The organism is Hansschlegelia sp., from assembly GCF_035538955.1.
Lineage (GTDB): Bacteria > Pseudomonadota > Alphaproteobacteria > Rhizobiales > Methylopilaceae > Methylopila.
In genome coordinates this window covers 112,638-224,707 of the sequence record NZ_DATLJK010000017.1, presented here as the reverse complement: position 1 = coordinate 224,707, position 112,070 = coordinate 112,638, and the positions used below count along the sequence as shown (strand labels likewise).

The window sequence follows — 112,070 nt, the reverse complement described above, 5'->3', positions numbered from 1 at the left end:
CCCCGATTTCCTTCAGCGGCTTGAGCATGGGTTCGTCCGCGCCCTTCCGGGCCTAGTCGCCCCTCCGCAGGCGCCGCCACCATGCCGTGGAGGGTCTGGAGGGTCCTGGCGGGACGGATCCATGGGGTGGATCATGTTGCGGATGTTGCGGATCGTCGAGGCGCCTTTCCCTGGCGAACGGAAGAACCCGGTGTCGTCGAGCTCGCCTTCGAGATGCGCTATGCGCGGATCACAGGTGCGCCTGCCAACCGTTTTCACTGTAGAACAAGGGCGCAGAACGGAGCCCAGCCGTGAATGCAGATCACGCCTCTCTTAACGGTCGATCATTGCCGTGGCCGAAGGAGGTAGCGGAATTTCTATCTCGGAATTTGCGGCCTGATCTCGATCGCCCCGGCTTCAACGACATGTGCTCATCGGCCTACCAGATGGGCTGCGCTGCGCTGGTCGCTCTCGGTCAGGCGGAAGCGACCCCTTGGGGCGCCGTTCCGCTGGCGAAGCCGCGGTTCCCAGACATCCTGCCGCGCTGGGACGATGTTTGCTGCGTGGTGATCGGCTTGGCCCTGCAGGAGGGTCGACTCCATTTCCGACTTGAGAAGAACGATCGACCAACTCTTATTGCGAACCGTAGGTTGATCAGCCGCGCGGTCGACGGACCTCCTCCCCCGCCACCGAACATAGCCGCGTCAGCGGGCCTCGCTGCAGCACATGTCGAGTGGGACGCCGCAGCTGTCTTGGAGGCTTTGGGGCTGTTGGCGGAAGGCCGCTGGACCGCCGCGGCGGAGCTCGTGTTCTGGCGGAAACTGCCCGGCGTCTGCGCGATGGAGGTCACGTCTGATCCACGTTTCACGAACGCGGTTCAAGACGCCGTTCGGACAGTTCCGAAAGACATCCGCGAAGACATAAAACGCCTAGTGACGATCACCGATACGGACGTAGACGCGGCCACGAAGGCTCACATTGCGCACAATCAGGAAATGCACGCCAGATTCGGCCGGAAAGCTCTCGCGGCCCCTGTTCCTACGCCTGAGCGGACGCGCTCAAGCCTAGAAAGACGACGCTGCAATGAGCTCAACTGGGTCTTCTTCCGCCGCTGGCGTCTCCCCGACGGCTGGCTGGGACCGGAAGATGCAGGAAAAGCTTTGTCGATCTTTCATGATCGACTTGCGATCGCGATCAGGCGAAGGGTGATGTTGTCTCTTCATCCGGAAGCGGCGTTCTCGGCCGTCTGAGCGTTCGTCAGCTCTTCGCTTTCTTCAGCGCCTCGTTCAGGTGCGGCTGCAGCCCCTGCCGCCGCTCTCGAAGCGGCTCTCGAACACGCCGGCGTGGACAAATGTGCATACAAGAACCTCTGAAACAGAGAGCTAGTCCGGGTCCTTCAGCGGCTTGAGCAAAGTGCGTCCCCGCCCCTCCGGGCCTGGTCGCCCCTCCGCCAGCGCCGCGACCATGCCGTGCAGGGTCTGGAGGTCCTGGCGGGACGGATCCATGCGGTGGATCATGTTGCGGATGTTGCGGATCATCGAGGCGCGCTTCTCGGGCGAACGGAAGAAGCCGGTCTCGTCCAGCTCGCCTTCGAGATGGGCGAACAGGGCGACGATCTCGGCCTGCGTGCCGCGCGGCGAACGGGTCGGCATCTCGAACGCCGGCGCGCCGCCGGTCGCAGCCTTGAACCATTCATAGCCGACGAGCAGCACCGCCTGGGCGAGATTGAGACTGGCGTAGGCCGGGTTCACCGGAAACGTCACCACCCGGCTCGCAAGCGCGATCTCGTCATTCTCGAGCCCGGTCCGCTCGCGGCCGAACAGCAGCCCGACGCGCCCGCCGCCCGCGGCGTGCTGCGCCATCAGCCGCGCGGCCGCCTCCGGCGCGTCGACCGGCTTCGCCTGTCCGCGCTCCCGCGCCGTGGTGGCGAACAGCAGCGTCACGTCCGCGACCGCCGCCTCTAGGCTGTCGAAATGGCGCGCCGCCTCGAGGATGTGGTGCGCGCCGGCCGAGAAGGTGCGGGCGCCTTCGGCTTGAGTCTTGCCCGGCGCCCGCACGACGCGCAAATCGTCGAGCGCGAAGTTCGCCATGGCGCGCGCGACGGCGCCGACGTTTTCCGCGAGCTGCGGCTCGACCAGAACCACGGCCGGCCCTGTCGGCAGCAGGGCTGCGGCGTCTGCCTTGGTGCGATCTGTGCCCGCCATGTCCTCGGTCTCGCGAGAGTGGGGCGCGAGATGGCCCAAGCCGCATCGCGGACGCAAGCCCTCAGTGGGCCGGCCGCTCCAGGCAGGCCGCGACCAGGGCCGCGAGCGGCAGCGCCGCGCCGACGATCGCCACCCCGATCCAGCCGAAATGCGTGAACACCGGGCTCGTCAGCGCGGAGCCGACGGCGCCGCCGAGAAACAGGATCGCGACGTAAAGACCGTTGATCCGGCCGCGCGCGGCGGCGTCGAGCCCGTAGATCTCACGCTGGCCGAGGATCATGTTGGCCTGCACTCCCATGTCGAGCACGATCGCGCCGAGCAGCAGGCCCGCAAGGCCGAGCGTCCAGTCGAAGCCCGCGAGCGCCATCCCGGCCGCGCCCGCCGCGATCGCGATGAGCGTGCCGCTCCGGGTATGGCCGGCGTCCGCCATGCGGCCTGCGAAGGGCGCGATCAGCGCGCCGCTGGCGCCGGCGAGCGCAAACAGGCCGATCATGCTGTGCGACCAGCCATATTCGCCGGCGAGCCGCATCGGAGAGGCGGTCCAGAAGATGCTGAAGGCGGCGAACATCGTCGCCTGGTAGAGCGCGCGCCGCCGCAGCGTCGGGTAGCGGGCGAGCAGCTCCGCCATGGAGCCGATGAGTTCGCCATAGCTCATCCGGCTCTCGGGACGGCGCGATGGGATCAGAGCGCGGAGCGCGACGGCGGTGACGGCCATCAACACGGCGGACAGGCCGAACATGGCCCGCCAGCCCAAGGCGTCCGCCACCACGCCCGCCACCGGGCGCGCCAGCAGGATGCCGAACAGCAGGCCGCTCATGATTGTGCCGACCACACGGCCGCGGCTCGCCTCGGGTTCCATGCCGGCGACGAGCGGGAGCAGCATCTGCGCCGCGACGGAGGCGACGCCGATCAGCAGGGAGGCCGACAGGAACACCGCGCCGTTGGGCGCCAGGGCGGCGACGATCAGCGCGGCCGCGGCGGCCGAAAGCGTGAGGGTCAGCAGCCTGCGGCTCTCCACGAGATCGACCAGCGGCGCGAGAACCAAGAGGCCGATCGCGTAGCCGACCTGGGTGAGCGCCACCACGGCGCTCGCCAGCGTCGCCGCGACGCCGAGGTCGCGCGCGATCAGATCGACGAGCGGCTGGGCGTAATAGAGATTCGCGACGATCGCCCCGCAGGCAGCGGCCGCCGCCAGCACCACGCCACGGCCGGCGCCTTCGGCGGGGGGCACCTCGTCGAGCGCTATCCTGAGTTCGGCCATCTGGAGAATTCCGTCGCTTCAAGGGAGCGGGGTCGGCGGGCGAGGCCCGGAAGTAATGCCGCAGGGCTGGCGCGCCCATATGCTGCATTGCAAGATGTAGGCTGCGAAAGCGAGCGGCGGCGGCTTTGCCGCCCCAATCCGCGATGCTAAGGACTGTCGCGACCGTCGCCCCGGCGCCCGCGCCGGCCCCGCCGCCACCGAGGAAGGCCGTCCCGCCCATGCCGAAGATCAAAGTCGCCAATCCCGTCGTCGAGATCGACGGCGACGAGATGACCCGGATCATCTGGCAGGCGATCAAGGACAAGCTGATCCATCCCTATCTGGATCTCGACCTGGAATATTACGACCTCGGCGTCGAGAACCGGGACGCCACCGACGACCGCGTCACCGTCGAGGCGGCGGAGGCGATCAAGCGGGTCGGCGTCGGCGTGAAATGCGCCACCATCACGCCAGACGAAGCCCGCGTGAAGGAGTTCGGCCTCAAGAAAATGTGGCGCTCGCCGAACGGCACGATCCGCAACATCCTCGGCGGCGTGATCTTCCGCGAGCCGATCATCTGCAAGAACGTGCCGCGGCTGGTGCCGGGCTGGACGCAACCGATCGTGGTCGGCCGCCACGCCTTCGGCGACCAGTACCGCGCGACCGACTTCCGCTTCCCGGGCAAGGGCAAGCTGACGATCAAATTCGTCGGCGAGGACGGCCAGACGATCGAGCACGAGGTGTTCGACGCGCCTGGTTCAGGCGTCGCGATGGCGATGTACAACCTCGACGACTCGATCCGCGACTTCGCCCGCGCCTCGCTGAACTACGGCCTCAGCCGCGGCTTCCCGGTCTATCTGTCTACCAAGAACACGATCCTCAAGGCCTATGACGGGCGCTTCAAGGACATCTTTCAGGAGATTTACGACACCGAGTTCAAGGACCAGTTCGCGGCCAAGAAGATCTGGTACGAGCACCGGCTCATCGACGACATGGTGGCGTCCGCGCTGAAGTGGTCCGGCGGCTATGTCTGGGCCTGCAAGAACTATGACGGCGACGTGCAGTCCGACACCGTGGCGCAGGGCTTTGGCTCGCTCGGCCTGATGACCTCCGTGCTGACCACGCCCGACGGCAAGATCATGGAGGCGGAGGCCGCGCACGGCACCGTCACCCGCCACTACCGCGAGCACCAGAAGGGCAAGGCGACCTCGACCAACTCGATCGCCTCCATCTTCGCCTGGACGCGCGGCCTCGGCCACCGGGCCAAGCTCGACGACAACGCGGAACTGAAGCGCTTTGCGGAGACGCTCGAGAAGGTCTGCGTCGACACGGTCGAGAGCGGCTTCATGACCAAGGACCTCGCGCTGCTGGTCGGCCATGAGCAGGGCTGGCTGACCACCCAGGGCTTCCTGGACAAGGTCGACGAGAACCTTCAGAAGGCGATGGGCTGAAGCTCTCGCCCGACCGCTTAACAAGTACGCCGGCGCGTCGCGCGACGCGTCGGCGGTGATGAACGGGCGTTCATGCTTGTGGTCGCGCCCGCCATGAAATGACCTCGAAGCATTTAGCCGGGGTTCATCGCAGATGCGCTTCTATTGCGCGTGCGCTCATCAAGGAGCGACAGCGTAAGGAGTGCTTGCGATGGATCAGACGACCAAGCAGACCGCCCTCTTCTTTGGCTTTCTGGCTGCAGCGATGACGCAGGTTTCCGCTGGTCAGGCCGCGCCTGCCGAAGGCGCCGAGCCGATGGCCGTTCACCGCACCCTCGGCGCCGGCGACCGCGCCCAGCCCGCAACGCCCGGCGCCACGACAGAGGCGGCGGTGGCGACCTTGAAGCAGGCGGTCGGCGTCGCGCCGCGCGGCAAACGCGGCCCTACCGGCTCCTGAGGAAAACAGTCGCGGCGCGACAGGGTCGCGCCGCACGCCTAATCGGCCCGCGACGCCTCAGGCCGCGGCGAGCCGCGCCGCGACCGCGTCGAGCGCGTCATTGGCCTTGGCGCCGTCCGGCCCGCCGGCCTGCGCCATGTCGGGCCGGCCGCCGCCGCCCGAGCCGCCGAGAGCGGCCGAGGCCGCGCGGACCAGCTCCACGGCGTTGAACTTCGACGTCAGGTCCTGCGTCACGCCCACCACCACGCCGGCCTTGCCCTCGGACGTCACGCCGACGATCGCAGCGACCCCCGAGCCGAGCGACTTCTTGGCCTCGTCGACGAGGCCCTTGAGGTCCTTCATCTCGATGCCCTCCACGGTGCGAGCGAACAGCTTTATGCCTGCGACCTCGCGCGTCGCGTCGGCCGCGCCGCCGCCGGCGCCCCCCATGGCGAGCTTCTTGCGCGCCTCGACGAGCTCCCGCTCCAGGCGCTTGCGCTCCTCGATCAGCGTCTCGACGCGCGACACCACCTCGGCCTCCGGCGCGCGCAGCAGCGCCGCCAGATCCGCGACGCGGGCGTTCTGCGTCTCGAAGTGCAGCCGAGCCGCCTCCCCCGTCAGAGCCTCCACCCGGCGAACGCCGGCCGCGACCCCGCTTTCGCCCACGATCGTGATCGGCCCGATCTCGCCGGTCGCACCCACATGGGTGCCGCCGCAGAGCTCGACCGAAAAGGCCCTTCCGCCGTCCTCGGCCTTGCCCATCGAGACGACCCGCACCTCGTCGCCATATTTTTCGCCGAACAGCGCGCGGGCGCCGGACTTCATCGCCTCCTCGACGCCCATGACGCGGGTGGTGACCGGGTCGTTCTGCAGCACAATGGCGTTGGCGAGCGTCTCGATCCGCGAAAGCTCCTCATCGCCGATCGGCTTCGGGTGGCTGAAGTCGAAGCGCAGCCGGTCGGGCGCGACGAGCGAACCCTTCTGGGCGATGTGGTCGCCGAGGGTGAGCCGCAGCGCCTCGTGCAGCAGATGGGTCGCGGAGTGGTTGCCGCGGATCCGGCGCCGGCGCTCGTGGTCGACCTCGAAGGTCAAACCGTCGCCGACCGCCACAGCGCCTTCCTGAACCTCGACCGTGTGGACAAAGAGGTCGCCGAGCTTCTTCTGCGTATCGCTCACCGCGAGCCTCACGCCCTTCGCCGAAAGCTCGCCCACATCGCCAACCTGGCCGCCGGACTCGCCATAGAACGGCGTCTGGTTGGCGACCAGCAGACCGCGCTCGCCGGCTTCCAGACGCTCGACCTCCTGGCCGTCCTTGACCAGCGCGACGACTGCGCCCTCGGCGCGCTCGACGCCGTAGCCGAGGAACTCCGTCGCTCCGACCCGCTCGCGGACGCCGAACCAGACCGCCTCCGTCGCCGCCTCGCCGGAGCCGGACCAGGCGGCGCGCGCCTCAGCCTTCTGGCGCTGCATCGCGGCGTTGAAGCCGTCGACGTCGACCGCCACGCCCCGCGGCCGAAGCGCGTCCTGCGTCAGATCGAGCGGAAAGCCATAGGTGTCGTAGAGCTTGAACGCGGTCTCGCCCGGCAGCCGATCGCCGCCCGCCAGACCTTCCGACGCTTCCTCGAGCAGGCCGAGGCCGCGCGCCAGCGTCGTCCGGAAGCGTGTTTCCTCGAGCTCCAGCGTCTCGGTGATGAGCGCCTCGGCGCGGATGAGCTCCGGATAGGCGCCGCCCATCTCGCGGATCAGCGCGGGCACCAGCCGCCACAGCAGCGGATCGCGCGCGCCGAGCAGCTGCGCATGGCGCATCGCCCGCCGCATGATCCGGCGCAGCACATAGCCACGGCCCTCGTTCGACGGCAGCACGCCTTCCGCGACCAGGAAGCTCGACGCCCGGAGATGATCGGCGATCACGCGGTGGCTCGCCTGCGTCGGCCCTTCGGCCGGCACCCCGGTCGCCTCGACGCTCGCGCGGATCAGCGCGCGGAACAGATCGGTGTCGTAGTTCGACTGGACGCCCTGCAGGATCGCGGAGATGCGCTCGAGCCCCATGCCGGTGTCGATCGACGGGCGCGGCAGCGGGCGACGGTCGTTCGGCGCGACCTGGTCGTACTGCATGAACACCAGGTTCCAGAACTCGAGGAACCGGTCGCCGTCCTCGTCCGCGCTGCCGGGCGGCCCGCCGGCCACGCCCTCGCCCTGGTCGAAGAAGATCTCGGAGCACGGGCCGCAGGGCCCGGTGTCGCCCGCCGCCCAGAAGTTGTCGGACGAGGCGATGCGGATGATGCGGTCGTCAGAGAGGCCCGCGATCTTCTTCCAGAGCCCATAGGCCTCGTCGTCGTCGATATAGACGGTGACGAGCAGCCGGTCCTTCGGAAGCTCGAAATGTTTGGTGACGAGATTCCAGGCGAGCTCGATCGCGCGATCCTTGAAGTAGTCGCCGAACGAGAAATTCCCGAGCATCTCGAAGAAGGTATGATGCCGGGCCGTGTAGCCGACATTGTCGAGGTCGTTGTGCTTGCCGCCCGCGCGCAGGCATTTCTGCGCGGTGGTCGCGGTGCTGTAGGGCCGACGCTCGACGCCCGTGAACAGGTTCTTGAACTGCACCATGCCGGCGCTGGTGAACATCAGCGTCGGATCGTTGCGCGGCACGAGCGGGCCGGAGGGGACATGCTCATGCCCCTCGCTCACGAAGTAGTCGACGAAGGTCTTCCGGATCTCGTTGACGCCGCTCATATGCCGAAAATGCTCGCTGGATGTCTTGGAAGGCGGTCCGCCAGAACGGCCGACGCCCCGTCACGCGGGCCCATCAGGGCCGCGCCACGGGGCGCAGGCGGCACATTAAGCGCCAGCTTCCTCGCATGTCCAGAAAACCGCGCGCCGCAGGGCGAACGCGGCCCCGCCGCTCAGTCGGCGTCGAGCTCCGGATCGTTCGGATCGACCTGATCAAAGATCTTGTCGGCGATGATGCCGGACGCCTGACGCACCTCGGATTCGATGCGGCGGGCGATCTCGACGTTCTCCTTGAGGAACGCCTTGGCGTTTTCACGGCCCTGGCCGAGCCGCTGGCTGTCGAAGGAGTACCAGGCGCCCGACTTTTCGACGATGCCGGCCTTCACGCCGAGATCGATCAGTTCGCCGGTCTTGGACACGCCCTCGCCATACATGATGTCGAACTCGACCTGCTTGAACGGCGGCGCCACCTTGTTCTTGACGACCTTCACGCGCGTCTGGTTGCCGACGACCTCGTCGCGCTCCTTGATCGCCCCGATGCGACGGATGTCGAGCCGGACCGACGCATAGAACTTCAGCGCATTGCCGCCCGTGGTGGTCTCCGGGCTGCCATACATCACGCCGATCTTCATGCGGATCTGGTTGATGAAGATCACCATAGTGTTGGATTTCGAGATCGACCCAGTGAGCTTGCGCAGCGCCTGGCTCATCAGCCGCGCCTGCAAGCCCGGCTGGACCTCGCCCATCTCGCCCTCGAGCTCGGCGCGCGGGGTGAGCGCTGCGACCGAATCGACGACCAGCACGTCGACCGCGCCGGAACGCACCAGCGTGTCGGCGATCTCGAGCGCCTGCTCGCCGGTGTCGGGCTGGGAGATCAACAGGTCCTGCAGGTTGACCCCGAGCTTACGGGCGTAGACCGGGTCGAGCGCATGCTCGGCGTCCACAAAGGCGCAGACGCCGCCCTTCTTCTGGGCCTCCGCAACCGTGTGCAGCGCGAGCGTGGTCTTGCCGGAGCTCTCCGGCCCAAAGATCTCGATGATGCGGCCGCGCGGCAGCCCGCCGACGCCGAGCGCGATGTCGAGGCCGAGCGAGCCGGTCGAGACGGTCTCGATCTCGGCCATCGCCTGGCCGGCGCCGAGCCGCATGATCGAGCCTTTGCCGAAGGCGCGCTCGATCTGCGACAGGGCGGCGTCGAGCGCCTTGGTCTTGTCCATGGAGCTTCCTTCGACGAGGCGGAGTGCGGATTGGGACATCGCGGGACGCTCCTTATGGCATGAGCCGAGGCGGGGCTTCAACGCAGCGACCGTACATGTTTTGTTCTAGTCGCGCAAGCGACCTCTAAGGTCCTCCACGCATTGTCGATTTTCCGCCGGCGTTCGACTTTTGATCTCAGTCTATTCCGGAGCGGCGTCGGGGCCCATGGCCTCCTTCACGGCCTGCACGAGCTGCTTCAGCGAGAACGGCTTCGGCAGGAACGCAAACACCTCGCCTTCCGGGAGATTCTTCTTGAAGGCGTCTTCGGCATAGCCGGAGACGAAGATGATCTTCAGCTCGGGCTGGGTCTTGCGGAGCTCGCGCAGCAGACTTGGGCCGTCCATCTCGGGCATCACCACGTCGGACACGACGAGCTCGATTTCGGCGCCGTCGGTCTTCATGCGCTCCAGCGCCTCGACGCCGGATCGCGCCTCGATCACCGTGTAGCCGCGCGAGGCGAGCGCGCGGGAGGCGAAAGCCCGCACGGCGTCCTCGTCCTCGACCAGCAGCACGGTGCCGCGGCCGGTCATGTCCTGCGGCGCCGCCGCAACGGCCGCGGCGGGCTTGGCCTGCTCGGCCTCGTCCGGAATGTGACGCGGCAGCAGGATCCTGAAGGTCGCGCCTCGCCCGGGCTCCGACAGCGCAAACACGAAGCCGTCGGTCTGCTTGACGATGCCATAGACGGTCGAGAGGCCGAGGCCGGTGCCCTTGCCGACCTCCTTGGTCGAGAAGAACGGCTCGAAGATCTTGTCGATGATCTCGGGCGGAACGCCGGGGCCGGTGTCTTCGACGTCGATCATCACGTAATCGGCCGCCGGCAGCTCGAAATGCCCGAGGCCGGGCGCCTCGGCCGCGGCGACGTTGCGGGTGCGGATCGTCACCGAGCCGCCGTCGACCATCGCGTCGCGGGCGTTGACCACCAGGTTGATGATGACCTGCTCGAACTGGTTGAGGTCGGCCTTCACCAGCCACAGGTCGCGGCCGTGCACGAGCTCGAGCTTGACCTTCTCGCCGACGAGGCGGGAGAGCAGCATTCGGAGCTCCGCCAGCACGTCGCCGAGCGCGATCACCTGCGGCCGCAGCGTCTGCCGGCGCGAGAAGGCGAGCAGCTGCCGCACCAGGCTCGCGGCCCGGTTGGCGTTCTGCTTGATCTGCATGATGTCCTGGAAGGACGGGTCGGTCGGCCGGTGGTTCGCCAGCAGCAGGTCGGAGTATCCGATGATGGCGGTCAGCACGTTGTTGAAGTCGTGCGCCACGCCGCCGGCGAGCTGCCCCACGGCGGTCATCTTCTGGCTCTGCGCGAACTTGGCCTCGAGCGCGCGTTGGTCGGTGGTGTCGAGCGCGTAGACGACCGCAGCCTCGTGGTCCTCATCCTCGCCGTCGTCGGCCCGGGTGACGAACAGCCGCGCGGAACGGCCGCCGTCGCCGGCAAGCGCGGCGTCGACCGGCGGCACGTCGCCCGCGCCGTCAGCGGCGGCGGCGATCGCGGCCTCGAGCCCCGCGCGGTCGCGGTCGCCGGCGAGCGCGGCGTAGACCGAGCGCTGCTCCTCGCCCCGCAGCCGGTCGCCGAACAGCTTGGCGAAGGGCGCGTTGGCGCGCAGCACGCGGCCACGCGCGTCGACCGTCGCAATCGCGAGCGGCGTGTTGTTGAAGAAGCGGGCGAAGCGGACCTCGGCCGCGCGCAGCGGCTCCGAGACGTCGGCGCCGGGGCCGCGGTCCAGCACCAGGGTGCGCGAGGCGCTGGGCGTGCCCTCCTGGCTCCAGGCCACCGCGTGCAGCAGCCGCGCCGGCAGCGACCGCCCGCTGCGGGTGCGCAGGTCGACGTCGATGATCTCGGTCGCCACCGTCCCGGGCTTCGGCGAGGCCGCCTCGATCAGCGCCGCGCCATCGCCGGACAGGATGTCGCCGAGCTTCAGCGCGCCCGATGCGATGCGCGTCAGATCCTGGTCGAGCCAGCCGGCGAGCGTCGCGTTCATGTAGACGATCGAGCCGTCGCCTTCCGCGGCGAAGAAGCCGGCGGGCGCATGGTCGAGGAAGTCGACCGCGTGCTGCAGCTCCTGAAAGACGTTCTCGTGGCGCTCGCGCTCGCGGGTCACGTCGGCGAGCGTCCAGACCGTCTCGACGCCGCCGCCGCCCGGCCGCGTCACCGGCCGCACGCCGATGCGCAGCCATGCGCCCAGCCCGTCCGGAAGCGTGGCCCGCGCCTCCTCCGACGCCCGCTTGCCTTCGCGCGCCGCCTGAGACAGGCGGTAGATCGCCTCCGCGACGTCGGCGTTGCCGGCGAAGACGCGCTCCACCGGCCGCGCGTCGCCGGCGTCGGCGGCGCGGGTCAGCTGCAGATAGGCGTCGTTCGCGAAGATGATTCGTCCGGCCGCGTCGGTGACCAGGACGCCCTCCTCGGCCGTGGCGACAATCGCGCGGGCGAGGTCGTCGCCACCGCTGCGGGCGCCGAACCTGACCAGCCCGAGCGCGCCGGCGAACAGCGCGAACACGCCGATGACGGACAGCACGGCGAGCAAAGCGAGGATCCACGTCTGCGCGGCGTCGCCCTTCAGAAAGGAGATCGCGAGCCCGGCGCCCACCAGCGCCGCCGCGAGCAGCAGCACGAGCCCGACCGAGCCCGACCGTCCGCTGCGATCGATCGGAGGCTCGGCGGCCATGCGGTCTTCCTTGGCGATGCTGCTCATCGGGCCTCGTGGAGCGGCGCGGCGCGATTCGCCCGGCGCCGGCCGAACGGCGCGACCATGGTGCTGCGGGCCGCAGGATTCAACAAGCGATGGAGCTCTTGGCCTGCAGGCTCGTCACCGCCGTCCCTTCCGGCGCATGACGAAGCCGATGACCTCGGCGACCGCCTTGTAGTGCTCGGCGGGGATTTCCTTGTCGACCTCGATCGCCGCGTGCAGCGAGCGCGCAAGCGGGGGGTTCTCGATCACCGCCACGCCGGCCTCCTCGGCGACCTTCCTGATCCTGAGCGCGACGGCGTCGACGCCCTTGGCGACGCACAGCGGCGCGTTCATGCCCGGCTCGTATTTCAGCGCGACCGCGTAGTGCGTCGGGTTGGCGATCACCACCGTCGCCGTCGGCACCGCCGCCATCATGCGCTTCTTGGAGCGCTGCGCGCGGATCGAGCGGATGCGCGCCTTGATGTGCGGGTCGCCTTCCTGCTGCTTGTGCTCGTCGCGCACTTCCTGAAGCGTCATCTTCAGGCGCTCGCGCCAGCGCCGGCGCTGCCAGAGATAGTCCGCGAGCGCGATCACGGCGAACACCGCGACCGACGACACCAGCACCTTCAGCGACAGCGATTTCAGCACCGGAAGCAGCCCGGCCACATCGCCCTGCACGAGCGAGGCGACGCGCACGCGCTCCGGCCAGACGACGGACGAGATCACCGCGCCGACAATCCCGATCTTGAGCAGGCCTTTCAGGAAGTTCGCGAGGCTCTCCGCCGAGAACAGGCGCTTGAAGCCCGAGGCCGGCGAGATCTTGGAGAGCTTCGGGACGAGCGGGTCGGTCGTGACCTGGAACGGGTGCTGCACGAGATTGCCGGCGATCGCCGCCAGCGCCAGCAGCAGCACCGGCAGCGCGAGCGCGGCCGCGATCGTGAGGCCGAGGCCGCCCGTCATGGTGCGGAGCGACGCTCCATCCATCGCGAAGCGCTGAGGCTCGGCGAGGAACCGCGTCAGCATGCCGGCGAGCGACGACGCCGCGCCGTCGCCGAAAATCGACAGCGCCAGCGTGGTCGCCGCGAGGCCGAACCAGACGTTGAGCTCCTGGCTCTTGGCGACGTCGCCGCGCTTGAGCGCGTCTTCGATCTTCTTGCGGGTCGGTTCTTCTGTCTTTTCGCCGCCCTCGTCGCTCTCGGCCATCGCCCCTCAGCCTCCGGTCAACATGCGGAGCGTGGCGCCGACGTCGCCGATGAAGACGTCCATCAGCACGCCGATCACGAGCGCGAGCAGCGCGAAGCCGGCGATCAGCGACAGCGGGGCGGCGATGAAAAAGACCTGCAGCTGCGGCATCAGCCGCGACAGCACGCCGAGGCCGAGATTGAAGATCAGGCCGAACACGAGAAACGGCGCCGAGAGCTGCACGCCGATCCGGAAGGCGTCCTCGGCGGCCCCGATCGCGAGCCGCGCGGCGTCGCCTGTCTCTGGGAAAGCGCCTGGACGGAAGGCGTCATAGCTCGCTGCGATCGCGCCGATCGCCAGATGATGCAGGTCGGTCGTGAAGATCAGCGTCACGCCCACAAGCGTGAGGAAGGTGCCGACGATGGCGCTCTGCTGGCCCTGCGTCGGGTCGACCGTCATCACGAAGCCCAGCCCCAGCTGGTTCGCGATCACGTTGCCGGCGACCGACAGCGCCGACATCACGAGGCGGCCGACCATGCCGAGCGCGAGCCCGATCGCGATCTCCGAGACGGCCATCCCGACCAGCGCCGCCGGATTGTTGGCGTCGATCGCGTAGAGCGGCCGCGCGAACGGCCAGAACACCAGCGACAGCATGACCGCGATCGTCAGCCGGAAGCGCGGCGAGACGTTCTCCTCGCCGAGCGCCGGCAGAAGCATCACCAGCGCGCCGACCCGCGCCAGGATCAGCACGAAGGCGGCGACCTCGTTGGGCAGGAAGTCGAAGGTCATCGGTCGATCGCGCGGCTCCGGCGACTCACCCGCCGGAGACGATCCTGCCCGCGATTCGCGCCATATGTCCCGCGAGCGCGTCGCCCATGAACGGCAGCCCGATCAGCAGGGCGGCGAACAGCGCCAGAATCTTCGGCACGAACACCAGGGTCATTTCCTGGATCTGGGTCAGCGCCTGGATCAGCGACACCGCGACGCCGACGATGAGCGTGACCGCCATCAGCGGGCCGCCAACCTTGAGGATCGTCCACAGGCCGTCGCGCGCGACGTCGAGGACCTCGGCTCCATTCATGATCTTGACCGCGCTGTCTTCGAGGAACGCCCGCCGAACTGCCTCAGATCGGCATCCGCATGATCTCTTCGTAGGCCGCGATCACCTTGTCGCGGACGCTCACGAGCGTGTTGAGCGCAAGCTCGCTTTCGGCGACCGCGGTGACGACGTCGACCACGTCGGCCTTGCCGGCCACGGCCTGCATCGCCTTCGCCTCCGTGTCGCGGCCCTGCTCGGCCATGCCGGAGAGGGATTTCTCCAACAATTCGCCGAAGCCGCCTCCCTGAGACTGGGCGGCCGCCGGCGCGCCGCCGCCGACGCTCTGGCCCACCAGGCTCGCGATGTTGGCGTAGGCGCCTGCGACGGCGGCGGGGCTGGTCATCTGAGGTCTCCGGATCAGGCGCGCAGAATGTCGAGCGTGCGGACGATCATCTTCCGCGCGGCGCCGACCATGTTGAGATTGGCCTCGTAGCTGCGCTGGGCCTCGCGCATGTCCATCTGCTCGATCAGCGGGTCGACGTTCGGCAGCCGCACGTCGCCATTGGCGTCGGCCATCGGATTGCCGGGCTCGTGCTTGACGCGGAAGTCGCTGCGGTCGCGCTCGACCCGGCCGAGCCGCACGACCTGGGCCGACAGCTCGTCGTCGAACGCGGATTTCAGCGTCGGCACCTTGCGGCGATAGGGGTCGGCGCCGGGCGTCTTCGCAGCCGAATCGGCGTTGGCGAGGTTTTCGGCGATAATCCGCATGCGGCCGGCTTGCGCCTTCAGGCCGGCTGCGGCGACGCCAATCGCACGGGTGAGATCCATGGCGCGCCTCAAGCCCTGCCGAGGGCGGCGCGCAGCACACCAAGACTCTTCTGGTAGAGCATCGCGGCCATCTGGTGGTCCATCTGGTTCTGCGCCGCCTTGGTCATCTGCTCCTCGAGCACCACGGTGTTGCCGTCCGGCGTGCGCTCGAATCCACTGCCGACCCTGGGGGCGTCGCCCGCCGCCGAGGCCAGCGAAAGATGCCGGGCGTTGGTCTGCATGGGGGCCACCGAAGAGGCCGCCTCTTCGACCGGCTTCAGGTCGTGCGCCTGGAAGCCCGGCGTCGCGGCGTTAGCGACGTTTTCGGCGAGCACGCTCTGACGCGCCTCCTGCCAGCGCATCTTTGTTTTGAGTGCGGACAGCAGCGGCAACTCGCCAAGGCCGGCCATACGGCTTCTCCCGAGGCGCAAGGAACGCCATGCCAGAGCGGCGGCGCCGGCCCGATTCGATTTTCGCGGATTGCGCGTCCGCCCGGCAAAATCTGCCGCCCGCATGGTTAACGCGCGGTTAAGAACGTTAAGTTTCCGTTCACCTTGCGGGTGACTTTGGCTATGACGAACAGCCGGGTCGCGCTCGTGTGAACGAACGCGCTCGACGGCCGCGCCGCCGCGGGGTCCGGTCCGCCGGAATCCGCGACGTTTTCGAGATTGAGGTGAGACCGCGTGTTCGACCAGTTCTTCGGCGACGTCCCGACCCCTCTCAAGTTCATCCTGGCCTTCGCGGTCGTCATCCTGCTCGTGGTGCTCGCAGCCTGGCTGATGCGGCGCCTCAGCGGGCAAAGACTGTCGGGCGGCATGGGCTCCGCAGGCCGCTCGCGCCAGCCGCGCCTCGGCGTGCTGGACGTGCTCGCGATCGACGGGCGTCGCCGGCTGGTGATCGTGCGCCGCGACAATGTCGAACATCTGGTGATGATCGGCGGGCCGAACGATCTGGTGGTCGAGCGCGGCATCCTGCGCGTTCCGGCGGGCCTGCCCGCGCAGCGCGAGCAGGCGGCCCCCGCCGAGCCGACCGTGCGCGCGGCGCCGCCGCAGCCGGTTCCGCCGCCTGCGGCGCGCCCGGCGCCCGCCGTCTCCGCCCCGCAGCCTCGGCCGGCCGAGCCGCAGCGCCCGGCGCCGAAGTCCGTCGAGGCTCCGCCGATCGTTCCCACGCGCGAAGCCGCCCAGCCGGCGCGCCCGCAGCCTGCGCCGGCGCCGCAAGCCCCGGCGCCAGCGGCGCCGCAACCTGCGAAAGCCGCCGCTCCGGCTCCGGCTCCGGCGCGTCCGGCAGCCCCGCCCCCGCCTGTCGCGCCCGCTCCCGCTGCGCAGCCGACGCTCCCCGCCGCTCCTGCGGCGGAACGCCCGGCCCCCGCGCCCGTGCGGGCGCCTCAGCCGATCATCTCTGGCCCGGCCGCCCGCCCCGCGGCCGCGGAAGGCCGCACGAGCGATCTCGCCGAACGGCTCGCGGCCGCCCTGAAGCGCCCCGTGACCCCGGCCGCCCGTCCTGTCGAGGCGCGGCCCAAGCCTGAAGCCGACGCTCCAAAGGAGGCGCCAGCGGCTTCCGAGCCGCCCGCGGCGAAGCAGCCTGAGGCTGCCGAGCCCGCTCCCGCCGCGAAGCCAAGCCCTGCGCCCGCGCCCGCGCCCGCGAAGCCAGCTCCTGCGCCCGCCAAGGAGACCCCGCGCGAGATGCCGCCGATGGCGCCGCCGAGCGACAAGCCGGCGACTGCGGCTGCGCCCGACGTCCGGCCGGAGCCGCGCCCGTCGCCGGCGGAGGCTTCCTCCGGGGTCGCGCTCGACGATGACCCGCTTGCGGCCCTCGAAGCCGAGATGGCCAACCTGCTCGGGCGGGATGTCGGCAAGCCAAAAACCTGAGGCCCGCGCCCGCTTCGCTATGCGCGCCGGCAGGGGCGGACGCGCGCTTCTCTTCGGACTGACCGCCGCAGCCATCTCGGTGGCTGCGCCGGCGGTGGCGCAGACGGTGACGCTCGATCTCGGCCAGGGCGGCGTGAGCGAGCGCGCGCTGCAGATCGTCGCGCTGATCACGGTGCTGAGCCTTGCGCCGTCGATCCTCGTGATGGTGACGTGCTTCACCCGGATCGTGGTGGTGCTGTCGCTGCTCCGCACGGCGGTCGGCACCCAGACAGCGCCGCCGAATTCGGTGATCACCGCGCTTGCGCTTTTCCTGACAGCGTTCGTGATGGCGCCGACCTTCCAGGCCGCCTACGACCAGGCAATCGCGCCGCGCCTCGCTGGCCAGATCGACGACGCGACCGCGTTCCAGCGCGGCGTGGCGCCGTTCCGCACCTTCATGCTCGCCCATGTCCGCGAGAAGGACCTCGTCCTGTTCCAAGGTCTGTCGCGCGAGCCCGCGCCAGAGACGCCCGATCAGGTGTCGCTGCGCGTGCTCGTGCCGGCCTTCATGATCTCGGAGCTCCGGCGCGCCTTCGAGATCGGCTTCCTGCTGTTCGTGCCGTTCCTGGTCATCGACCTCGTGGTGGCGTCGGTGCTGATGTCGATGGGCATGATGATGCTGCCGCCGGCGATCGTGTCGCTGCCGTTCAAGCTGATCTTCTTCGTGCTGGTCGACGGGTGGAATCTGGTCGCCGGCAGCCTGGTCCAGAGCTACGGCGGCTGAAGCCTGCTGCGGCTAGGCGCGCGACGGCGTCGCCGCGCTGGCAGAGGCCCTCACCGGAGCGGCGTCCGCCGGATCCTCGGAGGCTCGGCGACGGTACTCCTTGAGAAAGGCGTCGAACGCGGCGCTCGAGGCGATCGAGCGGGCGATCTCGCGGAACGCGTCGCCATGCGCGTTGATCGGGGCGGTGACGACTTCGAAGGTTGCGGCGTCGGAGCTGTCGGCCATTTTCGAGCCGAACTTCTGCCGGACGCGATCGACGCCGAGCGCGTCGCCGGCGAGCGAGAGCGCGACCGCCGCCCGCAGCACCTGCGCGCGCTGCTCCGGAGCGAGGGGCTCGGGCGCGCGCCAGGCGCTTCCGAGCAGCGTCTCCGCGGCCTCGCCGGCTTCCGCCCAGCGGCGGGCTGACCACAAGACGTCGGCCTTGAGCTGCTGGGCTTCGGCCCCGCTCAGGCTCTCGGCCATCTCGAGCGCGAGGTCGGTCCTGCCGGTCGCTGCGAGCGCGCGAGCCTCGAGGATCAGCCGGCCGCGGACGAGCGAGGCCGGCAGATCCGCCTGGCGCGTCTTGCGCAACACCTCAACCGCTTCCGCGGGCTTGCCGTTCATGAGCGAGACCAACGCGGCGCGCGCCGCGACCTGGGCCCGGGCCGCCCCTGTCAGGCGGTTTTCGATCTGGTAGTTGAGAAGCTCGGCGGCCTGGTCGAGCAGGTCGACCTCGACCAGCTTGTCGGCCAGCCGGCGGACGAGTTCGTCGCCGCGCTTGCCGCCGGGGCTCAGCTCCTTGAAATCGTAAAACAGCGCGAGCGCGTCGAGCTTCGACATCCGGTCGACGCCGCCGCCGAGGAAAAGCTCGGTGAAGCGCTCCTGCATCTTGTCCTGCAGGCTCCGTGAACTCTCCGCGTCCGGGAACGCCTCGACCGCGATGCGAAGCGTCGAGAAGGCGTCGCGCCAGCGCTCCCCGCGGCCGTAAAGGTCGATCAGCCGCGCCAGCGTCTCCGCCTCGATCCAGTCCCCCCGCCAGCCCGCCGCCAGCCGCTCCAGGCGAACGATCGCGTCGCTTTCGCTGATCTGGTGGAGACGCAGCCGCAGTTCGACCGCGCGCAGCTCCGCCTCCGCGGCCGCGGCCGGGTTCGATCCCCGAATCAGGCCCTTGTAGGCCGCAAGCGCCCGCTCGGTCTGGCCCATCGCCTCCGCCAGCCGCGCGCGCAGGAGCTCCCGAGCGCCGGGCGACCGGGTCGAGGGCAGCACCGCAAGGCGCTCGAACTCGGCCGCCGCCGCGGGCGCGTCGCCCGCGTCCAGCGCCAGCGCCGCCGCGTCTTCCAGGAACCGCCCCCTCAGGACCGCAGGCAGCGCCGCGAGCGCCGGCGCGCCGCGCCGCAGCGCCTCGCGCGCAGGGCCGCTGCGGCCCGCATCGGCCTCTGCTTCCGCCCGCCAGAGCGCCGCCTCCGGATTCGCGGCAAGTTGCGGCCTCGACAGCATCGCAAGCGCCGTCTCGGGCCGACCGAGCTCGATCTCCGCGGCGGCGCGCAGGATCGGCACGCGCGGATCGCGCTCGGCGGCCGGGTCGTCCGTCAGCACCGCGCCGAGCACGGCCATCGAATCGGCCGACCGTCCGCGGAGCTGGTAGAATTGCGCCAGAGCGAGCCGCGCCGCGGTGCGCGACTCCGGCGACGCCATCGCGGCCGCGCGCATCAGTTCGTTCTCGCGCTGCGCGAACGGCCTGCCGTTTTCCTCGGCCCAGGCCGCAGCGCTGAGGACCGCCGCCCCGGCGCCCGGGGACGCCGCGGCGGCCATTGCGGGGACATCGCTCGACAGAGCGAGGCCTTCGTCGCGCCAGATTCGCAGCCGGTCGAGATCCCCCGTCACCCGCAGGTCGTCGGCGATCAGGGCGATCGCCACGCCCTGAGCTGTCGCCAGCGCGGAGAATTCCACGAACTGGCGCGGCCGGTCGACGTTGCGGCTCGGGCCGGAAAGGGTCGCCACAGCCAGCGTGTCGCCGATCTCGGGATCGCGCAGCATGTGGATCGCGCCGAGGCCTGGAGCCTCCGCCTCCACTGCGGCGCGGCCGTCGCGGCCGAACGCCGGCTTCAGCTCGATGGCGGCGCTCGCGCTCAACAGGTCTTCGCCGAGCGACACCACCCAGTCCGAGCCGATCGTGCCGGCCGTGACGAGCCGCGCGTTCGCGAGCTCGAACCGAACGGCGCGGCCGCCGTCGAGCGGCGTCTGGTCGGCGGCGGTGATCACGCCGCGGGAATCGCTGAGCAGCCGGCTGAGATCGAGCGGCTTCGGGTCGTCGAAAATCGCCCATAGCGAGGCGCCGCGGCGGAAGATCGCCGCGGGCGTGGGACGTCCGAAGGGGAAAACCAGCCGCAGCGTCTCACCCACGCGCGTGGCGGAAGGCTCCTGCTGAGACCCTGCCGCCTCTGGCGCCGGCGCGGGCGCGGCGGTCTGCGCTGCTGCGGCCTGCCCGCGACCTGCAGCCTCCTGCGCGGCGCTGTCCACGGATTGAGCTGGAGCCGGCGTTTCAGGCCGGGCCTCGCCGACGTCGGTCTTTCCGGCCGGCTGCTCGGGCTTGTCCGGCGGGGGCGGCGCCATCGCCGCACTCGCATTTTCAGCCGCGTGCTTGAGGGCCGTCGCGAGCGGCGGCAGGTCGCCGGCCCCATTGGCCTGTGCGGCGTCCGACCGGTCGATGTCGAGAACAAAGGCCCCGTCGTCCCGGAAGCCGCGCACGTCGCGTCCCTCGGGCGCGGGCGCATAGACGGTCAACGATCCCGGCCCGCGCGAGACGTCGAGCGGGAGCTCCGGCGGAAGCTTGGCGCGCGCGGCCGCGACGTCGAAGGTCACATCGGCCGAAATGGTGACCGCCACGCGGTCTCCGACGCGCTTGAAAGTGACCGGAACGTCTTCGGGCGCCGAGAAGATCAGCCGCCGGAAGGTCGGGTGGGTCGCGCCGGAGACGGTGAGCGGCGCGAGCGGGCGGAACCTGCGGCGCTCTTCCTCCGCCTTGATCTGGCGGCCTTCCCGGGCTTCCTGGCTGAGCGCCGCGATCACGTCCTTCGGCAGAGGCGGCGGCATGCCGACCCAACTCGGCGGCAGAAGGTCGACGAACAGCGTGTCGCCGGCTTCCTTGGCGTCAATCTTCGCAGTCTTGCTGAGCGCCATCCGCACGGCCGCGCCGTCCGGATCGCGACGCACCACGCTGACGATCGACCCAAGGGCGCGCGAGATCGGAGCGAGGTCGACGTCGACGGTCTCGTCGAAACTGACCACGAGCACATTGCTGACGAGGCGCGTCTGGTGGCGCGGCAGCCGATCGAAGGCGAAGGCGATGCGCGCATAGCCTTCCGGCGCCATGACGGCGCTCACCGTGGCGCTCGCGGCAAGAGCGGGAGAGCCGGCCACGGCGCCGGAGAGCGCAAGCGCGATCCACGCGACGAGCGCCCTCACCCTGCCATTCGCCATGCCTTGGCTCCCGCACTCCCGGCGCGTCCTGCGCCGGCGCCTGGAGTTTTAAGGCCAAGCCGTTGGCAACCCGTTACCGTGGCCGAGCTATGGAGGCGTAGGCCGTCCTTCGATCTTCGGCAGTTCGCCGGACACGACTTCGGACGGGCGGGCGCCGACCTCCTGCCGGGCGAGCGCGACGGTCAGTTTCTGCGCGCCGTCCGGCGACATCTGGCCCATGATCTCGGAGAGCTTGCGCGGGTTCATCAGCGAGGCGACGTCGAGCAGAACCGCCGGGTCGAGCTTCTCGAAGATCCGCGCCGCTTCCTTGACCTTCATCGTCTCGTACATCGTGACGAGGTTCTTGAGCCGCGCTTTCTCTTCTTCGGCGCGCTTGCGATCCACGTCCGCGACCGAGGTCTCGACGCGCTTCAGCTCGTCAAGCCGCTCCTCGAGGCGCTTCTCGGCGGCCTTGAGCAGGTTTTCACGAAGCTCGAGGTCAGAGGCGCGCGCGTCGAGCGTCTCGCGTCGCTTCTGCAGCGCCTCCAGCAGAGCCTTCTGCGAAGACGAGTCCGCGGCGTCGGCGCCCTTGGGCTCCGGCTTCGCCGCCTGGGAAGCAGCCTCGGGCGGCGCTCCCTTGGCCTCAGGCGCCGCCGGCGCCGTGGGCGGCTCCGCGGTCGCGGCCTGCGCGGCGGGAAACAGGTAGCTGCTCTGCGTCGCGAGGCCCGCGAGCTTGAGCGTAAGCAGCGCGCCGGCGGCGATCATCACCACCGGCATGAGCCGCAGGCGCGCCGGTTCGCTCATGCGGCGTCGCCGAGGCTCAGCGCGCGGATCCGCGAGGCGAACAGCTCGGCGGCCGCCGCGGTGGCAGCCGATGCGCTGATCGCCGGCGCGGCCGCGCGCTCGCGCTCCTGCGCCTCACGGCGCGCTGCGGCGGCGCGCGCCTCCTCTTCAGCGTTGCGGCGGGCTTCCAGCCGCGCGGCCTCGCGCTCGACGCCGAGCTGCTCGATCTGCTCTCGCGAGGCGACCCGGGAGGCGTGCTCGCGCGCCGCCTTGGCGATCTTCGTGATGCGCTCGATAACCTCTTCGCCGGCGGCGAGCTGCCTCGCCATGTCCTGCGACAGCCCCTGCGCTTTGCCGAGGCGCTCGGCGAGCGTCTCCTCGCAGGCGCCCACTGTCGCCCGCAGCGCCACGATCGCACGCTCCGCGGCGTGCGTCGCGCCGACGAGCTCGCCGATCGTCTGGCGCATCATGGTCTCGTCGCCGCGCAGGCGACGCAGGCGACGGTCGAGCACCGCGCAGTACACGATGGTGGCGGCGAGCAGCACCGCGACCAGCGATTCGATGGCGATCCCGAGCAAGTTCTCCATCACGAGGCCTCCTTGCGCGTCTGGCCGGCGGCCTCGAAGGCCGCCAGCGTGGTGCGCGAGCGGCGCAGCGGCCGCGCCACCTGCACGGCGACCCGCTCGCCCGAGCGGCCCATGCGCGCCTCGGTCACGACCTCGTCGCCGCAGCGCAGCTCGACCAGCGCGTCGGGCTTGATGTCGAGCATCAGCGTGTCGCCGACGTCGAGGTTGAGGATCGTCCTGAGCGGCAGCTTCTTCTCGTAGAGCACCGCGGAGACCTCCGCCTGCGCCGCCCAGATCTCGGTCGCCAGATGACCCTCCCAGGTGGCGTCGCGGCCGAACTTCTCGCCCATGAACATCTGCAGCAGCACGTCGCGGATCGGCTCGATCGTGGCGTAGGGCAGCAGCATCTGGATCCCGCCGCCGCGATCCTCCATGTCGACCCGCAGCGTCACCAGGATCGCGGCGTTGGCCGGCCGGGTGATGGCGGCGAAGCGCGGATTGGTCTCGAGGCGATCGAGCGAGAAATCGACCGGGCTGACGGGCCTGAAGGCGTGCTCCGCGTCGGTCAGCACCACCTCGATCATGCGCTGTACGAGGCTGGTCTCGATCGTGGTGTAGGGGCGACCCTCCACCTTCATCTTGGTCACGCCGCGCCGGCCGCCGAGCAGGACGTCGATGATCGAGTAGATCAGCGCGGAGTCGACCGTCACCAGCCCGAAGCCATCCCACTGCTCGGCCTTGAAGACCGACAGGATCGCGGGCAGCGGGATCGAGTTCAGGTAGTCGCCGAACCGCACCGAACGGATGCCGTCGAGCGAGACCTCGACATTGTCGGAGGTGAAGTTGCGCAGCGAAGTCGTGAGCAGCCGGACGAGCCGGTCGAACACGATCTCCAGCATCGGCAGGCGTTCGTAGGAGACCAGCGCCGAGTTGATGATCGCCCGGATGCCGGACTGGTCGGAGAGGCCGAGCTCGTCGGGATTGAACCCCAACAAGCCGTCGACCTCGTCCTGGTTGAGGACGCGGTCGGCCCCGCCTTTGACGCCGTCGGAGCCGCCGTGGCCGGGGTCCTCCATCGCCGCAGCCCAGCCGCCGGCCATCCCCCCGGAGTCGCCGACCTGCTCGTTCATCGCCGCTTCCCATTCAGCGGCGAGTTCGCTGTCTGTCTTGTTCTGTTCGCCGGCCATCGGTCGCGATCTCCCCGGACGCCGCTACTGGATCACGATGTCCTTGAACAGAACCGCCTCGACGCGGGCCGGCGCGACCGCGACATTGACCCGGCGCAGCAGTTCTTCCTTCAGCCGATAGGCGCCCGAAGACCCGCGGATGTCTTCGGGCCGCAATTCGCGCAGATGCGTCTGAAAGCTGTCGAGCACACGCGGCATCATGGGCTTGATGGCCTCGGCCATTTCGGGCTTGTCCACCTCGAGCGCGATGGCGAGCCGGACATAGCGCTGCTTCTGGGCGTCCGCGGTCGCGAGGTTGACGGTCATTTCCGGCAGGTCGAGGAAGGCCGCGGCCGCCGGAGCGGGCGCATGAGCCTCCACCTTCTCCTCAGCAGCGGGATCCTCACCGTGGCCCCCGCCTTTGCCGAGGAACAGATAGCCCCCGACGCCGGCGATGATCAGCGCCGCAGCGCCCGCGCCGCCAAGGATGACGAGCTTCTTTCGGGATTTGGTCTTGGCCGTGGAGGCCTGGCCGTCCTCGTCGTTGTCCGCCATCGCACCCACGCCGCCGCCCGCAGGCCACGCCCCATTTCGCCGCCGCCGGCTATGGTTAACGGATAGGTCGCAAAGCTTAACGAAACCTTGCGAAACGGCCCGCGCCCGGCAAATCCTGCCGGGCATTTTGCGCCGGCAGGCCGTTCGCGACGCGCGCAGGATCGCTCAAAATCGCGCAATTCCGTTCAGTTCTCAGGGAAGTTCGCGGTTGGCACGCCGGCTGCACGGTGGTGGCGGGATGCGAATGCCGTCGGGGAGGATGGCGAGCGCGTCCGGACATCGCAGATCGGACCGCGGGAGCGTGTGGTGGAAAACGCCTCTCTGGTCGGGTTGTCGCGGCAGGTCGCCCTGCGGCGAGAGCTCGACGTCATCTCGAACAACATCGCGAACATGAACACGACCGGCTTCAAGGCCGACTCGATGCTGTTCGCCGAATTCCTGATGCCGAAGGCGCGCGACGACAGCTTCATGCGGCCGGACCGCCCGCTGTCCTTCGTCGAGGACCGCGCCACGGTGTCGAATTTCGCCGGCGGCGAAATTCAGACCACCGGCGATCCCACGGATGTCGCGATCGACGGCGAAGGCTTCTTCGAAGTCGAGAGCGACAAGGGCGTCCGCTACACGCGCAACGGCTCCTTCAAGGTCGACGCGACCGGCATGCTCGTCACGAGCGAGGGCTTCCGGGTCATGACGACCAACGGGCCGCTCCAGCTTGCGCCGAACGAAACCGGCTTCACCGTCGATCAGGACGGCCAGGTCGCGACCAGCGAGGGCACGCGCGGCAAACTGCGCGTGGTGCGTTTCGCCAACCTCGCGGGCGTCAAGAAAGAGACCTCGACGACCTTCAGCGCGGCCGCCACGCCGACGGAGGTGACCTCAGCCACCCGGCTGATCCAGGGCGCCGTCGAGAAATCGAACGTCCAGGGCATCGCGGAGATGAGCCGCCTGGTCGAGGTCACCCGCTCCTATCAGGACCTGTCGTCGCTGCTCGAGCGGCAGGACGAATTGCGGCGCACGTCGATCGAGCGCCTCGCCGACGTGCCGGCCTAAGGCCCGGGAAGGAGCACCACGATGCGCGCCCTCTACACCGCCTCCACCGGCATGGCCGCCCAGGAGATGAACGTCGAGATCATCTCGAACAACATCGCCAACATGCGGACCTCGGGCTTCAAGCGCCAGCGCGCCGAGTTCCAGGACCTGCTCTACGAGTCTCTGCGCCGCGTCGGCGCCTCGAGCTCGGACACCGGCACCGTGCTGCCGACCGGCGTCGACATCGGCTCGGGCGTCAAGCTCGTCGCCACGCCGCGCGTCATGAGCCAAGGCTCGGTCGCCGCGACCGAAAAGCCCTACGACGTCGCGATCCGCGGCGAGGGCTTCTTCCAGGTGAACCTGCCGGACGGAACCACCGCCTATACCCGCGACGGTTCGTTCGAACTCGACCCCAACGGTCAGCTGGTGACGGCGGACGGCTACGTGGTCGCGCCCGGCATCACGGTCCCGGCGAACGCGCTGTCCGTCGCGATCAGCGCGACCGGCGAGGTCGAAGCGACCATCCAGGGCCAGACGGCGACGCAGAATCTCGGACAGCTCCAGCTGGCGCGCTTCATGAACAAGTCGGGCCTGGAGGCCAAGGGCGACAACCTGTTCCTCGAGACGCCCGCGAGCGGCGCGCCGCTGGTCGACATCCCGGGCGCCGAGGGCTTCGGTTCGGTGCTGCAGTCCTATCTCGAGCAGTCGAACGTCAACGCCGTGACGGAGATCTCGGACCTCATCGCCGCCCAGCGCGCCTATGAGATGAACTCGAAGGTCGTCTCCTCGGCCGACCAGATGCTGCAGGCCAGCGCGGCGATGATGCGATGAGCCGGTCGGTGAAGCGTCTCCTCGCCGCCGGCCTGGCGCTCGGCCTGTTCGCCGGGGCGGCCTCGGCCGCCCCGCTGCTGCGGCCCGAGGCGGTCGTCACCGGAGACCTCGTGGTCGCCGGCGACCTGATCGAGGGCGCGGGAGAGCGGGCCGGCGTGGCGCTGTTCCGCGCTCCCGACCCCGGCATGACCGGCGCGGTTCCCGCCGAGCAGGTGATCGCCGCGGCGCGGCGCGCCGGGATCGACGACGTCGCGCTTGCGGGCCTCACCGCCGTCATGGTGACGCGGCCGAGCCGTGACGTCTCGGTCGCAGAGATCCAGGCGCTGGTGGCGGCCCGGTTCGCGGCCGACGCCGATCTCGCGCTCGAGGCCGTGTCGGTCACGCTCGATCAGGAGGCGGGGCTGCGCCTCGACCCGCGCGACGCCGGACCGCTCCAGTTCGCCCGCTTCGCGCTTGACCGCGCTACCGGCCGCTTCGAGGCCGAGATCCAGGCGCGCGATCATCGCGGCGGCGGAAAGCCGGCGGTCGTGAGCGGCGTGGCCGCCGAGACGGTCGAGACCGCGACGCTCCTTCGCCCGCTGTCGCGCGGCGATCTGCTGACGCCTGCCGATTTCAGGATCGAGCGTCGCCCTCGTCCCGCCGGGTCAGAGCCGCTTGCGGTCGATGTGGCCGGGCTCGCGGCGCGTCGGCCGCTCCGCGAAGGGCAGGCGCTGCGCGAGTCGGATCTGATGCGGCCGCAGCACGTCCAGCGCGGCGCCTTCGTCACCCTGATCTACGCCGCCGACGGGTTGTCGCTCTCGCTCAAGGCTAAGGCGCTCGCCGCCGGCGCTGCGGGCGACGTGATCTCTGTCCAGAACCTGCAGTCGAAGCGCGTCGTGAACGGCGTGGTGACGGGACCTTCCGAGGTCACGGTCACCGCCGGCGCGGCCGCCGTCGCCAGCCGCTGACGAAGGAGCGCCAGTCATGTCGCAGCGCCATGCCCCTCGCCTTCTTTCGCTCGGCGTTCTTGCGCTCTCGCTCGCCGGCTGCGGCGCGGCCGACCGGCTCGCCAACGTCGGCAAGCAGCCGTCGCTCTCGGCGATCGAGAACCCGACCACGCAGCCGGGCTACAAGCCGGTGCAGATGCCGATGCCGGAGGCCATGCCGGTCTCCTATCAGCCGAACTCGCTGTGGCAGTCCGGCGCGACCGGATTCTTCAAGGACCCGCGCGCCAAGCGGGTCGGCGATCTGCTGACCGTGCGGGTCCAGATCACCGACAAGGCGGAGATCGAAAACAGCACCAAGCGCTCGCGCAGCAACTCCGAGCAGTCTGGCGTCGACAACTTCCTCGGCTTCGAGACCAAGCTCGGCAAGTTCCTGCCGAACGCCGTCGACCCCTCGAACCTGATCAAGGCGGGATCAACCGCCTCGAGCGAGGGCGCAGGCTCGGTCGACCGCAAGGAGACGCTGACCACCAATGTCGCGGCCGTCGTCACCCAGGTGCTGCCGAACGGCGCGCTGGTGATCGAGGGCAAGCAGGAGATCCGGGTCAACTTCGAGGTGCGCGAGCTGATCGTCGCCGGCATCGTCCGCACCGAGGACATCGACGCCGACAACACGATCGCGAGCGAGAAGATCGCTCAGGCCCGCATCGCCTATGGCGGCCGCGGCCAGATCACCGACGTGCAGCAGCCGCGCTACGGCCAGCAGGTGATGGACGTTCTGCTGCCCTTCTGAGGCGCTTATTCCAGAAGTTGCGGATGCGGCCGGCGCCGGCCTCCATCCGCGATGCCCGCCGGGCGGCGTCCACCCCGCCCGCCGGGACTTGAGCGGCCGCCGGCTCCCCCCGGCGGCCGCTGACGTTTCAGCCATAGCGGTTGCGGCCAGGCGAACCCCGCTGGCAGAAGAAGACGATGAGGATGATCGCGCCGATCAACGGCAGGAAAATCCATAGATAGTTCCAGCCGCTCCGGTCGGTGTCGTGCAGCCTGCGAACCGCACCGGCGCCGAGGTTAGCCGAGGCGTCAGCGCCGTGGGCCGGAGATTTTAGTTCTTGCCTACGACTTCCCTGCCTTCCCCGGCTTCAGCCTCAGCACACGGCCGTCGTCGCTGTCGGTGAGCAGGTAGAGCAGACCATCCGGCCCCTGCCGCACGTCACGGATGCGCTCGCCAAGGTCTTCGAGCAGGCGCTCCTCGTGAACCACCTTGCCGTCCGCGAGTTCGAGCCGGTCGAGCATCGGGATCGCGAGGCCGCCGACAAAGACGCTGCCCTGCCAGCCCGGATAGGCGTCGCCGGTGTAGAAGACGAGGCCCGACGGGCCGATCGACGGATCCCAGTAATAGACCGGCTGCTCCATCCCCTCCTTCTCGGAACCCTCGCCGAGCTTGGCGCCGGAATACTCGCGGCCGTAGGAGATCACCGGCCACCCATAGTTTTTGCCGGCTTCCGGATGGTTGAGCTCGTCGCCGCCGCGCGGCCCGTGCTCGACCGTCCAGAGCCGTCCGGTTCCGGGCTCGATCGCCGCCCCCTGGATGTTGCGGTGACCGTACGACCAGATCTCGGGCTTGGCGTCCGCGCGGCCCGCGAAGGGATTGTCGGCCGCGGGCGCGCCGTCCGGCTCCAGCCGCACGACCTGTCCGAGAGTCTCGTCGAGCGCCTGCGCCTTGACGCGGAACTGGTCGTCTGACCGCTCGCCGGTGGTGACGAACAGCTTGCCGTCCGGCGCGAACGCGATCCTGGAGCCGAAGTGCCGGGTGGAGGCGTATTTCGGCGCCTGACGCCAGATCACCGCGACGTCCTCAAGCCGCGCGGCGTTGTCGGCGAGCCGGCCGCGGCCGAGAGCCGTGCCGTTGACGCCGCCCTCTCCGGCCTCCGCGAAGGTGAAGTAGACGAGCCGATTGTTCGCGAAATCCGGCGAGATCGCGACGTCGAACAGCCCGCCCTGACCGCGCGCGTCGACCTTCGGCATGCCGGTGACCGGCGCCGAGACTTTGCCGTCGGGCGAGATCAACCGCAGGCGGCCGGCCTTCTCGGTCACCAGCATGCGCTGGTCGGGCAGGAAGGCGAGCCCCCACGGCCTCTCCAGCCCCTCCGCCACGGTCTCCACCGAGATCGCCGGCTGTGGCTTCGCCGGATCCGTCCTGGCGCGCGTCTGCGCCGCGGCGAACGCCGCGCCCGCCGTCCCCGCGAGGATGCAGAAGGCGGCGACGCGCATGGTCGCTCGTGTCAGGCAACGCTGACGCATATCGTCTCCTCCCTCGGCTGCGGGGGCAGATGTAGCGCCGCCGGCGCGTCCTTCAAACCGGGCCGCCGGTCACCTGTCCGCGAAGGCGTCTGTCGCGCGGATGAGGCGGTCCAGAATGCCGGGTTCCGAGAACGCGTGGCCGGCGTCCGGCACGAGATGGAATTCCGCCTCCGGCCAGGCGCGTTTGAGGTCCCATGCGGTGACCGCCGGCGTCGCCACGTCGTAGCGCCCCTGCACGATGACGCCCGGGATGCCGTGCAGTCGGTGCGCCTCCCGGATCAGCTGCCCTTCCTCGAGCCAGCCGCCATGGGTGAAGTAGTGGTTCTCGATGCGCGCGAAGGCGAGCGCATAGGCGTCGCCGCCGTGTTGGCCGGCGAGCGTCGGATCCGGCAGCAGCGTGATGGTCTCGCCTTCCCACACGCTCCAGGCTTTGGCGGCTTCCAGACGAACGGAGAAATCCGCGCTCGTCAGACGTCTGCGGTAGGCGGCGATCAGGTCGTCCCGCTCCGCCTCCGGGATCGGGGCCAGGAAGCGCTCCCATTTGTCGGGGAACAGCAGCGAGGCCCCCGACTGGTAGTACCAGGCGAGCTCGAAGCGCCGCAGCGTGAAGATCCCGCGCAGGATCAGCCCGTTGACGCGATCCGGATGGGTCTGCGCGTAAGCGAGCGCAAGCGTCGAGCCCCATGAGCCGCCGAAAACCAGCCAGTTCTCGGCGCCCGTGAGTTCGCGCAGCCGCTCCATGTCGGCGACGAGATGCCAGGTGGTGTTCGCTTCCAGCTCGGCATGCGGCGTCGAGCGGCCGCAGCCGCGCTGGTCGAACAGCAATATCCGGTAGCGCTCCGGGTCGAACAGCCGCCGGTGCGCCGCCCCGCAGCCTCCCCCGGGGCCGCCATGAAGAAACACGACCGGCCGGCCGCGCGGGTTGCCGCAGAGCTCCCAATACACCCGGTGGCCATCGCCGACTTCGAGATGGCCGTGCTGGTAAGGCTCGATCGGCGGGTAGAGCTTGCGTCGCGCTCCGCCCGCGCCCGGCTTGCCGGCCGTGTCCGCCATGAATCATCTCCCGCCGGCAGCCACGGTCGCGCCCGGAACGGCGCGCGTCAACGCATGGCCGCCCGGCAGAAACTGCCGCGCGGCAGAGGATGCGCGGCGGATGGCGGCCGCCCGGGGGCGCTCAAGGCTTGAGAATGTTGATGTTTCGAGCTGGCGCGCGGCTTGCGTCAGGGCTCGGGGGGGCCGCGGCTTGCGCGCGCGGCCTGATGAGGTTCTGCGGCTTCGGGAGACGGCAATGGGTATCTTCGGCGCGCTGACGACGGCGGTGAGCGGGCTCCAGGCGCAATCCTACGCGCTTGAAAACATCTCGGGGAACATCGCGAATTCGCAGACCACCGGCTACAAGCGCACCGACACATCCTTTGCGGATCTGGTGCTGAGCGGCGACTTGAACGTCAACCGCCAGGTCTCGGGCTCGGTCCAGGCGTTCTCGCGCTCCAGCAACGAGGTGCAGGGCACGCTGCAGTCCTCGAGCTCCGGCACCTCGATCGCGATCAACGGCTCCGGCTTCTTCGTGGTGCAGGACAGCAGCGGCCAGGTCGACGGCAAGCCGACCTTCGGCGGCGGCGACCTCTACACCCGGCGCGGCGACTTCACGGTCGACAAGAACGGCTATGTGGTGAACGGCGCGGGCTACTTCCTGAAGGGCCTCGCGGTCGACTCGAAGACCGGCAACCCGACCGGTTCCGCCTCCGAGATCATCAAGCTGTCGAACGACTTCTACCCGGCCGAGGCGACCACCTCGATCACCTATCGGGCGAACCTGGCCTCGGCGCCGCAGACCGCCAACTACGTCTCCGGGGACGAGAGTTCTTGGCTGCTCGGCTCGAGCTTCGGCGCCAGCGTCACCGCGGACCAGTCCGACGCCTTCATCGCAAGCAGCGTCAGCGGCGACGCCGTCACGGTCTATGACGATAAGGGCACGGCCTACGACGTCCAGTTCCGCTGGGGCAAGGTGACGAACGAGGACGCGACGGCGGGCACGCAGGACACCTGGGCGCTCTACTACCTGTCCGACCCGGCCGCGACCGGCTCCGAGACCGCCTGGACCAAGGTGGACGCCGACCCCTCGGCGGCCGGAACGCAGAACTACGTGTTCAACTCGGACGGCGCGCTGGTGACGCCGAGCGACGGCGTCACCTCCATCGCCAACCTGACGATCGACGGGAAGTCGCTCGGCGCGGTCACGCTCGACCACGGAACCGGCCTCACCCAGTACGCCGACACCAACGGCGCGGTGACGACCAAGCAGCTGACCCAGAACGGCGTGTCGTCGGGCAACGTCGTCAGCGTCTCGATCAATGACGGCGGGCTCGTTAACGCGACCTACTCGAATGGCAAGTCGCGCACGCTCTACAAGGTGCCGGTGGTGAGCTTCTACGCCGACAACCAGCTCTCCCATGTGGACGGCGGCGCTTATCAGCAGACGGTCGCGTCCGGCGCTCCGATCGCCGGCGAGGGCGAGATCGTCGGCTCCGCGCTCGAGCAGTCCAATGTCGACATCGCGGACGAGTTCTCGAAGATGATCGTGACCCAGCAGGCCTATTCGGCCAACACCCGGGTGGTCACGACGTCCGATTCGATGATGCAGGACACGCTGAGCATGATCCGCTGACGGCGGCGGACGACGTCAGCTTACCTGAGGACCCGAAGAGATGGGCCTTTCCTCCGCGCTCGGCGCCGCGCTTTCTGGGCTGAAGGCGAGCCAGTCCGGCCTCGACCTCGTGGCGGCGAACGTCGCCAACGCGGGCGTCGCCGGTTACACCAAGAAGACGCTCGTCACCGAACAGGCGGTGGCGGGCGGCGTCACGGTCGGCGTCAAGGCGGACGACGTCCGCCGCGAGCTCGACGTCTATCTGCAGCGCCAGCTCCGCACCGAGACGGCCGGCGCAAGCTACGCAACGACGCGCGCCAACTATCTCGACCGGCTGCAGAGCGTCTTCGGCACGCCGGGCGGCGAGCTGTCGCTCGACAGCGTCGCACAGGATTTCGCAGGCGCGCTCGACGCCCTCGCCGCCTCTCCGGACGATCCGAGCGCTCGGTCGAACGTGCTGTCGCAGGCGCAGATCTTCGCGCAGACGCTGAACGGCGCCTCAAACAGCGTGCAGGAGCTGCGCGGCCAGGCCGACCAGGCGATGAGCGCTGGCGTCGACAAGGCCAACGAGGCGCTGAAGTCGATCGAAAGCCTGACGACTCAGATCGTCAGGGCGAGCGCGCAGGGACAGTCGACCGCGGCTCTCGAGGACCAGCGCGACCAGGCGATCGACACGCTGTCCTCGCTGATGGACGTCAAGGTGGAGGACCTTGGCGGCGGCCAGATCCGCGTCAAGACGCAGAGCGGCCTGTCGCTCTATGACGGCCAAGCCTCGACGCTGCAGTTCCAGCCGTCGAGCTCGATCGTGCCGGGGGCGCGATATTCCTCGGACGCTTCCGCCAGCAGTCTCGGAACCATCACCCTGGTGCGGCCCTCGGGCTATTCGGTCGATCTGCTCGCGAGCGGCCAGCTCCGCTCCGGCGAGCTTCGCGCGCTGGCCGATCTGCGCGACAAGACGTTCCCCCAGGCGCAGACCCAGCTCGACGAGCTCGCCTCCGGCCTCGCCCAGGCGCTCGGCTCCAACGTCACCGCCGGCAGCGCGATCGCCGGCGGCGTCGACCTCACGACGCAGGGCGCGCTGAGCGGCGACCGCCTTTCGGTCGCCTATTCGGTCGGCGGAACCACGCGCTCGGTGACGATCGTGAATGTCGGCGATGCGAGCAAGCTGCCGCTCGCCGACAGCCTGACGGCCGACCCGAACGACACCGTCATCGGGATCGACTTCTCGTCTCCGACCGCCGTAGCCGACCTTAATGCCGCGCTTGCTGCCAGAGGCGTCGGGATCAGCGCCTCGGCGAGCGCTGACGGCTTCGCGTTCACGTCGAACAGCGCCGCGCTCGAAATCTCCGGCGGCTCATCCCGGATCACCGCGACGGCGCTCTCGGGCGAAGGGCTCGCGCTGCCGGTGTTCGTCGACGGCGCCGGCGGAGGCCCGTACTCGAACAGCCTGGACGGGAACGCGCAGCGCACCGGCTTCGCCGGCCGCATCGCCGTCAATCCCGATCTGCTCGGCGACCCCGCCGCGCTCACCGCCTATGCGAGCGGGAGCGCCTCCGGCGACGACGCCCGACCGGTCTTCCTGCGGGACGCCCTTAAGGCCCAGACAAGTTTCAGCGCGGACACCGGGCTTGGCGGTCCGGGCTCGCCCTTCACCGGCTCCATCGTGAGCTTCGCGAGCGGCGTCATCAACATGCAGGCGAGCGCCAGCGCCGCCGCCACACGGATCGCCGACGGCCAGTCGCTGGTCGTGTCGGCGCTGACAGACCGCTTCTCCGAGTCCTCCGGCGTCGACACCGACGAGGAGATGGGCAAGCTCATCCAGCTCCAGACCGCCTACAGCGCCAATGCGCGCGTGATCACGGCGGTCAAGGAGATGCTCGACATGCTGATGAACGTTTGATGCCCGGCAAGGCCTGAACCATGACCTCGATCGGACCCTATGCGGCGAGCGGCGTCGGCCGCCCCAGCCTCGTCGACGCGCTGGCGAAGAGCAGGTCGCAGCTGAGCGACCTGACGCAGCAGCTTTCGACCGGGATGGTGTCGACCACCTATGCGGGGCTGGGCGACGGACGCGCGACCTCGCTCGCGATGCGGGCGAAGCTCGCCACGCTCTCCTCCTACGACGCCACCGCCGCGACCGTCAGCACGCGGGTCAGCCTCATGGCCACCGCCTTGCAGCGCCTCGACGACATCGGCGCGGAATACAAGCTCGCGGATCCGAACGACTTCACTCTGACCACCGGTTCGGTGACGGTCACGCAGTCTCAGGCCGCGATCGACCTGCAGGACGCGATCTCGCAGCTCAACACCGACGTGGGCGGGCGTTTCGTGTTCTCAGGACGCGCGACCGACACCAAGCCGGTGCTCTCCGCCGACGCCATTCTCTCGGATGACGGCAGCAAAGCGGGGCTGCGGACGGTGATCGCGGAGCGAAAGCTCGCGGACCTCGGCGCGGATGGCCGCGGCCGAATCGACGTCTCCGCAGTCTCCGGTTCCTCCTTCACCGTCGCCCAGGAGGCGTCGGGGCCATTCGGCTTCAAGATCTCGTCGCTGTCGTCGTCGATGACCAACGGCGCCGCGAGCGGCCCTACGGGCTCGCCCGCAGCGATCACGCTCGGCCTGACGGGACAGCCCGAGACCGGCGACCAGACGCGGGTCGGACTGACGCTGCCGGACGGCTCGACCGAGGAGATCGTGCTGACGGTCAAGGCCGCGGACGACGCCTCGGCGCTCGCCGAGGGCGAGTTCCGCATCGGCGCGACGCCTGAGGAGACCGCCGCCAACATGCGGGCGAGCTTCGACGCGGCGCTTAGGACCCGGGCCGACACGGCGCTGGTCGCGGCCTCCGCGGTTCAGGCCGGCGAGGACTTCTTCAACGCTCCTCCGGGCGGCGGCCCGGCCCGCGTCGCCGGTTTCGACGGGACCTATGCGAGCGACGCCGAGCGGATCGCGGCGCTGCAGAACGCGACCTCCCTCGACAGCACGGACTCCGCCGACAAGACCGTCTCCTGGTATGTCGGCGAGACCGGGACCGATGATCCGCGCAAGACCGCAGCGGCGAAGATCGACGACGGCGTCACCATCGCCTACGGGGCGCGGGCCAATGAGGCCGGCGCGCGCCAAGTGGTGCAGAACCTCGCCGTGTTCTCGGCGGTGACGTTTTCGGCTGACGACCCCAATGCGAAAGCCCGTTATTCGGCGCTCGCCAACCGGACCATTTCGGCGCTCGGCTCGAGCGACGCGACCGCCGCGGTCAAGACGATGACCACCGACCTCGCCACCGCCAACACCGCGATCAAGGCTGCGAGCAGCCGGCACGCGGCGGCCAAAACGATCGCCCAGGACGCAATCTCCAATGTGGAGAGCGTGGACAAGGACGAGGTGACGCTGAGGATACTGGCGCTACAGACGCAGCTCCAGGCGAGCTATCAGGCGACCGCGACGCTGAAGGACCTCAGCCTGGTCAACTTCCTGTAACGGTCGAGCTTCGCACTCTCTTAACCATGCCGAAAACTTCCCTCGCCGGATAGCGGAACCCGGCGGGCCTTTAACCCGCGCTTAGCGAGCCGGGCCAGACTGTCCTAGCGCGCCTCAGGACGGGGCGTCACATCAAACTCCTAGGACAGGAGACTGGCATGTCTGGCGTTACCCTGAGCGCTGCCGTTCGCTCGAACCTCCGTTCCCTTCAGTCGACTTCCGAGCTGATGGGCCAGACCGAGCAGCGCATCTCCACCGGCAAGAAGGTCAATTCGGCGCTCGACAACCCGTCGAGCTTCTTCACCGCGCAGGCTCTCGACCGCCGCGCGAGCGACCTGAACAACATGCTGGACAGCGTCTCCAACTCGGTCCAGACGCTGAAGGCTGCCGACAACGGCATCACCGCGATCAACGACGTGATCGAGAGCCTCAAGGCGACCGCCCGCAGCGCGGTGCAGTCGACCCAGGCAGTGACCACCAAGGCTTCGATCAGCTCTTCCGCGATCGCGAACCTGACCGAGACGAACCTGCTCGGCGGCACCTACACCAACGCGACCGTCGCCGGCTCGGCGGTCAACAACGACAACACCGGCACGGCCGCCGCGATCACCGGGGCGACCAAGCTGTCCGGAACGGCCGGCGCGTCTTCGGACAACCTGGCGAGCGGCCTCACCGCCGGCGAGTCGATCACGATCAACGGCACGAAGATCGACTTCGTCGCCTCGGGCGCGACCGGCAACCAGGTGAACATCACCGACGACGTGAGCACGCTGCTCTCGAAGATCGATGAGATCACCGGCGCCAGCACCGCCTCGACCGTCGCTTCCGGCAAGCTGACCATTAGCACCGGCGTCGACCGCGACCTGACGATCGCCGGCTCGAGCTCCACGCTGACGAAGCTCGGCCTGACCGCTGGCGACACCGCCCGCACCGCGCCGTCCGACACCAACCTCGCGAACAAGACCATCAAGGTCCAGGACCGCGACGGCAACACCAAGAGCCTCACCTTCAGCTCTGGCGGCATCGACACGCTCGACGAACTGAACAAGTTCTTCTCTGACAACAATGTCGACCTCGAGGCTTCGGTCTCCGTCGACTCTGCGACGAAGAAGGGCACGCTGACCTTCACGACGTCGAACGCCGCCGCCAACGAGACTCCGGTGGATCTCGAGGGCACTGCCACGGCGTCGGGTCAGGCGTTCGCGAGCGCCAGCTTCTCGGCTCCCGTCGTCAGCGGCGCGGGCAAGGACACCCGCGACAACTATCGCAAGGACTTCAACGACGCGCTGAAGCAGATCTCGTCGCTCGCCAAGGACGCGAGCTACAACGGCGTGAACCTGCTCAACGGCGACGACCTCAGCATCGTGTTCAACGAGGACGGCTCCTCGAAGCTCGACGTCAAGGGCGTCGACTTCGACGCTTCGAGCCTCGGGATCACCGAGGTCAGCGCGGACGACTTCTACGACTCGAACTCGATCAACGACGTCATCGCGAAGCTCGACAAGGCCGCCTCCACGCTGGAGCAGACCTCCTCGAAGTTCGGCTCGCAGCTGCAGATCGTGCAGACGCGGCAGACCTTCACGAAGAGCATGATCGGCACGCTGCAGGACGGCGCCGGCGCCCTCACCGACGCCGACACCAATGAAGAAGCCGCGAATCTCGCGACGCTTCAGACCAAGCAGTCGCTGATCGTCTCCTCGCTCTCGATCTCGACCTCGCAGGAGCAGAACATCCTGAGCCTGCTGCGCTGATCGCCAGCCGTCTCACGAGCATCTAGAAAGGGCGGAAGCTTCGGCTTCCGCCCTTTTCTCGTTTCATCGAGCCGCCTGATCGAGGAACGCCGCAACGAGCAATTAACCTTAACCGCTCATTAAGGTTAACAGCCTAGATTACGTCTGCGCCCTGCTGAGGCGTCTCCCGTTAGGAGCCCTTCAATGGCCGACGTCGTTCTCAATTCCGCTGTTCGCTCCAATCTCCGGAGCCTCCAGTCCACGACCGATCTCCTCAACCAGACCGAGGAGCGGCTGTCGACCGGTAAGAAGGTCAACTCGGCCTTCGACAATCCGTCGAGCTTCTTCACTGCGAACGCGCTGGACCGGCGGGCGAGCGACCTCAACACCCTGCTCGACACCGTTGGATCCTCGGTTCAGACGCTCAAGGCGGCGGACAACGGCATCAAGGCGATCACCGACATCGTGAACTCGCTCAAGGCGACAGCGCGATCGGCGCTTCAGTCGCCGCTCGCGGTCGAAACCAAGGCGGGCATCGAGTCGGATGCGCTCGGCGACGACGTGACCGCGCAGAACCTTCTCGGCGGAACGGTGCTGGCGAGCGGCGACACGCTGGTCGTCAAGGACAAGGACGGCGGCAACGTCACCGTGACGTTCGGCACGGCCGCCAACCAGGTCGACACGCTGGACGAGCTGAACGCCTATCTGGAGAAAAACAACGTTCTCCTGGACGCGACGTTCGACGCCACGACCCACAAGCTGAAGATCGAGACGGACAACTCCGTCGCCAACTCGACTCCCGGGGCGATCAGCGGCACTGCGACCGGCGCCACGAACGCCTTCACCACCACGACCTTCAGCGCGCCGGTGCTCGACGCTGCGGCCGCGCAGAAGCGCGCCGACTTCGCGGACGACTACAACGCCGCCCTAAAAGAGATCAACACGATCGCCAAGGACGCCAACTATAACGGCGTCAACCTGCTGATGGGCGACGATCTCGACGTCATCTTCAACGAGGACGGCTCGTCCAAGCTCAACGTCAAGGGCGTGCAGTTCGACGCCAACGGCGTCGGCCTGTCGGCGATCTCGGCGGACGACTTCTACGACTCCTCCTCGATCAACGGCGTGCTCGACCAGATCGAGAAATCGTTCAAGACCATCGAGGCGCAGTCCGCCAAGTTCGGCTCGCAGTTGCAGATCGTGCAGACCCGCGAGACCTTCACCAAGGACATGGTGGGCACGCTGCAGGACGGCGCCAACATGCTGACCGCCGCTGACACCAACGAGGAAGCCGCCAATCTCGCGACGCTGCAGACCAAGCAGTCGCTGATCGTCTCCTCGCTCTCGATCTCCACGCAGCAGGATTCCGCGATCCTCCAGCTCCTGCGCTGAAATCCCCTACCCTTTCTTCCAAAGCGCGGCGGAGGCCCAAGCCTCCGCCGCGCTTCGTTTTTGAAGCTGTGCTATCTGTCGCCGCATGACCCTGAAAGTCGAACTCAAGCCCGGCGAGCGCATCGTCATCGGCCGCTCCGTCGTGACCAACGGCGCCTCCCGCACAAGCCTTCTGATCGATGGCCAGGACCCCGTTCTGCGGGAGCGCGACATCCTGCAGGAGGACGAGGCGGACACGCCCGCCAAGCGCATCTGCTACGCAGTGCAGATGATGTATCTCGCCGGATCCACCGACCGGCTGCTGCCGATCTATACGGAGCTAACAAGGGACGCGTTGAAGGCGGCTCCCAGCATGCTCGAAATCGTCGAACGCATGAATAACTGCGTCTTAACCGGGGCGCTTTACAAAGCTTTCCGGGAAGCGCGCAAGTTGGTTGCGTACGAGGCGAGTATATTCGAGCATGCAGAGCGGAGCGCAGGCCTACGCGAGAATGGCGCAGACGACGGCGAACCCGCGTGAACGGGACGCTCAACTTCTCCTGAGAGCCGCAGCACGCTTTGCGGCTGCGCAGACCTCCAGCCCCTTCGATCAGTCCGGCGCTCGTCAGGCCGCGATCTTCAACCGCAAGCTCTGGACGGTGTTCCTGAGCTCGGTGATGCGGGCCGAGAACCCGCTCGACGCAGCCACCAAGGCGAACATCCGCAAGATCGCGCTGTTCGTGCTCGGCCGCTGCTCCTCGGTCGAAGCCGAGCCGCGCGCCGAACAGCTCACGGCCCTGATCGACATCAACCGCAACCTCGCAGAGGGCCTGCGCGGCTGAGCCTCAGACGAACCGCTCAAGCGATGGGCCGCGCGCATTGTCGGCGACAAGCGCGTCGATATAGGCCCTGAGCTTCAGCCGCGCCTCGCTGGGCGTCTGGGAGGTCACCTCCCCGCTCGTGACGTCGACGAGCCGGAACACGAAGGTCCCGGTGCGTTCGTCCTCCAGCACCTCCCGCCGGGAGGCTTCGGGGTCGGGCCCGGCCAGGCCTGGGGACCGCTGATCGCCCGTGCGCTCCGGCTGCGGCGCAGGCTCGACGCGCGCGCCGGCGCCGCCTGCGGCCCTTACGGCCGCGGCGGGCGTGACGAGCGATCCGATCGCAACGTCCATCTCCTCCCTCCGAGGATCGGCGCGATCACGAGGCCGCGCGGTGCCTATATTGCCGGAGGCCGCGTTAATTCGCTGTTAGGAGATGGGGTTAACGCACGCTTGTGCGAATCGCCGAGTCGCCGTCAAGCGCCGCGCGACAGCGTAATGGGCGCTGCGGACGGCCGCTGCTCGTAGGAGCCGCCGCGCGCGTCATAGGTGCGCGGCGCCGCCCGAGCGCCGACCTCTTCGGCGACGCCCCTCAGCAGGCTCTCGGCGACGGATCGCGCGGTGCCCAGCACGGCGAGATTTTCATCGAGCGCAGCCCGGAAGGCGACGTGCAGCCGCTCCACCTCGCCCACCGCGTCGCGCGGCTGCGCGGCCACCGCTTCGGCGCTCGCCTGCAGGCTCTGCACGTCGAGCATGTAGCGCCCGGACAATTCGCCCTTCGCCTGCCGCAACCCGTCAGCGGCGCCATAAGCGCCGGCGCGGACAAGGCGCGTCTCCTCGACGATCACCGCCGTCAGCCGCGCGACCGTGTCCGCGGTGCGCTCCAGGCGTTCCGCAGCCTCCTGCACGGACAGCGGAGACTTGGGCGCGGCGAGCGCCGCGGCGCGGCGTCGGTTGATCATGAGGATTGGCCTCCCTGCTGGATCGCGATGAGCTCGCGGCGCACGTCGTCGGCCAGGCCGATCCCGCCGCTGGCCGCAATGGTCTTGCCGTACTGGTCGGCGAGCATCGATCGGTAGGCGCTCCCGGCCTCGCCGGAGCCGAGCGGCCCGCCGTCGCCAAGTCCGGAGAACATCTGCTCCATCATCTGAGTGAGGTAGACGGCCTCGAAATCCTGCGCGACCGCGTCGAGCTTGTCTGCCGCCTTGGCGGGCGGCCTGGCGCCGTAGGCCTTCTGGGCTCCGAGCGCGGCAAGGGCCGGCGTGGCTGCAGCGGCGGCGTCGGCCATCACATCACCTCGATCTCGGCCTGCAGCGCGCCAGCGGCCTTGATCGCCTGCAGGATCGCGATCAGGTCGCGGGGCCCGACGCCGATGGCGTTCAGGCCATCCACGAGCTGCCGCAGGTTGACGCCCTCACGCACGATCGCGAGGCGGCGGTTTTTGTCTGTGTCGACGGAAATCTCGGTGCGTGGCGTCACCACAGTCTCGCCGTCGGTGAACGGCTCCGGCTGGCTGGCCACCGGCGTCTCGGTGATCGTCACGGTCAGATTTCCCTGGGCGACCGCCACGGTGGACACCCGCACGTCCTGGCCCATGACGATGATGCCGGAGCGCTCGTCGATGACGATCTTGGCGAGCTGATCGGGCTCCACGCGCAGCTGCTCCACCTCGGTCAGCAGCTGCACGATGTTGCCCTGGTAGCTCTTCGGCATCTTGAGCGCGACCGACGAGGGATCGAGCGGCTCGGCGACGCCTTTGCCGATGAACTGGTTGATCGCCGCCGCGATCCGGCGCGCGGTGGTGAGATCCGGATTGCGCAGCGCAAGGCGGACCGTGGAAAGGTTGTTCAGCGCGAACGGGATCTCGCGTTCGATGAGGCCGCCATTGGAGATCCGGCCCGTGGTGGGCACGCCGCGCACCACCTGGGCGGCTTCGCCCTGGGCGTTGAAGCCGATGACGGCGACGGAGCCTTGCGCGACCGCGTAGACCGCGCCGTCCGCGCCCATCAGCGGCGTGACGATCAGCGTGCCTCCCTGCAGGCTGGTGGAATCGCCCAGCGCCGAGACGGTCACGTCGATGCGGGTGCCCTGCGTGCCGAACGGCGGGAGATTGGCGGTCACCATCACGGCCGCGACGTTCTTGGTGCGGAGCGTGGCGCCGCGCGTGTTGACGCCGAGCCGCTCGAGCATCGACTGCAGGCTCTGCTTGGTGAAGGGCGCTGCGTTGAGCGTGTCGCCGGAGCCATTAAGGCCCACCACAAGGCCGTAGCCGACCAGCTGGTTCTCGCGGACGCCTTCGATGTCGGCGAGGTCCTTGATGCGCGAGGTGACGCCTCCCCTGCTTGGCCCGCCATCATCGCCATGGGCGAAGGCGTGGCCACGGGCCGACGCCTGCACGACGGCCCGGCTAGGCTGGGCGTAATCAGCCTTCACCGCCATGTCGGCGGCCAACCCAGGCGCGGCGGCGCAGCAGGTCAGCGCCGCGGCGAGCGCGGCGGAGACGAGACGGCGAACGGGACGGTGGAACATCGGAGGCGGCTTCGCAGAACGGTACTCTCGGCCGACGCCGATGCGAAGACCGTGCCGTTGGTCGTTACGCTTCAAAACTGAGGCGTTCCGCCGCCAGGGAGGTCTTCGCCCTCCCCCGCAGGCCCGGCAATATCCGGTCGCAGCCGGCAGATTCTGCCGGGTCATTAACGCGAAGTTAAGCATAACCGGTTCATGTGGCGAGGAGCGGAAGGAACCGCTGCGGGGGCGGCAGGATGCGAATCGACGGTCTCGGTCGCGCGTTCTCGGGCGGCGGCGCCGCCCGGACATCGGGGTCAGGCGGTTTCCGACTCTCGGATCCGGTCGCAACGGAGTCGCGACGCCCGGCGGCGCCGGCGCTGTCCGCGCCTGGGCTGGACGCGCTGCTGGCGCTTCAGGCCGAGGAGGAGACGCCGCGTCAGCGACGCCGACGCGCGATGCGCCGCGGCCGCGGGCTGCTGGACGCGCTGGACGGCCTCAAACTTGCATTGATCGACGGGCGCGCCGACCCGCGGGCTCTCGCGGGCTTGGCGCAGAACCTGGCGGAACGACGCGGCGAAACCGGCGATGCGGGACTCGACGAGACGCTCTCGGCCATCGAAGTGCGCGCCCAGGTCGAGCTCGCAAAGCGTGGGCTGTGACCCTCCCGGCGAGCACGGGTTTTTACGTATCGGAAAATTACGTATCGATATCAATGGCTTCGTGGTGAACGGAAGCGATTGTCGGGCGGCTAGCGGATGAGTATATTCCGCGCCGTCCGACCTCCCCCGCGTGCGGTACCCAGAGGCATCCACATGAGCGTCGAGTTGGCAGACGACTATCGGCCTTCAGAGACCGAACCGTTCATGAACGAGCGGCAGCGGCGCTACTTCCGCGACAAGCTGCTGAACTGGCGTGAGGAGATCCTGCGCGAGAGCCGCGAGACGCTCGAGCACCTGCAGGACGAGAATCAGAACCATCCCGATCTGGTCGATCGCGCGTCGTCGGAGACCGACCGGGCGATCGAGCTCCGCGCCCGCGACCGCCAGCGCAAGCTGATCGCCAAGATCGACGCTGCGCTCGCGCGGATCGAGGACGGGTCGTACGGCTATTGCGAGGAGACCGGCGAGCCGATCTCGCTTCGCCGCCTCGACGCCCGTCCGATCGCGACCCTGTCGATCGAGGCGCAGGAGCGCCATGAGCGCCGCGAGAAGGTTTATCGCGACGACTGAGCCGCTTCGCGGTCGCGACCACGCGGCTTCGCGCCCTTAGGGCCTTAAGTTCGCCCTGCGGAGGCGCCATATCTTGGCGCATGTTCCGCATTTTTGAATCTATCATCGATCCGACCGCGACGCCGGAGCGGCCAGAACCGCCGGCGCGGCTGCTTGGCTTTTACTGGCACTTCCTGCGGCAGGCCAAGGGGCTGTTCGGCGGCCTCCTGGTGGTCGGCCTGCTACTCGCGCTCGCCGACGCGTCAGTGCCGTTCTTCGTCGGCCGGGTCGTCACGCTGGTCACCCACACGCCGCCGGAGCGGCTGCTCGCCGAAGGCTGGCCGCTGATCGCGGGACTGGTCTGCACGGTTCTGGTGTTCCGCCCGGCCGTGCTGTTCGGGCGCGGCTTGATCGCCAATCAGGCGATCGGACCCGGCTTCTCGAACCTCATCCGCTGGCAGTCGCACTACCATGTGGTGCGGCAATCCTGGGGCTTCTTTCAGAACGATTTCGCGGGCCGGATCGCCAACAAGGTGATGCAGACGGGCCCGGCGCTGCGCGAGAGCGTGGTCCAGACGGTCGAGGCGATCTGGTACATCGCGGTCTACGGCGCGAGCGCCCTGCTGTTGCTCGGCTCCGCCGACCCCCGTCTCGCGATCCCGCTCGGCATCTGGTTCGTGGGCTATGCGGCGCTGCTCTGGCGGTTCGTGCCGCGCATGCGCGACCGCTCGCGCGCCGCTTCCGAGGCTCGCTCGCAGCTCACCGGGCGGATCGTCGACAGCTACACCAACATTCTGACCGTGAAGCTGTTCGCCCGCGCCCGCGCCGAGGACTCATATGTCGGCGAGGCGATGGACACGCTGATGTCGCGCTTCCAGCGGCAGTTCCGGCTGGTCACGGGCTTCGCGGTCTTGCTCCAGATCCTCAACGCGCTGCTGGTCTCGGCGGTCACCATCTCGGCGATCGCCCTCGCCTCCTCGCGGTCGATCGAGATCGGCGCGGTCGCGATGGCGATCCCGCTCTCCTGGCAGGTGGTCTCGATGTCGGGCTGGGTGGCGTTCCAGGTTTCGGCGATCTTCGAGAATGTCGGCGTGGTGCAGGAAGGGCTCGCGACCATTGCCCGGCCGCTGCAGCTCGCGGACGACGCCGCCGCCGAACCGATCGCGGTGCGGCACGGCGATATCCGGTTCGAGCGGGTGAGCTTCGGCTATGGCGCGCCGCGCAAGGTGATTGACGACTTCTCGCTGCACATCAGGCCCGGCGAGAAGATCGGCCTCGTCGGTCGCTCAGGCGCGGGCAAGTCGACGCTCGCGAACCTCCTGCTCAGGTTCTTCGATCCGGCCTCGGGGCGCATTCTGATCGACGGGGTCGACATCTCGCGCGCGACGCAGGAATCGCTTCGCGAGCAGATCTCCGTCGTGACGCAGGACACTTCGCTGCTGCACCGCTCGATCCGGGACAACATCGCCTATGGTCGGCCCGGCGCCAGCCAGGCCGAGATCGTCGCCGCCGCCAAGCGGGCGGAGGCGCACGACTTCATCCTCAATCTGAGCGACCTGCACGGCCGCACCGCCTATGACGCGCATGTCGGCGAGCGGGGCGTGAAGCTCTCGGGCGGCCAGCGTCAGAGGATCGCGATTGCGCGCGTGATCCTGAAGGACGCGCCGATCATCGTGCTCGACGAGGCGACCTCGGCGCTCGATTCCGAAGTCGAGGCCGCGATCCAGACGAGTCTCGACGCCGTCATGGCCGGCAAGACCGTCATCGCGGTGGCGCACCGGCTGTCGACGATCGCAAGAATGGATCGCCTGGTGGTGCTCGACGAGGGCCGCATCGTCGAGCAGGGCTCGCACGCCGAACTGATCGCGCGCGGCGGCCTCTACGCCGCGCTGTGGCGCAGACAATCCGGCGGGTTCCTCGATGACGGCCCGACGCAGGAGGCCGCCGAGTAGGCTCAGGCCGGCTCCTTGCGCTTCCACGCGGCGACCATGGCTTCGCTCCCCACCTGGCCGTCGGCCGCGTCGTAGAAGCGGAAACCGTCACGCCCCTGGGCTTTGGCGTGGTAGAGCGCCTGGTCCGCGCGGGCGATCAGATCCTGCACCGTCGATCCGTCTTTCGGCGCGAGGGCGATGCCGACGCTGACCCCGATGCGGATTTCCACGCCCTCGATCATGTAGGGCGCGCTGACGGCGCGAATGATGCGGCGCGCCAGCATCTCGGCCGCAGCAGCGTTCGGCGCGTCGGTCTGGACGATGATGAACTCGTCGCCGCCGACCCGGATCGCCGCGTCTTCGGGCCGGATGGCCGCTTCAAGCCTGCGGGCCACGGTCTTCAGCAGTTCGTCCCCCACCGGGTGGCCGTAGCGATCGTTCACCGGCTTGAAGCGGTCGAGGTCGAGGCAATGCACCGCGATTTCGGCCCCCCCGCGCCCGAGCCGACGGACGGCTGCGTCGGCGGCGTCGAGCAGCGCGAGCCGGTTCGGAAGCCCGGTGAGGTGGTCACGCCGCGCCAGAGCCCCGAGCTGCTGTTTGCTCGAAATCAGCGCCAGGGCGGTGCGGTGGCTGTGGGCGACGGTCTCGAAACTCGCAACGAGGAAGAACATCAGGAAGCCGGCGAGCACGGCGTCGTCGAGTCCGCCGCGCCAGAGGAGCGTCGCGACGATCGGGGTGGTCGCGACCACAGTGCTCGGAATGCAGATCCAGGGCCGGATCGCGACCCGGGTCACCATGCCGGCGCAATAGCCGAACAGCAGGCTCGTCGCCATGATCTGCAGAGGAACGGAGCCCGTGACGAGAATCCGGGACGACAGGGTCGCCAGGCAGACCGCGAACGCGATGCTTCCGACCAGATAAGCGCCCTCCCACCGGCAGGCCTCCGGAGCAGTGAGCGGAAGGGTCTCGGTCCGTCGGCGGAAGGCCCAGATCAGCGACAGGCGCAGGAGCGTGAGCACGCCGGCGAAGATGGTGAGTTCCGCCACGAACATGTCGCCATACTGGAAGAAGGCGAAGGCGCCGACGCCGGTCAGCGCGCCGCCGACGATCATGATCGGGAAGGCCGACGAGTAGAGCAGCCCGACGAGCTCCAGAAGGACAGAATCCGGGAGGGGCGCTCGTCCCAAGAAGCTCACCGAACGTTCACCTCCGGCTCGCGGGGCGCGTCTCGCGCCGAGCGCAAACGTCCGCGGCGTCTCTCGCGACGCTGGTCATGTTTAGAGCATCATAATAGGGGGCGCGGCCAGCGCGCCCAGCCTCCCGCCGAAGTCCCCGCGGGATTTCCCCAGCTCGCGGCGATCAATACTTTGTTGAACATAGCGCCTGATTGCAGCCGTACTCGCCGAAACGGAACTTGAAGCGACGCGTTGGAGCGCCAGGAGACCTTCGAGTCCGTGCGGGCCATGATCGATCCTGTCGAATCTCTCGCGATGAACCTGTTCAGCCGCGACCACCCTGACCGGCCGTGGTCGCAATACGACGCAGCGGAATCTGAAACGCAGGCGTCTGCGGAGGAGCGGTCGCTCTATCGCTGCTTCGCGCGGGCGCAACTCGCCGAACGCGCCGCGCTCCCCCGTGGGGGGCGCATCCACGTGCTGCACGCGCAGTAGCTTCAGCCTGCGATGCGGTCGAAATCCGCAAGCTCGCGCGTCGCGCGCCGCAGCCGCGCGAGCAGCTTCAGCCGGTTGGCGCGCAGCGCAGGCTCCGGCGCGTTCACCGTCACCTGATCGAAGAAGGCGTCGACCTCGGGCCGGAGCCGCGCGAGCGCCGCGGCCGCGTGCGCAAAATCCTCCCTGCGCACCGCGTCGGCCGCAGCCGGCGCGGCGAGATCGAGCGCCTTCGACAGGTCGATTTCGGCCTTCTCGGTCAGCAGGGCGCAGTCGGCCTCGCCCTCAAACGCGCCCGCGCCGTCCTTCTTCTCCTCGGCCCGAAGAATGTTCGCGGCGCGCTTGTAGCCGGCGAGCAGATTCTTGCCGTCGTCCGTCTCGAGCAGCCTTCCGAGGGCCTCGACCCGCCGGACGATCAGCAAGAGGTCGTCGTTGACGGACGCATCCACGCCGGCGGCGAGAGCGGCGTCCACAAGGTCGTGCCGCGCGCCCTGCTCGCGGAGCTGGACCTTGAGGCGGTCCGCGAAGAAGGCCAGCAGGTCCAACGCGACCTCGGCTCGCAGGACGGAAAGCAGCCGCAGCCGCAGCCCATTATCGAGGATGATGCGAACGACGCCGAGCGCCGCGCGCCTGAGCGCATAGGGGTCCTTGCTGCCCGTGGGCTTCTCGTCGATCGCCCAGAAGCCGACCAGCGTGTCGATCTTGTCGGCGAGCGCCACGGCGATCGACGTAGGCGCGGTCGGGACGCGGTCGGAAGGACCCTGCGGACGGTAATGCTCTTCGAGCGCCGCCGCGACCTCCGGGTCGAGCCCCTCGGCCTCAGCGTAGTAACGGCCCATCAGGCCCTGCAGCTCGGGGAACTCGCCGACCATCTCGGTGACGAGATCGGCCTTGGCGAGCCGCGCCGCCTGCCCGGCCTTGTCCGGATCGGCGCCCACCAGCGGCGCAAGCTCGCGGGCGAGCCGCTCGATGCGCTCGACGCGCTCATGCTGCGTGCCGAGCTTCTCGTGGAAGGTGATCGACTTCAGCTTCTCGAGCCGGTCTTGGAGGCGCGTCTTCTTGTCGGTCTCCCAGAAGAAGCGCGCGTCGGACAGCCGCGCCCGCACCACGCGCTCATTGCCGTGGACGATCGCCGCGCCGCCATCCGCCGCCTCCAGATTGGCGACGAGGATGAAGCGGTTGGCGAGCCGGCCGTCGGCGCGGCGCAGCACGAAGCATTTCTGGTTCGCCCGGATGGTCGCGCGAATGACCTCCTCGGGCACTTCGAGGAAATCCTCCTCGAAGGCGCCCATCAGCACGACCGGCCACTCGACGAGGCCCGCCACCTCCTCGACCAGCGCCTCGTCCTCGACCAGCTCTAGATTCTGCGCCTGCGGGAGCGTGCGGGCGTCGGCGCGGATCACGTCGCGGCGGCGCTCGGCGTCGAGCACCACATGAGCCTTCTGCAGGGCGTCCACGTAATCGTCGAAGCGCCTGACGCGGATCTCTCCCGGCGCATGGACCCGGTGCCCGCGCGTGAGATCGCCGGACACGATCCCGCCGATCTCGAAGCGGACGATCTCGGGCTCCTCCTGGGTCGAGCCGAACGTCGCGACGATCGAATGCAGCGGCCGCACCCAGCGCAGCGTTCCCGAGCCCCAGCGCATCGACTTGGGCCACGGGAAGCCGGCGATGATCGCCGGCATGATATCGGCGATGACTTCTGCGGTCGCGCGGCCGGGCTTCACGGTGCGGGCGACGTAGAAGTCCCCCTTCGGATCGGACTGGACGACGGCCTCGTCGATCGACGCCAAGCCCGCGGCCTTCAGGAAGCCCTCCAGCGCTTTTTCGGGCGCGCCGACGCGCGGTCCCTTGCGTTCCTCGCTGCGATCCGGCTGCCGCCCGGGCAGGCCTGCGACGACCAGCGCCAACCGGCGCGGCGTCACGAACGCTTTGGCGCCCTCATAGATCAGCCCGCGCTCGACCAGCGCGTCGGTGACGAGCCGCCTGAGATCGTCCGCAGCCCGCGCCTGCATGCGGGCCGGAATCTCTTCGGAGAGCAGTTCGAGAAGAAAATCGGGCATCAGGCAGCCGCTCCGCCGGCTTCGGTCTTGAGCCAGGCGGCGCCGCAGGCCTTGGCGAGATCACGCACACGCAGGATGTAACTCTGCCGCTCGGTCACCGAGATGACGCCGCGGGCGTCGAGCAGGTTGAAGGCGTGGCTCGCCTTGATGGCCTGGTCATAAGCCGGCATCGCCATCAGCCGGCCGTCGGCCTCGCCGGCCTCGATCAACGCGCGGCATTCCTTTTCCGCGTCCTGGAAATGCCGTTTCAGCAGCTCGACGTCCGCGTTCTCGAAATTGAACCGCGAATATTCCCGCTCGGCTTGCCGGAACACGTCCCCATAGGTGACCTTCTCGGCGCCCTCACGGCCATTGAAGTTGAGGTCGAAGCCGCGATCGACGCCCTGGATGTACATGGCGAGCCGTTCGAGCCCGTAGGTCAGCTCGCCGGACACCGGGTTGCAGTCGACGCCGGCGACCTGCTGGAAATAGGTGAACTGCGACACCTCCATGCCGTCGCACCAGCACTCCCAACCCAAGCCCCACGCGCCAAGCGTCGGGCTCTCCCAGTCGTCCTCGACGAAGCGCACGTCGTGCACCGTCGGATCGAGGCCGATGGCCTTGAGGCTGTCCAGATAGAGGTCCTGAAGGTTTTCGGGGCTCGGCTTCAGGATGACCTGGAACTGGTAGTAGTGCTGGAAGCGATTGGGGTTCTCGCCATAGCGCCCGTCCTTGGGCCGCCGGGAGGGCTGCACATAAGCGGCCTTCCAGGGGCGGGGGCCGAGCGCACGCAAGGTGGTCGCCGGGTGGAAGGTGCCGGCGCCGACCTCCATGTCGTAGGGCTGCAGGATGACGCAACCCTGCTCCGCCCAGAAGCGCTGCAACGTCAGAATGAGCCCCTGGAAGGACTTTTTGGGGCTCATCGGGTCGTCGGTCATGAGGAATGGGCCGTCCGGCTGCAAGGCGCGCGGACGCTAGTTGGGGCGTCTGGGAGGGTCAAGGCGCGATGGGCCGGATCTCAGCTTGGCCCGCGCCCAGCGACAATCGGCGCGTGCTACTGCGGCCGCCACTCGCCCGTGGCGGGGTCGCGCCTCAGCGTCGGACGCGCAGTCTGCTCGGCGACCGACGAAGCCGGCTCGTTGCGGTCGAGCTCACGGTTCACCCGCAGCCACTCGCGCTTCAGCGCCTTGGCGCCGAACACCGCCCCGGCGGCTGCGGCGGCGATCAGAAGAAAGGGCGGCATGCGCGCGCTCCGGTCACGGGCAATGATGGCGAATGCGACGATCGCCCGCGATCTTGGCCGCCGTGCGGCGGCCCGTCAAAGGCCGAAGCGGCCCCACAGCGCGCGCGCCTCGAGCGCCGCGAGCGCTTCTTCGGCGAGGCCCACGCCGACGCCCTCGCCGCGTCCCGAAAGTCGCTTCAGCAGCGGCGCCTTCGGCGTCACGGGCTTGAGTTCGACCTTGTCGCCCCAGCGCTCGCGCATCGTCGTGCGCAGATCGCCGAGCCGGTCGACGAGGCCGAGATCGAGCGCGGCGGCGCCGGACCAGAACGCGCCGGTGAACATGTCGGGGTGGTCCGACAGAGCCGCGCCGCGGCGTTCTTTCACAAGCTCGATGAAATGATCGTGCACCTCGCGCTGGAGCTCTTTCAGCCGCTCGACATCCTCGGCCTTCTCGGGCTGGAACGGATCCAGGATCGCCTTGTTGCGGCCCGAGGCGTAGAGCCGCCGATCGATCCCGAGCCGTTCGATCGCGCGGTCGAAGCCGAAGCCGGAGGAGACGACGCCGATCGAGCCGACGATGGACGACGGGTCGGCGACGATCTCGTCGGCCGCGCAGGCGATCATGTAGCCGCCCGAGGCCGCGACATCCTCCACGAAGGCCGCCACGCCGATCTCCTTCTCGCGGCTCAGCGCGCGAATGCGCTGGTGGATCAGGTGCGACTGCACCGGCGAGCCGCCCGGCGAATTGACGATGAGCGCCACCTCCTTCGTCCCCGGCACGGCGAACGCCTTGTCGAGGGCTGCGGCGACGCCGGCCATCGTGACGCTCTGACGCAACGGCCCGCCCATGCCGATCGCGCCGTGCAGCCGGACGACAGGAACCACCGGCCGCTCGCTCCGGAGGCGCTCGGGGAGAATGGGCGCGGCGAGGCGGCGGAGAGCGGCGAAGGATGTGGTCATGCGGCTGGATATAGGCGACGCCGCGTCGGTCACAACGACCAGCGCCCGGCGGATGAACATCCTCTGAACGGGTGCGTCATAGCGGGTTCAGCCGAAGCGGCCTATTCGTGGAACCAAGCCGGCCGCCGCCTGCGTTTCATCGCACGGGAAGCCGGCCGGCGGGTCTGCCGCCGCTCTGGGTTCAACGAGGAGGACATCATGGTTCGTAACTTTGTTCTCGCTACGGCGCTCGCGGCCGGCGCCTTCGCCCTCGCTCCCGCGCCCGCCTCGGCTGGCGTCTACATCGGCGTCGGCGGCCCCTACTACGGCTACGGCTACGGCCACCGCCACCACTACCGGCCGTATTACCGTCCGTATCGGCCCTACTACCGGCCGTATCGCGCCTACCGCTCCTATGGGCCGCGGTGTCGCATCGTCACCCGGCGCTACTGGAACGGCTACCGCTACGTTGTCCGTCGGCAGGAGACCTGCAACCGGCGCTACTGGCGCTGACCCTATCTAACTGACATCGAAGCGCCCCCTGGAGGGGCGCTTCGATCGGCTCGCGTCAGTCGAGCGCAAAAGTCGTCTCGCCTCTCTGCGCCGCCTCGCAGCGTTTGGTGAAGGCGCCGTCGGCGTCGTGCAGCACGAGCCCCGGCAGCAGGGCGAGCGGCCCGCGCCGAGCCTTCCGGGCGGCGACGATGATCCTCGCAGCCGGCTGATCGGCGCGCGGGTGAACCGGCAGCACGCGAACGTCTCCGAACCGATTTTCAAGCGCGTCCAGAACCTCGCCCAGCGCCTCCGCCCGGTGGATCAGGACAAACGCCCCCCCCGGCCTCAGCAAGCGGTTGGCCGCCTGCGCCCACTCGCTGAGAAGCCCGGGCGTCGCGCCGTGCGCGCGCGATTTCGTGGCGTCCGGCGACAACCGGAATCGGGCCTCGTCGTCGAATGGCGGGTTCGACACGACGAGATCACAGGATCCCGCGGACGGCTCCGCAGGGCCGCGTCCCGTCCCGAGAGTCGCGACGTCGGCGCAGGACGCACAGGCGCGATCCTCCAGGCCGTTGCGCCTGATGTTCTCCGCCGCAAGCGCCGCCAGATCCTCGTCGATCTCCACCAGTGTGACGCGGGCCGCGCCGGCGCAGGCCAGCGCGAGCCCGACGGCGCCGGTTCCGGTCCCCAGATCCGCCGCCACAGCCTCCGCCGACAGCCGCGAACGCGCCGCCGCGACCAGCAGAGCGGCGTCCGTCCCGACACGATGTCCCCGTCGAGGCTGAAGGAGGCGCAGACGCCCCCCGAAAAACAGATCGTCCGTGACCTCGCGGCTCACGGCGTCTCAGGGCGCAGTTCGTGAGAGAGGCCGCTTTCCACCAGCGCGCGGCGCGCCCGCGCCGCATCCTCTTCGGGGACCAGCACGCGGCTCGCCAGAATCCCGAGCGAGCCCTCAAGGACGCTCATGTTGCCGTCGACCACGACCGGCTCGATCCCTTCCTCCGCGAGCCTCGCCCGGACGAAGGACAGCAGAACCGGATCGTTGCTTCTGATGATTTCCCGCAAGAGTCATCGCCTGTGTTGGAGCGCAGCGCGTCTTCTGTGGGTTTAACGCTTTTGGCAGGGAGCGCCACGGCAAGGCCCAACTTCGGCCCGCCGGGCCGGTCATGAACTCCCGGTCCTCGGGACCCGGAGTTCGTCATGCGTGCTGAAGTGGTCGCTCTCGCCGTCGCCGTCCTCCTGCTGCTGTTCGCCTCGCAGAAGCTGCTCGCGGCCCGGGCGGTGCTGCCGGTCTGAGCCGCGCCCGCGTTTTACGGCTTGCCCGCCCCAAGGGGCATGGCTACGGTCCGCGCCGGTCCGAGGCAGTTGGGAGCGCTCCGATTGGGCGTTGTAGTGCCGTTAGAGGAGCGCGCCGCCGGGACTGACGCCGGCCTCGCGCCCCTCCTCAAGCTGGTCGCTCCAGCCATGGAGCGCGTCAACGTCTTCATCCTGTCGCGGACCGGCTCCGAGGTCGTGATGATCCCGGAGGTGGCGAACCACCTGATCTCGTCCGGCGGCAAGCGACTGCGTCCGATGCTGACGCTCGCGACTGCGGCGCTTTGCGGCTATTCGGGCGACGGCGACGTGAAGCTCGCCGCGGCCGTCGAATTCATGCACACCGCGACGCTGCTGCACGACGACGTCGTCGACGGCTCCGAGATGCGGCGCGGCAAGCTCGCCGCCCGGATGCTGTGGGGCAACGAGGCGAGCGTGCTGGTCGGCGACTTCCTGCTCGGTCAGGCCTTCAAGATGATGGTCGAGGTCGGTTCGCTGGAGGCGTTGCGCATCCTCTCGGAGGCCGCCGCCGTGATCGCCGAGGGCGAGGTCATGCAGCTCGCCGCCGCCAAGAACACCGCGACCACCGAGGACGAATATCTGGCGGTCGTGCGCGGCAAGACGGCCGAGCTGTTCGCCGCCGCCTGCGAGGTCGGGCCGGTGATCGCCGGCCGGCCGCGCGCCGAACAGGCCGCCGCCCGGTCCTACGGCATGAATCTCGGCATCGCCTTCCAGCTGGTCGACGACGCGCTCGACTATGGCGGCCGCGAGGCCAAGCTCGGCAAGAAGGTCGGCGACGATTTCCGCGAGGGCAAGATCACGCTGCCCGTGGTGCTCGCCTATCGGCGCGGCTCAGCCGAAGAACGCCTGTTCTGGAAGCGCACGCTCGAGGATGGCGACGCGCAGGACGCTGACCTTGCCGAGGCGATCCGCCTGCTCGGAAAGCACGGCGCGATCGAAGACACGCTCGCCCGCGCCCGGCATTACGGCGCGATGGCGCGCGACGCGCTGGCGCTGTTCGAGGACCGGTCGGAAGCTCGCGCCTTGCTCGACGTGATCGGCTTTGTCACCGCCCGGGCGCACTAGTTCACCCTCGCGGTCCGAACAGCACCACCGCGGCGCCGGCGAGGCAGAGAGCGGAGCCCGAAATGTCCCAGCGGTCGGGCCTGACGCCTTCCACCGCCCAGAGCCAGGCCAGCGAGGCCGCGACGTAGACGCCGCCATAGGCGGCGTAGGCGCGGCCGGCGTCGTCGACCTCCACGCGGGTGAGCAGCCAGGCGAACAGCAGCAGCGAGGCTGCGCCGGCCGCAAGCCAGACCGGCGGCGCGCCCTGCCGCAGCACCGCCCAGAAGGCGAAGCAGCCGGCGATTTCGGCTCCGGCGGCGGCCGCGTAGATCGCAGGCGTCATAGCGCCTTCCTCACCTCAGCAGCGTGGGCCGGATCCACCATTCCGGCAGGCTGCTGCGCAGCGCGCGGGCGGCGCGGCGGGCGGAGCGGATGTCGTCGAACAGGCCGAACACGGTCGCGCCCGAACCGGACATGCGGGCGAGCAGACAATCCTCGGTCGCGGCGAGCGCCGCCACCCCTTTGACGACCGCGGGCTCAAGGGCGCGGGCGGGCGGTTCGAGATCATTGCGGCCAGCGGCGATCGCTGCGACCGCCGCGTCGAAGGTGGCGCCCGGTTCGGGAGACGGTTCGCCAAAACGCTCGCCGGGGGCGAGGCCGAGCCCGCGATAGACCGCGACGGTCGAGAGCGGCTTCAGCGGGTTTACGAGGACGGCGGCGAGCCGCGGCAGGTCGACAGGGACGAGTCCCTCGCCGCGGCCGCGCATCATGACCGCGCGGGAGCCGAGACACGCCGGCACGTCGGAGCCGGCGGCGGCGGCGGCTTCCGTGATGCGCGCGTCGTCCGGCGAAAGCCCGTTCGCCTCGCACAGCAGTCGGAGCGCGGCGCCGGCGTCGGCCGAGCCGCCGCCGAGGCCTGCCGCGACAGGCACGCGCTTGACGAGCGCGAAGCGGCCGAACCTCAGGCCCTCGATGCGTTCCGCCGCAGCGCGCGCCGCCTTCAGGACGAGATTGTCGTCCGACGGTCCTGCGGCCTCCGCGAACGGCCCTGCGACCGTCAGCGACAGCGGACCGTCCGGCTCAAGCGTCAGCGCATCGGCGGCGCAGCCCGCAAAAGCGACGAGGCTGTCGAGCTCATGAAATCCGTCGCGCCGCCGCCCGAGCACGTGCAGCGTCAGATTGACCTTGGCGGGGGCGCGGGCGCGAAGCAGCATCGCGCCTGCCTGTAACACCGGCTTAGCCGCTGCGTAAGCGCAGCGGCGTGCGATCAGCCGCCGTTCTTCTTGTCCGAAGCGTCTGCCGAGGCGTCAGTTTTCTTCTCGTCCGGCAACCCGTCCTTCAGCTTGGCCTCGATCTTCGGCAGTTCGGCCGCCTCCGGCTTGAGGTCCTTGGCGTGGCTCCACTGGAAGCGCGCCTCGAGCTTGCGGCCGACCCGCCAATAGGCGTCGCCGAGATGGTCGTTCATCACCGGATCCTGCGGACGCAGCTCGACAGCCCGCTCGAGCTCGCGCACCGCCTCGTCGAGCTTGCCGAGCCGGTAATAGGCCCAGCCCAGGCTGTCGACGATGTAGCCGTCGTCCGGCTTCAGCTCGACCGCCCGCTTGATGAGCTTCATGCCCTCGTCGAGGTTGATGCCCTGGTCGATCCAGGAATAGCCGAGATAGTTCATCACGAGCGGCTGCTCGGGCGACAGCTCCAGCGCCTTCGTCAGGTCGGCCTCGGCCTTCGGCCATTGCTTGGAGCGTTCATAGGCGATGCCGCGAACATAGTAGAGCGACCAGTTCGCCGAACTGAGCTTCGCGGCCGCGCCCTCCTGCGCCGCGGGCGCTTCAGCCGTGGTGGCCGCGTTCGGCGCGGCCTTCTGGTCGTTCGAGGCCATGTTGGCCTGCCGCGGCGGCAGCAGCAGCTTCTGGCCCGGCTTCAGCTCGTTCGACTTTTCCAGCGCGCCGCCATTGGCGCGCTCGGCGTCCGGCGTCCGGTTGAACTCGGCGAGCTCGCGCCACCGGCTCCGGTCGCCATAAACCTCCTTGGCGATGTCGGCGAGGGTCTCGCCTCCCTTCACCACATAGGTCGTCGGCTCCGCCGCCTTGCCGGGCGCTTCGCCGCCGGCGCTCGTCGGCGCCTCGATCAGCGCGACGGCGCGCGAATAGGTCTCGGCCGCCTCGGCGAACTGTTCGCGACCGCGCTGGATGTTGCCGAGCGCGATGATCGCTTCCTGGTCGGTCGGATCGGCGGCGATCAGCTTGGCGAGCTTGCTCCTCGCCTCGTCGCTCTTGTCGAGGCGGTCGAGATCCATCGCGCTCTGGATCTCGGCGTTGCGCTTGAGCGGCGACGATGACGGGACGCGCGCATAGGCGTCGATCGCCTGCTGGAACTGGTTCAGCTGGTCGTAGAGGTCGGCCAGCGTGACGAGCGCCATCGCATGACTGGGCTCGGCGTAGAGGGCCAGCTGCAGGTAGACGAGCGACAGATCCTCGCCCCCCTGCCGCGCCAGCGCGCCGCCGATGCCGTAAAGCACCTCGGCGACGCCGTCGCTGACGTCGCTTATCGGACGCCGCAGTTCGCCGCCCTCCTCGATTGCGGTCCGCGCCTCGCGGACCAGCGGGTGCCGCGGCGCGACCTTCTCGAAATCCGCGAGCAGCTTGAGCGCGCCGTCCTTGTCGCCGTTTCGCGCCCGGAACAGAGCCGCCGACTGCACGATGCGCAGCGCGCTGCCGTCTCCCGAAAGGGCCGCGTCGAAGCGCTTCCTGGCTTCGTCGCGCCGGCCGCCGAGATCGGCGACCAGTGCGGCGTGATAATCCCGGAACGTGCCGAAGAAGTCCGCGCCCTGCAGCTTGTCGATGCTGGCGAGCGCCTTGCCGGTCTGGTCGGAGCCGAGCCAGGCCCAGGCGGTCAGCAGATGATCGGTCAGGTCGGCGAGCGGGCCTTTGGCGCTTCGGGTCAGCTCCCGGCGCGCCGCGGCGTAATTGTGGGTCTTGATCCCACGCACCGCCAGCGCGAGCCGCGCCATGCGATTGCTTGGGTCCTTCGCGACCAGCCGCTCGGCGAGCCGCATCGCGCCGTCCGCGTCGCCCTCGACGAGCGTGAGCAGAAAGGTGCGCTCCAACAGCTCGGGATTACGCGGGTCGGACCGCAGCGCCGCCCGGAAATAGGCGGCGGCCGAGGCCGCGTCGCGTTCCGAGCCTGCGATGCGGCCAGCCAGATAATTTCCGGCGAGGGAGCTGCGCGACGCCGCGAGCTCGACCTCGGAAGCCGGCGCGGAGACGGCGGGGCCAGCGGCCAAAAGCGCGGCCACGACGGCGAAAGGCGCGGCGCGCCGATTGAGCAAGGTCACGTAGATCCGGTCCTCCGGGGCAGCGCCGCGTCGAGCGGCGTGGCGCGCAACATGAACCTCGCGAGCTAACGCCACAAGACGGGCGGAAATGCGGAGCGCGAGGCGCGGCGTCACGGCGCAGTCGCCGGTCGACGGCCGCCCGTTACCGCACAACCGCGTGACTTCGCTCCTCGAGACTTTCCGCGGGGCGCTCCCACGGTAAGTCTTCGCGTCTGCGTACGAATCATTTCGCAAGCGCGAAGGGGGGCCATTGGCGCGCGGACGGACATTCATCTCATGCGTCGCCGCAAGCTGGCTTCTGGCCAGCTCCTGGGCCGCGCCCGCGGCTGCGCAGCAATCCTGGCTCGCCGATTGGGCGGCTCAGAAACAGCTGGAGATCCACCCGGCGTCGCATGGCGACGCCGAGAATTTCAGCGCGCCTGTTCCGTTCGAGATCGCCCCCCGGATCCGCCGCGTGCTGACGCCGAGCGAGCAGGCCCGCGTCGACGCCACCGTCGCGCTTTACGCGACGACGATCGGCGGCAACGCCCCGAACAGCCTGCTGTGGAGCGGCATCGAAACTGCCAACCCGCTCACCCGGGACGAGGGCTACCGTTGGAACTCGCTCCGCGACCAGGGCCTGTTCGACCCCGACCGGCGCGCAAAGCTCATTTCCGAGGCGCAGAGTCTTGGGCTCGCCAACATCCGCATCGGACTGTCCAACCACGAGATCGACCTCGACGATCCATCAAGCTGGGCGGACCACGACGCCTTCGTCTCGGACCTCGCGAAGGCCGGGCTGAACCTCAGCCTCGACATCCATCATTTCGGCATCGAGGACCGCTTTCGGGTGACGGACGCGGCAGGCCGGACCATTCCCTCCGAGAGCTACTACCTCAATCCCGAATGGCCCGACTATTTCGCCCGCTTCGCCGCGGCCGCGTTCGCGCGCTACGGCGCGAGCATCAAGGCGGTGACGCTGATCAACGAGCCGGAGACCACCGTCGGCTTCAACAGCGAGATGTGGAATGGCGGCTTCCCGGGTTGGGGAGATCCGCGGCACGCCCACTTCTATGTCGAGCGCGCCTTTGCGCTGGCGCGCGCCGCGGTCAAGGCGCGCAGCGCGATCGCAGCCGAACTCCAGGGGTCCGGCCGGCGAGTGCTGTTCATGCACACCGAGGCCGCCGTCTACAAACCAGGGCGGCCGGACTTCAACCGTTTCGTGCGCTTCATGCCGAGCGACCTCATCCTCGGCCAGGGCTGGCTGATGAGCGCCGATCTAGAGGCGCTGTCGGACGCGTCGGTCACGACGCTCGACCGCCGCATCCGCCGAACGCCGGCGGCGCTGAAGACCTCGCTCGACTGGCTCGTCAGCGCCTATGTGCTGTCCACCCACAATCCGCAGGAACGCGAGGCAAGTCGGCTGCGGCTGGTGGAGCTGCTGCAAGGCTTGCGCGACCTGCACCTCGCGCTCGCTCGCGACTTCGGCGTCACAATGAAGACCGACACCGTGTTCGCGGCGGATTACTACGCCCACAACGAGGACGCCGATCCTCAAGGGCGGTGGCTCAATCCGGAGCCGCAACTCTATGCGGCGCAGATGCAGGACGGCGCCCGCCGCGGCCTCTACCCGCTGATCATCGACTACTACAATCACTACGGACTGCCGATGATGATCGGCGAGACCGGGACCCCGTTCTACGCCTACGGCGCACGCTGGCACGCGCAGTTGCTGCTGGAATGCGCGCAGGCGATGACCGAGGGGGTGCCGATGCTCGGCTACACGATCTATCCGCTGGTCGACACCCAGGGCTGGGAGACCGCCCTCTCGGTTCCGAAGTCGCAGACGACGGTGAACACCGGCGGCGTGCTGGACGTCGCGCTTGAGACGCGGCCTTTCATGCGGGCCCTGCTCCAGTCGCTCAACAACCAGACTGCCGAAAATCTGGAGAGATCTGCGCCGCAAAGCGTCCAGTGATCAGCCTGGCGTAAGCGCAACCCCGTCACGCGGGATCGGCCTCAGGAAGACCCGCGTGATTTCGGGATGCGCGGCCTCGATCCTGGCGCCCAGGTCGCGCGCGGTCTGCTCGACCTCGGCGGCGCCGAGTTCGTCCCTGATGTCGATCGAAGCGGCGAGCAGGATCTCGCGCGGCCCGAGATGCATCGTCAGCAGTTCGGGGGCCGCGGCGACCCTCGGATCATCCAGCAGGATGCGACGGACCTCCTCGCGCGTCTCCGGCGACGCCGCCTCTCCGGTGATCAGGCTCAGCGTCTCGCGCGAGAGAAAGATCGCGACCAGCACGAGCACGATTCCGATGCCGATCGAGCCCGCAGCGTCGAAAGCCGGCGCGTCGAACGCATAGGCGAGCGCGACGCAAACGAGCGCGATGCCGAGCCCGGCGAGCGCCGCCGCGTCCTCGCACAGCACCGCGAACACGCTCGGGTCCTTGCTGCGGCGGATCGCCTTCCAGGCCGAGATGTCCGGATAGGACGACCGGAGCTCGCGATAGGCGACGCGGAACGACAGCGCCTCGATCACGATGCTGACGGCGAGCGTCGCGAACGCCATCCAGGCGTCCGTCATAGGCTCCGGATCGGTGAGCTTGTGGACCCCCTCATAGATCGAGACTGCGCCGCCGAGCGCGAAGATCAGCATCGCCACCACGAAGGCCCAGAAATAGATCTCGATGCCATGGCCGAACGGATGGCGGGCGTCGGCGGGTCGCGCGGCGCGTTTGAGGCCGAGCAGCAGCAGGCCCTGGTTCACCGTGTCGACCAGCGAATGGACGCCTTCCGACAGCATCGCGCTGGACCCGGTCCAGAGCGCCGCCGCGAACTTCGTGACGGCGATCGCGAGATTGCCGGCGAGCGCGGCGTAGATGACGGTTGGCGATCCGTGCGCGGACATGAGGTCTCCGAAACCGGGCGGGGAGCGGAGGTATAGGGCGGCTGGCGCGCCGCGGGAGGGCGGGGCTGGACGCGCCGGCGCCGCGCGCCAAACCAAGGGCGACCCCCGACCCAGGAGCCCTCCCCAGATGCATCTGCCAGCTTCTCTCGTCCCGACCCGCCGCGAAGCCGAACGCGTCTCTACCGCGCTTGGCTGGCTGTCGCTCGCCCTCGGCGCGGTGGAGCTCGCCCGGCCCGGCGCGCTCGCCCGTTCGATCGGCCTGCCGCGCAGCCGGACCCTGCTGCGGGGTCTCGGCATGCGCGAGGTTGCGGCCGGCGCCGGCATTTTCGGGACCCGCAGCCGGCTTGGCCGCTCGCTGGCCGTGTGGGCGCGGGTCGCCGGCGACATGATGGACTTCTGGGCGCTCGGCCCGGCGCTCTCCCGGCGCAATCCGAAGCGCAATGCCGCGATGGCGGCGGTCGCCGTGGTGGCCGCCGTCACCGTGATCGACGTGCTGTGCGCCGCCGCCTTGTCGGAGGACTGACGCCTATTTGGCGTCGAGCAGCTCGACGTCGAAGATCAGCGTGGCGTTCGGCGGGATCACGCCGCCGGCGCCCTGCGCGCCATAGCCGAGCTCCGGCGGGATGATCAGCGTGCGCTTGCCGCCGACCTTCATGCCGGCGACGCCCTCGTCCCAGCCGGGAATGACGTTGCCGACGCCGAGCCGGAACGTGAAGGGCTGGCCGCGATCGACCGAGGAGTCGAACTTCTTGCCCTTCTGGCCGCCTTCGTCGAGCCAGCCGGTGTAGTGCACCGTCACCGCATTGCCGGCCTTGGCGGCCGCGCCGGAGCCGACCTGGGTCTCCTGGATCTTCAGCCCCGAGGCGGTGGTGGTGGTCTGCTGGGCGGCGGCCGGAGCGACCGCCATGGCCAGAAGGCCTGCGGCGGCGGCGAAGCTTGCGAGCGCGAAATTCATACCCGGTGTTCCTCCTTGGTGATGTCCGGCGCGCATATAGCGCCTTTGACCGCGGCGTCGCGACGCCGCTCACGGGGGCGTCACGGAACCAGTCGCGCTTCCGGCGCCTTCTAGGACGAGGGCCGCCGCGGGCGGCCGCAGTCTGGAGGATATCGCATGGCCAACGGAGCCGGAGACCTTTGGGGCCTGATGACCGTGGTCGGCGTCGTCATCCTGGGAATCGTGATCGCCTATGCGATGATCCGCAACCGCCGCATGACGCCGCAGGAAAAAGGCATTTCGGAGCGTGCGACCGACCGGGTCTACGACCAGGAAGCCCGCGACCCCGCCAACCGCAACGCCTGACGGTCAGTTCGCCGGGCCGACATGGATCGTGGTCCCGTTCGGCAGAACGACGTCGCCCGGCGTCTGGCCCGGCTCGCACTCGCCGAGCCGACGGGCCTCGATCGCGGTTGAGAACCGGCGTTCGCCGCCGCCCTCGAGACCGGTCAGCGTGCTGGTCGCCTCGGCGCGCGCCCAGGTCTCGAAATCGCCGGTGACGACGATCTTGTTGTCGACCGTCATGCCGCCGGACTTGCAGATCGCGCCGGCCACATAGCCTTCGGGCGTCTCGCGAAAATCGTCGTTGCGGCAGGTCTGGCCGGTCATCGCCTGCCGGACCAGCCGGTCGGTCGCGGCGTCGATGCATTCACGCGCGCCGCTCCTGCCCGCATTGGTGATCGTGGTGGTCTCCCACAGCCCCGGCGCGCGCTTTGGCGGCGAGGCGGCCTCCGCGGCGCCGGCCGAGCCGACGAGGACGAGGACGGTGAAGGCTGCGGTCGGCTTCATCGGCACGAATCCCCTGCGCGGCTTCCCACCCGAAAGCCTTTTTTGGATGTACGGCGGCGCCGGCTCCGCGGCAATGCCGGCCGTGGCGCGCAACCGCTGGCCGCGTATGATCGGCCACATGACGCCCGCCTCCGCCCCGGCCGAAGATCCCAAAGCAGTCCTGCACCGCATCGCCGCCATCGCGGCGCTTGGCGTCGCGCTCGCTTTCGGGATCCAGATCCTGATCGTGGCCGCGAAACTCCTCCTTGGCGGCTACGTGGCCCGGCCGCTGCTGCCGCTCGACCTCGCCTCCGGCGTCGCCTGGTCGGTGGTGGTGTGCCTGGCGACCGGGATCGGCGTTTCCGTGCTGCGCGCCGCGCCCACGGTCTCGGGGCTCATCGCCGCCCTGTTCGCGCCGCTCGCGGTCGCGGCCTCCAGGGCCGCGAACCAGATGATGTCGGCGGCGATCGGGGTCATCGGAAAGCAGGCGGCCGTGTCGCTCGTGACGCTCGCCGGGCTGAAGGCGCTGGAATACGGCCTTCTGGGCTTTTTGCTCGCCCGCCTCGCGCAGAGCGGCGAAACCCGCTTCGCCCGCTTCGCCGGAACCGGGCTCGGCCTCGGAATCGTGTTCGCCGGCGTCGCGCTCTGGATCCGGCTCGCCGCCGGGACCGCCCCCGCCGCCGAGATCGCCGCGACCGCGATCAACGAGGTGATTTTCCCCGCCGGCTGCGCCGCCGTCGTCTATGTCGGCCGCATGATGGCCCGCGCGGGAAGCGGCTGAGCCTCCCTGCTGCACCCCCCCCCCGGGCCGCAGGCTCCGGCCCATGAAGCTCCCCTCGCGTCCGGGCCTTGAGCCGGGACCCAGAACCGGCGCCGTGCGCAGAACACCCTCCGCCTTCCTCACTCTCGTCATGCCCGCCTTCGCGGGCGTCCACGACTTGCCTTCAGCTGCGCCGGTTTGGCCCCAAGTCGTGGATACCCGCGCGAAGGCGCGGGCATGACGGCGGAGGTTCGGGCGCACGACGGCGGACGCGCGGCATCCGCCGGGTCGCACGGCGCAAAATCCTCATCCGGTTCAAACAGCGACAGCGGAAGGCGCGGAGCGCCGGGCCACCGTTGGTTTTACGCGTATTTTGGCCGGTCGCCCGGCGCTCCACGCGCGGCGGCTTGTTCATCGGATGCGGAAGCCGCGCTCCGGTCGCGGGCGGCCCGTAGCCCCCTTGGGGGCCGGTCCCTTTGCGGATCCTGGACCTTGCCGCCTCCGAGGAAGCGCCTTGGTCCAAAACCCATCCCGCGCCTTAAGGCGCTCGACGGCGCGGCCCCGTCCTAGTGCGGGGCGGGCGGCCTATGATCCTCGAAGGTCAGCCGAAGCTTCCCGCCAAGGCCCGCAGCCGACGTCCCGGGACCGCGAGCTCCGGTGCTCGCAGGCGCAGGCGCCGCTCCTCCCCCGCATGGCCGGCCGGTCCGGACACGCCTTCCTGTCGGGGAAGGACTTTTGGAGGAAAGCACGTGGGAGGGGAGATGTCAAGGAATAAAAGCCTATATCCGTCGCCAACTCTCGACCGTCATGCCCGCCTTCGCGGGCATCCACGACTTACCTCCAGCGCCGCCTCACGACCAAGTCGTGGATACCCGCGCGAAGGCGCGGGCATGACGAGGACGCCGTCGCGCCACGATCCTCTGCCGTCATGCCCGTCTTCGGGCATCCACGACTTCCTTTCCTCCGCAGCGCCTCATGATCAAGTCGTGGATACCCGCGCAAAGGCGCGGGCACAGCGGGAGGCGCTTGCGTCCCATTCGAAGCCGCCTGACCATCGGGCCATGCGCTTCTCCTTCGTCTACCTCATGACGAACCAGCCGAACGGCGTGCTCTATGTCGGCGTCACCTCCGACCTCGTGCGCCGCGTGGCGCAGCACCGCTCCGGGCTGATCGAAGGCTTCACCAAGCGCTATGGCCTGAAGACGCTCGTGTGGTTCGAGACCCACCAGGACATCGTCGCCGCAATCGCGCGCGAGAAGGAGATCAAGCACTGGACCCGGACCCGTAAGGTTCGGCTGATCCACGAGGCTAATCCCGCTTGGCACGACATGTGGCCGGACATCTCGGCGTGACGTGAGCCGACGCTTCCCCGTCATGCCCGCCTTCGCGGGCATCCACGACTTCCTTCCAACCGCGCCGCCTTACGCTCAAGTCGTGGATACCCGGCCTGCGGCCGGGCATGACGAGGGGCTCGGTCGCACCTGATCTTGAGCCGTCATGCCCGTCTTCGCGGGCGTACACGGCTCCTTCAGCTTACTTGGGGCGAAGTCTTGCTTGAATGTGCGGACAAACTACGCCTAGCATCTGGGACTAGGTGAACTTGCCTTGCGCTAGACCGGGTGTCGCATTTCGATTGGTTTTTCGCTCTTCATCGACGAGGCAGGCGATGAAGGCATCGACAGGGTGAGGCCGATTGATCCGGACGGGGCTCCGGAGTACTTCGTTATGTGCGGCTTATTAGTAAGGTCCAATAGACTTCCAGAGCTTTCAGACCACCTTAACAAAATGAAGGCTGAAGTTGCGCTATCGTCTTCGACAGAAATCCATTTCAGGGATCTTGAGCAAGAAATCCAGCTAAAACTTCTGTCTGGATTAGGTGCATTCAAATGCGGCATTATTGCTGTCGTCTCCAACAAGAGGAATATGAGACGGTATCGCAATCGGCGGATCGAGCGAAAGTTGAATGAGATCGACGGCAAGGGCCGAATACGACCCCAGAGAAATAGCTGGTTCTATAATCATATATTCAGATATCTTCTCGAAAGAGCAAGCGCTGAGTGCAATCGCGTGACCCAGGCTGCATACGGTGAAGTTCGGACGATCAATGTGATTTTCGCTCAGAAGAGGGGATTCAATTACGCTCAGTCCCGGGCATATCTAGAGAAGTTGCGCGTCGAAAGACACGACCGCAGCTATTTCAACAACAAGCAACAAATTACGTGGAGCGTAGTTGACCCGATGGCGGTCGTTAGTGCGCGCCCCAAGACCACACCCGGGCTCCAGCTGGCTGATTGCGCCGCCAGCGGGATACATCGTGCTATTGACGAAGATTGGTATGGCTGCGCTCGGCCGGACTATCTGGAGGCGCTCGTCCCACGACTTCTGCAAAGAGAAGGTTCGGCCAAGAATTTCGGGTTTACATTGTTACCCGAGAATTTTTCCGATCCCTTATCGGATACCCAACGGAAGGCTTTAGCGCTCGTGGGGTACAGATTGCGACACAGTTCCCGTCACATCCCCGAATAGTTCGGGCCTCCCCCGCCTTCCGGAGCGACCCAGACGATATTCTGATTCGGGTCCTTGATGTCGCAGGTCTTGCAGTGGACGCAGTTCTGGGCGTTGATCTGGTACTTGGGCTCAGGCCCCTCCTCCAGCCACTCATAGACGCCCGCTGGGCAGTAGCGCTGCGACAGGCCGGCGTAGACGTCGTGCTCGGATGACTTCTGCAGCGACAAATCCTTCACCCGGAGGTGCACGGGCTGGTGCTCCTCGTGATTGGTGTTGGACAGGAAGACCGAGGACAGCCGGTCGAAGGAGATCTCGCCGTCCGGCTTCGGATAGGCGATGCGCTGGCACTCGCTGGCGGGCTTGGTGGCGGCGTAGTCCGGCTTGCCGTGCGGCAGCGTGCCGAACAGTTTTAGGCCGAACTGTTCGGCCCACATCGCCGCGCCGCCCAGCATCACGCCGAGGCGGGTGCCGTATTTCGACCAGAGCGGCTTGACGTTGCGCACCGGGCGCAGATCGGCGCCGACCGGGCTGTTGCGCCAGGCGTCCTCGTAGGACGACAGCTCGTCATGGGCGCGGTCGGACTTGAGGGCCTCAAAAATGTGCTCGGCGGCGAGCTTGCCGGTCAGCACCGCATTGTGGCTGCCCTTGATCCGCGGGACGTTCACGAAGCCCGCCGCGCAGCCGACCAGCGCGCCGCCGGGGAAGGCGAGCTTCGGGACCGACTGGAAGCCGCCCTCGGTGATGGCGCGCGCGCCATAGGAGAGCCGCTTGCCGCCCTCCAGCGTCGGGCGCACCGAGGGGTGCTGCTTGAAGCGCTGGAACTCCTCGAAGGGCGAGAGGTACGGGTTTTCGTAGTTCAGATGAACCACGAAGCCGATCGCCACCAGATCCTCGCCGTAATGGTAGAGGAACGAGCCGCCGCCGGTCTTGTCGTCGAGCGGCCAGCCGAAGGAATGCTGCACCAGGCCGGGCTTGTGCTTCTCGGGCGCGACGCGCCACAGCTCCTTGAGGCCGAGGCCATACTTCTGGGGCTCGCGCCCCTCATGCAGCGCGAATTTCTCGATCAGCGCCTTGGAAAGCTGGCCGCGCGCGCCCTCGGCGAAGATCGTGTACTTGCCGCGCAGCTCCATGCCGCGGGTGAAGTTCGGGCCGGGCGTTCCGTCGCGGTTCACCCCCATGTCGCCGGTCGCGACGCCGACCACCGCGCCGTCTTCGCCGAACAGAACCTCATTGGCCGCAAAGCCCGGATAGATCTCGACGCCGAGCGCCTCGGCCTTGGCGCCCAGCCAGCGGCAGACATCGCCCAGCGAGACGATGAAATTGCCGTGGTTCGACAGGATTTTGGGCATGCCGAAATTCGGCAGACGCAGCGCCTTGGCTTCAGTGAGGTAGAGGAAGCGGTCGTCCGTCACCTCGGTGCGGGCGAAGCTCTCGGGCTCGTCGCGCCAGCCGGGCAGCAGCGCGTCGAGGCCGACCGGGTCGACCACCGCGCCGGACAGGATGTGGGCGCCGACCTCAGAACCCTTTTCGAGCACGACGACGGAAATGTTCTCGTCGAGCTGCTTGAGGCGGATCGCGACGGCGAGGCCTGCGGGCCCGGCGCCGACCACGACCACGTCGTAGTCCATGGCCTCGCGCTCGGGCAGTTCCGCCATGCTCTCGTCCGCCATGTCCCGCGTCTCCTCACGCTCGTCGCCTGGAACCGTTCGCATCTGCTGCGCTGCGAAACTAGGGCGACATTCGTCCGAGAAAGCGCGTCCTTAGGCGGAGAAGGCGAGCAAGTTATTTCGGGTTTTCGCGCGTCAGCCGCTCGCGCTGGCGCTCGAGCTCCTTCTTGAGCTCCTCCTTGTTGACGCCGGCGCGCTGCTCGGGCGTGCGCGGCGTCGGGTCTTCCGGGCGCGTCGCGTTGAAGGCGTCCGCGGGGGCGTGGTCGGTCTTAGCCGGCTGGTTCGCCATGGCTCATCTCCTGGCCTTGCGCGGCCTGTGCGGCCGCAAGGGAGCAGGAGGCTAGCGCGGCGCGCGGCCGCGGCGAGGCCTATTCGGGCGTCTGCTCGATCACGCCGTACCAGCCGAGGCCGCGATAGGTCTCGTAGCCGGGCGTGCGGTGGAACGCGATCAGATGGCCCGCGGCGTCGAGATAGCTGCCGCTCTCGCGGCCTTCGGTCTTGAGCGGGAAGCGCTCGGTCAGCGCGCCGCGGCCGTCGGAGGCGGCGATCACCCGGTCGGCCGCGTCGACCAGCAGCACGCGCGAGCGGCGCGCCTCGGCCGGGTCGAGCCGCACGCCGGTGACGACCGAGCGGGCCTGAGGCTGCCAGTCGAAATGGATCGCCAGCACGCCGGTGACGCGGCCGTCGACGGCCCCGCCCTCGCGCACCGTCGCCACATAGGTCGCGACCTCGGCCCCGCCGAGCTTGTCGCAGGCCTCGATGTCCGCGACCGCGAACTCGTCGCCCGAGGCGAGCCCGCGGCCGAGCGCGAACCAGCGCTTCTGCGAGACGTCGGCGCCCACGACGCTGAAGCGGTCCGGCCGGCCGTTGGCGATCACGCGGCCCTTCAGGTCGCAGAGCCAGAGGTCGAGATAGACCGTGTAGGACGACAGGATCACGCCGAGCCGCTGGCTGGCGTAGGCGCAGGCGGCCGGCGTCGGCTCGCGCGCGCAGTCGACCACGGCGCTGTCGGTCGCCCACCAGCGCACGTCGCAGGTCCGCTCATAGAGGTTGCGGTCGATGATCTCGACCGCGTTGAGCGCGAGGTCGACGAGCCGCTCGCTGCGCGCCGCGCCGGCGAGCGCCGTGACCGCCTCGCGCAGCGAGTCGACGCGCTCGGTGAGGTCGACGCCGAGGCCCTGCGCCAGGCGCTGGATCTCGCTCGCGACGATCTTGACCTCCTGGGCGACGACCGAGAAGCCCGCGCCCTTGTCGCCCGCATGCGCCGCCTCGATCAACGCGTTGAGCGCCAGCAGGTGCATGCGATGCGTAATGTTGTGGATCGCCGTGATGTTGGCCGAAGCCGTGTTCTTCAGCTCGGCCGCCGAATCCCCCACCACCGTCGAAAGCGACTGGTTCCCGCTGGCCTCCGCCCGCGCTAAATTCTGCATCGCACACCTCCGATGTTGCGCTGCGGAATCTGTCCCATATTGGTTATCCGACAGTTACGGCGCGAATAGTCTGCGGATGGTATTCTTGCTGACGAGCCGATTTGTCGCAGATGCTGTGTTCGGCCGGCGCGTAAGGGAGTCTAGCGAAGCAACGGCATAGTTTTATTGCTGCGTCATGTATCTTTTATGGGCGTTCGCTCAATGTTTAGGCGGCTTCGCAGTATGACTGGGCGGGCGAGCCGCCCAAACGCCGGGCGGTCGGTTCCGTCTGAAGGACAGCGTCGGCCGCGGCGCCTATAATGGCCGCATGACGCTGCCCCTGCCCTCTCGCGACGATCTGCGCGCGCTGCTCGAATGGCAGCTCGCAATGGGCGCCGACGTCGCGATCGAGGAAGTCCCGCAGGATCGCTTCGCGGCCGACGCCGCGCGCTCGAAACGGCCGGCGGCCGCGACGCCGCAGCCGATGCCTGCGCCCTCGCCCGCCGCGCTGCTCGCGACGCCTGACGAGTCGATCTCCGCCGCGCGCGAGGCGGCCGCCTCCGCGGCCACGCTCGACGAACTCCGCCAGATTCTCGAAAGCTTCGAGGGCTGCGCGCTCAAGGCGACCGCCAGCCGCACCGTGTTCGCCGATGGCGCGCCCGGCGCGCGGCTGATGCTGGTCGGCGAGGCGCCGGGCCGCGAGGAGGACCTTTCGGGCCTGCCCTTCGTGGGTCGCTCCGGGCAGTTGCTCGACCGCATGCTGGCGGCGATCGGGCTCGACCGCTCCTCGGTCTACATCGCCAACGTCATTCCGTGGCGCCCGCCCGGCAACCGCACGCCGACCCCGCAGGAGACCGAGACCTGCCTGCCCTTCATCCGGCGCCAGATCGAGCTGTGCGATCCGGACATACTGGTCGCGCTCGGCGGCGCCTCGGCGCAGAGCCTGTTCCGCGCCCGCGACGGCATTCTCAAGCTGCGCGGCAAGTGGCTCGACTACGACATCGGCGGCCGGCCCGCCAAGGCGATGGCGACGCTGCACCCCGCCTATCTGCTGCGCAGCCCGGCGCAGAAGAAGTTTGCCTGGCGCGATCTCAAGGCGATCCGCCGCGCGCTCCAGGAGACGCCGCCGCGGCGGGCCTGAGGGGCGGCCGCGCTTTGAGGCGCGGCCGCCTGGCTCAGCGCTGGCCGCCAGAGGCCAGAATGGCTGCGCCGGTCACCCAGCTCGACTGGTCGGAGGCGAGGAACAGCACGACCTTGGCGATGTCCTCCGGCGCGCCGATGCGGCCGAGCGGCGTCGAGGCGATCATCTGCTGCTCGAATTCGCTGCCCTTCACGCCCGCGGTCACGAAACCTTCGGTCTCGGTGCCGCCGGGGTTCACGGCGTTGACCCTGATGTTGCGGGGGCCGAGTTCCGCGGCGAGCGAGCGGGTGATGGAGTCGAGCGCCGCCTTGGTGGCGGAATAGACCGACGTCGTCGGATAGGCCGCCGTGCTGGCGACCGACGATACGTTGATCACGCTGCCGCCGTTCGGCCCGAAGTGCTTGAGCGCTTCGCGGGTGGCGAGCAGCGGCCCGAGCACGTTGACGTCGAACTGGCGTCGGTACTGTTCCTCCGTCACCTCCTCGAGCGCTGCGAACTGGTAGACGCCGGCGTTGTTGACCAGCACGTCGAGCTCGCCAAACGCCTTCGCGGTCTCGTCGAACAGCCGTCTCACGTCGGCGGCTTTCGACATGTCGGCATGGACCGCAACTGCGCGACCGCCTTTCGCGGTGATCTCGGCGACGACCTTTTCGGCGCCCGCTTTATCGGAGGCGTAGTTCACCACCACCGCCGCGCCGGCGGCGCCAAGAACCTTCGCGATGCCGGCGCCGATGCCCTTGGACGCCCCGGTCACGATCGCCGTTTTGCCTGTCAGTTCGCTCATCCGTGTTCCCCTTGAGGAGCTGTTTCGTTTCGACGATTAGATGAGTGTCGAAGTGACAGACGCAAGAGGCGGCTCGGCAGAATTCGGGAACAGGCGGAGCGGTGGTGAGGCGCAGGATTCGCGACGGCATGCCGCTCCGCATCCAAGCACCCGTCCCGTTCGCTGGCGACGGAACCTGCGGGTCGGGTCCGAGCGTGGCGAGGCTTCAGACGGCGCAGCAGGCGCCGCCGGAAGGAGAACTCAGATTTCCGAAAGCCGCTTCAGATAGGCGGCGAGCACGTCGCGACGGAGCGCCAGATTGGCGAACTTGCCCTCGCGCACGATCTCGATGAGCCCGGCGGTCTCGAGCTCCTTGACGTGATGGGAGAGCGTGGCGGCGCTGATCTCCTGCGCCTCATGCAGGGCGCTGCAGGGCGTCGCGGCGTCGCACGCGCCAAGCTCCCTGAGGATCTGCACGCGCCGCGGCTCGGCGAGCGCGCGCGCGATCCGCTCGAACTGACGGTCCGAGAGCTCCAGGTCTGCCGGCTGTTCCATGCCGACTAGATAGTGCGCGCCGCCCCGCGATGCGAGCGCGGCGCGCCAGAGCCTCAATCGACGGCGCAAACCTCGACGAGGTTGTCCGAGAAGGTCGGCGAGTGGCCCATGCCGCCAAAGGCGGAGGACGAGATGATGTTCACCGCCCCGCCCCGGTTGAGCGTGCGCCAGTAGCCGAGCGAGGCGACCACCACGCCCGCGGGCACGTCGTCGGTCACGCGCGCGGCGCCGTGGAACTGGCCGCGGTCGTTGAACACCCGCACCAGAGCGCCCTCGCTCACCCCACGCGACTGCGCGTCGGCCGGGTTGATCAGGATCGCCTGCTCGCCCTGTACGGCGATCTTGCGCTCCTCATTGGCGTATTGCGAGTTGAGGAAGGCGTGGCTCTTCGGCGAGACGATGTTGAGCGGATATCTCTGCGCCTTCTCCGGCGCCGTCTCGGCGCGCTCATAGGGCGCGACATAGCCGGGCAGCGGATCGAGCTTCTCGCCGCCCTGGCGGGCCTCATACATCTGCCGGAACGGCGGCGCGACGAAGTTGCCGGTGGTCGCGGCGGTCTCGGAATAGAACTCGACCTTGCCGGACGGCGTCGGGAAGTTGCCTTCCGCGTGCGGGGTGCGGGTCGACGGGTCGCCCACCGCGAGGCGCCAAAAACCGTGCTGGCGGAAATAGTCCATGTCGCAGCCGGCCATCTTGGGGCTCGACCAGTCGATGTACCACTCCATGAGCTCCTTCTCGCTCATGGAGAACTGCGGCTCCTTGAAGCCGAAGCGCTTGGCGAGGCGCCGGAACAGCTCGGCGTTGGAGACGCATTCGCCCGGCGCCTCGATCGCCTTCTCGTTCAGCGTGAAGAAGAAGTGGCCCCACGAGAACATCATGTCGTCGTGCTCGGCCGCCATGGTGGCCGGCAGCAGGATGTCGGCGTAGCGCGCCGTGTCGGTCAGGAAGTGCTCGGACACCACCGTGAACAGATCCTCGCGCTCGAGGCCGCGGACGATCTTGTCGGTGTCGGTCGACTGCGAGACCGGATTGCAGTTGTAGACCATGAGCGCGTGGACGCCCGGGTTCAGCCCGGCCTCCCCGGTCAGCGCCTCGCCGAGCTTCAGCACGTTGATGGTGCGCGTGCCCTCGGGGATCAGGTCGGGACGGCAGACCCGGTCCCAATGCACCGGGAACTCCCAGAGCGGCATCTGGTAGATGCCGCCGCCCGGATCCTTCCACGAGCCGGTCAGCGCCGGCAGCGAGAAGATCGCCCTGAGCGCCTGGCTGCCGCCGGCGGAACGCTCGACGGCGACGCCCGGCCTCAGCGCGGCGTTGCGCGTGGTGGCGTATTCATGCGCCAGCATGCGGATGTCTTCCGCCTTCACGCCGCACAGCGTCTCGGCGTATTCGGGCGTGAACGGCGCCGCGCGCTCCTTCAGCTGATCGAAGCCGACGGTGTACTTCTCGACATAGTCCATGTCGCAGAGGTTGCCGTTGATGATCACGTTGATCATCGCCATCGCGAGCGCGCCGTCAGTGCCCGGGCGCGGCATGATGTGCCAGTCGGCTTCCTTGGCGGTGCGCGACTTGTACGGGTCGATCACCACCACCTTGGCGCCGTTGCGCTGCGCGTCCTTGACGATGTGCCAGTGATGCAGATTGGTGCTGATCGAGTTGCAGCCCCAGATCACGATATACTTCGACTGGGTGAAGCTGAGCGGGTCGGTGCCGTTGGTCGGGCCGTTGGTCAGCAGCCAGGCGGTGCATGAGCCGGAGCCGCAGAAGGTCTTTTCCGCGACCGTCGCGCCGAGCTTGTTGAAGAAGGCGTCGCCGACCGTGAGGCCCTGCACCAGCCCCTCATTGCCGAGATAGTTGTAAGGCAGGATCGCCTCGGGCGTATGGGTCCGCGCCACCTCGGCGAACCGCTCGAAGATCGTGTCGAGCGCCTCGTCCCACGAGATCCGCTCGAATCTCCCCTCGCCCTTCGGACCGACCCGCTTCATCGGGAACATCAGCCGGTCGGGATTGTAGTGGTGCTTCTCGAAATCCTTGACCTTCACGCAGAGCGAGCCGCGGGTCATCGGATGCTCTGCGTTGCCCTTCACCGAGACCAGCCGGCCGGCCTCGGTCGTGTAGATCATCGCGCAGGTGTCGGGGCAGTCATGCGGACAGGCGCCGAGATGCGTCTCGGTCTCGGCGGAGGCTTGTTCGAGCATGGCGGTCTCCGGGCGTTGAACGGCGTTTCGCCGGCGGGGCCATCGAGGCGTCCTATCGGCCGATTGGTCAGATGATAGGCGCGGAGGCGGGCGGATCACAAGCCGCCCCGGAACGATCCCGGGCCGCGCCGCCTTACCTCCCGACGCCGCGGCCCGCCCGCGGACCCAAGGAGGCAAAATCATGAGGAATGCACTGTTGCTTGCAGCCGGCGCGCTGGCGCTCTCGACGGCCGCGCAGGCCGACGCGATCGTCCGGCAGGAGACCCAGATCGGCGTCTATTCCGCGCCGGTCGCGGGCGCGACGCCGCAGGCGCGTGAGAACCCTGCGCCGGACACCACCATGCTGGAGCAGCGGCGTAAGACCACCGTGACCCCTGTGCCCAGCGAGCGAGTGATCGAGCAGCCGGCGGAGACCGGCTCCGTCGAGATCCGTCGCGCGCCCCAGTAAGCCTGAGGGCGCTCCACGCCGGCTACGTAAACGCCGTGTGAAGATCGCGCTGCACCGCACGCATGACTGGCATGCCAGAACCACGCTTTTGCGCAGGGCTTTGGCATGCCAGATAAGCGTCACAGGGATCGCGGCGCTTCACGCGCCACAACAAACGGTGTGGATCAATGGCTTACGTTTCCGTCACGCATAACGATGTCGCGCATTCGGGCTTCCTCGCTCGCGTCGCTTCGTTCTTTGCTGCGCTGCAGCGCGCCGACCAGCGTGTCGGCTATGCGCCCTACTTCGGGCTCTAAGGTTTTCTCTGGTCCGTTTTCCCTCCCCCTCCCGGACCAAGAGCTGGGCCGCCCCATTCGGGCGGCCCTTTTTTTTGCCCTGAGCGCAATGTCACAAAGGTGATGCGCCGCAAGCGTTGGAACGCCGGCCAGCCCGTGGCAGCTTGCCCCTAAGAACGCGCTCATAAGAACCTCGGGGGATTCGTGCGGCGGAATGGGGTAAGCGGCGTCGGGGCCATGGCCTTCGCGCTCGGAATGGTCGCGGCCTGCGCCGCAGCGGGCGCGGCGCGCGCCGACGCCGACGAGGACGAGCAGGAGCCCTCGATCCTCGACAGCGTGGCGGCCTTCAAGGACATCGCCGAGGCGCGCGACGCGCTCGCCGAGCGCGGCATCCGGTTCTCCGGCTTCTACTTCTCGGACGTCCGCGGCAATCTCACAGGCGGCATGCGCCGCGGCGCGACCTATAGCGGGCTGCTGAAGCTCGGCGTCGACGTCGACGCCGAGAAGGTCGCCGGGATCGAGGGCGGCCGGCTGCACGCCGACATGCTGCAGATCCACGGCCGCGACCTGTCCGACGAATATATCGGCAACGTGCTGTCGGTGAACGACATCGGCGCGCGCCCCACCACTCGCCTGTTCGAGCTCTGGTACGAGCAGAAGTTCGGCGACCGCCTCGCCGTCAAGGTCGGCCAGCTCGCCGCCGACGAGGAGTTCATCAAGAGCGACTACGGCGAGGCCTTCCTGGACGCGACCTTCGGCTGGGCCGGGCCGCCCTCCGAAAACCTGCCGTTCGGCGGGCCGGCCTATCCGCTCGCAGCCCTCGGCGCGCAGGCGACCGTCGAGGCGAGCGAGAACCTCACGCTGGTCACGGCGATCTACAATGGCGCCGCCGCCAATCCGGACGCCGAGGACCCCGAGAAGGCCAACCGCCACGGCCTGAACTTCCGGCTGAAGGACCCGCCGCTGGTCATCGCGGAGGCCCGCTACCGCTACAACCAGGGCGAGGACGCCGCTTGGCTGCCCGGCTCGCTGAAGCTCGGAGGCTACGGCCATTTCGGCCATTTCGACGATCTGAAGTGGGGAACCGACGGGCTCGTGCTGGGCTCGCCCGGCAGCAATGGCGACCCGCGCCGCCATTCGGGCGACGTCAATTTCTACGCGGTGCTCGACCAGCAGATCTACCGCGCTCCCGGGGATGATCCGGAAAAGGGCGTCGGCGTGTTCGCCCGCGTGATCGCCGGTCCGAAGGACCGCAACACGATTGATTTCTACCTCGACGGCGGGATCGTGGCGTCCGGCATGATCCCCGGCCGGCCGGACGATCTGTTCGGCTTCGCCCTCGCCTACGCCAACTTCTCCCCGCGGCTCGCCGACGCCGACCGCGCGGCGGACCCGGGCGGCCCCGCCCGCAAGTTCGAGGCGGTGTTCGAAGCGACCTACAAGGCGCAGATCGTGCCCGGCCTCACGGTCCGGCCGACCTACCAGTACGTCATGCGTCCCGGCGGCGGGGTCGACAATCCGGAGCGCGCCGGCTCGCAAAAGATTCGAGACGCCCATGTGTTCGGCGTCACGACGCTGGTGACCTTCTGAGGGCCAGCCGCCGGCGGAGGGCTAGTGATAGCCCTCGCCGGCCCGCACCTTGCCTCTGAACAGCCAGTACACCAGCACCGTGTAGCCGATGATGATCGGGAACATGATCGCCACGCCGATGCCGGCGAAGATCTGCGACGCGGGCGCGGCGGCGGCGTCCCAGAAGGTCACGTGCGGCGGAACCAGATAGGGGAAGGTGGAGATCGCAAGCCCCAGGAAGCCCAGCAGGAACAGCACGATCGAGCCGAAGAAGGGGCCGATCTCGCGCCCGTTCTCAAGGCCGCGCCACACCAGATAGGCGACCCCGAGGGCGATCAGCGGGATCGGCCACAGGAACAGGAAGTTCGGCAGCGAGAACCAGCGGTCCCAGATCCGGTCGATCGCGAGCGGCGTCCACAGGCTGACGAGGCCCATCGCGACCAGCACGGCGGCGAGCAGCGGGGGCGCCTGGCGGCGCGACCGGCGGGCGACTTCCTCATCGGTCTTCATGTTGAGCCAGGTGGCCCCGAGCAGCGCATAGCCGAGCACCACGCCGACGCCGCAGAGCAGGCTGAACGGCGTCGCCCAGTCGAACGCCCCGCCGGCGAATTGCGGCCCGATGTTGGGCTGCGTCTGGACATTGATCCCCTGGATCAGGCCGCCGAGGATCAGCCCCTGGCAGAAAGCGGCGAGGATCGAGCCGCCCGCGAAGGTGATGTTCCATACGCTCTTGTTCGGCTTCGCCACCCAGCGGAACTCGAACGAGACGCCGCGGAAGATCAGCGCGAGCAGCATCACGATCACCGGCAGGTAGAGCGCCGGCATGACGATCGCGTAGGCTTTCGGGAACGCGACCCACAGGCCGCCGCCGCCGAGCACTAGCCAGGTCTCGTTGCCGTCCCAGAAAGGCGCGACCGTGTTCATCATCTGGTCGCGCTCGTGCTCATCCTTGGCGAACGGGAAAAGGATCCCGATGCCGAGGTCGAAGCCGTCGAGGATCACGTACATCGCGACCGCCGCCGCGATGACCCAGCCCCAGGCGAGTGGCAGGTACCATTCCATGGCCGTCACCCCGCCGCCGGTTCTGGGCCGCCCGCGATGGCGCCGCGGGTGGCGTCCTGCGCGGCCGAGAGCGGCCTGTTGGCTGCGCCCCCGCGGGGCGGAGCGATGATCGCCGGGTCAGGCCCGCGATTGATCAGCCGGTTGATGTAGTACACGCCGACCGAGAACACGCAGCAATAGACCAGCACGAACAGGGTGAGCGAGATCACCAGGCTTCCGGTGCTGACCGGCGACATCGCGTCGGCGGTCCGCAGGATGCCCCAGGCCACCCAGGGCTGACGGCCGACCTCCGTAACGATCCAGCCCGACAGGATTGCGATGAAGCCAAGCGGCCAGACATAGGAGGCGGCCTTGAGGTACCAGCGCGTCTCCCACAGCGTGCCGCGCCACCACAGCCAGGCGCCGGCGAGCCCCGTCGCGATCAGCAGCATGCCGATCGCCACCATGACGCGGAACGCGAAGAACACCGGCAGCACCGGCGGCCGCTGGTCCGGCGGGAAATCGCGCAGCCCCTTGATGCGGCCGTCCCACTGATGGGTCAGGATCAGGCCGGAGACGCGCGGCAGCGCGATGTCGAAGTCGTTGCGCTCGGCCTTCTGGTTCGGGATCGCGAACAGCGACAGCGCCACCGGCTCATTGCCGTTCCAGTGACCCTCCATGGCCGCCACCTTGGCGGGCTGGTGGTGCAGCGTGTTGAGGCCGTGCTGGTCGCCGATGATCAGCTGAAGCGGCGCCACGATCGCGATCATGCCGACCGCCATCCGCACCATGGTGCGCGCGTCCTCGCCGAACCTGTTGGCGAGCAGATAGCGGCAGCCGACCGACAGCACGACCACGGCCGTCGTCAGATAGGCGGCCGTCATCATGTGCGCGAAGCGATAGGGGAAGGACGGATTGAAGATGATCTGCAGCCAGTCGAGCGGATAGGCGACGCCGTCCCGAACCTCGAAGCCGGCCGGCGTGTGCATCCAGCTGTTGGCGGAGAGAATCCAGAAGCCGGAGATCGCCGTGCCGGTCGCCACGATGCAGGCCGACAGCACGTGCAGCCAGACCGGCACCCGGTCCCAGCCGAACAGCATGATCCCGAGGAAGGTCGCCTCGAGGAAGAAGGCGGTCAGCACCTCGTAGCCGATCAGCGGCGCGACGATGTTGCCCACAACTTCCGAATAGCGGCTCCAGTTGGTGCCGAACTGGTAGCTCAGCACGATTCCGGAGACGACGCCCATCGCGAAGGAGACCGCGAAGATCTTGGTCCAGAAGCGCGCCAGGCGATGAAATCGGTCCGCGCCGGTCTTGGCCCAGATCAGCAGCAGCGTCGCCACATAGGCGGAGATGCCGATCGAGAACGCCGGGAACACGATGTGGAAGGAGACCGTGAAGGCGAACTGCAGCCGGGCGATCAGGTTCGGGTCGAAGTCCATCGGTCCCTCCGGCAGCCGGACGGGACGCACGGTCGCGCGGCCCCCCATCGGAATGGTTATAAGCCGGCGCACTCCGCGACGATAGTTGACGGATCGTCCAAGACCGACTGCTCGCGCGAACGCGCCGCGCTATGTGAGGCCGGGGTGGTTGCGAGGGAGCGCCGATGCGCTGGGAAGATTTTCGCCGCAGTGACAACGTCGACGACGTTCGTGATTCGGGCGGCGGAGGCGGCTTCCGCTTTCCGGGCGGCGGAGGCGGGATCGGCATTGGCGGCCTGATCGTCGTCGGGCTCGTTTCCTGGGCGCTCGGGGTCGATCCGCGGCTTATCCTCAGCGGCATCGAGGGGATGCAGGGCGGCGGCTCCGGCTATGAGCAGAGCGCGCCCGGGCAGCGGCGCGAGCTGTCGGCGGAGGAGCAGAAGCAGGGCGACTTCGTGCGCGCGGTGCTGGCGCAGACCGAGGACGTCTGGACCGACCTCTTCAAGCAGTCGGGCTCGAACTACACCAAGCCCCGCCTCACCCTGTTCAGCGGCATGACCCGTTCGGCCTGCGGCCGCGCCCAATCCGCGATGGGGCCGTTCTACTGCCCGAGCGACCAGCGGGTTTACCTCGACACGGAGTTCTTCGACGAGCTGTCGCGCCAGTTCCGCGCGCCCGGCGACTTCGCCCGGGCCTATGTGATCGCGCACGAGATCGGGCACCACGTGCAGGACGAACTCGGCATTCTGGCGAAGGCCAACAGCGCGCGCGAACGGGCCGGCTCGCAGGAGGAGTCGAACGCCATCTCGGTCCGGATCGAGCTGCAGGCCGACTGCTTCGCCGGGGTTTGGGCCTATTGGGCCGACAAGAAATACCACGTGCTCGAGCAGGGCGACGTCGAGGGCGCGCTGAAGGCCGCAAGCCAGATCGGCGACGACACGCTGCAGCGCCGCTCCGGCGGCGAGGTCGTGCCGGACAGCTTTACGCACGGCTCGTCCGCCCAGCGGGTGAAGTGGTTCCGCACGGGGCTCGAGGCCGGCGATCCGAAACAGTGCAACACGTTCGCGGCCCGCAGCCTGTAGCCGGAACGGAACATCGCGGGCCGGCGATGGTTCGGAAGGTGCGGACAAGGCAGCCCGTCCGCGCGTTCCGGAGCCCCGCATGGCGCAGCAGATACCCCTGAGCGACGACGACCGTGCGTTCGATCCCGACCGGGACGCTGAACGCGGCGACAAGACCCACGAGGTCGCGCCCGACGTCGCCTATCGGCGGCTCGCCATCGTCAATGTGGCGTTCATCGGCTTGCCGGGCGCGGCCGACCGCGAATGGGTGCTGGTCGACGCCGGGCTGACGGCGTCGGCTGGCTTCATCCGGGCGGCGGCCGAGGAGCGCTTCGGCGCCGGCTCCAGGCCCGCCGCGATCGTGCTGACGCATGGCCATTTCGACCATGTCGGCGCGCTCGAGACGCTGGCCGAGGAGTGGGACGCGCCGGTCTATGCGCATCCGCTGGAGCATCCCTATCTGGACAGCTCAGCCGCCTACCCGCCCGGCGACCCCTCTGTCGGCGGCGGCGCGATGGCGGCGTTGTCGCGGTTCTATCCGCGCGATCCGGTGAATGTCGGCGCGCGGCTGCGGGCGCTGCCGCCCGATGGCGGCGTGCCGCACCTGCCGGGCTGGCGCTGGATCGCGACGCCCGGCCACAGCGTCGGCCATGTTTCGCTGTGGCGCGAGCGCGATCGCCTCCTGATCGCCGGCGACGCCTTCGTGACGACGCGGCAGGAGAGCGCCTATGCGGCGCTCACCCAGGAGCCCGAGATGCACGGGCCGCCGATGTACTTCACCGTCGACTGGGATGAGGCGGAGGCCTCGGTGCGGCGGCTCGCGGCGCTCGAGCCGGAGATCGCCCTGACCGGGCACGGCGAAGCCATGGCCGGGCCGCACATGCGGGCCGCGCTGCACGCGCTCGCCGAGCGCTTCCGGGCGGTCGCCGTGCCGGCGCAGGGCCGCTATGTCGGCGCGCCCGCCTGCGTAGAGGATCGCAGCGCCTATCCGGCGCCGGACTAGATCCGCGCGGCGGCGAACCGCAGGCCGCGCCAGAGCAGCTTGGAGAGCGAGCCCAGGACCAGGCCGCCGAACCACATCAGCGCGCCCCAGAGATGCCGCAGCAGCATCTCGCCGACCCGGATCGAGGTGCGGAACACGCGCAGGCTCGCTCTGCCGGTGAGTTCGGCCACCGCCCGGCTCTTGGCGCCGAACCGGGTGGCGAAGCGGCGGAGCTCCGGCAGCTCGTCGACGTTGCGGACGTATTTCATCAGCCGCACCGTCTCGCCCGCCCCGACCGCGCCGCCGACGGCCTTGAGCTCCGTGGCCGCGCCGGAAAGCGTCCTGAGCGCCGCCGAGCCGCCGGCGGCTTCCGCGGCCGCCGCGCCGCCGCGCGCCTCGATGGCGCCCGTGCGGCGAACCGCAGCGCCGGCGCCGGCCTCGCCGGCCTTCGCCAGCCGGCGGCCGAGATCGGCGGCGAACTCCGCCGTCATCGTGCCGGCGCGGCGGGCCGCCTTGAGGACCGAGAGGCCGAAGCGCGCCGGCGCGGCCGCCCCGAAGGTTGCGTAGCTCGCAGCCGTCACCGCGACGCCCGCCGCCGCAAGCCCCAGGATCAGGTCGCTGTGGTCCTCGCCGCGGGCGAGCTTGCCGCCTTCGCGGGCGAGGTCGCGGACGTCGCCCACCACCGTGAGGTCCGCCGCGAGCGCGCCGGCGAGCGCCGCCGAACCGGCCGCGTCGCCGGTCGCAAAACCGCGCGCAAAGCCGCGTGCGTTCCGCCAGGCGGTCGCGCCCGGGGCCTCAGCGGCTTCGAGCCGCGCGAGCGTCGCGGGCGGCAGCGGCCGACCGAGTTCGGCGCCGAGATCGGCGAAGCCGCGCGCGAGCGGGATGTCCTCGGCGTCGAGGGCCGCGCGCGCCTTGGCGTCGAGCGCCTCCGGGGTCGCGAGTTCGCCGAGGCCGCGCTGGATCGCCACTTCGAGCGGGACCGTGAAGCCGAAGTTCGACGCGGCGCCGACCGCGGCCGCCACGAGGGACGTCGCGAGCGCGAGGCGGCTGCCGCGCGACGCCCAGTCGACCGCCTTCGCGGCTCGCGCGCCCATCAGGCGGCGAGATCCGGCCGACCGCGCGCCGAGGTCGGAGATGCAGTGGCGGTCATGCGGCTCTGGCTCGTGGCGGCGGTTTGTGAAACATGGTCGTCCGGCTGCGCGCCACAAGCCGCGCGGCCGAGGTCACCAGAGCCGCGAGCGCGCGCAGGTTCGCGACGATGCGGTATCATAGCGCCGCTCGGGCGGGAGGAAAACGCCGTGTCGCGGATTGACGAAAGCCGCCCGTTCGTTCCGCTCGGAATTGCGATCGTGACGGTGTCGGACACACGAAGCGCGGCCGAAGACCGGTCCGGCGACACGCTCGCCGCGCGGATCGAGGAGGCCGGCCACAGGGTCTCGGGCCGGAGCATCGTGCGCGACGACCGCGAGGCGCTGCGCTCGGCCGTCGGCTTCTATGTGGCGGACCCTGCGACCGACGTGGTGCTGACGACCGGCGGCACCGGCTTCACCGGCCGCGACGTCAGCCCGGACGCGCTCGAGCCGATGTTCGAAAAGCGCATGGACGGCTTCTCGAACCTGTTCCACGCCTACTCCACGGGCACGATCGGCACCTCCACCCTGCAGTCGCGCGCGACTGCAGGCGTTGCGGGCAAGACCTTCGTGTTCGTGCTGCCGGGTTCGACCGGGGCCTGCCGCGACGCCTGGGACGGCGTGCTCAAGGCGCAGCTCGACTATCGCCACAAGCCCTGCAACTTCGTCGAAATCCTGCCGCGGCTCGATGAGCACCTGAAGCGCGGCAAGCTGCGCGGCGCGCCCTGACGGAGAGCAAGCGGTGGGCAGTTCGGCGCAAGGCTTCAGATACGCCCGCGATCTCACCGGCCGGATCAACGGCAAGTCGTTCTACTGGCGCGTGCCTTCAGACCTGGTCCGCAAGGACGAACTGTTCGCAGCCTTCCGGAGCGAGCTCTGGCTGCCCGACGATCCGGGGCTCGACTGGGACGCGCTGTTCGACGCGCTGTGCGACTTCAGCTGGATGAGCGACGGCACGATCGTCCTCGTGCATGACGCCCTTCCGAGGCTGCCCGAGGAGGATCTGCGGCTCTACCTGTCGGTTCTCAGGGACGCGGCGCGCTGGTGGCGCGTCGGAGATCCGCATCAGCTCGAGGTCGTCTTCCCGGAAGAAGCGCGCGAGCGGATCGCGCAGCTTCTCGCCGGTTGAAGCTCAGCCGGCCGTGCCGGTCCCGGGGGCCGCGGGACGGCCCGGACGCGCAGGAATCGGCTTCTTCTTCGGCATGGGCAGCAGGCCTTCGCGCTGGGCCTGCTTGCGGGCCGCCTTGCGCGCGCGCCGAACAGCCTCGCCCTTCTCGCGATTCTTCCGCTCTGACGGCTTCTCGTAAGCGCGCCGGCGGCGCATCTCGCGGAAGACGCCTTCGCGCTGGAGCTTCCTCTTCAGGGCCCGGAGCGCCTGATCAACGTTGTTTTCTCGAACGACGACTAGCAAAACATCTCCAATCGTTAGGATTCGATAGCGGAAACGACGCCGGACGCCCGACCACGCGGCCGGACGCGAAGGCGCTGACTATTTCACTTGAGCGGCCGCTTATTTAGGCGTTTGAGCCGGAAAAGCAACCTTGCGCCGCTTTCCGAACCCGACGGGCTCCAAAACGGCAGTTCAGGAGAGCCCAGACTGGGCTCTCAGCCATAAAGTCTCGCCACCAGATGGGGTGGCACGCGCAGCATCAGCAGCCCGGCCGTCAGCGCCGCCCGCACGCCGCCGCGCGATGCGGCCTCGGACCGGCTCGCCGGCGCGAGCGCCCGGGCGCGAAGCGCCACGATCCGCCGCCGGCCGATGCGACGGATCAGATCGGCGTCTTCCATCACGGGCAGCGGACGATACCCGCCGAGCCTCTCGTAAAACCGCTTGTGGATCAGCAGCCCCTGCTCGGCGCGCGGCAGGCCGGTGAGGAGACCTGCGACGTCGGCGAGAAACTCCGCCAGCCGAACCCTGCCGCCAAAGCCGTCGAGGCCGTAGCGGAAAACCGCCGCGCGCCGGTCGGCCTCGCCCTGACGCTCAAGCGCGTCGATCAGCGCGCGCACCTCGCGCTGCCAGCCCTCGTCGAGCGCCACGCCGGGCTCGAGGAACAGCAGCCATGGGCCTTTGGCGGCGCGCGCCGCCTCGTCCAGCCGGTCGCCCCGCTTTCCGCCGCCGCGCACGAGATGGCATCCCGCCAAATCGGCGACCTCAGGCGTCGCGTCCGTGGAGCCGCCGTCGACGATCGTCACGTCGCGCACCACGCCGTCCGCCGCCCCCGGAACCAGCGTCGAGAGGGTCGGGACGAGCGCGCGCTCGTGATTACAGGTCGGGATCACCACGCTCAGCATGAGATCTGTCTCTAGCATGCCAGAGGGCTCATGTCCGGTGAGATTCATGGCCTCTGCGCATCACCACGCAGGAAATGCGCCTGCTGTTCTTGATTTGTTCGCAGACCGCGATTACTGTCGCGGTATGGCACAGCCCGCTCTCCGCCTTTCCTCCTTCGTTGAGCCCGTCGCGAACGATGAGCGTCGGCGGCGCGGCCGCGGCGCCGCCAGCAATGCGAGCGGCCGGTTCGAGCCCCTGGAGCGCGTCGAGGAGGATGACGGCTGGGACAGCGCAGGCGACCTGCCGCCGTTCCGGACCGAGGTCGCGCTCGAGACGGCGCGCACCGCCATCACCCGCAACAACTCCCCCGACATCGGCTTCGACCGCTCGATCAACGCCTATCGGGGCTGCGAGCATGGCTGCATCTACTGCTTCGCGCGGCCGAGCCACGCCTATCTGGGGCTGTCGCCCGGCCTCGACTTCGAAACCAAGCTGACCGCGAAGCCGAACGTGGCGGAGCTTCTGCGCCGCGAGCTGGCGGCGCCGTCCTACAAGCCGCGCACCATGGCGCTCGGGACCAACACCGATCCCTACCAGCCGATCGAGAAGACCTACCGGCTGACGCGCAAGATCCTCGAGGTGCTGGAGGAGACCCGCCACCCGGTGGGCATCGTCACCAAATCGGCGCTCGTGCTGCGCGACCTCGACATCCTCTCCCGCATGGCCGCGCAGGGGCTGGCCAAGGTGGCGATCTCGCTGACGACGCTCGACGCCACGCTCGCCCGCCAGATGGAGCCGCGCGCGGCCTCGCCCTCGCGGCGGCTCGCCACCATCGCGGCGCTGAAGGAGGCCGGCGTGCCGGTCGCGGTGCTGACGGCGCCGATCATCCCGGCGCTCAACGACCACGAGATCGACCGGCTGCTGGAATCCGCCGCGGCGGCCGGCGCCGAGGAGGCCGGCTACGTGCTGCTCAGGCTGCCGCACGAGATCAAGGAGCTGTTCTCCGAGTGGCTGCTGGAGCGCCACCCGGCCAAGATGCGCCGCATCCTCTCGCTGGTGCGCGAGACGCGCGGCGGAAAGCTCTATGACGCCGAGTGGGGCAAGCGCCAGAAAGGCGAAGGCGTCGTGGCCTGGACAATCGGGCGTCGCTTCGAGATGGCGGCTCGGCGGCTCGGGCTTGACCGCCGGCATCACAAGCTGAGGACCGATCTGTTCACGCCGCCGGAGCGCGAGCGCGCTGCAGGAAGCGGCGCGCAGCTGTCGCTCTTCTGAGATGTCCGCGGTCTCTCAGCAATTTCGCCATGATGAGCGGCGTTACTCGGCGTCCATGTCCGTCGAAAGGTCAGTCATGCCGGGGCCGTTGCGTCTGTCTCTTGTCACTCTCGGCGTCGAGGATCTCGGACGCTCGACATCGTTCTATGAGGCGCTCGGGCTCCAGCGGTCGCCGGCCAGCACAGACGAGGTCTCGTTTTTCGAGGCCGGCGGCGCGATCCTGTCGCTCTACGGTCGCGACGCGCTCGCGGCGGACGCCGGTCTCGATCTGGCCGGCCGGGGCCCCGGGGCCCAGACGCTCGCCTGGAATCTTGGCTCTTCGGCCGAGGTCGACAAGGCGATCGTGCGCATGGTCGCCGCAGGCGGCGGGCTGGTGAAGCCGGCCGAGAAGACGCCGTGGGGCGGCTATGTGGGCTATGTGGCGGACCCGGACGGCCACCTGTGGGAGATCGCGCATAACCCGTCATTCCCGCTTGGCGCGGACGGGCGCGCGCGCCTGCCGAGGTGAGCCGCCGCGTCAGGCGGCGCCGGCGAGGCAGACGGACGCCGCCGAATCAGGGATGATCAGCGGGCTGATCCTCTGCTTCGAGACCGCATGCCCGCCAAGCCCGCCACGTCCGGACCTGCGCCGAAAATCATCGCCTCGTTCCGGCGGGAGCGGGCGGCCATGAAAGCGGGCGCGCGGCTGGTCGCGGGCGTCGACGAGGCCGGGCGCGGCCCGCTCGCGGGCCCCGTGGTAGCGGCCGCCGTGGTGCTGAACCCGAAGAAGATCCCCGCCGGGCTCGCGGATTCCAAGATGCTCAACGCGGAGCGCCGCGAAGAGCTGTTCGTCGAGATCATGGCTACCGCGGAAGTCGCCTTCACGGCCGCCTCGACCGATCGGATCGAGCGGCTCAACATCCGCGGCGCGACCCTGTGGGCGATGTCACGGGCGGTCGCGAGCCTTTCGGTGCGGCCGGACCTCGCGCTGATCGACGGCCGCGACGCGCCGCCGGGGCTCGCCTGCGCGGCCGAGCCGGTGATCGGCGGCGACGCGCTGGTGCAGTCGATCGCCGCCGCCTCGATCGTCGCCAAGGTGGTGCGCGACCGGATGATGCGCCGGCTCGGCGAGTGCTTCCCGGTCTACGGCTTCGAGCGTCACATGGGCTATAGCACGCCCGAGCACATCGCCGCGTTGAGCGCGCACGGCCCCTGCGCGCATCACCGCCGCGGCTTCGCGCCGATCGCGGCGCTGCTTGCGGCTTAAGGGTTCGTTCACCGCGTTTCTGAACCCCGGCTTTACGTTACCGAACCGAGAATCCCGCCTGTCAGTAGCGTAACCCAGGCGGGTGATTCATGGCGTTCCAGCGTACCGGCGCAGCCCGCGCCGAGCGGCCCGAGGGCTCCGCCCTCCCCCTCGACACGATCCTGATCGGCGACTGCGTCGCCGAGCTCGAGAAGCTGCCCGCCAGCTCGGTCGACATGGTGTTCGCCGATCCGCCCTATAATCTGCAGCTGCAGGGCGCGCTTCACCGCCCCGACGACAGCCTGGTCGACGCCGTCACCGACTCTTGGGACCGGTTCGAGAGCTTTTCGGCCTATGACGCCTTCACGCGGGCCTGGCTGCTTGCGGTCCGGCGTGTGCTGAAGCCGTCCGGCACGCTGTGGGTGATCGGCAGCTACCACAACATCTTCCGCGTCGGCTCGGCGCTGCAGGACCTCGGCTACTGGATCCTGAACGACGTGGTGTGGCGCAAGGCGAACCCGATGCCGAACTTCCGCGGCCGGCGCTTCACCAATGCGCACGAGACGCTGATCTGGGCGGCGCGCGGCGCGGACGCCAAGGGCTACACCTTCAACTACGAGGCGCTGAAAGCCGGCAATGAGGATCTGCAGCCGCGCTCCGACTGGCTGATCCCGATCTGCTCGGGCGCCGAGCGGCTGAAGGGAGAGGACGGCCGCAAGGTCCATCCCACCCAGAAGCCCGAGGCGCTGCTCGCCCGTGTGCTGCTGTCGGCCACGAAACCGGGCGACGTGGTGCTCGACCCGTTCTTCGGCTCCGGCACGACCGGCGCGGTGGCGCGGCGGCTCGGCCGCCACTTCATCGGCGTCGAGCGCGACCGCGATTACGCCGCCGCCGCCGAGGCGCGGATCGCCGGCGTGACGCCGGAAGCCGAGGAGGCGCTGACCGCCGCCCCGGCGAAGCGCGACGCCGCGCGGGTCGCCTTCGCGACCGTGGTCGAGCGCGGCCTGGTCGCGCCCGGCGCCCGGCTGGTCGACGAGCGTGGCCGCCATGAGGCGGTGGTGCGCGCCGACGGCACGATCGCGCTCGGCTCGGTGATCGGCTCGATCCACCGCATCGGCGCGGTCGCGCAGGGCCGCGAGGCCTGCAACGGCTGGACCTTCTGGCATGTCGCGGAAGCCGGCCGGCTGACGCCGATCGACGCCTATCGCGAGGTCATCCGCGCCGAGGACCGGCTGGCGGGCTGAGCGCCGGTCGCGCGCCGAGCGCGACGATCGCTGCGGCGGCGACCAGGATGAGGAAGCCGGCGCGCAGCCCGAAGGCGTGCGACACGAAGCCGATCGCCGGCGGGCCCGCGAGGCCGCCGGCGTAGCCGACGGTCGCGATCATCGACAAAGCCGCGGCCGGCGCGACCCCCGGCACGCGGCCGGCGGCGGAAAACAGCGCCGGCACCACATTGGCGAAGCCGAGGCCCGCGAGCGCGAGGCCCGCATAGGCGACCCAGGCGTTCGGCGCCGCGACCACGAGCAGCAGCGCGAGCGCGGCGATCGCGCCCGAGATCCCCACCGTGAGGGCGGCCCCGAGGCGTTCCAGGATCCGGTCGCCGAACAGCCGGCCGAGGGTCATGGCGGCGGAAAACGCCGCGTAGCCGCTCGCCGCGATCGCGAGCGGCGCGCCTGCGGCGTCGCGCAGGAACACCGCGCTCCACTCCATCATCGCGCCCTCGCAGATGAAGGAGCAGAGCGCCAGCGCGCCGAGCCCGATCACGGCCGCGTTGGGCAGCCGGAAGGCCGGACCCTCGCCGAACGCCTCCGGCTCGGGCAGCGCGAGGCCGAAAGCCGCGATCAAGGCGACCGCCGCCAGCATCAGCGCCGCAAGCGGCATGCCGGGCGCGGCGCCGACGCCAAGCCAGATCAGCCCCGCGGCGGCCGCGCCGCCGCAAAGGCCGCCGATGCTGAAGAAGGCGTGGATCGACGACATGATCGGCCGTCCGAAGGCGCGCTCGACTGCGCCCGCATGGGCGTTCATGGCGATGTCGCAGACCCCGATCGACAGCCCGATCAGAAAGGCGCAGGCGGCGAGCGACGGCTGTGACGGCGCGAAGGGCGGCAGCGCGAGCGTCGCGGCGTAGACCGGCCCCGCCAAGGCGGTGACGCGGGTCGGCCCGTAGCGGTGCGCCAGGAAGCCCGCGAGCGGCATCGAGGCGATGGCGCCGAGCCCCATGCCGAGCAGCACCAGCCCGAGCTCGGCGTCGTTCAGCGCGAGCCCGGCCTTGAGCAGCGGGATGTAGGCGGCCCAGACGCCAAGCCCCGCGCCGGTGACGAAGAACACGGCCGTGACCGCCGTGCGGGCGCGCGAAACGTCCGCGCGGCCGCGCCGGAAGACCTGTTCGGTCACGCGCCGCCTCCGCGGCCCGCGCCGGCATGCGCCGCCACCTTGCGGAACACCGACGGCAGCGCCTCGCCGGCGAGCTCCGCGGCAGCCACCCAGCGCGCTCCCGCCGGCGCCGGCGTGCCGGCCGGCACCCGGGCGGCCAGCACCGCGAGCTCCAGCGCGAAATGGGTAAAGACGTGGGTGACGAGGCCGGGCGTTCTGCGCCATTGCGCGGCGAGCGGCGCCTCGGCCGCGAGTGCATCGACGGGCAGCGAAAGGTCGACGTCGGCGGCCCACCGGCCGGTCGGCGCCTCGGTCATGCCGCCGAGCAGGCCCTTTGGCGGGCGGCTGCGCAGCAGCGCGGCGCCGTCCGGCCGCTCCACCCAGAAGACGACGCCGCGGCGGGTCGGCCGCTCCGCCTTCGGAGCCTTGCGCGGAAACGTCTCCTGGGTTCCTGCGCGCCGCGCGGCGCAAGGCTCGCGCCAGGGACACAGCGCGCAGGCCGGCCGGCGCGGCGTGCAGATGGCGGCGCCGAGATCCATCATGGCCTGCGCGAAGTCGCCGGGACGCGTCGCGGGCGCCAGCAGACCCGTCAGCCGCCTGATCTCGGGCTTCGCCGCCGGCAGCGGCGTCTCGAGCGCGAACAGCCGCGTGACCACCCGCTCGACATTGCCGTCGACCACCGCCGCCGGCAGGTCGAAGGCGATCGCCGCAATCGCGGCCGCCGTGTAGGGCCCGACGCCCGGCAGCGCGAGCAGCTCGGCCTCGGAGGCAGGGAACCGCCCGCCATGCCGCGCCATGACGGCCTGCGCGCAGGCGTGCAGATTTCTGGCGCGGGAGTAGTAGCCGAGCCCGGCCCAGAGCCGCAGCACATCGTCGAGCGACGCCGCGGCGAGCGCGCCGACGTCGGGGAAGCGGTCGAGGAAACGCAGGAAGTACGGTCCCGCGGCCGTCACCGTGGTTTGCTGGAGCATGATCTCCGACAGCCACACGCGGTACGGATCCGCCCGCTCGTCCGGTTCCGCGCGCCATGGCAGCCGCCGGCGGTGGCGGTCATACCAGGCGAGCAGCGCGGCGGGATCGGGACGGGTTTCTGCGGCGACGGCCAAACTGTAAACTCGGAAACGACGCGGCCGGAGGTCGGCGCGCGATAAGCTTATCGAGCGCCGCTGCGTCATGCTCAAGCCGTCCCGCGCCAAGCTGCTCGCCGACCTGCTGCCGCAGGCGCTCGGGCCCGCGGCCGCCAAGCAGGGTTTTGCGGGCGCGGAGATCATGGCGCGCTGGGCGACCATCGTTGGGCCCGAGATCGCGGCCCGCGCGACGCCGCTGAAGCTCGCCGCGCCACGACCGCAAGGGCCAGACGCGCCCCCGGGGCAGTCGACCCTGCATCTGAGGGTCGAGGGCGCCTTCGCGCTCGAAATCCAGCACCGCGTTCCGGAGATACAGGAGCGGGTCAACGCCCATCTCGGCTGGGCCTGCGTCGGCTCGGTCAAGCTTCGGCAGGGATCCGGCCCCGCGGCGCGCGCGCCGCACAGGCCGCCCGCGCCGCCGCCCCCCGCGACCGAGGCGGAGACCGCACGGGTCCGCTCCGCCACGGCGCGGGTCGAGGAGGCGGAGCTCGCCGCCGCGCTCGACCGGCTCGGGATGGCGGCGCTCGCCAAATCACGCACGCGTGCGCGCTAGCCGCGCGGAGCCGCGCATTCTTGCTGGCGCCACATTCTCCTTGCGAATAAGCGAACTTGCCGCGACCTTGCGCGGCATCGCTCAGACCACGCCAAGTGGCTCGCAAAGGATGCGCCTCGTGATGCTGACCCGCCGCCGCCTTCTCGAGACCGCCGCCTATGCGGCCGCCGGCTTCGCGGCGCTGTCGCTCGCGCCGCGCTTCGGCTTCGTCGCGCCGGCCGCCGCCCAGGAGCCCGATCCGCAGGAGCTCGCGGTCGCGGGTCCGCTCGGCGACAAGGCGGAAGGCAAGGCGGACGCGCCGGTCACCATCATCGAATACGCCTCGATGACCTGCGGCCACTGCGCGCATTTCGCAGCGACGACCTATCCGAAGCTCAAGGAGAAATACATCGACACGGGCAAGGTGCGCTTCATCCTGCGCGAATTCCCGCTCGATCCGCTCGCAGCCGCCGGCTTCATGCTCGCCCGCTGCGCTGGCGACGACAAATTCTTCTCGGTGGTCGATCTGCTGTTCCGCGAACAGGCGAAGTGGGCCTATGCGGACAAGCCCGTCGAGGGTCTGCAGAACCTCGCCAAGCAGATCGGTTTCACACAGGACAGCTTTAAGGCGTGCTTGACGAATCAGGAGCTGCTCGACGGTGTGAATGCGGTCCGCCAACGCGGCGCCGAGAAGTTCGGGATCAACTCGACCCCGACCTTCTTCATCAACGGCAAGGCCTATCGCGGGGCGCTCGAATTTGCCGACCTCGAGAAGATCCTGCAGCCGCTGCTCGAAAAGGCCTGATCGCGCCCGGCTGACGGACGCGCGCGTCGGGACTGACGCGCGCGGCGCCCGAGCCTCCGCGGGCCGCCTGCCATGAACTTCACGCGGCTGCGCCTCGCAGGCTTCAAGACCTTTGTGGACGCGACCGACGCGCCGATCGAGCCGGGGCTGACCGGCGTCGTCGGCCCCAATGGCTGCGGCAAGTCCAACCTGCTCGAAGCGCTGCGCTGGGTGATGGGCGAGAGCTCGTTCAAGTCGCTGCGCGGCTCCGGCATGGAAGACGTGATCTTCGCCGGCAGCGGCGGCCGGCCGGCGCGCAACCACGCCGAGGTCATCCTCACCCTCGACAATTCCGCTCGGCTCGCGCCGGAGCCGTTCAACCAAGCGGCCGAGATCGAGGTCAGCCGCAAGATCTCCCGTGGGCTCGGCTCCACCTATCGAATCAACGGCCGCGAGGCGCGCGCCCGCGACGTGCAGCTGCTGTTCGCCGACGCCTCCTCCGGCGCGCGCTCGCCCGCGCTGGTCGGACAAGGCCGCGTCGGCGAGATCATCAACGCCCGGCCCGACCAGCGCCGGCGCATACTGGAGGAAGCCGCCGGGGTTTCGGGTCTGCACGCCCGCCGTCGCGAAGCCGAGGGCCGGCTCGAGGCCGCCGAGCAGAATCTCGCCCGCGTCGAGGACGTGCTTGGCCAGCTGTCCTCGCGCGCCGAGACGCTGCGGCGTCAGGCGCGCGGCGCTCAGCGTTACCGCCAGCTCACGGAGGAGATCCGCGCCGCCGAGGCGACGGCGCTGCTGCTCCGGCACGAGCAGGCGGCGGCCGGCGTGGCCGAGGCGGAGGCCGCCGAGGGCGCCGCGGCGGCCGTCGTGGCGCAGGCGATGCGCGCCCAGGGCGAGGCTGCCCGCGCCGAGGGCGTGGCGGCGCACGCGCTCGCGCCGGCGCGAACCGCTGCGGCGGAGGCGGACGCCGCGCTGCGCCGCCTGACCCAGGAGGCCGGCCAGCTCGAGGGCGAGGAAGCCCGCGCCCGGCAGCGTCTCGCCGAACTCGCCGCGCGGCTGACCCAGATCGAGGGCGATCTCGCCCGCGAGGAAGCGCTCGCCGCCGACGCCGCCGGCTCGCTCGACCGTGCGGAGCGCGCGCTTGCGGAGCTCGGGACGGTCGATCCGGAGACCGACGGCGCCGAGGCCCGCGAGAAGCTGGCGCAGGCGGACCGCGCGACCGCTGAAGCCGAGGCCGCGCTGGCGGCGGCGACGGAGGCGGCGGCGAGACGCGCCGCCGAGCGCCGGGACGCCGAGCGCCGGCGCGACGAAGCCGAGAGGCGCGCCGCGAACCTCTCGCGGGAGGCGGACCAGCTCGATCAGGAGAAGCAGCGTCTCGCGGCCGAGGCGGGGCGCGACGGCGACGTCGGCGAGCTCGCCGCCCGCGCCGAAGCCGCGAAGGCCCGGATGGCGGAGGCGGAAAAATCCGTCGAGGCCGCTGAGGCGGCCCATGCCGCGGCGCGCGCGCAGGAAAGCGCGGCCCGTGGACCGGCGGCGCAGGCGGCCGGCCGCGCCGATCGCGCGCAGACCGAGGCCCGCACGCTGCGCAAGCTGCTCACGATCGATTCGGCGCGGGCCTTTCCGCCCGTGGTCGACCTTCTGACGGTCTCGCCCGGCTACGAAACCGCGCTCGGCGCGGCGCTCGGCGACGATCTGGAAGCCTCCGTGGAGCCGTCCGCCCCGGCGCGCTGGCGCGTCGTTTCCCACGAGGGCGACCCGACCTTGCCCGATGAGGTCGAGCCGCTCGCCGGCCATGTCGCGGCGCCGGCGGAGCTCGCCCGCGGGCTGGCGCAAATCGGCATCGTGGCGCGCGCCGACGGCGCCCGGCTCCAGGCCCGGCTCGCGCCGGGCCAGCGGCTCGTCAGCCGCGAGGGCGATCTGTGGCGCTGGGACGGGCTGACGCTCGCCGCCGAGGCGCCGACGCCAGCCGCGCGCCGGCTGCAGGAGAAGAACCGCCTCGGGGAGGTCGAGCGCATTGCAGAAGCCGCGCGCGCCGAGGCCGAGCGGCTGCGGGCCGAGGCCGACGAGGCGCGCCGCCGGGCCGGCATGGCGGCGGATTTCGAACGCTCCGCCCGCGACGCCGCCAAGGCCGCTCGCCTCGCCTCCGAGGCGGCCCGGGAGGCGCACGCCGCCGCCGAGCGCGCGGCCGGAAAGGTCGCGGCGCGTCGTTCTGCGGTCGACGAAGCCGCCGGCCGGGTCGCCGCACAGCTCGCGGAGGCGCGCGAGACCGTCCGCGCCGCCGAGGCCGCACTGGCCGCCCTTCCCGCCGGGGGCGGCGCGGACGACCTCTCCGGGCTGCGGACCGCGGTCGAAGACGCTCGCCGGGACGCGGCCCGGATGCGGGCCGCCGTCGAGTCCCAGGCGGCCGAGCAGCGCCGCCGCGCCGCGCGCCGCGCCGAACTCGAAACCGAAATCGCGTCCTGGACCGCCCGGCGCGCCGGCGCAGCCGACCGGCTCGCCGCGCTTGCGTCCCGCAAGGCCGAGAGCGCCGCGGAGCGCAACGCCCTGCAGGACAGACCGGACGAGATCGCACAAGCGCGGATCAGATTGCGCGCCGCGCTCCAGGAGGCGCAGGCGCGCGCGCGCGCCGCCGGCGACGCGCTGGCCGCGGCCGAGACCGCGCATCGCGAGACCGACCGCGCGGCGCGCGCGGCGCTCGACCGGCTGTCGGAGGCGCGCGAGGCGACGGCCCGCGCTGGCGCCCGCTCGGAGGCGGCGCGTGAGAAGCAGGCGGCGGCTGCGGCGCGAATCATGGAGGCTCGCGGCCTTACTCCGCGGGAGCTCGCCGCCACGCTCGGCGATACGCCCCGCGAAGGCGTCGAGGCCGTCGAAGAACGCCTCGTCCGGGCCACCGCCGCGCGCGAGCGGCTCGGCCCGGTCAATCTGCGAGCCGAGGAGGATCTCGCCGAGGCGGAGGCGAGCCACGGCGCGCTGTCAGGCGAGCGCGCGGACCTGACCGAGGCGATCGCCCGGCTGCGCGCCGCGGTGCGCTCCCTCAACCAGGAGGGCCGCAGCCGCCTGCTCGCCGCGTTCGAACGGGTCGACGCACATTTCCGCGAGCTGTTCGTAAAGCTGTTCGAGGGCGGCGAGGCGCGGCTCGAGCTTGTCGAATCGGACGATCCGCTGGAGGCGGGGCTCGAGGTCATCGCCCGGCCGCCCGGCAAGAAGCCCCAGACGCTGTCGCTGCTGTCGGGCGGCGAACAGGCGCTGACCGCGCTTGCGCTGGTGTTCGCCGTCTTCCTGACGAATCCCGCGCCGGTGTGCGTTCTCGACGAGGTCGACGCCCCGCTCGACGACGCCAATGTCGGCCGCTTCTGCGCGCTGCTCGAGGAGATGACGCGCGCGACGACGACGCGATTCCTGGTCGTCACCCACAATCCGCTCACCATGGCGCGGATGGACCGGCTGCTCGGCGTCACCATGGCGGAGCGCGGCGTCAGCCAGCTAGTCTCCGTCGATCTGCAGACCGCGGCGGAACTCGCGGAAGCCGTGTAGTTCGCGATGCGATAGACTTGGGGCCTGTGAAGGACGCCGGCTCACGACCTGATTTCTTTTACAGATCAGCCGGTTACATCTTTGCGGCGGAACCTTGACAGGGTTGGGCCGAAAAAATAGGGTGCGCGCGGTTTTCGGGGGGGTCGGCCGCTCCGGGTGTCCGGCGAGGCTAGCGCGTAATGACGCAGAGCTCTGACGGAAAACCCGATCGGCCACATCCCGCAGGCGAAGGCGACCTGTCCGGGCGGCTCGATCGGCTCGGCAAGCAGCTGAAGCAGCGTTCCGAGACCGAGACGAAGGCGGAAGCCGGTGGGCGAATGGGGTCCATGGGCGGAGGTCTGGCGAACGCGCTCCGGCTGAGTTCGGAGTTCGTCGCGGGAGTTGTCGCCGGCGGCCTGATCGGCTGGGGCTTCGACCACTTCCTGGGCACTACGCCCTGGGGGCTGATCGTGTTCCTGCTGCTCGGCTTTGTCGCCGGGGTGCTGAACGTGATGCGCGCGGCGGGGCTCGCCCCCGGACCGCGCGCTGACTGACGAGGCGTTCCGCCTGCGGGCGGGCTAGAGAGGGCGGCGCGAAGGGGATTCGCGCCGGGACAGGGCAAAAGGGACGATGGCCGGCGACACCGATCCGATCCACCAGTTCCAGATCGTCCCGCTTGTCGGCGACGGGACCTTCGCCTTCACAAATTCCGCCTTCTATATGGGCCTGACCGTCGCGGTCATCACCGGCTTCCTGCTGCTCGCGACCTCGGCCCGCACGCTCGTGCCGGGGCGCTTCCAGTCGCTCGCCGAGCTGTCATACGAATTCGTCGCATCGACGGTGCACCAGACGGCGGGCCGCGAGGGGATGCGCTTCTTCCCCTACGTGTTCTCGCTGTTCATGTTCGTGCTGGTCTCGAACCTGATCGGTCTGATCCCGTACACCTTCACGGTGGCGAGCCACCTGATCGTCACCTTCGCGCTGGCGATGTCGGTGATCCTGACGGTCGTGATCTACGGCTTCATGAAGCACGGAACCGGCTTCCTGAAGCTGTTCGTGCCGCACGGCATCCCGGTCTACATCCTGCCGCTGGTCGTGATGATCGAAGTGATCTCCTTCATCTCTCGCCCGATCAGCCTCAGCGTCCGTCTGTTCGCCAACATGCTGGCCGGGCACATCACGCTGAAGGTGTTCGCTGGCTTCGTGACGATGCTGTCGGCGAGCCTCGGCGCGGCGGGCCTTGCGGTCGGCGTGCTGCCGCTCCTGATGGCCGTCGCGATCACCGGCCTGGAATTCCTGGTCGCTTTCCTGCAGGCCTACGTCTTCACGATCCTGACCTGCATCTACCTCAACGACGCCCTTCACCCCGGCCACTGAGCGCACTCCGCGCCGGCGGTCGGCGGACCACCCTCACCCCAATCCGCACGAACAAGACCCTAAGGAGCAGTTCCATGGAAGAGATGGGCAAGTACATCGGCGCTGGTCTCGCGACCATCGGCCTCGCGGGCGCCGGCGTCGGCGTCGGCCAGATCTTCGCGGCGTATCTCGCGGGCGCGCTGCGCAACCCGTCGGCCGCCGACGGCCAGTTCGCCCGCCTGATCTTCGGCTTCGCGGTGACGGAAGCGCTCGGCATCTTCTCGCTGCTCGTCGCGCTTCTCCTGCTGTTCGCCGTCTGATCAGCTGAAAGCGCTTGACGCGGGGCGGTCGTCGCCCCGCGCGGGCCTATGGAGACCGCGATGACCGAGACCGTGGGCCAGTCCGGCCACACGATCGTGCTCGCCCAGCAGACGCACGACGAGGCGACCCAGATCGTCGCCGGCACGGAAGCGCCTAGCGTTCAGCACGAGGCTGGGCACGGCGCGCCGTTCCCGCCGTTCAACACTGCGACGTTCCCGGGTCAGCTGCTGTGGCTCGCGATCTTCTTCGCTCTGCTGCTGTGGCTGATGAAGTCGGTGGCGCTGCCGCGGGTCCAGAACATCCTGGAAGGCCGCGCCGACCGCATTTCGTCCGATCTCGCCGAGGCCAACCGGCTGAAGGGCGAGACCGACGCGGCGATCGAATCGTACGAGAAGGCGCTCGCCACCGCCCGCGCGGAGGCCGGCCGCATAGCCGGCGAGATGCACGAGCGGATCGCCCGCGACGCCGAGGAGAAGCGCCGCCAGCTCGAGAGCGAGCTGAACGCGAAGCTCGCGGACGCCGATCGCCAGATCGCCGCCAGCAAGGCTGCGGCGCTTTCCAACGTGCGCGGCATCGCCGTCGAGGCGGGCTCCGCGATCGTGGAGCGTCTCACCGGCAGGGCCCCCGCCCGTCCCGAGATCGAGCAGGCGGTCGACGCCTCGCTCGCAGCCTGACGGAGATCATCATGGGCAGCGCAGAACTCTGGGTCGCCGTCTCCTTCGTGATCTTCATCGGCGTGCTGGTCTATGTCGGCGCGCCGGGCAAGATCTTCGCGGCGCTGGACGCGCGCTCGGCCAAGATCAAGGCCGAGCTCGACGAGGCGCGGGCGCTCCGTGAGGAGGCCCAGCGGCTCCTCGCGGACTACAAGCGCAAGCGTGAGGAGGCCGAACGCGAGGCTGAGGCGATCGTCGCCAACGCCCGCAAGGACGCCGAGATCTACGCCGCCGACGCCAAGGCGAAGGCGGAGGATTTCGTGGCCCGGCGCACCCGCGCGGCCGAGCAGAAGATCGCGCTCGCCGAGAGCCAGGCGGTCGCCGAGGTCCGCGCCGCCGCGGCCGACGCCGCCGTCGCCGCAGCCGAGCGGGTCCTCGCAAGCCAGGCCAAGGGCGAGCTGTCGGACCAGCTGTTCGACCGCGGCGTCAGCGAGCTCCGCACCAAGCTCAACTGACCGGGCTCATCACCTCCGACCTCTGATCAAGCCGCCTCCGGGCGGCTTTTTCGTGCGTCGCGTTCGGGCGGCGGGACAGGCCTCAGTTCGACTCCGCCGTGCGGATCGGCGTCGGCCTTGCTGCGACCTGCTGGCGCGCGGGCGCGGCCGGCTGAGTGGCCGCCGGCTGCTTCGCCGCCTGCCGCCTCTGCGCCGGCTGGCGCTGAGCAGCCTGTTGGGTTGTGGCCTGCGCCTGGGTCTTGCGCTCCGCCGCGTCCCGAGCGAGCCGCGAGAAATTGGTCTCCCCGCTCGCAGTCGCGCGCGTGGTCACCGGCGGGACCGGCGCGGCGCCGGCGGTTCCCACTCCGGGCGCCGGCGGTAGCGGCGGCGGGGCGGCGCGGGCGGTTCTGACGGCGCGCTTCACGGCCGCCTTGCGGACGGCCTTCGAGACGTCCTTTCTCGCGGACTGCCCGGCGGGATCGAACCCGACCACGACCATCCAGTCGCGATAGCCGCCGGGCGGAGGCGGCGGCAGCGAGACGTCGCTCTCCACATGGTTGAACGAGACCTTCTGCAGCCCGTTCGGCAGGGTCACCTTGAGCTTGATCTTGCGGGTCTCGACCGGCCGGCCCTCAGCGTCGCGCACCGAGACCTTGAGCGGCGCGTTGAACCAGCTCGGGCCCTTCTTGGAATCGCGCTCGCCCTCGCCGATCACCGCGACCTTCAGGATGGTCTCGGCGCCGAGATTGGCGCAGTCGCGCGCCAGCCCCTGCAGCGTCGCCTTGAAGCTGTCGTCGCGCGGCGGGAACGTGCCGGCCTTCGGCTCGACGGAAATCTGCGGGCACGACGGATCGGCGTCGGCCTTGGCCTGGACGCCGCCGGAGACCAGCGCGACGGCCTGCTCCTTCTCGACGTCCTGTCCGGCGGCGGCCGGAGCCGCGGCGTCCTGCGCTCCCGCGCCGCCCGAGGCGGCGAGCGTTGCGACAAGCGCGAGCGTTCCGCCCGCGCGAGAAAGATCAATCATCTGACAAACCCGCGATGCTGCCTGCCCCCGCATGCCCCGTTCATTCTTCGTGAACGAATCAGGCTGAATTGCGGAAAGGACGCAGTCAAGCGCCGCAGTGCGCGGCGCTTGAGGTTTTCGCGGGCCTCAGACGAGGGTCTTCAGTCCTCCATGGCCTCGAGTTCGGCGATCATGCGCTCGATCAGGCCGAGCCCGGTCTGCCAGAACGCCGGATCGCGCGCGTCCAGCCCGAAGGGCGCCAGCACCTCGGAATGGTGCTTCGTCCCGCCGGCCGAGAGCAGCGCGAAATAGCGCTCCGCAAAGCCGTCCGCGGCGTTCTCGTAGACCGCATAGAGGGAGTTCACGAGGCAGTCGCCGAACGCGTAGGCGTAGACGTAGAACGGCGAGTGGATGAAGTGCGGGATGTAGGTCCAGAACACCTCATAGCCGTCTTCCAGACGGATCGACGGCCCGAGGCTCTCGGCCTGCACCTCCATCCAGATCTCGTTGAGCCGCTCCGAGGTGAGCTCGCCCTTCCGACGCTCCTCATGGACCTTGCGCTCGAACGTGTAGAACGCGATCTGGCGCACCACCGTGTTCAGCATGTCCTCGACCTTGCCGGCGAGCATCGCCTTCCGCTGGGCGGGATCGGTGGTCTGCCTGAGCAGCGCCCGGAAGGTCAGCATCTCGCCGAACACTGAGGCGGTCTCCGCGAGGGTCAGCGGCGTCGGCGCCATCAGCGCGCCGTTGGGGGCCGCCAGCACCTGGTGGACGCCATGGCCGAGCTCATGCGCGAGCGTCATCACGTCGCGCGGGCGGCCGAGATAGTTCAGCAGCACGTAAGGATGCGCGGACGGCACCGTCGGATGCGCAAAGGCGCCCGGCGCCTTGCCGGGCCGGCTCGGCGCGTCGATCCAGCGCTCGTCGAAGAAACGGCGGGCGATGTCGGCCATCCGCGGCGCGAAGCCGCCATAGGCGTCGAGCACCGTCTTCTGCGCCTCGTCCCACGGAATCACGCGGCTCGGCACGGTCGGCAGCGGCGCGTTGCGGTCCCAGTAGTTCAGCGCGTCCATGCCGAACCACTTGGCCTTGAGCTTGTAGTAGCGGTGCGACAGGCGCGGATAGGCGGCCTGCACGGCCGAGACCAGCGCGTCCACGACCTCTCGCTCGACCCGGTTGGCTAGGTGCCGGCTGTCGGCGACGTCCTCGAAATGCCGCCAGCGGTCCGAGATTTCCTTGTCCTTGGCGAGCACGTTGGTGATCAGCGTGAAGGTGCGGAGATTGGCCGTGAAGGTCTTGGAGAGCGCCTTGGCGGCCTTCTCGCGCACCGCGCCGTCCGAATCCTGCAGCAGGTTGAGCGTCGGCTCGAGCGTCAGGGTCTCGCCGTCCACCTCGAAGCGCAGCGCCGCCATGGTGTCGTCGAACAGCCGGTTCCAGGCGCCGCGGCCGGTGACGGACTTCTCGTGGAACAGCTGCTCGACGCGGTCCTCGAGCTGGTGCGGCCGCTCCTTGCGGACGTCCTCGATGAACGGACGGTAGCGCGCGAGCCGCGGCTCCGACATCGCCTGTTCGAGCAGGCCGTCATCGAGCCGGTTCAGCTCGAGCGTAAAGAACAGCAGGTGCGACCAGACGTCGGTCAGCTTCTCCTGCACGTCGCCGTAGAACTTCGAGCCCTTCGGGTCGGCGGTGTTCTCCGAATAGACGAGGCTCGCGAAGGAGGCGATCCGCCCGGTGAGATCGTCGAGCGCCTCGTAGGCCTCGATCGCCTCGATCAGCCCGCCCGAGGTGGCGAGTCCGGCGAGCGCGCCCTTGTACTTGTCCTCGAAGGCGCGCGCGTCGGCGTCGGCGCGGGCGAGATCGGCGCTGAGTTCGGGCGCGTCGAGCCCGGAATAGAGATCGGCGAGATTCCATTCGGGCAAGGGCCCGAGAGCGGCGGCGGCGTCGGACAAGGGGCGGCTCATGATTGGCCGGCGCGGGACCGCGGCGGCGGGCGGGTTTCGGTGGCAGATATCGCAACGCGCCCCGGCGCGATCAACCGGAGGCGATCCGCGCGATCCACTTAAGCGCCCATTTACTGCGGCCGATCATGCTGGCGGAGCCTCGCGCACCTCCCGCAACGCCGGCCGAAAGGCTCTGAATGAGCGCCGTGATCCTCATTGTCGACGACGATCCGGTGCAGCGCCGCCTGCTCGAGGCGCAGCTTCGGAGATTCGGGCATGAGGCGCGGACGGCCGAGGACGGGGTGGCGGCGATCGAAGCCCTGACCACGCCGGGCGCGGCCTATGACCTGATGTTCCTCGACCTCGCGATGCCGGAGCTCGACGGACTCGGCGTGATGGCGCGCATGCGCGAACTCGGCGTCAGCGTCCCCACCATCGTGCAGACCGCGAACGGCTCGATCGAGGCGGTGGTCGGCGCGATGCGCGCCGGCGCGGTCGATTTCGTGGTCAAGCCGGTCGGCCCGGAGCGCCTCCAGGTCTCGATCCGCAACGCGCTGAGGACCGACGCGCTGCAAGGCGAGATCCGCCGCATCGGCAAGCGCGCCGCCGGCACCCTCACCTTCCGCGACCTGCCGACCCGCGTCCCCGTCATGGCCGACGCCATCCGGCTCGGCGAGCGCGCCGCCGCCTCCGCGATCCCGGTCCTGATCGAGGGCGAATCGGGCGTCGGCAAGGAGCTGTTCGCCCGCGCGATCGCCGGCGCCGGCGATCGCGCGGGAAAGCCGTTCGTGGCGGTGAATTGCGGCGCGATCCCGCAGAACCTCGTCGAGTCGATCCTGTTCGGCCATGAGCGCGGCGCCTTCACGGGCGCGACCGAGCGGCATGTCGGCAAATTCGTCGAGGCCGACGGCGGCACGCTGTTCCTGGACGAGATCGGCGAGCTGCCGGCCGACGCGCAGGTCAAGCTGCTGCGCGCGCTGCAGGAGGGCGAGGTCGACCCGGTCGGCTCGAAGCGCTCCGTGAAGGTGGATCTGCGGGTGATCTCGGCCACCAACCGCGATCTGTTCCAGCGGGTGCGCGAGGGGTCGTTCCGCGAGGACCTGTACTACCGGCTCAGCGTCTTCCCCATCAAGGTGCCGCCGCTGCGCGCCCGCCGCGCCGACCTGAGGGATCTCGCCCGCCGCTTCCTGGCGCGCTTCGCCGCCGAGGAGAGCCGCGCCGTCTCGGGCTTCGCGGGCTCCGCGCTCGCGCTGCTCGAACGCTATTCGTGGCCCGGCAACGTCCGGGAGCTCGAGAACGCCATCTTCCGCGCCGTGGTGCTGGCCGAGGACACCGAACTGCGCCCGGTCGACTTCCCGCAGATCGCGGCGGCGCTGGGCGAGACGCCGGAGGAGCTCGACGAGGAGCCTCGCCCTTCGCTCGCCCGCGACCTCGCCGAGCCCGAGCTCGAGCGCACGCTAGACGCGCCCGCGCTGCCGCTGTTTGCGACCGACGGGCGGCTGCGGCCGCTCGAAGCGCTCGAGGCGGACGCGATCAGATATGCGATCCGCCATCTCGGCGGGCAGATGACCGAGGTCGCGCGCCGGCTCGGGATCGGGCGCTCGACGCTCTATCGCCGCATCAAGGAGCTCGGCCTCGACGAGGAATGTGGCGGGCGCGACACGAAGGACGGCGAAGCCGTCGCCTGAACGAAACGTGTCCGTGCGCGTAGTTGAATAAGAAGGCGGCTGACTTCATCGTCGGGCCTTATCCAAGGACTGAGCCTATGACCGAGACTGCGATCACGCACACGCATAGGCTCTCGCCGCTCCGGCGATCGGCCGCCGCGCTGCTGCTTGGCGCCGCCGTCGCGGCGCTTGGCGCGGGAGCAGGCCGCGCCGAAACCGACGCCGCCGCCACTCTCGACGCGCTGACCGCGCCGGAGCCCACCGGATCGATCGACTCGGACGCGCCGGCCGCCAATGTGGCGCTGCCGCCGGAGCAGCCTGCCGCCGCCGCGCCAGCCGAGACCCCGGCTCCCGCGCCCGTCGAAACCGCCGCGCCGGCGCTCGCGCCGCTTCCGGCAGCCATCGCCGCGCTGCTGGCCGAGCAGGGACCGGCGGCGCGCCTGAAGATCACCGGTGACGACCGCGCCGCGCTCAAGGCGTTCTACGACGCCCGGCAGGGCGCGCCGCTCTGGTTCGGCGCCGGACGGTTCAGCCCGAAGGCGGAGGCCGCCAAGGCCCGCATCGCCGCGGCGGCGGATGACGGGCTCGACCCGAAGCGCTTCCGGCTGCCCGGCAGGCCCATCTCGGACGAGCCGCAGGCGATCGCGCGCGCCGACGTCGAGCTCTCGGCCGCAGCCCTCGACTACGCGCGCGAAGCCTGGGGCGGGCGGGTCGATCCGAACGTCATCAGCCGCAACATCGCGAGCCGCCCCGACCCGTTCGACGCCGGAGCCGCGCTCGCCTCGCTCGACGCCAGCCCGGACGTGACGGCCACGCTCGACGGCTTCAACCCGCCGCAGCCGCAGTTCCAGGCGCTGCGCAAGCTGCTCGTGGAAGCCCGCAAGGCTCAGACCGAGAAGATCGAAAAGCCGGAGGTGCCGTTCGGCAAGCTGCTGCGCCCCGGCGACGAGGATCCGCGGGTCCCGGCGCTGCGCGCGCGGCTCGGCCTTTCCGGGCCGGACGACGACTACCGCTATGACGACGCGCTGGCGGCGGCGGTCGCGAACTTCCAGACCGACCACAAGATCGGCTCGTCCGGCCTCGTCAACCGCGCGACGATCCGCGCGCTGAACGCCGGCGCGGAGCGCAAGGACGACGCCGAGCTGATCGCGATCAACATGGAGCGCTGGCGCTGGATGCCGCGCGATCTCGGCGCGACCCACGTGCTGGTCGACCTGCCGGCGTTCCGCCTCCACGTCGTCAAGGATGGCCAGGAGGTCTACGAGACGCGCGTCATCATCGGCAAGCCGACCAATCAGACGCCGGTGCTGTCGAGCGCGATCAACAACATCGTCGTCAACCCGTACTGGAACGTGCCGGTCTCGATTGCGCTCAAGGAGCTCTCGCAGGGCTCGCTGCGCGGCTTCGAGGTGGTCGACAGCAAGGGCCGCGTCGTGCCGCCCGGGGAAATCGACTGGGCGAGCGTCAAGGCGCACAAGCTGCGCATCCGCCAGCCGCCAGGCGAGCGCAATGCGCTCGGCCACATCAAGTTCCAATTCCAGAACCGGTTCGCCGTCTATCTGCACGACACGCCGAGCCGCAAGCTGTTCGGCAATGACTACCGGGCGCTCAGCCATGGCTGCGTGCGCGTCGACCAGCCGCTCGAATTCGCCGACGCGCTCTCCGGCGCGCAGGGTCTCAGCGGCGACAAGCTGAAGAAGATGATCGGCGGCAAGGAGCGCGGCCTGCCGCTGACCAATCCGGTGCCGGTGCATCTCACCTATTTCACCGCCTGGGTCGACGCCGACGGCCAGCTTGACCGGCGCAAGGACCTTTACGAACTCGACGGACGCATGGCGGCGGCGCTGCGCGGCGAGCAGCTCTCGCCGCCGCCGGTCGCGCCGCCGCCGGCGCTGCCGAAGATCGTCCGCGCCAAGCCGAAGCCTGCGCCCGAGGCCCAGGCGCAGGCCCAGGCGGCGGCGGTCCCGCCGCCCCAGGCGCGGCCGAATCCGTCCAACTGGCTGTCCCGTCTGTTCGGCGATTCGAGGTACTGACGCTCCGTCCAAATATGGCGAAAAGGAGAACGCTATCTCCTTTTTGCATCTCCCCGTAGATTTCACGCTGGCTTTTGCCGAAAGGCGAGGCTACGAAGTCACTGTTCGGGGGGTTCGGGGGTAGTTTCTGCGCGGTCAGTCACCGTCCATTAACCACCTCCGCTGAGACTTTGTTGATCAATCGGCCGGTCGGCGCGTCGCGTCGGCGGGATCGGGCGGTCTCTTAGGTCAGGACGGATCATTGCTGGACAACCATTCGTCGCGACGTCCCCGGAGGCGCTTCTTCTCACGCCGCGCCGGCGCCGTCCTCCTCGGCGCCCTGGCGGTGTTCGTGGGCTCGGAAGCGACCGAGAACGCCGTCGCCAATGGCGACACGCGGAGCCTGACGCTCTACCACACGCACCGTGGCGACTCGGTCACGGTGACGTTCAAGCGCAACGGCCGCTATGACGCGGACGGGCTGAGAAAACTAAGCTATTTCCTGCGCGACTGGCGCAACGACAAGCAGACGCGGATGGAGCCGCGGCTGTTCGACATCGTCTGGGAGGTCCACCGGCAGGTCGGCCACGGCGCGATGATCAACATCGTCTCGGCCTATCGCAGCCCCGAGACCAACGCCTATCTCCGCGCCCACAGCCGCGGCGTCGCGAAATTCAGCCAGCACATGCTGGGCCGCGCGATGGACTTCTACATCACAGGCGTTCCGGTCTCCTCCGTCCGCGAGGCCGGCATGCGGCTTCAGGCGGGCGGCGTCGGCTTCTATCCCACCTCCGGCCGGCCCTTCGTCCATCTCGACGCCGGCAATGTGCGCGCATGGCCGCGCATGACCCGCACCCAGCTCGTCAAGCTGTTTCCGGACGGCAAGACGGTTCATCTGCCGGCTGACGGCAGGCCGCTGCCCGGCTATCAGGTCGCGCTGGCAGAGCTGAAGTCGCGCGGCTCGATCTCGGTCGACTCCGCCTACGCCTCGAGCGGTTCGAGCGGCAAGAGCTTCTTCGCGCGGCTGTTCGGCGGCGGCGATGAGGGCGACGATGCGGAGGCGACGCCGACGGCGGTCGCTTCGGCTGCGCCCGCCAGGCTCGCCGCGTCATCTTCCGACGACGAGGAGGCCGCCGTTCGCCCGGTCAAGGTCGCGACGGTCCGCGTGCCGATGCCGATGGCGCGTCCGGCCGATCTCGTTCGGACCGCCCCGGAAGTCGCGGTCGCCTCCGCGGTTCCGGTCCCGCCCATCGCGCCGGCCCGGCGCGACATCCAGGTGGCGACCGCCTCGATACCGCTGCCGCCGGTGGCGCCGACGGTGGTCGGCGCAAAGCCCGTCCCGGTTCCGGCGCCGAATTACGAGCTGGCTTCGGCTGACCTGCCGGCCGCCGACGAGGGCCCGAACATGGCCTGGCGCGAGGGCGCGCAGGGGTCTCAGCGCGGCGCGGTCCAGGCCGCCGGCCCGGCGCTCGCCCTCGCCTCCTCGATCCCGACCCCGCGGCCGCGTCCGACGACGGAGAGCGCCGTTGCGGTGCTCGCCGCCCTGCCGACGCCGGGTCCGTCCGGCGAGAGCCGCCCGCGTCAGATCAATCCTCAGGTCGCGAGCGCCTATCAGGCCGAGGCGAGCACGTTCCCGCGTCTGCCGGAGGCGTTCACGGGCAAGAAGAGCTCGTCTGAGGGCGAGATGACGCTTGCTTATGCGTCGCCGAACGACGGCGGCGTTGCGGCGACCCGCGCGGCGGTCGCGCCGCAGACGGAAGTCACCGCCACGGCGCCGACCGACCCGAACGTCCGCGTCCTGTCGCCCTATGCGACGCCCGCCGCGGTCTATGCGGCCGCCACGGCCCCGCAGCGCCGGCGCGCGACGCTGCGCTCCGAGGGCATGGTGACGGCCCAAATGGACGCCGCCTCGCTGCGGGCCGCTGTCACCCCGGTGCCGGTCGACCGCGTGCCGGCGATGATCCATCCGGACCAGAACCATGTGGCCACGCTGATGGTCGCGCCGAGCGCCGCGCTTGTCGGCGGCTTCGGCTCCGATCCGACGCATGGCGCCCGCACCGACCGGTTCGCCGGCTCTTCGGTGATGCTGCTCAGGACGCAGTCCTTCCTGCCCACCGGCGGCTACGCGCAGGCGAGCTCGCACGGCTGACGCCCAAACGATCGGAACACAAAAAGCCCCGGCTCCGGCCGGGGTTTTTTTTGTGCCCGACCGGTCAGGGACAATCCGCCGCTTGAACGGCGGCGGCGGCCCGCTAGCGTGTGGCCGCCTCGTCCGGCGCCGAGCGCAGCGATCTTCGCCTCGGCGCCGAGCCCCCTCTTCCGGAGCGGATCGTGACCACCAAGCCCTGGCGCATCGGACTGCTGTTCTCGACGACCGGCGTCACCGCCAATGTCGAGCGCGCGCAGCTCAACGCCACGCTGCTGGCGATCGAGGAGATCAACGCCGCGGGCGGCGTTCATGGCCGCGAGATCGTCCCGGTCCATTATGACGGCGCCTCGAATCCACGGCAGTTCCGCGCGATCGCCGAGCGGCTGATCGAGGCAGACGGCGTCCGGCTGCTGTTCGGCTGCTACATGTCGAGCGTGCGCAAGGCGATCCTGCCGGTGATCGACGGTTTCCGCGGCGCGCTGTTCTACCCGACCTTCTACGAGGGCTTCGAGTACTCGCCGCAAACGATCTACACCGGCGCCGCGCCCAATCAGAACGCCTTCCAGCTCGCCAAATACATCCTGGCGAAGCACGGCCAGCGGGTGCTGTTCGTCGGCTCGAACTATGTCTATCCGTACGAGATCAACCGCATCATGAACGACTTCGTGGTGCAGTCCCGCGGCAAGGTGGTGGACGAGCTCTACATCCCGCTCGACGCCGGCGCGGAGGACATCGACCGCGCGCTGAAGAAGATCCGCAAGACCAGCCCCGACGTGGTGTTCTCGACGGTCGTCGGCCAGGCGACCGCGCCGTTCTACGAGGCCTATGCGGACGCCGGCTTCGCGCCCGCGATCCCGATCGCAAGCCTGACGACCTCCGAGGCCGACATCGCCGAGATGCATCCGGGCGTCGCGGAAGGCCACATCTCGGCCGCGACCTTCTTCGCCACGCTGGGCGCGCCCGCGGCGCGGCGCTTCACCGCCGCCTTCCGCCGCCGCTTCGGCGAGGACGCGCCGATCCCTTCGGCCGCGGAAGCCGCCTATTTCCAGATGCACCTTGCGGCCGCGGCGCTTGCGCGCGCTGGCGCGGACGATCCGAAGCGCGTCATCGCCGAGGTGACGGAGATCGAGTTCGACGCGCCGCAGGGCCGCGTGCGGGTCGACCCCGACAACCACCACACCTATGTCTGGCCGCGCGTCGCGCGGCTCGACGCGCAGGGCCGCTTCCAGATCATCTGGAACCCAGGCGTGCGGCTGAAGCCCGATCCCTATTGCGTCACGCAGAGCCTCGACGACTGGTCCGCGGACTTCGTCGACGCGCCGGCCTCCTGAGCGGGCCGGGCGATGAGCATCCAGATCCTCCGCGACATTCGCGGGCTCCGCGTCCAGGTGATCCACGCCAATGACGCCGAAGGCCAGCAGCTCGTCGAGCATCTGAAGCGCATCGGCTGTTTCGTCGAGACCGCATGGCCCGCGCCCGAAGCCTATGCGGAGACCGCCGATCTCGTGCTGCTCTCGGTCGACCAGGAGGACCGCGACGCGCTGCAGAAGCTGTTTCGGTCGCGCTCGGACAGGAGCCCGACGGTGATCGCGATCGTCGGCTACGAAAATCCTTCGACGCTGGCGCTGGTGCTCGAAAGCGGCGCGCTCGCCGTGGTGGAGCGCCCCATCAAGCCGTTCGGCCTGCTGACCCAGATCGCGCTCGCGCGCAGCCTGTGGACCGAACGCCGCGCCCAGACGCGGCGGGTGCGCAAGCTCGAGCGCAAGCTGACCGGCATCCAGGAGATTCAGAAGGCCAAGACGATCCTGATGTCGAGCCACGGCCTCTCCGAGGAGGAGGCCTATGGCTCGATCCGCCGGCAGGCGATGGCGAAGCGCGTCTCGATGGAGGAGATGGCGACGGCGATCATCCGCGCGAGCGAGCTCTTGAACTTCCGTCCGGATGATGCTTAGCTGACGCCTAGACGCCGCCGCTAACCAGCGGCCGACGTTTCTGCCAGATCACCAAGGTTGTTGATCCGGCGCGGCGATGTAGCCCGACAGTTCCCGTCTTGGGAATTGGCGGGCTTTTTTGTTTTTCTGCCCCGTACAAGGCTGTCCGGGGAGCCACGCAGTCGAACACAACCTGGCCGGAGCCGCGCGTCACGCGCCACGACTTTGGCTGACCTTTCGAAGCCTTGCGCCAGCCGCAAGCCAGCGGCCGGCGCCCTCCGCGGTCCCGGGGCCGCCACAGGAGAGACCAGGATGATCCACGGCGATATCGGCTCGAGCAAGGACACCGTCGGCGTCGCGGTGGTGAACTACAAGATGCCGCGGCTGCACACCAAGGCCGAGGTGCTGCAGAACGCGAAGAAGATCGCCGACATGGTGGTCGGCATGAAAGCCGGCCTGCCGGGCATGGACCTGGTGATCTTCCCCGAATACTCGACCCACGGGATCATGTACGACTCCAAGGAGATGTACGACACCGCCTCGGCGATTCCCGGCGAGGAGACCGAGATCTTCGCCGACGCCTGCCGCACGGCGAAGTGCTGGGGCGTGTTCTCGCTGACCGGCGAGCGCCACGAGGAGCACCCTCACAAGGCGCCGTACAACACGCTTATCCTGATGAATGACCAGGGCGAGATCGTTCAGAAGTATCGCAAGATCATGCCCTGGGTGCCGATCGAGGGCTGGTATCCGGGCGACTGCACCTATGTCTCCGAAGGCCCCAAGGGCCTCAAGATCAGCCTGATCATCTGCGACGACGGCAACTATCCGGAGATCTGGCGCGACTGCGCGATGCGCGGCGCCGAGCTGATCGTGCGCTGCCAGGGCTACATGTACCCGGCTAAGGAGCAGCAGATCACCATGGCCAAGGCGATGGCCTGGGCCAACAACACCTATGTGGCGGTCGCCAACGCCACCGGCTTCGACGGCGTCTACTCCTATTTCGGGCATTCGGCGATCGTCGGCTTCGACGGCCGCACGCTCGGCGAATGCGGAACCGAGGAGAACGGCGTGAACTATGCGCAGCTCTCGATGTCGCTGATCCGCGACCACCGCCGCACCGGCCAGTCCAACAACCACCTCTTCAAGCTGCTGCACCGCGGCTACACCGGCATGATCAACTCCGGCGACGGCGACAAGGGCGCGGCCGCCTGCCCCTACGACTTCTACAAGCGCTGGATCGCGGACCCCGAAGGCACGCGCGAGATGGTGGAGGCGATGACGCGGCCGACGGTCGGCGTCGACGAGTGCCCGATCGAGGGCCTGCCGACCGCCGCCACCACGCACCGCTGAACCAAACCAACGGGCGTCATGCCCGCGCCTTCGCGCGGGTATCCACGACTTCGGCGTAGCGCGCGTCGATCCCAGAAAGTCGTGGATACCCGGCTCCGCCGGGCATGACGGCACTCTCCGGACACATCCCATGCTGCACATCGACGGCGTCGTCGGCAAACGCACCGATCCGCACATTCACGACCGCCTCCATCATCTCGAGCACCACGGACGCGTGGAGGTGATCACTTTGCCGGCGTCTGAGATGGCGCGGCGCCGGCTGCGCCTCACGACGCCGTCGGGCGAGGAGCTCGCGATCGCGCTGCCGCGCGAGGAAAAGCTGTTCGACGGCGCGGTTCTGCTGCTCGAGGACGCGCGCGCCATCGTGCTGCGGGCCGAGGTCGAGCGCTGGCTGCGCCTGCAGCCGCGCTCCATCGCGGACGCCATCGAGATCGGCTACCACGCCGGCAACCTGCACTGGCGGGTGCGCTTCGAGGGCGAGAACCTGCTGGTCGCGCTTGAAGGCCCGGTCGAGGACTATCTGGCGCGCCTCGACCCGCTGCTCGCCGGCCGCACCGTCCCAAGCTCGGTCGTCAGCGACGATCTCGCCGCATGATCGGCCAGCTGCTCGCGATCTGGCAGGCGGACGCGGCTTTTCCGAGCGGCGGCTTCGCGTTCTCGAACGGGCTGGAGGGACTCGCGGCGGGCGGCGCGGCGCTCGACCCGGACGCGCTTCGCCGGGTGATCGAGGGCGCGCTGCGGCGTCGCTGGTCGACGGCCGACCGCCCCGCTTTGCTGAGGGCGCTCGCGCGCGCCGACGATCTCGACGCGGTCGTCGAGATCGACCGCGAGATCGAGGCCACCACGCTCGCGGAGCCGTTCCGCTCCGGCTCCCGCAAGAACGGCGCAGGCCTGCTCGCCGCCCATGTCCGGATCGGCACGCCGGGCGCGCGCGAGTGGCAGGCGCGGGTGCGCTCCGGCGCCGCGCACGGTCATCTGGCCGCGACTCAAGGGATCGTCTGGCGTGGCGCGGGGCTCGACGCGCAGGGCGCGAGCCTCGCCTCCGGCTACATGGCCGCCTCCGGCTTCGTCACCGCCGCGATCCGGCTCGGGATCATCGGCGCGGTCGCGGCGCAGTCGGTGCTGCGCGACCTGCTGGGCGTCGTGGCCGAACTCGCCGCCGCGCCGCCCCCGGCGCGGATCGAAAGCTTCTCGCCCCGGCTCGACGTGGCGGCGATCCGCCACGCGCGCGGCGAACTCCGCCTGTTCGCGAACTGACACGATGAGAGCCGCATGCTGCTGACGCCGACGGAACTCGAACGGCTGACGATCTTCACGGCGGCCGAGCTCGCCCGAAAGCGCCGCGCGCGCGGGCTGAAGCTCAACCACCCCGAGGCGGTGGCGTTCATCACCGACGAGATCCTGGAGGGCGCGCGCGACGGCCGCTCGGTGGCGGATCTCATCGGCTTCGGCGCCACGGTTCTGACCAGCGCCGACGTGATGCCCGGCGTGCCGGCGATGATCGACATCCTGCAGGTCGAGTGCGTGTTTCCGGACGGAACCAAGCTCGTCACGGTCCACCAGCCGATCCGTCCCGCCGAGGGCTCCGCCCCGGATCCGGTGGAGCCCGGCGCGTCGCTGCCGCTCGACGGCGAGATCGAGCTCAACGCCGGCCGGCCGCGCGTGACGCTGACCGCCGTGAACACCGGCGACCGGCCGGTGCAGATCGGCTCGCATTTCCATTTCTTCGAGGTCAACCGGGCGATGGAGTTCGACCGCGCGCAGGCCTTCGGCATGCGGCTCGACATTCCGGCCGGCACCGCCGTCCGCTTCGAGCCGGGCCAGAGCAAGGAGGTCACGCTCGTGGCGTTCGGCGGCAAGCGCTTCGTCGGCGGCCTGAACGGGCTGACGGACGGCGACACGACGGCGCCGGGCACCCGCGAGGCCGCGCTCGAAAAGGCCCGCGCGGCCGGCTTCCGCGGCGCTTGAGGGATAGGTCATGGTCAGCATCGCGCGGCGCGACTACGCGGCTCTCTACGGCCCCACCGTCGGCGACGGGGTCCGGCTCGGCGACACCTCGCTGGTCGCTGTGGTCGAGAAGGACTACGCGGCCTATGGCGACGAATGCCTGCATGGCGGCGGCAAGACGCTGCGCGACGGGCTGGGGCTTGCGGCCGGGATCACCAACGAAGCCGGCGCGCTCGACTTCCTGCTCTGCAACGCCACCGTCATCGACGCCGTGCTGGGCGTGGTGAAAGGCGACATCGGCATCAAGGACGGCCGCATCGTCGGCGTCGGCAAGGCCGGCAATCCGGCGATCATGGAAGGGGTCGACCCGCGGCTGATCGTCGGCGCCGGCACCACGGTGCGGGACTGCGAGGGCCTGATCGCGACCGCTGGCGGCATCGACGTGCATGTACACTTCGATTCTGCCGGGCTGGTGGAGCACGCGCTTGCGAGCGGGATCACCACCATGCTGGGCGGCTCGCTCGGCCCGATCACGGTCGGCATCGATTCCGGCGGTCCGTTCAACACCGGCAAGATGATCCAGGCCTCGGAGGCCTGGCCGATGAATTTCGGCTTCCTGGGCCGCGGCAACAGCCACATTCCGGGCTCGCTTAGGGAGCAGCTCGAGACCGGCTGCCTCGGGCTCAAGATCCATGAGGACTGGGGCGCGATGCCGGCGACGATCGACGCCTGCCTGCGCTCGGCGGACGAGCTGGACTACCAGGTGCAGTTGCACACCGACACGCTCAACGAGAGCGGCTTCCTGGAGGACACGCTCGCCGCGATCGGCGGCCGCACCATCCACATGTACCACACGGAAGGCGCCGGCGGCGGCCACGCGCCCGACGTCATCCGCGTGGCCGGCGAGGCCTATTGCCTGCCGTCGTCGACGAACCCGACCAATCCCTACACGGTCAACACGTTCGACGAACATCTCGACATGACCATGACGTGCCACCACCTCAACCCGGCGATCCCGGAGGACGTGGCCTTCGCGGAGAGCCGCATCCGGGCGCAGACGATCGCCGCCGAGGACGTGCTGCACGACATCGGCGCGATCTCGATGCTGGGCTCCGACAGCCAGGGCATGGGCCGCATCCACGAGGTGATCTGCCGGACCTGGCAGCTCGCCTCCAAGATGAAGGATCAGCGCGGCCTGCTGCCGGAAGACAGGCCGGGCTTCGGCGACAATGAGCGCATCAAGCGCTACATCGCCAAATACACGATCAACGCCGCGAAGACTTTCGGCATCGCCGACCATGTCGGCTCGCTGGAAGACGGCAAGATCGCCGACATCGTGATCTGGCGGCCGGCTTTCTTCGGCATCAAGCCGGAGCTGATCGTCAAGGGCGGCTTCATCGCCTGGGGCGCGATGGGCGACTCGGCCGCCTCGCTGATGACCTGCGAGCCCGTGATGCTGCGCCCGCAATGGGGCGCGTTCGGCAGGGCCGCCCCTGCCCTTTCGGCCTGCTTCGTCCACCCGCTCGCGATCTCGCGCGGGCTGCGCGAGGAGCTCGGCGTCTCGAAAATCCTGCTGCCGGCGCAGGGCACGCGCGGCCTCAGGAAATCCGACATGCTGCACAA

109 protein-coding genes (1 of these 109 only partly in view) are annotated in these 112,070 nt (G+C 69.4%); 58 read left to right on the top strand and 51 right to left on the bottom strand.

The annotated features are described in order from the left end of the window. Window positions 1–290 precede the first annotated feature (290 nt). Window positions 291–1,229, top strand: coding sequence for a hypothetical protein (locus tag VM780_RS17085; RefSeq protein WP_325449525.1), 939 nt, complete (start codon window positions 291–293; stop codon window positions 1,227–1,229). Window positions 1,230–1,361: 132 nt separating this feature from the next. Here the strand turns inward: VM780_RS17085 and VM780_RS17080 are convergent, their stop codons facing one another. Next, window positions 1,362–2,183: an RNA methyltransferase gene (locus VM780_RS17080; RefSeq protein ID WP_325449523.1), complete on the bottom strand. Its 822-nt coding sequence runs from the start codon at window positions 2,181–2,183 to the stop codon at window positions 1,362–1,364. A 61-nt stretch (window positions 2,184–2,244) separates the two neighbouring features. After that, window positions 2,245–3,444 (bottom strand): MFS transporter, encoded by a 1,200-nt coding sequence (locus tag VM780_RS17075; protein ID WP_325449521.1) that lies wholly within the window; start codon window positions 3,442–3,444, stop codon window positions 2,245–2,247. Window positions 3,445–3,662: 218 nt separating this feature from the next. Here VM780_RS17075 and VM780_RS17070 point away from each other — a divergent pair, with 218 nt between their 5' ends. Continuing rightward, window positions 3,663–4,874: an NADP-dependent isocitrate dehydrogenase gene (locus tag VM780_RS17070; RefSeq protein WP_325449520.1), complete on the top strand. Its 1,212-nt coding sequence runs from the start codon at window positions 3,663–3,665 to the stop codon at window positions 4,872–4,874. 190 nt (window positions 4,875–5,064) lie between these two features. Continuing rightward, the gene (locus VM780_RS17065) at window positions 5,065–5,310 is read left to right on the top strand and encodes a hypothetical protein (RefSeq protein ID WP_325449518.1); all 246 of its coding nucleotides are present in this window, start codon (window positions 5,065–5,067) and stop codon (window positions 5,308–5,310) included. Between the two features lie 57 nt (window positions 5,311–5,367). Here the strand turns inward: VM780_RS17065 and alaS are convergent, their stop codons facing one another. From alaS to VM780_RS17020, 9 genes are all read right to left on the bottom strand, one after another. Further along, window positions 5,368–8,022: an alanine--tRNA ligase gene (gene alaS, locus VM780_RS17060; RefSeq protein ID WP_325449516.1), complete on the bottom strand. Its 2,655-nt coding sequence runs from the start codon at window positions 8,020–8,022 to the stop codon at window positions 5,368–5,370. Window positions 8,023–8,192: 170 nt separating this feature from the next. Continuing rightward, window positions 8,193–9,272 carry a recombinase RecA gene (recA, locus tag VM780_RS17055; protein ID WP_325449514.1) on the bottom strand — a complete coding sequence of 360 codons (1,080 nt, stop codon included), beginning with the start codon at window positions 9,270–9,272 and terminating at the stop codon, window positions 8,193–8,195. 141 nt (window positions 9,273–9,413) lie between these two features. Continuing rightward, the gene (gene cckA, locus VM780_RS17050) at window positions 9,414–11,960 is read right to left on the bottom strand and encodes a cell cycle histidine kinase CckA (protein WP_325449512.1); all 2,547 of its coding nucleotides are present in this window, start codon (window positions 11,958–11,960) and stop codon (window positions 9,414–9,416) included. 114 nt (window positions 11,961–12,074) lie between these two features. Further along, the gene (gene flhB, locus VM780_RS17045; RefSeq protein ID WP_325449510.1) at window positions 12,075–13,139 is read right to left on the bottom strand and encodes a flagellar biosynthesis protein FlhB; all 1,065 of its coding nucleotides are present in this window, start codon (window positions 13,137–13,139) and stop codon (window positions 12,075–12,077) included. Window positions 13,140–13,145: 6 nt separating this feature from the next. Beyond that, the gene (gene fliR, locus VM780_RS17040; protein WP_325449508.1) at window positions 13,146–13,907 is read right to left on the bottom strand and encodes a flagellar biosynthetic protein FliR; all 762 of its coding nucleotides are present in this window, start codon (window positions 13,905–13,907) and stop codon (window positions 13,146–13,148) included. A gap of 25 nt (window positions 13,908–13,932) precedes the next feature. Further along, a complete protein-coding gene (gene fliQ / locus VM780_RS17035) occupies window positions 13,933–14,199 on the bottom strand; it encodes a flagellar biosynthesis protein FliQ (protein WP_325449506.1) in 267 nt (88 codons plus the stop codon). A 43-nt stretch (window positions 14,200–14,242) separates the two neighbouring features. After that, window positions 14,243–14,560, bottom strand: coding sequence for a flagellar hook-basal body complex protein FliE (locus tag VM780_RS17030; RefSeq protein ID WP_325449504.1), 318 nt, complete (start codon window positions 14,558–14,560; stop codon window positions 14,243–14,245). A gap of 14 nt (window positions 14,561–14,574) precedes the next feature. Continuing rightward, entirely contained in the window at window positions 14,575–14,985 is a 411-nt protein-coding gene (gene flgC, locus VM780_RS17025; RefSeq protein WP_325449502.1) for a flagellar basal body rod protein FlgC, read from the bottom strand. Window positions 14,986–14,993: 8 nt separating this feature from the next. Continuing rightward, the gene (locus VM780_RS17020) at window positions 14,994–15,374 is read right to left on the bottom strand and encodes a flagellar basal body protein (protein ID WP_325449500.1); all 381 of its coding nucleotides are present in this window, start codon (window positions 15,372–15,374) and stop codon (window positions 14,994–14,996) included. A 273-nt stretch (window positions 15,375–15,647) separates the two neighbouring features. Here VM780_RS17020 and VM780_RS17015 point away from each other — a divergent pair, with 273 nt between their 5' ends. Both VM780_RS17015 and fliP read left to right on the top strand, forming a co-directional pair. Continuing rightward, window positions 15,648–16,832, top strand: coding sequence for a flagellar biosynthetic protein FliO (locus VM780_RS17015; RefSeq protein WP_325449498.1), 1,185 nt, complete (start codon window positions 15,648–15,650; stop codon window positions 16,830–16,832). 19 nt (window positions 16,833–16,851) lie between these two features. Then, window positions 16,852–17,595 carry a flagellar type III secretion system pore protein FliP gene (gene fliP, locus VM780_RS17010; RefSeq protein ID WP_325449496.1) on the top strand — a complete coding sequence of 248 codons (744 nt, stop codon included), beginning with the start codon at window positions 16,852–16,854 and terminating at the stop codon, window positions 17,593–17,595. Between the two features lie 12 nt (window positions 17,596–17,607). Here the strand turns inward: fliP and VM780_RS17005 are convergent, their stop codons facing one another. The 5 genes from VM780_RS17005 to VM780_RS16985 form a co-directional block, all read right to left on the bottom strand. After that, window positions 17,608–21,054, bottom strand: coding sequence for a hypothetical protein (locus VM780_RS17005; protein ID WP_325449494.1), 3,447 nt, complete (start codon window positions 21,052–21,054; stop codon window positions 17,608–17,610). Between the two features lie 87 nt (window positions 21,055–21,141). Continuing rightward, window positions 21,142–21,837 (bottom strand): flagellar protein FlbB, encoded by a 696-nt coding sequence (locus VM780_RS17000; RefSeq protein WP_325449492.1) that lies wholly within the window; start codon window positions 21,835–21,837, stop codon window positions 21,142–21,144. Next, window positions 21,834–22,403: a DUF6468 domain-containing protein gene (locus tag VM780_RS16995; RefSeq protein ID WP_325449490.1), complete on the bottom strand. Its 570-nt coding sequence runs from the start codon at window positions 22,401–22,403 to the stop codon at window positions 21,834–21,836. The genes VM780_RS17000 and VM780_RS16995 overlap by 4 nt, the downstream gene beginning before the upstream one ends. Next, window positions 22,403–23,569, bottom strand: coding sequence for a flagellar motor switch protein FliM (gene fliM / locus VM780_RS16990; protein WP_325449488.1), 1,167 nt, complete (start codon window positions 23,567–23,569; stop codon window positions 22,403–22,405). Before fliM ends, VM780_RS16995 begins: the two co-directional genes overlap by 1 nt. Before the next feature lie 24 nt (window positions 23,570–23,593). Next, window positions 23,594–24,103, bottom strand: a complete 510-nt coding sequence (locus VM780_RS16985; protein ID WP_325449486.1) for a flagellar basal body-associated FliL family protein — start codon at window positions 24,101–24,103, stop codon at window positions 23,594–23,596. Window positions 24,104–24,409: 306 nt separating this feature from the next. Between VM780_RS16985 and flgF the strand changes: the two genes are divergently transcribed. The 4 genes from flgF to flgH are packed head-to-tail and all read left to right on the top strand — an operon-like array spanning window position 24,410 to window position 27,679. Continuing rightward, the gene (gene flgF, locus VM780_RS16980; RefSeq protein ID WP_325449484.1) at window positions 24,410–25,153 is read left to right on the top strand and encodes a flagellar basal-body rod protein FlgF; all 744 of its coding nucleotides are present in this window, start codon (window positions 24,410–24,412) and stop codon (window positions 25,151–25,153) included. Window positions 25,154–25,174: 21 nt separating this feature from the next. Next, window positions 25,175–25,963 (top strand): flagellar basal-body rod protein FlgG, encoded by a 789-nt coding sequence (gene flgG / locus VM780_RS16975; RefSeq protein ID WP_325449482.1) that lies wholly within the window; start codon window positions 25,175–25,177, stop codon window positions 25,961–25,963. Between the two features lie 8 nt (window positions 25,964–25,971). Continuing rightward, a complete protein-coding gene (flgA, locus tag VM780_RS16970; RefSeq protein WP_325449480.1) occupies window positions 25,972–26,910 on the top strand; it encodes a flagellar basal body P-ring formation chaperone FlgA in 939 nt (312 codons plus the stop codon). 16 nt (window positions 26,911–26,926) lie between these two features. Continuing rightward, a complete protein-coding gene (gene flgH / locus VM780_RS16965) occupies window positions 26,927–27,679 on the top strand; it encodes a flagellar basal body L-ring protein FlgH (RefSeq protein ID WP_325449478.1) in 753 nt (250 codons plus the stop codon). A 127-nt stretch (window positions 27,680–27,806) separates the two neighbouring features. Here flgH and VM780_RS17565 read toward each other — a convergent pair whose 3' ends face one another. From VM780_RS17565 to pip, 3 genes are all read right to left on the bottom strand, one after another. Further along, the gene (locus VM780_RS17565) at window positions 27,807–27,929 is read right to left on the bottom strand and encodes a DUF805 domain-containing protein (RefSeq protein ID WP_422653644.1); all 123 of its coding nucleotides are present in this window, start codon (window positions 27,927–27,929) and stop codon (window positions 27,807–27,809) included. A 70-nt stretch (window positions 27,930–27,999) separates the two neighbouring features. Further along, complete coding sequence (locus tag VM780_RS16960; protein ID WP_325449476.1) at window positions 28,000–29,157, bottom strand: PQQ-dependent sugar dehydrogenase; 1,158 nt, start codon at window positions 29,155–29,157, stop codon at window positions 28,000–28,002. 99 nt (window positions 29,158–29,256) lie between these two features. Then, complete coding sequence (gene pip, locus VM780_RS16955) at window positions 29,257–30,240, bottom strand: prolyl aminopeptidase (protein WP_325449474.1); 984 nt, start codon at window positions 30,238–30,240, stop codon at window positions 29,257–29,259. 235 nt (window positions 30,241–30,475) lie between these two features. On the opposite strand from pip, the gene VM780_RS16950 reads away from it, so the two are divergent. The 7 genes from VM780_RS16950 to VM780_RS16920 all read left to right on the top strand — a co-directional run bounded on the left by VM780_RS16950 (window position 30,476) and on the right by VM780_RS16920 (window position 39,254). Beyond that, complete coding sequence (locus tag VM780_RS16950) at window positions 30,476–31,855, top strand: flagellar hook-basal body complex protein (RefSeq protein ID WP_325449472.1); 1,380 nt, start codon at window positions 30,476–30,478, stop codon at window positions 31,853–31,855. A 40-nt stretch (window positions 31,856–31,895) separates the two neighbouring features. Continuing rightward, window positions 31,896–33,734 carry a flagellar hook-associated protein FlgK gene (gene flgK / locus VM780_RS16945; protein WP_325449470.1) on the top strand — a complete coding sequence of 613 codons (1,839 nt, stop codon included), beginning with the start codon at window positions 31,896–31,898 and terminating at the stop codon, window positions 33,732–33,734. 20 nt (window positions 33,735–33,754) lie between these two features. Beyond that, complete coding sequence (locus VM780_RS16940) at window positions 33,755–35,311, top strand: hypothetical protein (protein WP_325449468.1); 1,557 nt, start codon at window positions 33,755–33,757, stop codon at window positions 35,309–35,311. A gap of 158 nt (window positions 35,312–35,469) precedes the next feature. Continuing rightward, window positions 35,470–37,062 carry a flagellin gene (locus VM780_RS16935; RefSeq protein WP_325449466.1) on the top strand — a complete coding sequence of 531 codons (1,593 nt, stop codon included), beginning with the start codon at window positions 35,470–35,472 and terminating at the stop codon, window positions 37,060–37,062. 183 nt (window positions 37,063–37,245) lie between these two features. After that, window positions 37,246–38,433: a hypothetical protein gene (locus VM780_RS16930; RefSeq protein WP_325449465.1), complete on the top strand. Its 1,188-nt coding sequence runs from the start codon at window positions 37,246–37,248 to the stop codon at window positions 38,431–38,433. A gap of 85 nt (window positions 38,434–38,518) precedes the next feature. Then, window positions 38,519–38,953: a flagellar biosynthesis repressor FlbT gene (locus VM780_RS16925; protein ID WP_325449463.1), complete on the top strand. Its 435-nt coding sequence runs from the start codon at window positions 38,519–38,521 to the stop codon at window positions 38,951–38,953. Then, the gene (locus tag VM780_RS16920) at window positions 38,925–39,254 is read left to right on the top strand and encodes a flagellar biosynthesis regulator FlaF (RefSeq protein WP_325449461.1); all 330 of its coding nucleotides are present in this window, start codon (window positions 38,925–38,927) and stop codon (window positions 39,252–39,254) included. The genes VM780_RS16925 and VM780_RS16920 overlap by 29 nt, the downstream gene beginning before the upstream one ends. A gap of 3 nt (window positions 39,255–39,257) precedes the next feature. Here the strand turns inward: VM780_RS16920 and VM780_RS16915 are convergent, their stop codons facing one another. The 4 genes from VM780_RS16915 to VM780_RS16900 form a co-directional block, all read right to left on the bottom strand. After that, entirely contained in the window at window positions 39,258–39,584 is a 327-nt protein-coding gene (locus VM780_RS16915) for a hypothetical protein (protein ID WP_325449459.1), read from the bottom strand. Between the two features lie 122 nt (window positions 39,585–39,706). Next, complete coding sequence (locus VM780_RS16910; RefSeq protein WP_325449457.1) at window positions 39,707–40,192, bottom strand: hypothetical protein; 486 nt, start codon at window positions 40,190–40,192, stop codon at window positions 39,707–39,709. After that, the gene (locus VM780_RS16905) at window positions 40,189–40,518 is read right to left on the bottom strand and encodes a rod-binding protein (RefSeq protein ID WP_325449455.1); all 330 of its coding nucleotides are present in this window, start codon (window positions 40,516–40,518) and stop codon (window positions 40,189–40,191) included. Before VM780_RS16905 ends, VM780_RS16910 begins: the two co-directional genes overlap by 4 nt. Beyond that, complete coding sequence (locus tag VM780_RS16900) at window positions 40,518–41,759, bottom strand: flagellar basal body P-ring protein FlgI (RefSeq protein WP_325449453.1); 1,242 nt, start codon at window positions 41,757–41,759, stop codon at window positions 40,518–40,520. Before VM780_RS16900 ends, VM780_RS16905 begins: the two co-directional genes overlap by 1 nt. Before the next feature lie 233 nt (window positions 41,760–41,992). On the opposite strand from VM780_RS16900, the gene VM780_RS16895 reads away from it, so the two are divergent. The 3 genes from VM780_RS16895 (at window position 41,993) to VM780_RS16885 (ending at window position 44,898) form a co-directional block, all read left to right on the top strand. After that, on the top strand, window positions 41,993–42,397 hold the full coding sequence (locus tag VM780_RS16895) for a flagellar assembly protein FliX (RefSeq protein WP_325449451.1): 405 nt from the start codon (window positions 41,993–41,995) through the stop codon (window positions 42,395–42,397). 153 nt (window positions 42,398–42,550) lie between these two features. After that, window positions 42,551–42,967, top strand: coding sequence for an RNA polymerase-binding protein DksA (gene dksA, locus VM780_RS16890; protein WP_325449449.1), 417 nt, complete (start codon window positions 42,551–42,553; stop codon window positions 42,965–42,967). 80 nt (window positions 42,968–43,047) lie between these two features. Next, entirely contained in the window at window positions 43,048–44,898 is a 1,851-nt protein-coding gene (locus VM780_RS16885) for an ABC transporter ATP-binding protein (RefSeq protein ID WP_325449447.1), read from the top strand. Between the two features lie 2 nt (window positions 44,899–44,900). On the opposite strand, the gene VM780_RS16880 is transcribed toward VM780_RS16885, so the two are convergent. Beyond that, on the bottom strand, window positions 44,901–46,073 hold the full coding sequence (locus tag VM780_RS16880) for a GGDEF domain-containing protein (RefSeq protein ID WP_325449445.1): 1,173 nt from the start codon (window positions 46,071–46,073) through the stop codon (window positions 44,901–44,903). Window positions 46,074–46,340: 267 nt separating this feature from the next. On the opposite strand from VM780_RS16880, the gene VM780_RS16875 reads away from it, so the two are divergent. Beyond that, window positions 46,341–46,547, top strand: coding sequence for a hypothetical protein (locus tag VM780_RS16875; RefSeq protein ID WP_325449443.1), 207 nt, complete (start codon window positions 46,341–46,343; stop codon window positions 46,545–46,547). Between the two features lie 2 nt (window positions 46,548–46,549). Here VM780_RS16875 and glyS read toward each other — a convergent pair whose 3' ends face one another. The 4 genes from glyS to VM780_RS16855 all read right to left on the bottom strand — a co-directional run bounded on the left by glyS (window position 46,550) and on the right by VM780_RS16855 (window position 50,768). After that, window positions 46,550–48,607, bottom strand: a complete 2,058-nt coding sequence (gene glyS / locus VM780_RS16870; RefSeq protein ID WP_325449441.1) for a glycine--tRNA ligase subunit beta — start codon at window positions 48,605–48,607, stop codon at window positions 46,550–46,552. Next, window positions 48,607–49,524: a glycine--tRNA ligase subunit alpha gene (locus tag VM780_RS16865; RefSeq protein ID WP_325449438.1), complete on the bottom strand. Its 918-nt coding sequence runs from the start codon at window positions 49,522–49,524 to the stop codon at window positions 48,607–48,609. The genes glyS and VM780_RS16865 overlap by 1 nt, the downstream gene beginning before the upstream one ends. Window positions 49,525–49,640: 116 nt before the next feature. Further along, a complete protein-coding gene (locus VM780_RS16860) occupies window positions 49,641–49,829 on the bottom strand; it encodes a hypothetical protein (protein WP_325449436.1) in 189 nt (62 codons plus the stop codon). A gap of 75 nt (window positions 49,830–49,904) precedes the next feature. Then, window positions 49,905–50,768, bottom strand: a complete 864-nt coding sequence (locus tag VM780_RS16855) for a S49 family peptidase (protein ID WP_325449722.1) — start codon at window positions 50,766–50,768, stop codon at window positions 49,905–49,907. A 198-nt stretch (window positions 50,769–50,966) separates the two neighbouring features. On the opposite strand from VM780_RS16855, the gene VM780_RS16850 reads away from it, so the two are divergent. Beyond that, on the top strand, window positions 50,967–51,260 hold the full coding sequence (locus tag VM780_RS16850) for a hypothetical protein (protein ID WP_325449434.1): 294 nt from the start codon (window positions 50,967–50,969) through the stop codon (window positions 51,258–51,260). 55 nt (window positions 51,261–51,315) lie between these two features. Here VM780_RS16850 and VM780_RS16845 read toward each other — a convergent pair whose 3' ends face one another. Together VM780_RS16845 and VM780_RS16840 are read right to left on the bottom strand one after the other, a co-directional pair. Continuing rightward, entirely contained in the window at window positions 51,316–52,077 is a 762-nt protein-coding gene (locus VM780_RS16845; protein ID WP_325449432.1) for a tRNA1(Val) (adenine(37)-N6)-methyltransferase, read from the bottom strand. Then, the gene (locus tag VM780_RS16840; RefSeq protein ID WP_325449430.1) at window positions 52,074–52,304 is read right to left on the bottom strand and encodes a DUF2007 domain-containing protein; all 231 of its coding nucleotides are present in this window, start codon (window positions 52,302–52,304) and stop codon (window positions 52,074–52,076) included. Before VM780_RS16840 ends, VM780_RS16845 begins: the two co-directional genes overlap by 4 nt. Window positions 52,305–52,619: 315 nt before the next feature. Here VM780_RS16840 and VM780_RS16835 point away from each other — a divergent pair, with 315 nt between their 5' ends. Continuing rightward, window positions 52,620–53,639 carry a polyprenyl synthetase family protein gene (locus tag VM780_RS16835; protein WP_325449428.1) on the top strand — a complete coding sequence of 340 codons (1,020 nt, stop codon included), beginning with the start codon at window positions 52,620–52,622 and terminating at the stop codon, window positions 53,637–53,639. A gap of 1 nt (window position 53,640) precedes the next feature. Here the strand turns inward: VM780_RS16835 and VM780_RS16830 are convergent, their stop codons facing one another. Genes VM780_RS16830 through VM780_RS16820 form a run of 3 tightly spaced genes read right to left on the bottom strand, consistent with a single transcriptional unit; the run spans window position 53,641 to window position 56,952 of the window. Further along, window positions 53,641–53,961: a YnfA family protein gene (locus VM780_RS16830; protein WP_325449426.1), complete on the bottom strand. Its 321-nt coding sequence runs from the start codon at window positions 53,959–53,961 to the stop codon at window positions 53,641–53,643. A gap of 10 nt (window positions 53,962–53,971) precedes the next feature. After that, window positions 53,972–54,832, bottom strand: coding sequence for a 4-(cytidine 5'-diphospho)-2-C-methyl-D-erythritol kinase (locus VM780_RS16825; RefSeq protein ID WP_325449425.1), 861 nt, complete (start codon window positions 54,830–54,832; stop codon window positions 53,972–53,974). A 53-nt stretch (window positions 54,833–54,885) separates the two neighbouring features. Next, window positions 54,886–56,952 (bottom strand): tetratricopeptide repeat protein, encoded by a 2,067-nt coding sequence (locus tag VM780_RS16820; protein WP_325449423.1) that lies wholly within the window; start codon window positions 56,950–56,952, stop codon window positions 54,886–54,888. Between the two features lie 250 nt (window positions 56,953–57,202). On the opposite strand from VM780_RS16820, the gene VM780_RS16815 reads away from it, so the two are divergent. After that, the gene (locus VM780_RS16815) at window positions 57,203–58,909 is read left to right on the top strand and encodes a hypothetical protein (protein WP_325449422.1); all 1,707 of its coding nucleotides are present in this window, start codon (window positions 57,203–57,205) and stop codon (window positions 58,907–58,909) included. Here VM780_RS16815 and VM780_RS16810 read toward each other — a convergent pair whose 3' ends face one another. Next, window positions 58,910–59,839: a cation diffusion facilitator family transporter gene (locus VM780_RS16810; RefSeq protein WP_325449421.1), complete on the bottom strand. Its 930-nt coding sequence runs from the start codon at window positions 59,837–59,839 to the stop codon at window positions 58,910–58,912. A 127-nt stretch (window positions 59,840–59,966) separates the two neighbouring features. On the opposite strand from VM780_RS16810, the gene VM780_RS16805 reads away from it, so the two are divergent. Continuing rightward, entirely contained in the window at window positions 59,967–60,362 is a 396-nt protein-coding gene (locus VM780_RS16805; RefSeq protein ID WP_325449419.1) for a hypothetical protein, read from the top strand. Between the two features lie 3 nt (window positions 60,363–60,365). On the opposite strand, the gene VM780_RS16800 is transcribed toward VM780_RS16805, so the two are convergent. Then, window positions 60,366–60,746, bottom strand: coding sequence for an FKBP-type peptidyl-prolyl cis-trans isomerase (locus tag VM780_RS16800; RefSeq protein ID WP_325449720.1), 381 nt, complete (start codon window positions 60,744–60,746; stop codon window positions 60,366–60,368). A gap of 204 nt (window positions 60,747–60,950) precedes the next feature. Between VM780_RS16800 and VM780_RS16795 the strand changes: the two genes are divergently transcribed. After that, window positions 60,951–61,139, top strand: a complete 189-nt coding sequence (locus VM780_RS16795) for a hypothetical protein (RefSeq protein WP_325449417.1) — start codon at window positions 60,951–60,953, stop codon at window positions 61,137–61,139. A 3-nt stretch (window positions 61,140–61,142) separates the two neighbouring features. Here VM780_RS16795 and VM780_RS16790 read toward each other — a convergent pair whose 3' ends face one another. Beyond that, on the bottom strand, window positions 61,143–61,622 hold the full coding sequence (locus tag VM780_RS16790) for a DUF3617 domain-containing protein (protein WP_325449415.1): 480 nt from the start codon (window positions 61,620–61,622) through the stop codon (window positions 61,143–61,145). Here VM780_RS16790 and VM780_RS16785 point away from each other — a divergent pair. The 3 genes from VM780_RS16785 to VM780_RS16775 all read left to right on the top strand — a co-directional run bounded on the left by VM780_RS16785 (window position 61,600) and on the right by VM780_RS16775 (window position 64,887). Then, entirely contained in the window at window positions 61,600–62,382 is a 783-nt protein-coding gene (locus VM780_RS16785; RefSeq protein ID WP_325449413.1) for a hypothetical protein, read from the top strand. The two genes, VM780_RS16790 and VM780_RS16785, sit on opposite strands and share 23 nt — an antisense overlap. A 965-nt stretch (window positions 62,383–63,347) precedes the next feature. Then, window positions 63,348–63,713, top strand: a complete 366-nt coding sequence (locus VM780_RS16780) for a GIY-YIG nuclease family protein (protein WP_414652841.1) — start codon at window positions 63,348–63,350, stop codon at window positions 63,711–63,713. A 274-nt stretch (window positions 63,714–63,987) separates the two neighbouring features. Next, on the top strand, window positions 63,988–64,887 hold the full coding sequence (locus VM780_RS16775; protein ID WP_325449716.1) for a DUF3800 domain-containing protein: 900 nt from the start codon (window positions 63,988–63,990) through the stop codon (window positions 64,885–64,887). On the opposite strand, the gene VM780_RS16770 is transcribed toward VM780_RS16775, so the two are convergent. The 3 genes from VM780_RS16770 to VM780_RS16760 all read right to left on the bottom strand — a co-directional run bounded on the left by VM780_RS16770 (window position 64,872) and on the right by VM780_RS16760 (window position 67,966). Further along, window positions 64,872–66,539, bottom strand: coding sequence for an electron transfer flavoprotein-ubiquinone oxidoreductase (locus VM780_RS16770; protein WP_325449714.1), 1,668 nt, complete (start codon window positions 66,537–66,539; stop codon window positions 64,872–64,874). The genes VM780_RS16775 and VM780_RS16770 overlap by 16 nt on opposite strands. Before the next feature lie 112 nt (window positions 66,540–66,651). Beyond that, on the bottom strand, window positions 66,652–66,825 hold the full coding sequence (locus VM780_RS16765) for a hypothetical protein (RefSeq protein WP_325449411.1): 174 nt from the start codon (window positions 66,823–66,825) through the stop codon (window positions 66,652–66,654). Between the two features lie 79 nt (window positions 66,826–66,904). Then, on the bottom strand, window positions 66,905–67,966 hold the full coding sequence (locus VM780_RS16760; protein ID WP_325449410.1) for a methyl-accepting chemotaxis protein: 1,062 nt from the start codon (window positions 67,964–67,966) through the stop codon (window positions 66,905–66,907). 307 nt (window positions 67,967–68,273) lie between these two features. On the opposite strand from VM780_RS16760, the gene VM780_RS16755 reads away from it, so the two are divergent. Beyond that, window positions 68,274–69,086, top strand: coding sequence for a uracil-DNA glycosylase (locus tag VM780_RS16755; protein WP_325449409.1), 813 nt, complete (start codon window positions 68,274–68,276; stop codon window positions 69,084–69,086). A gap of 34 nt (window positions 69,087–69,120) precedes the next feature. Here the strand turns inward: VM780_RS16755 and VM780_RS16750 are convergent, their stop codons facing one another. The 3 genes from VM780_RS16750 to VM780_RS16740 form a co-directional block, all read right to left on the bottom strand. After that, on the bottom strand, window positions 69,121–69,870 hold the full coding sequence (locus VM780_RS16750) for a glucose 1-dehydrogenase (RefSeq protein ID WP_325449408.1): 750 nt from the start codon (window positions 69,868–69,870) through the stop codon (window positions 69,121–69,123). A 240-nt stretch (window positions 69,871–70,110) separates the two neighbouring features. Further along, window positions 70,111–70,404: a helix-turn-helix domain-containing protein gene (locus VM780_RS16745; RefSeq protein WP_325449407.1), complete on the bottom strand. Its 294-nt coding sequence runs from the start codon at window positions 70,402–70,404 to the stop codon at window positions 70,111–70,113. A 53-nt stretch (window positions 70,405–70,457) separates the two neighbouring features. Then, window positions 70,458–72,602, bottom strand: a complete 2,145-nt coding sequence (locus VM780_RS16740) for a molybdopterin oxidoreductase family protein (protein WP_325449406.1) — start codon at window positions 72,600–72,602, stop codon at window positions 70,458–70,460. A gap of 181 nt (window positions 72,603–72,783) precedes the next feature. On the opposite strand from VM780_RS16740, the gene VM780_RS16735 reads away from it, so the two are divergent. The 3 genes from VM780_RS16735 (at window position 72,784) to VM780_RS16725 (ending at window position 74,915) form a co-directional block, all read left to right on the top strand. Beyond that, entirely contained in the window at window positions 72,784–73,050 is a 267-nt protein-coding gene (locus VM780_RS16735) for a hypothetical protein (RefSeq protein ID WP_325449404.1), read from the top strand. 167 nt (window positions 73,051–73,217) lie between these two features. Continuing rightward, complete coding sequence (locus VM780_RS16730; protein WP_325449402.1) at window positions 73,218–73,346, top strand: hypothetical protein; 129 nt, start codon at window positions 73,218–73,220, stop codon at window positions 73,344–73,346. Window positions 73,347–73,562: 216 nt separating this feature from the next. Further along, the gene (locus VM780_RS16725) at window positions 73,563–74,915 is read left to right on the top strand and encodes a carbohydrate porin (protein WP_325449400.1); all 1,353 of its coding nucleotides are present in this window, start codon (window positions 73,563–73,565) and stop codon (window positions 74,913–74,915) included. A 21-nt stretch (window positions 74,916–74,936) separates the two neighbouring features. Here VM780_RS16725 and cydB read toward each other — a convergent pair whose 3' ends face one another. Together cydB and VM780_RS16715 are read right to left on the bottom strand one after the other, a co-directional pair. Next, a complete protein-coding gene (cydB, locus tag VM780_RS16720; protein ID WP_325449398.1) occupies window positions 74,937–75,956 on the bottom strand; it encodes a cytochrome d ubiquinol oxidase subunit II in 1,020 nt (339 codons plus the stop codon). A gap of 5 nt (window positions 75,957–75,961) precedes the next feature. Beyond that, the gene (locus tag VM780_RS16715) at window positions 75,962–77,377 is read right to left on the bottom strand and encodes a cytochrome ubiquinol oxidase subunit I (protein WP_325449396.1); all 1,416 of its coding nucleotides are present in this window, start codon (window positions 77,375–77,377) and stop codon (window positions 75,962–75,964) included. A gap of 164 nt (window positions 77,378–77,541) precedes the next feature. On the opposite strand from VM780_RS16715, the gene ypfJ reads away from it, so the two are divergent. Continuing rightward, complete coding sequence (gene ypfJ / locus VM780_RS16710) at window positions 77,542–78,438, top strand: KPN_02809 family neutral zinc metallopeptidase (RefSeq protein ID WP_325449394.1); 897 nt, start codon at window positions 77,542–77,544, stop codon at window positions 78,436–78,438. 79 nt (window positions 78,439–78,517) lie between these two features. Next, window positions 78,518–79,420, top strand: coding sequence for an MBL fold metallo-hydrolase (locus VM780_RS16705; protein ID WP_325449392.1), 903 nt, complete (start codon window positions 78,518–78,520; stop codon window positions 79,418–79,420). Here the strand turns inward: VM780_RS16705 and VM780_RS16700 are convergent. Continuing rightward, a complete protein-coding gene (locus VM780_RS16700; protein WP_325449391.1) occupies window positions 79,417–80,493 on the bottom strand; it encodes a hypothetical protein in 1,077 nt (358 codons plus the stop codon). The genes VM780_RS16705 and VM780_RS16700 overlap by 4 nt on opposite strands. A 204-nt stretch (window positions 80,494–80,697) precedes the next feature. On the opposite strand from VM780_RS16700, the gene moaB reads away from it, so the two are divergent. Both moaB and VM780_RS16690 read left to right on the top strand, forming a co-directional pair. Continuing rightward, entirely contained in the window at window positions 80,698–81,258 is a 561-nt protein-coding gene (moaB, locus tag VM780_RS16695) for a molybdenum cofactor biosynthesis protein B (protein ID WP_325449388.1), read from the top strand. Between the two features lie 13 nt (window positions 81,259–81,271). After that, entirely contained in the window at window positions 81,272–81,658 is a 387-nt protein-coding gene (locus tag VM780_RS16690; RefSeq protein WP_325449386.1) for a barstar family protein, read from the top strand. A 3-nt stretch (window positions 81,659–81,661) separates the two neighbouring features. Here VM780_RS16690 and rpsU read toward each other — a convergent pair whose 3' ends face one another. Further along, window positions 81,662–81,940 carry a 30S ribosomal protein S21 gene (rpsU, locus tag VM780_RS16685; RefSeq protein WP_325449384.1) on the bottom strand — a complete coding sequence of 93 codons (279 nt, stop codon included), beginning with the start codon at window positions 81,938–81,940 and terminating at the stop codon, window positions 81,662–81,664. A gap of 194 nt (window positions 81,941–82,134) precedes the next feature. Then, complete coding sequence (locus VM780_RS16680) at window positions 82,135–82,839, bottom strand: glycosyltransferase (protein WP_325449382.1); 705 nt, start codon at window positions 82,837–82,839, stop codon at window positions 82,135–82,137. A 106-nt stretch (window positions 82,840–82,945) separates the two neighbouring features. On the opposite strand from VM780_RS16680, the gene VM780_RS16675 reads away from it, so the two are divergent. The 4 genes from VM780_RS16675 to VM780_RS16660 all read left to right on the top strand — a co-directional run bounded on the left by VM780_RS16675 (window position 82,946) and on the right by VM780_RS16660 (window position 86,542). Further along, complete coding sequence (locus tag VM780_RS16675; RefSeq protein ID WP_325449380.1) at window positions 82,946–84,073, top strand: PA0069 family radical SAM protein; 1,128 nt, start codon at window positions 82,946–82,948, stop codon at window positions 84,071–84,073. A gap of 76 nt (window positions 84,074–84,149) precedes the next feature. Next, a complete protein-coding gene (locus VM780_RS16670) occupies window positions 84,150–84,581 on the top strand; it encodes a VOC family protein (RefSeq protein WP_325449378.1) in 432 nt (143 codons plus the stop codon). A gap of 87 nt (window positions 84,582–84,668) precedes the next feature. Next, a complete protein-coding gene (locus VM780_RS16665) occupies window positions 84,669–85,319 on the top strand; it encodes a ribonuclease HII (protein WP_325449376.1) in 651 nt (216 codons plus the stop codon). Window positions 85,320–85,408: 89 nt separating this feature from the next. Beyond that, window positions 85,409–86,542 (top strand): site-specific DNA-methyltransferase, encoded by a 1,134-nt coding sequence (locus tag VM780_RS16660; protein ID WP_325449374.1) that lies wholly within the window; start codon window positions 85,409–85,411, stop codon window positions 86,540–86,542. Here VM780_RS16660 and VM780_RS16655 read toward each other — a convergent pair. Beyond that, entirely contained in the window at window positions 86,511–87,692 is a 1,182-nt protein-coding gene (locus tag VM780_RS16655; protein ID WP_325449372.1) for an MFS transporter, read from the bottom strand. The genes VM780_RS16660 and VM780_RS16655 overlap by 32 nt on opposite strands. Then, window positions 87,689–88,777, bottom strand: coding sequence for an A/G-specific adenine glycosylase (mutY, locus tag VM780_RS16650; RefSeq protein WP_325449370.1), 1,089 nt, complete (start codon window positions 88,775–88,777; stop codon window positions 87,689–87,691). The genes VM780_RS16655 and mutY overlap by 4 nt, the downstream gene beginning before the upstream one ends. Window positions 88,778–88,844: 67 nt before the next feature. Between mutY and VM780_RS16645 the strand changes: the two genes are divergently transcribed. The 8 genes from VM780_RS16645 (at window position 88,845) to VM780_RS16610 (ending at window position 96,469) form a co-directional block, all read left to right on the top strand. After that, window positions 88,845–89,351 (top strand): DUF721 domain-containing protein, encoded by a 507-nt coding sequence (locus VM780_RS16645; protein WP_325449368.1) that lies wholly within the window; start codon window positions 88,845–88,847, stop codon window positions 89,349–89,351. Window positions 89,352–89,472: 121 nt separating this feature from the next. Beyond that, a complete protein-coding gene (locus VM780_RS16640) occupies window positions 89,473–90,135 on the top strand; it encodes a DsbA family protein (RefSeq protein ID WP_414652840.1) in 663 nt (220 codons plus the stop codon). A gap of 72 nt (window positions 90,136–90,207) precedes the next feature. Further along, window positions 90,208–93,645, top strand: a complete 3,438-nt coding sequence (locus tag VM780_RS16635; protein WP_325449364.1) for a chromosome segregation SMC family protein — start codon at window positions 90,208–90,210, stop codon at window positions 93,643–93,645. A 179-nt stretch (window positions 93,646–93,824) separates the two neighbouring features. Beyond that, window positions 93,825–94,178, top strand: coding sequence for an AtpZ/AtpI family protein (locus tag VM780_RS16630; RefSeq protein WP_325449362.1), 354 nt, complete (start codon window positions 93,825–93,827; stop codon window positions 94,176–94,178). Between the two features lie 76 nt (window positions 94,179–94,254). Continuing rightward, a complete protein-coding gene (locus VM780_RS16625) occupies window positions 94,255–95,001 on the top strand; it encodes a F0F1 ATP synthase subunit A (protein ID WP_325449360.1) in 747 nt (248 codons plus the stop codon). A 74-nt stretch (window positions 95,002–95,075) separates the two neighbouring features. After that, window positions 95,076–95,300 carry a F0F1 ATP synthase subunit C gene (locus VM780_RS16620; RefSeq protein ID WP_325449358.1) on the top strand — a complete coding sequence of 75 codons (225 nt, stop codon included), beginning with the start codon at window positions 95,076–95,078 and terminating at the stop codon, window positions 95,298–95,300. Between the two features lie 60 nt (window positions 95,301–95,360). Further along, window positions 95,361–95,975, top strand: coding sequence for a F0F1 ATP synthase subunit B' (locus tag VM780_RS16615; protein ID WP_325449356.1), 615 nt, complete (start codon window positions 95,361–95,363; stop codon window positions 95,973–95,975). Window positions 95,976–95,986: 11 nt separating this feature from the next. Further along, complete coding sequence (locus tag VM780_RS16610; RefSeq protein ID WP_325449354.1) at window positions 95,987–96,469, top strand: ATP F0F1 synthase subunit B; 483 nt, start codon at window positions 95,987–95,989, stop codon at window positions 96,467–96,469. 82 nt (window positions 96,470–96,551) lie between these two features. On the opposite strand, the gene VM780_RS16605 is transcribed toward VM780_RS16610, so the two are convergent. After that, a complete protein-coding gene (locus VM780_RS16605; protein WP_325449353.1) occupies window positions 96,552–97,472 on the bottom strand; it encodes a hypothetical protein in 921 nt (306 codons plus the stop codon). A gap of 140 nt (window positions 97,473–97,612) precedes the next feature. Further along, entirely contained in the window at window positions 97,613–99,412 is a 1,800-nt protein-coding gene (locus tag VM780_RS16600; RefSeq protein WP_414652839.1) for a M3 family oligoendopeptidase, read from the bottom strand. A gap of 176 nt (window positions 99,413–99,588) precedes the next feature. On the opposite strand from VM780_RS16600, the gene VM780_RS16595 reads away from it, so the two are divergent. The 10 genes from VM780_RS16595 to ureC form a co-directional block, all read left to right on the top strand. Next, window positions 99,589–101,079 (top strand): sigma-54 dependent transcriptional regulator, encoded by a 1,491-nt coding sequence (locus VM780_RS16595; RefSeq protein ID WP_325449350.1) that lies wholly within the window; start codon window positions 99,589–99,591, stop codon window positions 101,077–101,079. 77 nt (window positions 101,080–101,156) lie between these two features. Next, window positions 101,157–103,091 (top strand): L,D-transpeptidase family protein, encoded by a 1,935-nt coding sequence (locus VM780_RS16590; RefSeq protein WP_325449348.1) that lies wholly within the window; start codon window positions 101,157–101,159, stop codon window positions 103,089–103,091. A gap of 241 nt (window positions 103,092–103,332) precedes the next feature. Beyond that, on the top strand, window positions 103,333–105,219 hold the full coding sequence (locus VM780_RS16585) for a DUF882 domain-containing protein (protein ID WP_325449346.1): 1,887 nt from the start codon (window positions 103,333–103,335) through the stop codon (window positions 105,217–105,219). Window positions 105,220–105,398: 179 nt separating this feature from the next. Beyond that, the gene (locus tag VM780_RS16580) at window positions 105,399–106,550 is read left to right on the top strand and encodes a transporter substrate-binding domain-containing protein (RefSeq protein WP_325449712.1); all 1,152 of its coding nucleotides are present in this window, start codon (window positions 105,399–105,401) and stop codon (window positions 106,548–106,550) included. Window positions 106,551–106,562: 12 nt separating this feature from the next. After that, window positions 106,563–107,171, top strand: a complete 609-nt coding sequence (locus VM780_RS16575; protein ID WP_325449344.1) for an ANTAR domain-containing response regulator — start codon at window positions 106,563–106,565, stop codon at window positions 107,169–107,171. A 291-nt stretch (window positions 107,172–107,462) separates the two neighbouring features. After that, entirely contained in the window at window positions 107,463–108,500 is a 1,038-nt protein-coding gene (locus VM780_RS16570; protein WP_325449342.1) for an aliphatic amidase, read from the top strand. A 130-nt stretch (window positions 108,501–108,630) separates the two neighbouring features. Next, window positions 108,631–109,095, top strand: a complete 465-nt coding sequence (gene ureE, locus VM780_RS16565; protein WP_325449340.1) for an urease accessory protein UreE — start codon at window positions 108,631–108,633, stop codon at window positions 109,093–109,095. Further along, on the top strand, window positions 109,092–109,757 hold the full coding sequence (locus tag VM780_RS16560) for an urease accessory protein UreF (protein ID WP_325449338.1): 666 nt from the start codon (window positions 109,092–109,094) through the stop codon (window positions 109,755–109,757). Before ureE ends, VM780_RS16560 begins: the two co-directional genes overlap by 4 nt. Before the next feature lie 15 nt (window positions 109,758–109,772). Then, complete coding sequence (locus VM780_RS16555) at window positions 109,773–110,468, top strand: urease subunit gamma (RefSeq protein ID WP_325449336.1); 696 nt, start codon at window positions 109,773–109,775, stop codon at window positions 110,466–110,468. A gap of 10 nt (window positions 110,469–110,478) precedes the next feature. Next, window positions 110,479–112,070, top strand: the 5' portion of a protein-coding gene (gene ureC / locus VM780_RS16550; protein ID WP_325449334.1) for an urease subunit alpha. 121 nt of this gene lie beyond the right edge of the window; 1,592 of the gene's 1,713 nt are visible here — the first part of the coding sequence; the start codon lies at window positions 110,479–110,481; its stop codon lies off the right edge, out of view.

Bases quoted from the DNA above. Each gene is read 5' to 3' on its own strand.
- VM780_RS17070 (WP_325449520.1), top strand. From the start codon at position 3,663: ATGCCGAAGATCAAAGTCGCCAATCCCGTCGTCGAGATCGACGGCGAC.
- fliM (WP_325449488.1), bottom strand. From the start codon at position 23,569: ATGGCCGGCGAACAGAACAAGACAGACAGCGAACTCGCCGCTGAATGG.
- VM780_RS16590 (WP_325449348.1), top strand. From the start codon at position 101,157: ATGACCGAGACTGCGATCACGCACACGCATAGGCTCTCGCCGCTCCGG.
- VM780_RS17005 (WP_325449494.1), bottom strand. From the start codon at position 21,054: ATGGCGAATGGCAGGGTGAGGGCGCTCGTCGCGTGGATCGCGCTTGCG.
- VM780_RS16790 (WP_325449415.1), bottom strand. From the start codon at position 61,622: ATGAAGCCGACCGCAGCCTTCACCGTCCTCGTCCTCGTCGGCTCGGCC.
- VM780_RS16660 (WP_325449374.1), top strand. From the start codon at position 85,409: ATGGCGTTCCAGCGTACCGGCGCAGCCCGCGCCGAGCGGCCCGAGGGC.
- VM780_RS16605 (WP_325449353.1), bottom strand. From the start codon at position 97,472: ATGATTGATCTTTCTCGCGCGGGCGGAACGCTCGCGCTTGTCGCAACG.
- VM780_RS16770 (WP_325449714.1), bottom strand. From the start codon at position 66,539: ATGGCGGACGAGAGCATGGCGGAACTGCCCGAGCGCGAGGCCATGGAC.
- VM780_RS17075 (WP_325449521.1), bottom strand. From the start codon at position 3,444: ATGGCCGAACTCAGGATAGCGCTCGACGAGGTGCCCCCCGCCGAAGGC.
- VM780_RS16680 (WP_325449382.1), bottom strand. From the start codon at position 82,839: ATGCTAGAGACAGATCTCATGCTGAGCGTGGTGATCCCGACCTGTAAT.
- ypfJ (WP_325449394.1), top strand. From the start codon at position 77,542: ATGCGCTGGGAAGATTTTCGCCGCAGTGACAACGTCGACGACGTTCGT.
- VM780_RS16600 (WP_414652839.1), bottom strand. From the start codon at position 99,412: ATGAGCCGCCCCTTGTCCGACGCCGCCGCCGCTCTCGGGCCCTTGCCC.
- VM780_RS16830 (WP_325449426.1), bottom strand. From the start codon at position 53,961: ATGACGCCTGCGATCTACGCGGCCGCCGCCGGAGCCGAAATCGCCGGC.
- VM780_RS16825 (WP_325449425.1), bottom strand. From the start codon at position 54,832: ATGCTGCTTCGCGCCCGCGCCCCCGCCAAGGTCAATCTGACGCTGCAC.
- VM780_RS16995 (WP_325449490.1), bottom strand. From the start codon at position 22,403: ATGGAGAACTTGCTCGGGATCGCCATCGAATCGCTGGTCGCGGTGCTG.
- dksA (WP_325449449.1), top strand. From the start codon at position 42,551: ATGAGCGTCGAGTTGGCAGACGACTATCGGCCTTCAGAGACCGAACCG.
- VM780_RS16915 (WP_325449459.1), bottom strand. From the start codon at position 39,584: ATGGACGTTGCGATCGGATCGCTCGTCACGCCCGCCGCGGCCGTAAGG.
- VM780_RS16625 (WP_325449360.1), top strand. From the start codon at position 94,255: ATGGCCGGCGACACCGATCCGATCCACCAGTTCCAGATCGTCCCGCTT.
- VM780_RS16920 (WP_325449461.1), top strand. From the start codon at position 38,925: ATGGCGCAGACGACGGCGAACCCGCGTGAACGGGACGCTCAACTTCTC.
- flgG (WP_325449482.1), top strand. From the start codon at position 25,175: ATGCGCGCCCTCTACACCGCCTCCACCGGCATGGCCGCCCAGGAGATG.
- VM780_RS16735 (WP_325449404.1), top strand. From the start codon at position 72,784: ATGAGGAATGCACTGTTGCTTGCAGCCGGCGCGCTGGCGCTCTCGACG.
- recA (WP_325449514.1), bottom strand. From the start codon at position 9,272: ATGTCCCAATCCGCACTCCGCCTCGTCGAAGGAAGCTCCATGGACAAG.
- VM780_RS16755 (WP_325449409.1), top strand. From the start codon at position 68,274: ATGACGCTGCCCCTGCCCTCTCGCGACGATCTGCGCGCGCTGCTCGAA.
- cckA (WP_325449512.1), bottom strand. From the start codon at position 11,960: ATGAGCAGCATCGCCAAGGAAGACCGCATGGCCGCCGAGCCTCCGATC.
- VM780_RS16640 (WP_414652840.1), top strand. From the start codon at position 89,473: ATGCTGACCCGCCGCCGCCTTCTCGAGACCGCCGCCTATGCGGCCGCC.
- VM780_RS16905 (WP_325449455.1), bottom strand. From the start codon at position 40,518: ATGGCCGACGCCGCCGCTGCAGCCACGCCGGCCCTTGCCGCGCTCGGA.
- VM780_RS16745 (WP_325449407.1), bottom strand. From the start codon at position 70,404: ATGGAACAGCCGGCAGACCTGGAGCTCTCGGACCGTCAGTTCGAGCGG.
- cydB (WP_325449398.1), bottom strand. From the start codon at position 75,956: ATGGAATGGTACCTGCCACTCGCCTGGGGCTGGGTCATCGCGGCGGCG.
- VM780_RS16855 (WP_325449722.1), bottom strand. From the start codon at position 50,768: ATGACCACATCCTTCGCCGCTCTCCGCCGCCTCGCCGCGCCCATTCTC.
- VM780_RS17065 (WP_325449518.1), top strand. From the start codon at position 5,065: ATGGATCAGACGACCAAGCAGACCGCCCTCTTCTTTGGCTTTCTGGCT.
- VM780_RS16610 (WP_325449354.1), top strand. From the start codon at position 95,987: ATGGGCAGCGCAGAACTCTGGGTCGCCGTCTCCTTCGTGATCTTCATC.
- VM780_RS16900 (WP_325449453.1), bottom strand. From the start codon at position 41,759: ATGTTCCACCGTCCCGTTCGCCGTCTCGTCTCCGCCGCGCTCGCCGCG.
- VM780_RS16795 (WP_325449417.1), top strand. From the start codon at position 60,951: ATGGCCAACGGAGCCGGAGACCTTTGGGGCCTGATGACCGTGGTCGGC.
- VM780_RS16725 (WP_325449400.1), top strand. From the start codon at position 73,563: ATGGCCTTCGCGCTCGGAATGGTCGCGGCCTGCGCCGCAGCGGGCGCG.
- VM780_RS16740 (WP_325449406.1), bottom strand. From the start codon at position 72,602: ATGCTCGAACAAGCCTCCGCCGAGACCGAGACGCATCTCGGCGCCTGT.
- VM780_RS16910 (WP_325449457.1), bottom strand. From the start codon at position 40,192: ATGATCAACCGACGCCGCGCCGCGGCGCTCGCCGCGCCCAAGTCTCCG.
- VM780_RS16595 (WP_325449350.1), top strand. From the start codon at position 99,589: ATGAGCGCCGTGATCCTCATTGTCGACGACGATCCGGTGCAGCGCCGC.
- VM780_RS16800 (WP_325449720.1), bottom strand. From the start codon at position 60,746: ATGGCGGTCGCTCCGGCCGCCGCCCAGCAGACCACCACCACCGCCTCG.
- VM780_RS16705 (WP_325449392.1), top strand. From the start codon at position 78,518: ATGGCGCAGCAGATACCCCTGAGCGACGACGACCGTGCGTTCGATCCC.
- VM780_RS16570 (WP_325449342.1), top strand. From the start codon at position 107,463: ATGATCCACGGCGATATCGGCTCGAGCAAGGACACCGTCGGCGTCGCG.
- VM780_RS16675 (WP_325449380.1), top strand. From the start codon at position 82,946: ATGGCACAGCCCGCTCTCCGCCTTTCCTCCTTCGTTGAGCCCGTCGCG.
- VM780_RS16575 (WP_325449344.1), top strand. From the start codon at position 106,563: ATGAGCATCCAGATCCTCCGCGACATTCGCGGGCTCCGCGTCCAGGTG.
- VM780_RS16620 (WP_325449358.1), top strand. From the start codon at position 95,076: ATGGAAGAGATGGGCAAGTACATCGGCGCTGGTCTCGCGACCATCGGC.
- flgC (WP_325449502.1), bottom strand. From the start codon at position 14,985: ATGGATCTCACCCGTGCGATTGGCGTCGCCGCAGCCGGCCTGAAGGCG.
- glyS (WP_325449441.1), bottom strand. From the start codon at position 48,607: ATGCCCGATTTTCTTCTCGAACTGCTCTCCGAAGAGATTCCGGCCCGC.
- VM780_RS16765 (WP_325449411.1), bottom strand. From the start codon at position 66,825: ATGGCGAACCAGCCGGCTAAGACCGACCACGCCCCCGCGGACGCCTTC.
- VM780_RS16865 (WP_325449438.1), bottom strand. From the start codon at position 49,524: ATGACCGACGACCCGATGAGCCCCAAAAAGTCCTTCCAGGGGCTCATT.
- VM780_RS16940 (WP_325449468.1), top strand. From the start codon at position 33,755: ATGACCTCGATCGGACCCTATGCGGCGAGCGGCGTCGGCCGCCCCAGC.
- flgK (WP_325449470.1), top strand. From the start codon at position 31,896: ATGGGCCTTTCCTCCGCGCTCGGCGCCGCGCTTTCTGGGCTGAAGGCG.
- VM780_RS16670 (WP_325449378.1), top strand. From the start codon at position 84,150: ATGCCGGGGCCGTTGCGTCTGTCTCTTGTCACTCTCGGCGTCGAGGAT.
- VM780_RS16885 (WP_325449447.1), top strand. From the start codon at position 43,048: ATGTTCCGCATTTTTGAATCTATCATCGATCCGACCGCGACGCCGGAG.
- VM780_RS17080 (WP_325449523.1), bottom strand. From the start codon at position 2,183: ATGGCGGGCACAGATCGCACCAAGGCAGACGCCGCAGCCCTGCTGCCG.
- fliR (WP_325449508.1), bottom strand. From the start codon at position 13,907: ATGACCTTCGACTTCCTGCCCAACGAGGTCGCCGCCTTCGTGCTGATC.
- VM780_RS16635 (WP_325449364.1), top strand. From the start codon at position 90,208: ATGAACTTCACGCGGCTGCGCCTCGCAGGCTTCAAGACCTTTGTGGAC.
- VM780_RS17030 (WP_325449504.1), bottom strand. From the start codon at position 14,560: ATGACCAGCCCCGCCGCCGTCGCAGGCGCCTACGCCAACATCGCGAGC.
- VM780_RS16935 (WP_325449466.1), top strand. From the start codon at position 35,470: ATGTCTGGCGTTACCCTGAGCGCTGCCGTTCGCTCGAACCTCCGTTCC.
- fliQ (WP_325449506.1), bottom strand. From the start codon at position 14,199: ATGAATGGAGCCGAGGTCCTCGACGTCGCGCGCGACGGCCTGTGGACG.
- VM780_RS16715 (WP_325449396.1), bottom strand. From the start codon at position 77,377: ATGGACTTCGACCCGAACCTGATCGCCCGGCTGCAGTTCGCCTTCACG.
- VM780_RS16730 (WP_325449402.1), top strand. From the start codon at position 73,218: ATGGCTTACGTTTCCGTCACGCATAACGATGTCGCGCATTCGGGCTTC.
- fliP (WP_325449496.1), top strand. From the start codon at position 16,852: ATGCGCGCCGGCAGGGGCGGACGCGCGCTTCTCTTCGGACTGACCGCC.
- VM780_RS16645 (WP_325449368.1), top strand. From the start codon at position 88,845: ATGCTCAAGCCGTCCCGCGCCAAGCTGCTCGCCGACCTGCTGCCGCAG.
- VM780_RS16895 (WP_325449451.1), top strand. From the start codon at position 41,993: ATGCGAATCGACGGTCTCGGTCGCGCGTTCTCGGGCGGCGGCGCCGCC.
- VM780_RS17000 (WP_325449492.1), bottom strand. From the start codon at position 21,837: ATGAGCGAACCGGCGCGCCTGCGGCTCATGCCGGTGGTGATGATCGCC.
- VM780_RS16925 (WP_325449463.1), top strand. From the start codon at position 38,519: ATGACCCTGAAAGTCGAACTCAAGCCCGGCGAGCGCATCGTCATCGGC.
- VM780_RS16850 (WP_325449434.1), top strand. From the start codon at position 50,967: ATGGTTCGTAACTTTGTTCTCGCTACGGCGCTCGCGGCCGGCGCCTTC.
- VM780_RS17020 (WP_325449500.1), bottom strand. From the start codon at position 15,374: ATGGCCGGCCTTGGCGAGTTGCCGCTGCTGTCCGCACTCAAAACAAAG.
- VM780_RS16555 (WP_325449336.1), top strand. From the start codon at position 109,773: ATGCTGCTGACGCCGACGGAACTCGAACGGCTGACGATCTTCACGGCG.
- flgH (WP_325449478.1), top strand. From the start codon at position 26,927: ATGTCGCAGCGCCATGCCCCTCGCCTTCTTTCGCTCGGCGTTCTTGCG.
- VM780_RS16805 (WP_325449419.1), top strand. From the start codon at position 59,967: ATGCATCTGCCAGCTTCTCTCGTCCCGACCCGCCGCGAAGCCGAACGC.
- VM780_RS16810 (WP_325449421.1), bottom strand. From the start codon at position 59,839: ATGTCCGCGCACGGATCGCCAACCGTCATCTACGCCGCGCTCGCCGGC.
- VM780_RS16950 (WP_325449472.1), top strand. From the start codon at position 30,476: ATGGGTATCTTCGGCGCGCTGACGACGGCGGTGAGCGGGCTCCAGGCG.
- pip (WP_325449474.1), bottom strand. From the start codon at position 30,240: ATGGCGGACACGGCCGGCAAGCCGGGCGCGGGCGGAGCGCGACGCAAG.
- ureE (WP_325449340.1), top strand. From the start codon at position 108,631: ATGCTGCACATCGACGGCGTCGTCGGCAAACGCACCGATCCGCACATT.
- VM780_RS16985 (WP_325449486.1), bottom strand. From the start codon at position 24,103: ATGGCGGACAACGACGAGGACGGCCAGGCCTCCACGGCCAAGACCAAA.
- alaS (WP_325449516.1), bottom strand. From the start codon at position 8,022: ATGAGCGGCGTCAACGAGATCCGGAAGACCTTCGTCGACTACTTCGTG.
- VM780_RS16700 (WP_325449391.1), bottom strand. From the start codon at position 80,493: ATGGGCGCGCGAGCCGCGAAGGCGGTCGACTGGGCGTCGCGCGGCAGC.
- VM780_RS16875 (WP_325449443.1), top strand. From the start codon at position 46,341: ATGATCGATCCTGTCGAATCTCTCGCGATGAACCTGTTCAGCCGCGAC.
- VM780_RS16630 (WP_325449362.1), top strand. From the start codon at position 93,825: ATGACGCAGAGCTCTGACGGAAAACCCGATCGGCCACATCCCGCAGGC.
- VM780_RS16615 (WP_325449356.1), top strand. From the start codon at position 95,361: ATGACCGAGACCGTGGGCCAGTCCGGCCACACGATCGTGCTCGCCCAG.
- VM780_RS16665 (WP_325449376.1), top strand. From the start codon at position 84,669: ATGCCCGCCAAGCCCGCCACGTCCGGACCTGCGCCGAAAATCATCGCC.
- VM780_RS16860 (WP_325449436.1), bottom strand. From the start codon at position 49,829: ATGCCGCCCTTTCTTCTGATCGCCGCCGCAGCCGCCGGGGCGGTGTTC.
- VM780_RS16560 (WP_325449338.1), top strand. From the start codon at position 109,092: ATGATCGGCCAGCTGCTCGCGATCTGGCAGGCGGACGCGGCTTTTCCG.
- VM780_RS16960 (WP_325449476.1), bottom strand. From the start codon at position 29,157: ATGCGCGTCGCCGCCTTCTGCATCCTCGCGGGGACGGCGGGCGCGGCG.
- VM780_RS16930 (WP_325449465.1), top strand. From the start codon at position 37,246: ATGGCCGACGTCGTTCTCAATTCCGCTGTTCGCTCCAATCTCCGGAGC.
- VM780_RS16760 (WP_325449410.1), bottom strand. From the start codon at position 67,966: ATGCAGAATTTAGCGCGGGCGGAGGCCAGCGGGAACCAGTCGCTTTCG.
- flhB (WP_325449510.1), bottom strand. From the start codon at position 13,139: ATGGCCGAGAGCGACGAGGGCGGCGAAAAGACAGAAGAACCGACCCGC.
- VM780_RS16750 (WP_325449408.1), bottom strand. From the start codon at position 69,870: ATGAGCGAACTGACAGGCAAAACGGCGATCGTGACCGGGGCGTCCAAG.